Source organism: Agromyces aerolatus (assembly GCF_031432255.1).
In the GTDB taxonomy this organism is placed as follows: domain Bacteria; phylum Actinomycetota; class Actinomycetes; order Actinomycetales; family Microbacteriaceae; genus Agromyces.
Genome location: NZ_JAVKGQ010000005.1, coordinates 97,805 through 213,147 on the forward strand (window position 1 = coordinate 97,805; position 115,343 = coordinate 213,147).

108 protein-coding genes, 2 tRNA genes and 1 riboswitch (2 of these 111 running past the window's edge) are annotated in these 115,343 nt (G+C 70.4%); of the genes, 36 read left to right on the forward strand and 74 right to left on the reverse strand.

Features of this window, described 5'->3' with window-relative positions:
- The 5 genes from RH864_RS08620 to RH864_RS08640 all read left to right on the forward strand — a co-directional run.
- Positions 1-27: transfer RNA gene (locus RH864_RS08620), tRNA-Arg, on the forward strand (it extends 149 nt beyond the left edge of the window).
- Positions 28-186: 159 nt separating this feature from the next.
- Entirely contained in the window at positions 187-810 is a 624-nt protein-coding gene (gene orn, locus RH864_RS08625) for an oligoribonuclease (protein WP_310517132.1), read from the forward strand.
- Positions 811-850: 40 nt separating this feature from the next.
- Positions 851-926 (forward strand) — tRNA-His (locus RH864_RS08630).
- Positions 927-959: 33 nt separating this feature from the next.
- On the forward strand, positions 960-1,310 hold the full coding sequence (locus tag RH864_RS08635; RefSeq protein WP_310517262.1) for a metallopeptidase family protein: 351 nt from the start codon (positions 960-962) through the stop codon (positions 1,308-1,310).
- 47 nt (positions 1,311-1,357) lie between these two features.
- Positions 1,358-2,599: a serine hydrolase family protein gene (locus RH864_RS08640; protein WP_310517133.1), complete on the forward strand. Its 1,242-nt coding sequence runs from the start codon at positions 1,358-1,360 to the stop codon at positions 2,597-2,599.
- Positions 2,600-2,626: 27 nt separating this feature from the next.
- Here the strand turns inward: RH864_RS08640 and RH864_RS08645 are convergent, their stop codons facing one another.
- The 15 genes from RH864_RS08645 to RH864_RS08715 all read right to left on the reverse strand — a co-directional run bounded on the left by RH864_RS08645 (position 2,627) and on the right by RH864_RS08715 (position 19,546).
- Positions 2,627-2,884: a hypothetical protein gene (locus tag RH864_RS08645; protein ID WP_310517134.1), complete on the reverse strand. Its 258-nt coding sequence runs from the start codon at positions 2,882-2,884 to the stop codon at positions 2,627-2,629.
- 46 nt (positions 2,885-2,930) lie between these two features.
- Positions 2,931-3,452, reverse strand: a complete 522-nt coding sequence (locus RH864_RS08650; RefSeq protein ID WP_310517135.1) for a nucleoside/nucleotide kinase family protein — start codon at positions 3,450-3,452, stop codon at positions 2,931-2,933.
- On the reverse strand, positions 3,449-4,228 hold the full coding sequence (locus RH864_RS08655) for an energy-coupling factor transporter transmembrane component T family protein (protein ID WP_310517136.1): 780 nt from the start codon (positions 4,226-4,228) through the stop codon (positions 3,449-3,451). Before RH864_RS08655 ends, RH864_RS08650 begins: the two co-directional genes overlap by 4 nt.
- Positions 4,225-5,793, reverse strand: coding sequence for an ABC transporter ATP-binding protein (locus tag RH864_RS08660; protein WP_310517137.1), 1,569 nt, complete (start codon positions 5,791-5,793; stop codon positions 4,225-4,227). Before RH864_RS08660 ends, RH864_RS08655 begins: the two co-directional genes overlap by 4 nt.
- A 2-nt stretch (positions 5,794-5,795) precedes the next feature.
- Positions 5,796-6,437, reverse strand: coding sequence for an ECF transporter S component (locus tag RH864_RS08665; protein ID WP_310517138.1), 642 nt, complete (start codon positions 6,435-6,437; stop codon positions 5,796-5,798).
- A 35-nt stretch (positions 6,438-6,472) separates the two neighbouring features.
- Positions 6,473-6,583, reverse strand: a riboswitch (TPP riboswitch).
- Positions 6,584-6,628: 45 nt separating this feature from the next.
- Complete coding sequence (locus RH864_RS08670) at positions 6,629-6,976, reverse strand: hypothetical protein (protein WP_310517139.1); 348 nt, start codon at positions 6,974-6,976, stop codon at positions 6,629-6,631.
- A gap of 66 nt (positions 6,977-7,042) precedes the next feature.
- Positions 7,043-8,296: a DNA polymerase IV gene (locus tag RH864_RS08675; RefSeq protein ID WP_310517140.1), complete on the reverse strand. Its 1,254-nt coding sequence runs from the start codon at positions 8,294-8,296 to the stop codon at positions 7,043-7,045.
- Between the two features lie 141 nt (positions 8,297-8,437).
- Entirely contained in the window at positions 8,438-9,085 is a 648-nt protein-coding gene (locus tag RH864_RS08680) for a hypothetical protein (RefSeq protein WP_310517141.1), read from the reverse strand.
- A 186-nt stretch (positions 9,086-9,271) separates the two neighbouring features.
- Positions 9,272-10,789, reverse strand: coding sequence for an Asp-tRNA(Asn)/Glu-tRNA(Gln) amidotransferase subunit GatB (gatB, locus tag RH864_RS08685; RefSeq protein WP_310517142.1), 1,518 nt, complete (start codon positions 10,787-10,789; stop codon positions 9,272-9,274).
- Entirely contained in the window at positions 10,789-12,330 is a 1,542-nt protein-coding gene (gatA, locus tag RH864_RS08690; RefSeq protein ID WP_310517143.1) for an Asp-tRNA(Asn)/Glu-tRNA(Gln) amidotransferase subunit GatA, read from the reverse strand. Before gatA ends, gatB begins: the two co-directional genes overlap by 1 nt.
- Positions 12,327-12,629: an Asp-tRNA(Asn)/Glu-tRNA(Gln) amidotransferase subunit GatC gene (gatC, locus tag RH864_RS08695; protein ID WP_310517144.1), complete on the reverse strand. Its 303-nt coding sequence runs from the start codon at positions 12,627-12,629 to the stop codon at positions 12,327-12,329. Before gatC ends, gatA begins: the two co-directional genes overlap by 4 nt.
- Before the next feature lie 48 nt (positions 12,630-12,677).
- Positions 12,678-14,543, reverse strand: coding sequence for an alkaline phosphatase family protein (locus tag RH864_RS08700; protein WP_310517145.1), 1,866 nt, complete (start codon positions 14,541-14,543; stop codon positions 12,678-12,680).
- A 39-nt stretch (positions 14,544-14,582) separates the two neighbouring features.
- Positions 14,583-16,868: an NAD-dependent DNA ligase LigA gene (ligA, locus tag RH864_RS08705; RefSeq protein ID WP_310517146.1), complete on the reverse strand. Its 2,286-nt coding sequence runs from the start codon at positions 16,866-16,868 to the stop codon at positions 14,583-14,585.
- A gap of 132 nt (positions 16,869-17,000) precedes the next feature.
- On the reverse strand, positions 17,001-18,125 hold the full coding sequence (mnmA, locus tag RH864_RS08710; protein ID WP_310517147.1) for a tRNA 2-thiouridine(34) synthase MnmA: 1,125 nt from the start codon (positions 18,123-18,125) through the stop codon (positions 17,001-17,003).
- 197 nt (positions 18,126-18,322) lie between these two features.
- Positions 18,323-19,546 carry a cysteine desulfurase family protein gene (locus tag RH864_RS08715; RefSeq protein WP_310517148.1) on the reverse strand — a complete coding sequence of 408 codons (1,224 nt, stop codon included), beginning with the start codon at positions 19,544-19,546 and terminating at the stop codon, positions 18,323-18,325.
- An 18-nt stretch (positions 19,547-19,564) separates the two neighbouring features.
- Here RH864_RS08715 and glgX point away from each other — a divergent pair, with 18 nt between their 5' ends.
- Together glgX and ybaK are read left to right on the forward strand one after the other, a co-directional pair.
- The gene (gene glgX, locus RH864_RS08720; RefSeq protein ID WP_310517149.1) at positions 19,565-21,781 is read left to right on the forward strand and encodes a glycogen debranching protein GlgX; all 2,217 of its coding nucleotides are present in this window, start codon (positions 19,565-19,567) and stop codon (positions 21,779-21,781) included.
- Positions 21,782-22,273 (forward strand): Cys-tRNA(Pro) deacylase, encoded by a 492-nt coding sequence (ybaK, locus tag RH864_RS08725; protein ID WP_310517150.1) that lies wholly within the window; start codon positions 21,782-21,784, stop codon positions 22,271-22,273.
- 7 nt (positions 22,274-22,280) lie between these two features.
- On the opposite strand, the gene glgP is transcribed toward ybaK, so the two are convergent.
- Positions 22,281-24,848: an alpha-glucan family phosphorylase gene (glgP, locus tag RH864_RS08730; protein ID WP_310517151.1), complete on the reverse strand. Its 2,568-nt coding sequence runs from the start codon at positions 24,846-24,848 to the stop codon at positions 22,281-22,283.
- Between the two features lie 133 nt (positions 24,849-24,981).
- Here glgP and RH864_RS08735 point away from each other — a divergent pair, with 133 nt between their 5' ends.
- Both RH864_RS08735 and glgB read left to right on the forward strand, forming a co-directional pair.
- The gene (locus RH864_RS08735; protein WP_310517152.1) at positions 24,982-27,039 is read left to right on the forward strand and encodes a maltotransferase domain-containing protein; all 2,058 of its coding nucleotides are present in this window, start codon (positions 24,982-24,984) and stop codon (positions 27,037-27,039) included.
- Complete coding sequence (glgB, locus tag RH864_RS08740) at positions 27,032-29,233, forward strand: 1,4-alpha-glucan branching protein GlgB (RefSeq protein ID WP_310517153.1); 2,202 nt, start codon at positions 27,032-27,034, stop codon at positions 29,231-29,233. Before RH864_RS08735 ends, glgB begins: the two co-directional genes overlap by 8 nt.
- Positions 29,234-29,368: 135 nt before the next feature.
- Here the strand turns inward: glgB and RH864_RS08745 are convergent, their stop codons facing one another.
- Both RH864_RS08745 and RH864_RS08750 read right to left on the reverse strand, forming a co-directional pair.
- Positions 29,369-30,301, reverse strand: coding sequence for a tetratricopeptide repeat protein (locus RH864_RS08745; RefSeq protein ID WP_310517154.1), 933 nt, complete (start codon positions 30,299-30,301; stop codon positions 29,369-29,371).
- Positions 30,298-32,343: a hypothetical protein gene (locus RH864_RS08750; RefSeq protein ID WP_310517155.1), complete on the reverse strand. Its 2,046-nt coding sequence runs from the start codon at positions 32,341-32,343 to the stop codon at positions 30,298-30,300. Before RH864_RS08750 ends, RH864_RS08745 begins: the two co-directional genes overlap by 4 nt.
- A gap of 219 nt (positions 32,344-32,562) precedes the next feature.
- On the opposite strand from RH864_RS08750, the gene RH864_RS08755 reads away from it, so the two are divergent.
- On the forward strand, positions 32,563-34,179 hold the full coding sequence (locus RH864_RS08755) for a DivIVA domain-containing protein (RefSeq protein WP_310517156.1): 1,617 nt from the start codon (positions 32,563-32,565) through the stop codon (positions 34,177-34,179).
- A 15-nt stretch (positions 34,180-34,194) separates the two neighbouring features.
- Complete coding sequence (locus RH864_RS08760; RefSeq protein ID WP_310517157.1) at positions 34,195-35,262, forward strand: AI-2E family transporter; 1,068 nt, start codon at positions 34,195-34,197, stop codon at positions 35,260-35,262.
- Positions 35,263-35,277: 15 nt separating this feature from the next.
- On the opposite strand, the gene RH864_RS08765 is transcribed toward RH864_RS08760, so the two are convergent.
- From RH864_RS08765 to rpsB, 9 genes are all read right to left on the reverse strand, one after another.
- Complete coding sequence (locus RH864_RS08765; protein WP_310517158.1) at positions 35,278-36,009, reverse strand: alpha/beta hydrolase; 732 nt, start codon at positions 36,007-36,009, stop codon at positions 35,278-35,280.
- The gene (locus tag RH864_RS08770) at positions 36,006-36,314 is read right to left on the reverse strand and encodes a hypothetical protein (protein WP_310517159.1); all 309 of its coding nucleotides are present in this window, start codon (positions 36,312-36,314) and stop codon (positions 36,006-36,008) included. Before RH864_RS08770 ends, RH864_RS08765 begins: the two co-directional genes overlap by 4 nt.
- 38 nt (positions 36,315-36,352) lie before the next feature.
- Positions 36,353-37,057: an aggregation-promoting factor C-terminal-like domain-containing protein gene (locus tag RH864_RS08775; RefSeq protein WP_310517160.1), complete on the reverse strand. Its 705-nt coding sequence runs from the start codon at positions 37,055-37,057 to the stop codon at positions 36,353-36,355.
- 53 nt (positions 37,058-37,110) lie between these two features.
- Positions 37,111-37,665: a DivIVA domain-containing protein gene (locus RH864_RS08780; protein ID WP_310517161.1), complete on the reverse strand. Its 555-nt coding sequence runs from the start codon at positions 37,663-37,665 to the stop codon at positions 37,111-37,113.
- Positions 37,666-37,679: 14 nt separating this feature from the next.
- Positions 37,680-38,594 (reverse strand): phosphatidate cytidylyltransferase, encoded by a 915-nt coding sequence (locus RH864_RS08785; protein WP_310517162.1) that lies wholly within the window; start codon positions 38,592-38,594, stop codon positions 37,680-37,682.
- A 102-nt stretch (positions 38,595-38,696) separates the two neighbouring features.
- Positions 38,697-39,251 carry a ribosome recycling factor gene (gene frr, locus RH864_RS08790; RefSeq protein WP_310517163.1) on the reverse strand — a complete coding sequence of 185 codons (555 nt, stop codon included), beginning with the start codon at positions 39,249-39,251 and terminating at the stop codon, positions 38,697-38,699.
- A 33-nt stretch (positions 39,252-39,284) separates the two neighbouring features.
- Complete coding sequence (gene pyrH, locus RH864_RS08795) at positions 39,285-40,016, reverse strand: UMP kinase (RefSeq protein ID WP_310517164.1); 732 nt, start codon at positions 40,014-40,016, stop codon at positions 39,285-39,287.
- Positions 40,017-40,177: 161 nt separating this feature from the next.
- On the reverse strand, positions 40,178-41,008 hold the full coding sequence (gene tsf, locus RH864_RS08800; RefSeq protein WP_310517165.1) for a translation elongation factor Ts: 831 nt from the start codon (positions 41,006-41,008) through the stop codon (positions 40,178-40,180).
- 43 nt (positions 41,009-41,051) lie between these two features.
- Positions 41,052-42,038, reverse strand: coding sequence for a 30S ribosomal protein S2 (gene rpsB / locus RH864_RS08805; protein ID WP_310517166.1), 987 nt, complete (start codon positions 42,036-42,038; stop codon positions 41,052-41,054).
- Positions 42,039-42,337: 299 nt separating this feature from the next.
- On the opposite strand from rpsB, the gene RH864_RS08810 reads away from it, so the two are divergent.
- Positions 42,338-42,958: a murein hydrolase activator EnvC family protein gene (locus RH864_RS08810; RefSeq protein WP_310517167.1), complete on the forward strand. Its 621-nt coding sequence runs from the start codon at positions 42,338-42,340 to the stop codon at positions 42,956-42,958.
- A 10-nt stretch (positions 42,959-42,968) separates the two neighbouring features.
- Here the strand turns inward: RH864_RS08810 and RH864_RS08815 are convergent, their stop codons facing one another.
- Positions 42,969-44,021, reverse strand: a complete 1,053-nt coding sequence (locus RH864_RS08815; RefSeq protein ID WP_310517168.1) for a tyrosine recombinase XerC — start codon at positions 44,019-44,021, stop codon at positions 42,969-42,971.
- Positions 44,021-44,941: a metallophosphoesterase gene (locus tag RH864_RS08820; protein WP_310517169.1), complete on the reverse strand. Its 921-nt coding sequence runs from the start codon at positions 44,939-44,941 to the stop codon at positions 44,021-44,023. Before RH864_RS08820 ends, RH864_RS08815 begins: the two co-directional genes overlap by 1 nt.
- A 186-nt stretch (positions 44,942-45,127) precedes the next feature.
- On the opposite strand from RH864_RS08820, the gene RH864_RS08825 reads away from it, so the two are divergent.
- Positions 45,128-45,808 (forward strand): hypothetical protein, encoded by a 681-nt coding sequence (locus RH864_RS08825; RefSeq protein ID WP_310517170.1) that lies wholly within the window; start codon positions 45,128-45,130, stop codon positions 45,806-45,808.
- A 208-nt stretch (positions 45,809-46,016) separates the two neighbouring features.
- Here RH864_RS08825 and RH864_RS08830 read toward each other — a convergent pair whose 3' ends face one another.
- The 9 genes from RH864_RS08830 to RH864_RS08870 all read right to left on the reverse strand — a co-directional run bounded on the left by RH864_RS08830 (position 46,017) and on the right by RH864_RS08870 (position 52,864).
- Positions 46,017-46,544, reverse strand: coding sequence for a hypothetical protein (locus RH864_RS08830; RefSeq protein ID WP_310517171.1), 528 nt, complete (start codon positions 46,542-46,544; stop codon positions 46,017-46,019).
- Positions 46,545-46,557: 13 nt separating this feature from the next.
- Complete coding sequence (dprA, locus tag RH864_RS08835; protein ID WP_310517172.1) at positions 46,558-47,838, reverse strand: DNA-processing protein DprA; 1,281 nt, start codon at positions 47,836-47,838, stop codon at positions 46,558-46,560.
- The gene (locus tag RH864_RS08840; RefSeq protein WP_310517173.1) at positions 47,835-49,418 is read right to left on the reverse strand and encodes a YifB family Mg chelatase-like AAA ATPase; all 1,584 of its coding nucleotides are present in this window, start codon (positions 49,416-49,418) and stop codon (positions 47,835-47,837) included. The genes dprA and RH864_RS08840 overlap by 4 nt, the downstream gene beginning before the upstream one ends.
- Positions 49,418-49,783 carry a YraN family protein gene (locus tag RH864_RS08845; RefSeq protein ID WP_310517174.1) on the reverse strand — a complete coding sequence of 122 codons (366 nt, stop codon included), beginning with the start codon at positions 49,781-49,783 and terminating at the stop codon, positions 49,418-49,420. Before RH864_RS08845 ends, RH864_RS08840 begins: the two co-directional genes overlap by 1 nt.
- A 140-nt stretch (positions 49,784-49,923) precedes the next feature.
- Positions 49,924-50,247: a DUF2469 family protein gene (locus RH864_RS08850; RefSeq protein WP_308799532.1), complete on the reverse strand. Its 324-nt coding sequence runs from the start codon at positions 50,245-50,247 to the stop codon at positions 49,924-49,926.
- 6 nt (positions 50,248-50,253) lie between these two features.
- Positions 50,254-50,904 (reverse strand): ribonuclease HII, encoded by a 651-nt coding sequence (locus tag RH864_RS08855; protein ID WP_310517175.1) that lies wholly within the window; start codon positions 50,902-50,904, stop codon positions 50,254-50,256.
- A gap of 46 nt (positions 50,905-50,950) precedes the next feature.
- Entirely contained in the window at positions 50,951-51,712 is a 762-nt protein-coding gene (gene lepB / locus RH864_RS08860; protein ID WP_310517176.1) for a signal peptidase I, read from the reverse strand.
- 89 nt (positions 51,713-51,801) lie between these two features.
- Positions 51,802-52,149, reverse strand: coding sequence for a 50S ribosomal protein L19 (rplS, locus tag RH864_RS08865; protein WP_310517177.1), 348 nt, complete (start codon positions 52,147-52,149; stop codon positions 51,802-51,804).
- 211 nt (positions 52,150-52,360) lie between these two features.
- Positions 52,361-52,864: a hypothetical protein gene (locus RH864_RS08870; RefSeq protein WP_310517178.1), complete on the reverse strand. Its 504-nt coding sequence runs from the start codon at positions 52,862-52,864 to the stop codon at positions 52,361-52,363.
- Between the two features lie 89 nt (positions 52,865-52,953).
- Here RH864_RS08870 and map point away from each other — a divergent pair, with 89 nt between their 5' ends.
- Entirely contained in the window at positions 52,954-53,721 is a 768-nt protein-coding gene (map, locus tag RH864_RS08875; RefSeq protein ID WP_310517179.1) for a type I methionyl aminopeptidase, read from the forward strand.
- A gap of 14 nt (positions 53,722-53,735) precedes the next feature.
- Here map and RH864_RS08880 read toward each other — a convergent pair whose 3' ends face one another.
- From RH864_RS08880 to rpsP, 5 genes are all read right to left on the reverse strand, one after another.
- Entirely contained in the window at positions 53,736-54,509 is a 774-nt protein-coding gene (locus RH864_RS08880; protein ID WP_310517180.1) for a sirohydrochlorin chelatase, read from the reverse strand.
- A 115-nt stretch (positions 54,510-54,624) separates the two neighbouring features.
- Positions 54,625-55,311: a tRNA (guanosine(37)-N1)-methyltransferase TrmD gene (gene trmD / locus RH864_RS08885; RefSeq protein WP_310517181.1), complete on the reverse strand. Its 687-nt coding sequence runs from the start codon at positions 55,309-55,311 to the stop codon at positions 54,625-54,627.
- A gap of 4 nt (positions 55,312-55,315) precedes the next feature.
- Complete coding sequence (gene rimM / locus RH864_RS08890) at positions 55,316-55,897, reverse strand: ribosome maturation factor RimM (protein WP_310517182.1); 582 nt, start codon at positions 55,895-55,897, stop codon at positions 55,316-55,318.
- A 1-nt stretch (position 55,898) separates the two neighbouring features.
- Entirely contained in the window at positions 55,899-56,129 is a 231-nt protein-coding gene (locus tag RH864_RS08895; RefSeq protein WP_310517183.1) for an RNA-binding protein, read from the reverse strand.
- A gap of 3 nt (positions 56,130-56,132) precedes the next feature.
- Positions 56,133-56,561, reverse strand: coding sequence for a 30S ribosomal protein S16 (gene rpsP / locus RH864_RS08900; RefSeq protein WP_310517184.1), 429 nt, complete (start codon positions 56,559-56,561; stop codon positions 56,133-56,135).
- Positions 56,562-56,761: 200 nt separating this feature from the next.
- Here rpsP and RH864_RS08905 point away from each other — a divergent pair, with 200 nt between their 5' ends.
- The 11 genes from RH864_RS08905 to RH864_RS08955 all read left to right on the forward strand — a co-directional run bounded on the left by RH864_RS08905 (position 56,762) and on the right by RH864_RS08955 (position 66,792).
- Positions 56,762-57,895, forward strand: coding sequence for a tyrosine-type recombinase/integrase (locus RH864_RS08905; RefSeq protein ID WP_310517185.1), 1,134 nt, complete (start codon positions 56,762-56,764; stop codon positions 57,893-57,895).
- A gap of 48 nt (positions 57,896-57,943) precedes the next feature.
- A complete protein-coding gene (locus RH864_RS08910; RefSeq protein ID WP_310517186.1) occupies positions 57,944-58,735 on the forward strand; it encodes a hypothetical protein in 792 nt (263 codons plus the stop codon).
- Positions 58,736-59,257: 522 nt separating this feature from the next.
- Positions 59,258-60,232, forward strand: coding sequence for a hypothetical protein (locus RH864_RS08915; RefSeq protein ID WP_310517187.1), 975 nt, complete (start codon positions 59,258-59,260; stop codon positions 60,230-60,232).
- 126 nt (positions 60,233-60,358) lie between these two features.
- Positions 60,359-60,898, forward strand: coding sequence for a hypothetical protein (locus RH864_RS08920; protein WP_310517188.1), 540 nt, complete (start codon positions 60,359-60,361; stop codon positions 60,896-60,898).
- Positions 60,888-61,346, forward strand: coding sequence for a hypothetical protein (locus RH864_RS08925; protein WP_310517189.1), 459 nt, complete (start codon positions 60,888-60,890; stop codon positions 61,344-61,346). The genes RH864_RS08920 and RH864_RS08925 overlap by 11 nt, the downstream gene beginning before the upstream one ends.
- Before the next feature lie 2 nt (positions 61,347-61,348).
- Positions 61,349-61,741 carry a hypothetical protein gene (locus RH864_RS08930; RefSeq protein ID WP_310517190.1) on the forward strand — a complete coding sequence of 131 codons (393 nt, stop codon included), beginning with the start codon at positions 61,349-61,351 and terminating at the stop codon, positions 61,739-61,741.
- Entirely contained in the window at positions 61,734-62,078 is a 345-nt protein-coding gene (locus tag RH864_RS08935; protein ID WP_310517191.1) for a hypothetical protein, read from the forward strand. The genes RH864_RS08930 and RH864_RS08935 overlap by 8 nt, the downstream gene beginning before the upstream one ends.
- Before the next feature lie 360 nt (positions 62,079-62,438).
- Positions 62,439-63,329: a hypothetical protein gene (locus tag RH864_RS08940; RefSeq protein ID WP_310517192.1), complete on the forward strand. Its 891-nt coding sequence runs from the start codon at positions 62,439-62,441 to the stop codon at positions 63,327-63,329.
- The gene (locus RH864_RS08945; RefSeq protein WP_310517193.1) at positions 63,319-64,452 is read left to right on the forward strand and encodes a hypothetical protein; all 1,134 of its coding nucleotides are present in this window, start codon (positions 63,319-63,321) and stop codon (positions 64,450-64,452) included. The genes RH864_RS08940 and RH864_RS08945 overlap by 11 nt, the downstream gene beginning before the upstream one ends.
- Positions 64,453-64,599: 147 nt before the next feature.
- A complete protein-coding gene (locus RH864_RS08950; RefSeq protein ID WP_310517194.1) occupies positions 64,600-65,193 on the forward strand; it encodes a recombinase family protein in 594 nt (197 codons plus the stop codon).
- Between the two features lie 150 nt (positions 65,194-65,343).
- Positions 65,344-66,792, forward strand: coding sequence for an ApeA N-terminal domain 1-containing protein (locus tag RH864_RS08955; protein WP_310517195.1), 1,449 nt, complete (start codon positions 65,344-65,346; stop codon positions 66,790-66,792).
- Here RH864_RS08955 and RH864_RS08960 read toward each other — a convergent pair.
- From RH864_RS08960 to RH864_RS08975, 4 genes are all read right to left on the reverse strand, one after another.
- Positions 66,789-67,055: a hypothetical protein gene (locus RH864_RS08960; RefSeq protein WP_310517196.1), complete on the reverse strand. Its 267-nt coding sequence runs from the start codon at positions 67,053-67,055 to the stop codon at positions 66,789-66,791. The genes RH864_RS08955 and RH864_RS08960 overlap by 4 nt on opposite strands.
- A 680-nt stretch (positions 67,056-67,735) precedes the next feature.
- The gene (locus tag RH864_RS08965) at positions 67,736-68,395 is read right to left on the reverse strand and encodes a GntR family transcriptional regulator (RefSeq protein ID WP_310517197.1); all 660 of its coding nucleotides are present in this window, start codon (positions 68,393-68,395) and stop codon (positions 67,736-67,738) included.
- Positions 68,396-68,447: 52 nt separating this feature from the next.
- Positions 68,448-70,049: a recombinase family protein gene (locus RH864_RS08970; protein WP_310517198.1), complete on the reverse strand. Its 1,602-nt coding sequence runs from the start codon at positions 70,047-70,049 to the stop codon at positions 68,448-68,450.
- Between the two features lie 124 nt (positions 70,050-70,173).
- Positions 70,174-71,277: a tyrosine-type recombinase/integrase gene (locus RH864_RS08975; RefSeq protein ID WP_310517199.1), complete on the reverse strand. Its 1,104-nt coding sequence runs from the start codon at positions 71,275-71,277 to the stop codon at positions 70,174-70,176.
- Positions 71,278-71,551: 274 nt separating this feature from the next.
- Between RH864_RS08975 and RH864_RS08980 the strand changes: the two genes are divergently transcribed.
- Positions 71,552-72,703, forward strand: a complete 1,152-nt coding sequence (locus RH864_RS08980) for a glutamate--cysteine ligase (protein ID WP_310517200.1) — start codon at positions 71,552-71,554, stop codon at positions 72,701-72,703.
- A gap of 24 nt (positions 72,704-72,727) precedes the next feature.
- Here RH864_RS08980 and RH864_RS08985 read toward each other — a convergent pair whose 3' ends face one another.
- On the reverse strand, positions 72,728-74,158 hold the full coding sequence (locus tag RH864_RS08985; protein WP_310517201.1) for a GH1 family beta-glucosidase: 1,431 nt from the start codon (positions 74,156-74,158) through the stop codon (positions 72,728-72,730).
- Positions 74,159-74,243: 85 nt separating this feature from the next.
- Positions 74,244-75,269 (reverse strand): lipid II:glycine glycyltransferase FemX, encoded by a 1,026-nt coding sequence (locus tag RH864_RS08990; protein ID WP_310517202.1) that lies wholly within the window; start codon positions 75,267-75,269, stop codon positions 74,244-74,246.
- 165 nt (positions 75,270-75,434) lie between these two features.
- On the opposite strand from RH864_RS08990, the gene RH864_RS08995 reads away from it, so the two are divergent.
- Genes RH864_RS08995 through RH864_RS09005 form a run of 3 tightly spaced genes read left to right on the forward strand, consistent with a single transcriptional unit; the run spans position 75,435 to position 78,846 of the window.
- Positions 75,435-76,244 carry a spermidine synthase gene (locus tag RH864_RS08995; protein WP_310517203.1) on the forward strand — a complete coding sequence of 270 codons (810 nt, stop codon included), beginning with the start codon at positions 75,435-75,437 and terminating at the stop codon, positions 76,242-76,244.
- A 2-nt stretch (positions 76,245-76,246) separates the two neighbouring features.
- Positions 76,247-78,145 (forward strand): LVIVD repeat-containing protein, encoded by a 1,899-nt coding sequence (locus tag RH864_RS09000; RefSeq protein WP_310517204.1) that lies wholly within the window; start codon positions 76,247-76,249, stop codon positions 78,143-78,145.
- 56 nt (positions 78,146-78,201) lie between these two features.
- Positions 78,202-78,846: a DUF305 domain-containing protein gene (locus RH864_RS09005; protein ID WP_310517205.1), complete on the forward strand. Its 645-nt coding sequence runs from the start codon at positions 78,202-78,204 to the stop codon at positions 78,844-78,846.
- An 88-nt stretch (positions 78,847-78,934) separates the two neighbouring features.
- Here the strand turns inward: RH864_RS09005 and ffh are convergent, their stop codons facing one another.
- From ffh to ftsY, 3 genes are all read right to left on the reverse strand, one after another.
- Entirely contained in the window at positions 78,935-80,524 is a 1,590-nt protein-coding gene (ffh, locus tag RH864_RS09010; protein ID WP_310517206.1) for a signal recognition particle protein, read from the reverse strand.
- A gap of 78 nt (positions 80,525-80,602) precedes the next feature.
- A complete protein-coding gene (locus RH864_RS09015; protein ID WP_310517207.1) occupies positions 80,603-81,091 on the reverse strand; it encodes a hypothetical protein in 489 nt (162 codons plus the stop codon).
- Between the two features lie 13 nt (positions 81,092-81,104).
- A complete protein-coding gene (gene ftsY / locus RH864_RS09020; RefSeq protein WP_310517208.1) occupies positions 81,105-81,980 on the reverse strand; it encodes a signal recognition particle-docking protein FtsY in 876 nt (291 codons plus the stop codon).
- 98 nt (positions 81,981-82,078) lie between these two features.
- Here ftsY and RH864_RS09025 point away from each other — a divergent pair, with 98 nt between their 5' ends.
- Positions 82,079-83,065: a TIGR03885 family FMN-dependent LLM class oxidoreductase gene (locus RH864_RS09025; RefSeq protein ID WP_310517209.1), complete on the forward strand. Its 987-nt coding sequence runs from the start codon at positions 82,079-82,081 to the stop codon at positions 83,063-83,065.
- Positions 83,062-84,726 (forward strand): alpha-amylase family protein, encoded by a 1,665-nt coding sequence (locus tag RH864_RS09030; protein ID WP_310517210.1) that lies wholly within the window; start codon positions 83,062-83,064, stop codon positions 84,724-84,726. Before RH864_RS09025 ends, RH864_RS09030 begins: the two co-directional genes overlap by 4 nt.
- A gap of 37 nt (positions 84,727-84,763) precedes the next feature.
- Here the strand turns inward: RH864_RS09030 and smc are convergent, their stop codons facing one another.
- Positions 84,764-88,372, reverse strand: a complete 3,609-nt coding sequence (smc, locus tag RH864_RS09035) for a chromosome segregation protein SMC (RefSeq protein ID WP_310517211.1) — start codon at positions 88,370-88,372, stop codon at positions 84,764-84,766.
- A 182-nt stretch (positions 88,373-88,554) separates the two neighbouring features.
- Between smc and RH864_RS09040 the strand changes: the two genes are divergently transcribed.
- From RH864_RS09040 to RH864_RS09050, 3 genes are all read left to right on the forward strand, one after another.
- Positions 88,555-89,625 (forward strand): GNAT family N-acetyltransferase, encoded by a 1,071-nt coding sequence (locus tag RH864_RS09040; RefSeq protein ID WP_310517212.1) that lies wholly within the window; start codon positions 88,555-88,557, stop codon positions 89,623-89,625.
- Positions 89,626-89,828: 203 nt separating this feature from the next.
- Positions 89,829-90,059: a hypothetical protein gene (locus tag RH864_RS09045; RefSeq protein ID WP_310517213.1), complete on the forward strand. Its 231-nt coding sequence runs from the start codon at positions 89,829-89,831 to the stop codon at positions 90,057-90,059.
- 4 nt (positions 90,060-90,063) lie between these two features.
- Positions 90,064-90,327, forward strand: coding sequence for a CopG family transcriptional regulator (locus tag RH864_RS09050; RefSeq protein WP_310517214.1), 264 nt, complete (start codon positions 90,064-90,066; stop codon positions 90,325-90,327).
- A gap of 45 nt (positions 90,328-90,372) precedes the next feature.
- Here the strand turns inward: RH864_RS09050 and RH864_RS09055 are convergent, their stop codons facing one another.
- The 11 genes from RH864_RS09055 to RH864_RS09105 form a co-directional block, all read right to left on the reverse strand.
- The gene (locus tag RH864_RS09055) at positions 90,373-91,179 is read right to left on the reverse strand and encodes a C40 family peptidase (protein ID WP_310517215.1); all 807 of its coding nucleotides are present in this window, start codon (positions 91,177-91,179) and stop codon (positions 90,373-90,375) included.
- Positions 91,180-91,344: 165 nt separating this feature from the next.
- Entirely contained in the window at positions 91,345-92,328 is a 984-nt protein-coding gene (mutM, locus tag RH864_RS09060; RefSeq protein ID WP_310517216.1) for a bifunctional DNA-formamidopyrimidine glycosylase/DNA-(apurinic or apyrimidinic site) lyase, read from the reverse strand.
- Between the two features lies 1 nt (position 92,329).
- On the reverse strand, positions 92,330-92,995 hold the full coding sequence (gene rnc / locus RH864_RS09065) for a ribonuclease III (RefSeq protein ID WP_310517263.1): 666 nt from the start codon (positions 92,993-92,995) through the stop codon (positions 92,330-92,332).
- A gap of 76 nt (positions 92,996-93,071) precedes the next feature.
- The gene (gene rpmF / locus RH864_RS09070; RefSeq protein WP_310517217.1) at positions 93,072-93,275 is read right to left on the reverse strand and encodes a 50S ribosomal protein L32; all 204 of its coding nucleotides are present in this window, start codon (positions 93,273-93,275) and stop codon (positions 93,072-93,074) included.
- A 9-nt stretch (positions 93,276-93,284) separates the two neighbouring features.
- Positions 93,285-93,848 carry a YceD family protein gene (locus tag RH864_RS09075; RefSeq protein ID WP_310517218.1) on the reverse strand — a complete coding sequence of 188 codons (564 nt, stop codon included), beginning with the start codon at positions 93,846-93,848 and terminating at the stop codon, positions 93,285-93,287.
- 11 nt (positions 93,849-93,859) lie between these two features.
- Complete coding sequence (locus RH864_RS09080; RefSeq protein ID WP_310517264.1) at positions 93,860-96,196, reverse strand: transglutaminase family protein; 2,337 nt, start codon at positions 96,194-96,196, stop codon at positions 93,860-93,862.
- Positions 96,186-97,535, reverse strand: coding sequence for a DUF58 domain-containing protein (locus RH864_RS09085; RefSeq protein WP_310517219.1), 1,350 nt, complete (start codon positions 97,533-97,535; stop codon positions 96,186-96,188). The genes RH864_RS09080 and RH864_RS09085 overlap by 11 nt, the downstream gene beginning before the upstream one ends.
- A 4-nt stretch (positions 97,536-97,539) precedes the next feature.
- Positions 97,540-98,514 (reverse strand): AAA family ATPase, encoded by a 975-nt coding sequence (locus tag RH864_RS09090; RefSeq protein ID WP_310517265.1) that lies wholly within the window; start codon positions 98,512-98,514, stop codon positions 97,540-97,542.
- Between the two features lie 44 nt (positions 98,515-98,558).
- Positions 98,559-99,050 (reverse strand): pantetheine-phosphate adenylyltransferase, encoded by a 492-nt coding sequence (gene coaD / locus RH864_RS09095; RefSeq protein WP_310517220.1) that lies wholly within the window; start codon positions 99,048-99,050, stop codon positions 98,559-98,561.
- Positions 99,051-99,101: 51 nt separating this feature from the next.
- Positions 99,102-101,297 (reverse strand): ATP-dependent DNA helicase RecG, encoded by a 2,196-nt coding sequence (locus RH864_RS09100; RefSeq protein WP_310517221.1) that lies wholly within the window; start codon positions 101,295-101,297, stop codon positions 99,102-99,104.
- The gene (locus RH864_RS09105) at positions 101,294-102,142 is read right to left on the reverse strand and encodes a tetratricopeptide repeat protein (protein ID WP_310517222.1); all 849 of its coding nucleotides are present in this window, start codon (positions 102,140-102,142) and stop codon (positions 101,294-101,296) included. The genes RH864_RS09100 and RH864_RS09105 overlap by 4 nt, the downstream gene beginning before the upstream one ends.
- A gap of 46 nt (positions 102,143-102,188) precedes the next feature.
- Here RH864_RS09105 and rsmD point away from each other — a divergent pair, with 46 nt between their 5' ends.
- On the forward strand, positions 102,189-102,806 hold the full coding sequence (rsmD, locus tag RH864_RS09110; protein ID WP_310517223.1) for a 16S rRNA (guanine(966)-N(2))-methyltransferase RsmD: 618 nt from the start codon (positions 102,189-102,191) through the stop codon (positions 102,804-102,806).
- Here rsmD and thiL read toward each other — a convergent pair.
- Positions 102,776-103,825, reverse strand: a complete 1,050-nt coding sequence (gene thiL / locus RH864_RS09115; protein WP_310517224.1) for a thiamine-phosphate kinase — start codon at positions 103,823-103,825, stop codon at positions 102,776-102,778. The genes rsmD and thiL overlap by 31 nt on opposite strands.
- A gap of 24 nt (positions 103,826-103,849) precedes the next feature.
- Here thiL and RH864_RS09120 point away from each other — a divergent pair, with 24 nt between their 5' ends.
- Positions 103,850-104,455 carry a DUF3515 family protein gene (locus RH864_RS09120; protein WP_310517225.1) on the forward strand — a complete coding sequence of 202 codons (606 nt, stop codon included), beginning with the start codon at positions 103,850-103,852 and terminating at the stop codon, positions 104,453-104,455.
- Positions 104,456-104,888: 433 nt separating this feature from the next.
- On the opposite strand, the gene RH864_RS09125 is transcribed toward RH864_RS09120, so the two are convergent.
- From RH864_RS09125 to RH864_RS09165, 9 genes are all read right to left on the reverse strand, one after another.
- A complete protein-coding gene (locus RH864_RS09125; protein WP_310517226.1) occupies positions 104,889-105,980 on the reverse strand; it encodes a D-alanine--D-alanine ligase family protein in 1,092 nt (363 codons plus the stop codon).
- Complete coding sequence (locus RH864_RS09130; protein WP_310517227.1) at positions 105,880-107,019, reverse strand: NAD(P)H-dependent glycerol-3-phosphate dehydrogenase; 1,140 nt, start codon at positions 107,017-107,019, stop codon at positions 105,880-105,882. The genes RH864_RS09125 and RH864_RS09130 overlap by 101 nt, the downstream gene beginning before the upstream one ends.
- Positions 107,009-107,827, reverse strand: coding sequence for a lysophospholipid acyltransferase family protein (locus tag RH864_RS09135; RefSeq protein WP_310517266.1), 819 nt, complete (start codon positions 107,825-107,827; stop codon positions 107,009-107,011). Before RH864_RS09135 ends, RH864_RS09130 begins: the two co-directional genes overlap by 11 nt.
- A 29-nt stretch (positions 107,828-107,856) precedes the next feature.
- Positions 107,857-109,227 (reverse strand): UDP-N-acetylglucosamine 1-carboxyvinyltransferase, encoded by a 1,371-nt coding sequence (gene murA / locus RH864_RS09140; RefSeq protein WP_310517228.1) that lies wholly within the window; start codon positions 109,225-109,227, stop codon positions 107,857-107,859.
- Complete coding sequence (leuD, locus tag RH864_RS09145) at positions 109,228-109,845, reverse strand: 3-isopropylmalate dehydratase small subunit (protein WP_310517229.1); 618 nt, start codon at positions 109,843-109,845, stop codon at positions 109,228-109,230.
- Positions 109,846-109,847: 2 nt separating this feature from the next.
- Positions 109,848-111,344, reverse strand: coding sequence for a 3-isopropylmalate dehydratase large subunit (gene leuC, locus RH864_RS09150; protein WP_310517230.1), 1,497 nt, complete (start codon positions 111,342-111,344; stop codon positions 109,848-109,850).
- 123 nt (positions 111,345-111,467) lie between these two features.
- On the reverse strand, positions 111,468-112,049 hold the full coding sequence (locus RH864_RS09155) for an FHA domain-containing protein (protein WP_310517231.1): 582 nt from the start codon (positions 112,047-112,049) through the stop codon (positions 111,468-111,470).
- Between the two features lie 10 nt (positions 112,050-112,059).
- The gene (locus RH864_RS09160; protein WP_310517232.1) at positions 112,060-114,468 is read right to left on the reverse strand and encodes a transglutaminase family protein; all 2,409 of its coding nucleotides are present in this window, start codon (positions 114,466-114,468) and stop codon (positions 112,060-112,062) included.
- Positions 114,465-115,343 carry the 3' portion of a DUF58 domain-containing protein gene (locus tag RH864_RS09165; protein ID WP_310517233.1) on the reverse strand. The gene runs 423 nt beyond the window's last position, so 879 of the gene's 1,302 nt are visible here — the last part of the coding sequence; its start codon lies beyond the right edge, outside the window — the gene reads right to left on this strand; its stop codon occupies positions 114,465-114,467. Before RH864_RS09165 ends, RH864_RS09160 begins: the two co-directional genes overlap by 4 nt.

Here is a 115,343-nt window from a genome sequence, read left to right on the forward strand (position 1 = left end):
CAGGTTCGATTCCTGCCGGGGGCACCAAGAGACACGGACGACGAGCCAGCCTTCTCATCTGTCGGTCGCAGGTTCGATTCCTGCCGGGGGCACCAAGAGACACGGACGACGAGCCAGCCTTCTGTCCCACATCCACCACCCGCACCCGCGCAGTCCCCGTCGGCCGCGGCCGGTAGACTCGCGGCCATGACCTCCTCGAGCGACCGCCTGGTCTGGATCGACTGTGAGATGACCGGGCTCGACCTCGAAGTCGACGAACTGGTCGAGATCGCCGTCGTGATCACCGACTACGACCTCACGCCGGTCGATGCGGGCCTCAGCATCGTGATCAAGCCCGATGCCAGCGCGCTCGAGTCGATGGGCGACTTCGTCCGCGCGATGCACACGCAGTCCGGCCTCATCGAGGAGATCCCCAACGGGGTCAGCGTCGCCGACGCCGAGTACCAGGTGCTCGAGTACGTCTTGCGTCACGTGCCCGACGAGCAGAAGGCGCCGCTCGCCGGCAACACCATCGGCACCGACCGCGCGTTCCTCGCGAAGTTCATGCCCCGTCTCGACGCGCATCTCCATTACCGCAACGTCGACGTCTCCTCCATCAAAGAGCTCGCGAAGCGCTGGTTCCCGCGCGCCTACTTCAACGCGCCGGCGAAGAACGGCGGGCACCGTGCGCTCGCCGACATCCTCGAATCGATCCGCGAGCTCGAGTACTACCGCCGCGGCATCTTCGTCGCCGACCCCGGTCCGACCTCGCAGGAATTGCAAGAGGTCGCCGCCACCGTCGTGCACGAGTTCGACGAGCGCGTGGTGTAAGATCGTGGAGTTGTCTCGATCGTGAGATCGGGTCCACATGGTGGGTATAGCTCAGTTGGTAGAGCGCCTGGTTGTGGTCCAGGAGGTCGCGGGTTCAAGCCCCGTTACTCACCCCAATTCGTCACCGAAGCGTCGTCGAACGGAGCCCCCTGGTGCACCTCGACGCCGACGCCTTCGAGGCCATCGTGGTCGACGAGCTCGACCAGCTGCCCGATGAGATGGTCGACGGGCTCGAGAACGTCGTGTTCGTGGTCGAGGACCGGCCCGAAGACGGGTCGCTCGACCTGCTCGGCCTCTACGACGGCACCTCGCTGACGGAACGCGATCGCTACGGGTTCGGCGAGATGCCCGACCGGATCATCCTGTACCGGGAGTCGCTGCTCGCGATCTGCGATGACGAGGACGCGTTGCGCGATGAGATCCACGTCACGCTGGTGCATGAGATCGCCCACTTCTACGGCATCGACGACGAACGCCTGCACGAGCTGGGCTGGGCCTGACGGCGGCCATCGCGGCCTCGTCGCCTGCCCGAGTTAGCCTTGAGCACATGACCGTCTCCCCCGGCCGTATCGTCGGCATCGCCGTCGGCGCCCTCGCGATCCTCGGCATCGGGGTCTACGGCCCGGCGATGCTGCTCGGCCCGCTGCCCGCGGTCGCCGTGCAGTCGGAGGGCGCGGCGGTGCCCGCGCCGGCGGCGACGCAGATCCCCATGCCCGCCGAGGGCGCGAGCGTCCTCGCCGTCGTCGACGACACCGGTGCGGCGAATCCGATCGCGACGGGCGGAGACCAGGGCGTGGTGCCGATCGGCGCGGCGGCGAAGCTCGTCACGCTGCTCGTGACGCTCGACTCGCTGCCGCTCGCGGCCGGCAGTGCCGGTCCCGACCTGCCGATCGGCGCTGAGGACTACGCCGACTATGCGCGCTACCAGGCCGAGGGCACGCGCGTGCTGCAGGTGTCCCCGGGTGAGCGTTGGTCGCAGCGCGACGTGCTGCGCGCGGTGCTGCTCGCCTCGAGCAACAACCATGCCGACACCCTGGTCCGCTGGGCGTTCGGCAGCGTCGGGCAGTACGTCGACGCGGCCAACGAGTGGCTCGCCGCGAACGGGTTCGCCGACACGCGCGTGGCCGACGCGACCGGCCTCTCAGGCGACAACGTGGGGACCGTGACGGATCTCGCCGGGCTCGCGGCCAGCGTGGTCGACACCCCGGCACTCGCGGCCCTGCTCGATGGCGAGGTCGGCGGTGGCGTCGGCATCCGCCAGGTGCCCGACGTGGCCTCGCGCCTCGGCGACCAGGGTGTGCGTGCGATCACTCGAGGCTTCACCGATCAGGCGCTGATCTCGTTCGTCTTCACCGCGACGACGTCGCCCGCCGGCTCCGATCCAGTGCGGGTGGTGGGTGCGATGACGCTCATCCCCGACTACGAGACGCTCGACGCCGCCGTGATCGCGGCGGTCGAGGCCGCAGGTCAGGCGGCGGTCCCGGTCGACGTGATCACGGCCGGGGACGCTTACGGCTCGGCGGTCGCGGCCTGGGGCGACCGCGCGGACCTCGTCGCGTCGGCGACGCGCACGAGCCTGGGCTGGAGCGCGGCCGCCGGTGAGGCCACGGTCGAGGTCGAACCGTTCACGACCGCGAACGCGGGCCGCGACATCGGCCGCGTCGTCGTCCCGACGCCGACCGGGGAGCTGGCGTCGCCGCTCAGCCTGTCGGAGGACATCGGCGACCCGGGGCCGATCTGGCGGCTCACGAACCCGCTGCCGATCATCGGCGCCTACTTCGACTCCTGACGCCGGGCCGGCCGCGTCGCGGGACCGTCAGTCGTTGTCATCCTCGTCGAACTCGACGGGGTCGGAGTCGCTGGGGTCGAACCGGAACTGCACCCGGACCTCGCCGTTCAGCTCGCGCTCCTCGACGGCGTTGTACCAGAACAGCGACTCGAGCCCGTCGATCGCGGCGACCTCACCCGCCCGCGACTCCGGTTTGCCGTCGACGAGGGCGCGCTGCTCGAACCTGCCCTCGAGCGGCCCGTCGAGGAACTCTGCGATGTACACTCCGGTCGTCTCTGCGCTCATGACTCCACCGTAGTCCCGCCGCTCGGCGCGGGCCGAACGGCGCGGGTCAGGTTGACAGACCGCGCACGATCAGGTCGGCGCGGGTGACGGATGCCCCGGTGCGCGCCGTGTGCCGTCGCCACTGCGTGTCCCACATCTCCCAGTACGGGTCGAACGCGCCGCGGTCGCGTGCGAGTGCGGCCCGGCGGCGGTCCTCATCCCGCGCGTCGACCCAGATCCGGAGTGCGGGGACCGCGGCCGTCGCGTCGAACGCGCCGCACCCCTCGACCAGGAGGTCGTGCCCTGGCGCGATCGCCCGCACCGGGCCGCGCCTCCCGGCGTCCCAGTCCCAGGTCGGGACCCGCGCAAGCTTCCCGCTCGCCCACGGCGTCACGAGCGACGCCGCGAGCAGCGCCGACCCGCGATCGAGGCCGTGCCAGCCCGGGTACACCTCGTCGAGTCGGACAAGCGCGACCGATCCTCGCCATGCGGCCACGATCGCGTCGGCGAGCGTCGACTTCCCCGCGCCGCTGGGGCCGTCGATCGCCACGAGCCGCCGGCCGCGCACCGTCGGTGCGTTGAGCCTCACGACCACACCAGGTTCCAGGTGCCCGCCGCGACGGCGGCGCTCACGGAGATCGCGGCCACGAGGCATCCGATCGCGATCATCAGCCACTCGACCCGGCCGAACCGCGCCGCGCGGGCCCACGTCCGCTCGCCGGGCGCGCCGAAGCCGCGCGCCTCCATGGCGGTCGCGAGCGTGCTCGCCCGCCGGACGGAGAGCACGAGCAGCGCGAACGCCTGGCCGAGCCCGCGCCGGAGCCAGGCTCGGTCGGCGACGCCCCGAGCCCGTCGGGCGAGGCTGATGGTGCGCCAGTCGTCGATCGAGGTGCCGATCAGGCGCAGCGCCGCGAGACCGCCGAGCACGAAGCGTGCCGGCAGTCGGAGCGTCTGTGCGAGCCCGTCGGCGAGGTCGGTGGGATCGATCGTGAGGAAGAGCACCACGGCGGGCAGCGCGATCGCGACCACGCGAGCCGTCGTCGCCAGCCCGATCGCCACCGACCCCTCGGTGATGTGGATGAGTCCCGCGTCGAAGTAGACCGCGCCGGAAGGGGCGCCGTAGAGCACCATGCTGATCCCGGTCAGGGGCGCGGCGATCCAGACGGGGAGGGTCCGAGCCGACCAGAGCAGCGGCCCGAGGCCGATCACCGAGAAGAGCACCACCTCGCAGATGATCGCGACCCCCGCCGAGACGGGATCGAGGGTGAGCAGCAGGGCGACGCTGAGCGGCACGGTCGCCGCGATCTTCGCGACGGGGTTGACGCGCGCGAGCGGCAGTCCGGGTCGCACCTCGGCGATGCTCATACCGGCACCTCCGTCGCGACCTCCGCCGGCGGGCCGAGCGCGAACCGCGCGTCGGCGAGCGCGTCGACGAACGTCTCGTCATGCGTCACCGCGACCACACCCGCACCGCGGTCGCGGAGCTCGCCGATCAGCCGGACGAGCTCGCGCCACGTCACGGCGTCCTGTCCGAACGTCGGCTCGTCGAGGACGAGCATGCTCGGCCGGGTCGCGAGGGCGGTCGCGACCGAGAGCCGACGCTTCTCACCCCCCGAGAGCGTGAACGGATTCGCGCCGGCGAGCGCGGTGAGCCGCAACGCCTCGAGCAGCGGCTCGACCCGATCGCGCACGTCGCCCGAGCGCAGCCGGAGGGCGCGCGGCCCGACCTCGAGCTCGGCACGCACCGTTCCGGCGAGGAACTGGTGCTCGGGGTTCTGGAACACGGTCCCGATCCGGGTCAGCAGCTGCCTGGACTTCCAGCGCCACGGCTCCTTCGCGGCGCCGTCGGCGAGCCGGGCGGATGCCTCGAGCGAGCCGTGTTCCGGTCGGAGCAGCCCGGCGAGCGTGAGCGCGAGCGTCGACTTGCCCGCCCCGTTCGGCCCGGTGACGGCCAGTACCGAAGCCTCGCGCACGGCGAAGTCGAGGCCGGTCTGCACGGGGCGACCGGTCTGCCGCGCGACCGCGAGCCCCGAGGCCGTGAGCAGGCTCGGGCGAACGTCGGTCGTCACGCGGTGGTCGGGCTGGCCGTGATCCGACCGGCCGGGTTGAAATGGGCCGGATTCGGACGGGTTCGGCCGTCGTGCCGCCGACGCCTGGTCGCCAGGCAACCAGACGCCGGCCGCCCGCAGCTCGGTCGCCTGAGCCTCGAGAACCCGGTCGGCCGGCCCGTCGGCGATCAGCCGTCCGTCGCGTCCGAGCACGATCACCCGATCGACGACCGGGAGCCACACCGGCACGCGGTGCTCGACGACGATGAGGGTCGCGCCGGTCTCCTGCACCACGCGTGCGACCGCGTCGCGGACCTCGATGACCCCCTCGGGATCGAGGTTGGCGGTCGGCTCGTCGAGGAGCAGGACGCCGGGACGCATGGCGATCACCCCGGCGAGCGCGAGGCGCTGCCGTTGGCCGCCGGAGAGCGCAGCCGTCGACCGATCGAGGGGCAGGTCGAGGCCGACCGCGGCCAGCGCCTCGCGCACCCTGGGGCCGATCTCTGCGCGAGGCACGCCCAGATTCTCGAGCCCGAACGCCACATCGTCGGCGAGCCGCGCCATCACGAGCTGCGCGTCGGGATCTTGCAGCACGAGTCCGCTGCGGCCGCGTGCCGCCGAGGCATCCGCCCCATCGATGAGGAGCCGACCGGCGGCCTCGCCCTCCTCGTCGCCGCCGAGGACGCCCGCGAGCCCGTGCAGGATCGTCGACTTGCCCGACCCCGACGGGCCGAGGAGCAGCACGCGCTCTCCCGGTTCGATGACGAAGTCCACGCCGGCGACGGCACGGCTCGCGCGCGAGCCGTGCCGCCACGCCCAGCCCTGCGCCTCGACCCGCGCCGGCCGGTTCAGCGCGGTTCGAATGGACGCGTTGCCCGTCACCCTCAGCTCGTGACCCTGACCGCGTCACGGCCCGACGCGAAGCGGCTGAGCGCGCCCGTGCGCGCGAGCCCGCGAACCGCGAGCCAGCCCAGTCCGCCCGCGATGACCGCACCGCCGACGACGCCGGAGACGACGTAGATCGTCGCGAACGCGGGCGCGGAGCCCGCGTACCAGAGCACGAGGTCGTTGATGGCCATGGCGAGACCCGCGACCGCGCCGGCGAGCACCGCGACGGGGAAACCCCAGCGACGGTAGAGGAAGATCGCGAAGATCAGCTCGGCACCGAGCCCCTGCACGAGACCGGCTTCGATCGTGAGCAGGCCGCCCCACTGGCTGCCGATGAGCGCCGACACGACCGCGGCGACGAGCTCGGTGTACATGGCGGCGCCCGGCTTCCGGATGATGAGCCCACCGATCACGCCGGCGACGAGCCAGAGTGCGGCCGGGGCGGCCTGCAGCCCCGGGAGGAATGCCGAGATCGGGGCGGAGATGGGACCCCAGATGACGCCGTACGCCCAGAAGACGACACCGATGGCGACGCCGATGACGCTCGCGACGACGATGTCGACGATGCGCCACTTGAGTCGCCGCCCGCCCGGCGTCGCGTTCGTCGTCGGGGTGGTTGCTGATGCGGTTGCGTGCACTGTCGTGCCCTTTCGTTCGATGAAAGCGGCACGGGAATGAGATGCGATGCCCTCCCTGCGCTGGCATGACCCAGATCAGGTTCGACGGTCGAAGGTTGCTGAACCTTCCTCTCAGCCCGGTTCACCGGACTCCCGTGTTCAGGCATGAGTATACGCCCGCACCGATCGGGTGTGGGCGCGGGTGCCCGCGTTCAGTGCTTCAGCGCGCGGATGACCCACTTGAGCGATTTGCCGATGACCCAGATCAGCGGCGTCGCCACGAGGATCAGACCGATGAGGTTCGGCTCGAAGCGCACGTCGGCGCCACGCCCGATGTATGCCCCGAGCGGAATCGACACGCCGCCACCGCCACCGCCGCTGCCCTCGCCGGTGCCGCCCTTCTCGTCCATCGAGCCCGACCCGCTCCCGCCGCCGAAGCCGTAGTAGCCGAGGGCGACCGGCATCACCGTGGACCCGCCGATGTCCACCGGATCGCCATACGAGGTCTTCACCCCGATGCCGCCGACCTTGTCCGCCAGTTCCACCACGAGTTCCGTCATGCGCCCAGGCTACCCACGCGCGCTGCGCGCGACCACCCCTTGCGTTCCGGCATGCGAGCCCCGAGGTCAGTCGTCGGGGTCGGTGCGGCGCTGGGTGAGATCGGGGGCGCGGCGGGCGCGGCCGACGAGGGAGGCGGGGCGCACGGTGCCGCGGCCGAAGCGGGCTGAGACCTCGTCGATGGTGCGCTCGGCCTCGCGCCACTCCTCGTCGGGGTCCCAGAGCGTGGGGCCGCCGGCGGAGCCGAGCTGTTCGGCGCGGACGCCGATGAGGCGGATGCGGGCGCCATCGGTGAGCAGGGCGTCGAGCGAGGCCGCAGCCTCCTCGTAGATGCGGCGTGCGACGTCGGTCGGCTCGGCGAGCGTGCGCGAGCGTGTGACGGTGCGGAAGTCGCCGTAGCGCAGCTTCAGCACGACCGTGCGGCCGACCATGTTCGCACGGCGGAGCCGGACGGCGACGCTGTCGGCGAGATCGAGGAGGGCCCGGCGGATCTGCTCGGGGTCGGTGAGGTCGTGCCCGAACGTGGTCTCGTGGCCGATGCTCTTCTCGGCCCGGTGCACCGTGACGTCGCGCGGGTCGTCGCCGTTCGCGAGCGCGCTGAGCCGGTGCGCGAGCGACGGGCCGACCGCGCGTTCGAGGGCATCGGCGGGCATCGCCGCGACGTCGCCGACGGTGCGCAGGCCGAGACGCAGCAGCGACTCCTCGGTCACCCGGCCGACGCCCCACAGCGCGGACACGGGGAGCGGGTGCAGGAACGTCACGGTGTCGGTCGCCGGCACGACGAGCATGCCGTCGGGCTTCGCCCGGCCGGATGCCACCTTCGCCACGTATTTCGTCGCCGCGACGCCGATCGAGCAGGTGAGGCCTGTCTCGGCCTGGACGCGCTTCCGGATGGTCCACGCGATCTGCGCCGGGCTGCCGTGCAACCGGCGCGCGCCCCCGACATCGAGGAACGCCTCATCGATCGAGAGCGGCTCCACGAGCGGGGTCATCTCCTCGAAGATCGCCATGACCCGGTCGGAGTACTCGCGGTACTTGCGGTAATCGCCCTTGAGCACGATGGCGTTCGGGCAGCGCTGCAACGCGACCGACATGGGCATCGCCGAGTTCACGCCGAACCGCCGCGCCTCGTAGCTTGCTGCGGACACGACGCCTCGGCCCGCGGTGCCGCCCACCAGGACGGGCTTGCCGCGCAGGTCAGGACGTGAGAGCAGCTCGACCGACACAAAGAACGCGTCCATGTCGACGTGCAGGATCGGGGTCGCCGAATCGTCGACCGGCCCGGTCGTCACCTGCCGTGACGATCCGTCTTGCTTGCTCACGCATGCACCTTACCCGCGGCCGCCGACACCGAGCCGAATCGCGAGTGATACCAACTCGCGCCGAACGTGACCGTTGCTCGCACTCGTTCGGCGCGGATCGGTAACACTCGGTGGGTGGCCGGGAGGGGGGCGAGACGCGGGTCAGAACCCGAAGTCGCCGCCGAAGTCGCCGCCTCCGAAGTCGCCGAAGCCACCGGCGTCGCCGCCGCCGCCGAAATCGCCGTAGCCGCCGGCGTCGGCACCCGATGCCTCGACGCTGCCGGCGTCGGCACCGGCGTCACCGGAACCCGCATCGCCGGCGTCGCCACCCGCCTCGAACGAGCTCGGGTCCGGGAGGAAGGCCTGCGCGATCGCCGAGCCGACCACGACACCGGCGACGGTACCGAGCAGCGAGCCCGCGAACATGCCGCCGAAGGACGGCCCGCCCTGGCGCCCGCCGGGGCCGCCGCCGAAGGCACGCTCCATGCTGCCCGGCTGCTGCATCTCCTGACGGGTCGCCGCACGCGCGAGCGTCTGCGGCTGGTCGTCCGCGATGCGTTCGTTCGCCGGGGCCTGCTCCGCGAGCGAGACGTACACCTGCTCACGCTGCTCGGGCGTGAGCTTGGCGAAGGCCTCGGCGTGCACCTGTTCGATCGTCTCGGGCGGTGCGGTGCGCAGCAGGTACCGGTAGCGCTCGACCGCGAGCTCGTCGTCGGTCAGCTGCCGCTGCGGCCGCGCCTGCGGCGCGGGGCGATACTGCTGCTGCGGCTCGAGCTGGGCTGAACCGAAGAGTCGGTCGAAGAATCCCATCGTGTGCTCCTCAATCGCTCGGGGACTCGACGCTATCGAGCCAGCCATTGAGGCGGCTGTGAGCGTGCCCCTCGCTGGCCGAGCGAGTCACCGGGTCTCGATACGCGTCCTCGTTCCTCGGGCGCTACTCGACCAACGAGGGGCGGAACCAACCGGGCGCTACTCGACCAACGAGGGGGCCGGGCGCTACTCGGCCGACGCGCGCTCCAGCACGAGCTCGCGCACGCGCGCGGCGTCGGCCTTGCCCTGCATGGCCTTCATGACCGCACCGATCACGGCACCTGCGGCCTGCACCTTGCCGTCGCGGATCTTCGCGAGCACGTCGGGCTGGGCGGCGAGCGCCTCGTCGATCGCAGCGATGAGCGCCCCGTCGTCGGAGACGACCGCGAGCCCGCGGGCATCGACGATCTCTTGCGGCGATCCCTCCCCCGCGACGACGCCCTCGAGCACCTGGCGCGCCAGGCGGTCGGTGAGCGTGCCGGCCTCGACCAGGGCGGCGAGCTCGGCGACGTGTTCGGGCGACGCGAGCGCCGAGGCATCCGTATCGCCCTGGTTCGCGAGACGCGTGAGCTCACCCGTCCACCATTTGCGGGCCGCCTGCGGGGACGCGCCGGCAGCGACCGTCGCGGCGACCTCGACCAGCAGACCGCCGTTCACGACGTCCTGGAACTCGAGGTCGGTGAACCCCCACTCGGCCTTCAGCCGACGACGTCGCGCGGCGGGCGCCTCGGGCAGCGCGGCGCGCAGCTCCTCGATCAGCCCCTCGGACGGAGCGACCGGCAGCAGGTCCGGCTCGGGGAAGTACCGGTAGTCGTCCGCGTCGGACTTCGGGCGGCCCGGGCTCGTGGTGCCCGTGTCCTCGTGCCAGTGCCGCGTCTCCTGCGTGATCGTGCCGCCCTTGGCGAGGATCGCCGCCTGCCGCTGGATCTCGTAGCGCACGGCGCGCTCGATCGACCGGAACGAGTTCACGTTCTTCGTCTCGGTGCGCGTGCCGAACGTCTCCTGGCCGCGCGGCCGCAGCGACACGTTCGCGTCGCAACGCAGGTTGCCGCGCTCCATGCGGGCCTCGGAGATGCCGAGCGACAGCGCGATGTCGCGGATCGTCGAGACGTAGGCGCGCGCGAGCGCGGGAGCATCCGCCTCGGCGCCGACGATCGGTCGCGTGACGATCTCGACCAGCGGCACACCCGCGCGGTTGTAGTCGACGAGCGAGTACTCGGCGCCCTGGATGCGGCCCGTCGAGCCGCCCACGTGCGTGAGCTTGCCCGCGTCCTCCTCCATGTGCGCGCGCTCGATGTCGACCTGGAAGACCCGGCCGTTCTCGAGCTCGACCTCGACGACACCGTCGAACGCGATCGGCTCGTCGTACTGCGAGATCTGATAGTTCTTCGCGAGGTCGGGGTAGAAGTAGTTCTTCCGCGCGAACCGGCTCGACGGCGCGATCGAGCACCCGAGCGCGAGGCCCAGCGAGATCGACGAGCGGATCGCCGTGCCGTTCACGACCGGCAGCGAACCCGGCAGACCCAGGTCGACCGGCGAGATGAGCGTGTTCGGCGCGGCGTCGTGGAACGCCGAGTTCGCCGGGTTCGGCGCGCCCGAGAACATCTTGGTGGTGGTGTTCAGCTCGACGTGCACCTCGAGCCCGATCACGGGCTCGAACTGGGCGAGGGCTTCGTCGAAGTCCATCAGGTCGACACGGGCCATCAGACGGCGCCCTCCTCGGTCGCGAGCAGCTCATGGGTCGAAAGGTCGGGTGCGCGGCCGAGCAGCGGGCCGCCCCACTCGGCGACGAGCAGCTGCTCGAGCGCGCCGCCCACGTTGTAGAGGCGTGCGTCTTCACGCGCGGGCGCGAGGAACTGGATGCCGACGGGCAGGCCGTCCTCGGGGGCGAGGCCCGCGGGCAGCGAGATGCCGGGAACGCCCGCGAGGTTCGCCGGGATCGTCGCGACGTCGTTCAGGTACATGGCGAGCGGATCGTCCAGCTTCTCGCCGAGGCGGAACGCCGTCGTCGGCGCGGTCGGCGTCGCGAGCACGTCGACCTGACCGAACGCGGCCGCGAAGTCCTGCTGCACGAGCGTGCGCACCTTCTGCGCGCTGCCGTAGTAGGCGTCGTAGTAGCCGGCCGAGAGCGCGTAGGTGCCGAGGATGATACGGCGCTTCACCTCGGGGCCGAAGCCCGCCTCGCGCGTCGCCGACATGACCTGCTCGACCGTGCCGCCGCCGTCGGGCGTGACGCGCAGGCCGAAGCGCACCGAGTCGAACTTCGCGAGGTTCGACGACGCTTCGGCCGGCAGGATCAGGTAGTACGCGGCGATCGCGTGCTCGAAGTTCGGGGTCGACACCTCGACGATCTCGGCGCCCTGCTTCGCGAGCAGGTCGAGCGCCTCGTGGAAACGCTGGCGCACGCCCGGCTGGAAGCCCTCGGTGTCGAGCTCCTTCACGACGCCGATGCGGAGGCCGCTCACGTCGGCGCGACGCACCGCGTCGGCCATCGACGGCCACGCGTCGGGGATCGACGTCGAGTCGTGCGGATCGTGGCCCGCGATGAGGTCTTGCAGCAGCGCCGCGTCGAGCACCGTGCGCGTGACCGGCCCGATCTGGTCGAGCGATGACGCGAGCGCGATCGAGCCGTACCGGCTCACCGCACCGTAGGTCGGCTTCACGCCGACCGTGCCGGTCACGTGCGCGGGCTGGCGGATCGAGCCGCCCGTGTCGCTGCCGAGCGCGAGCGGCACCTCGAACGCGGCGACCGCGGCGGCGGAGCCGCCGCCCGAACCGCCGGGGATGCGTTCGAGGTCCCACGGGTTGTGCGTCGGGCCGTACGCGGAGTGCTCGGTCGACGAGCCCATGGCGAACTCGTCCATATTGGTCTTGCCGAGCGGCACGAGGCCGGCATCGAGCACCTTGCGCACCGGGGTCGCGTCGTACGGCGGGATCCAGCCTTCGAGGATCCGCGAGCCGGCCGTCGACGGCATGCCCTCGGTGACGAGCACGTCTTTGATCGCGATCGGGACGCCCGCGAGCTCGCCGAGCCGGTCGCCCGCGGCGCGGCGCGCGTCGATGTCGGCGGCGGTCGCAAGCGCACGGTCGGAGGCCACGTGCAGGAACGCGTGCACCGCGCCGTCAACGGCCTCGATGCGGTCGAGGTGCGCTCGCGTCGCCTCGACGGAGGACACCTCGCCGGAGGCGAGCTTGCCCGCGAGGTCGGCGGCGGTCAGACGGATGAGGTCGTCGCCGTGGCTCACTGCTCCTGCCCCAGGATCGCCGAGACGACGAAGCGGTCGCCGTCGCGCTCGGGCGCACCGGCCAGGGCCTGCTCGGGCGTGAGCACGTTGTCGCCCACGACGTCTTCGCGGAACACGTTCTGCATCGGGATCGGGTGGCTCGTGGGCTCGACGTCGGGCGTCGCGACCCGGCTCACCTGCTCGACGGCCTGCATGATCTGGCCGAGTTCGGTCGTGAGGTGCGCGATCTCTTCCTCGGTGAGCGCGATGCGGGCGAGGTTCGCGAGATGCGCGACCTGCTCCGCACTGATTTCAGACATGCTGCTCCGAATGGGTTGTGGTGGGGATGCGTCGAGTCTAGCCGCCGCCTACTGCGACGCCTTCGAGGCGGTCGGGGCCTGCGTCGCCGCCGGGGACTGCGTCGCCTGCGGCGCACCGAACAGCCCGACGCCGTGCTTGTGCAGGAGCTCGTACGCGTCGGCGTAGGTCTCAGGCTCGGGCTCGCCGTCGCCGTACTTCGCGATGAGCAGCCCGAGCAACCCCTTCGCGGGAGGGCTGAGCGGCTTGTCCTTGTGGACATGCGCCGGGTGCGGAGCCTCGGCCTGCGGGTTCGGCGGCAGATACTGCGGGGTCGTGTGCGGCCACGTCGACGGATGCCTCGGCGCCTCACTGTTCACCACGTTGAAGAGCGTGTTCGCGCCCTCGTCGCGCCGGGTGAGCGGCTTCAGACCGTGCAGGCGGCTGAGCGTCGCGATCACGGCGGCGTGGTGCATCTCGTCGTGGATGACGGTGCCCGCCCGTGTGTACGCCGACACGGCGATCGCGGGAACGCGCAGCCCGAGCCGGTCGAAGGCGAAGCCCATCTCGCCCTCTGGTGCGCCCGCCTCGGGCGGCGTGCCGGGGGGCGGCGGTACGTGGTCGTACGTGCCGCCGTGCTCGTCGAACGTGATGAGCAGCATGGTGTTCAGCGCGTTCGATCCCTCGGTGCTCGCGCTCGTGCGAATCGCGTCGTAGATCTGATGGATGAGCAGCTCACCGGCGCGCACGTCCGAGACGGCGCTGTCGATGACCTCCTCGCCGTCGACCTCGGACTCCTTGAGCTTGCCGACGGGCGGATGGAAGTCGTTGTGGTTGTACACGAGCCTGGGCTCGACGAATGCGTACGCCGGCAGGGTGCCGTTCTGGACGTCGTCGTAGAACTGCGCCATCGTCGCGAAGCGCTCGGTGCGCCAGTACTGCTCGAGCACGGGCGCGTGCAGCACACCCGTGTACGACACCAGCTGCAGCTCGTCGAAGTAGATGCGCCAGCTGATTCCCGCCTCTTCCAGGCGGTTGAAGACGGTCGGCTTGTCGGGGGCGTCGAACCACTTGTCGTACCCGCCGCTGTGCTTGTTCGTGACGAACCCGTGCGAGGTCGAGGCGTGGAAGAACGACCGGTTGCAGAACGTCTGGGACGGCACCGCGCAGTGCCACGCGTCGAACACCGCGAAGTTCTTCGCGAGGGTCGAGAGGACGGGCAGCATCTCGGGCGAGAACGAGCCCATGATCTGGCTCGCCTCGTCCGCGGTCGGCTGCTTGCCTTTCTTCAGTCGCTCGTAGTTGACGATGTAGTCCTGCAGGAACCCGTTCATCTTGGGCGATTCGCCCGGCTTCGGCGCGTTGTACGGCGCGCTCATGTCGCCGACCGGCAGCGAGGCGTTGTCCGGCGGGTCGACGATGCCGAACAGTTGGGTGTTGACGTGCGGGTATTCCTCGCCGGGGTCGGGGTCGGGCGCGCGCATGACCACGTCGGTCGCGCCGTCGTAGACGTGCACGGGCACGACCGTGCCGTCGGGGGCGGTGTTGGAGTAGTCGCCGAACGCGAGTCCGTCGAAGGTCTGGCCGTCGGGCAGGGTGTCCGGCGTGTACAGCCAGCCGAGCAGGTTGTCGAACGAGCGGTTCTCGCCCATGACGACCACGAGGTGGTCGAAGCCGGGTTCGCTGCGCGCCGCGAGCGCCGTGAAGTCGTCGGCGCCTTCGGCGAAGCCGCTCGCGTGGCCGACCGCGGCGCCGATCGCGGCCCCCGCACCGCCGCCGACCACCGCTCCGGCGGCCGCGACGCCGCCGAACTTCAGGAAGTCGCGGCGCGACGCGCCGGCCTGCGGCGACGCGTCGGGCGCGCTGGGTGTGTCGGGCGCTGCGGCGGTTGTCTCGCCCGGCTCCCCCGCCGGCTTCTTCGATCGACCCCTCACCATGGGGCGCCTCCTGCGTTCAGGTTCCGCCGAACCCGTCGTTCAGCGGTCGAGCGCGGCCGGCCCCTCCGTGACGAGCAGGGCGAACTGCGCTGCGTCGATGATACGGACTCCGAGCTCCTCGGCCTTCGCGAGCTTCGATCCGGCGCCCGGCCCGGCCGCGACGAAGTCGGTCTTCTTCGAGACGCTGGACGCCGCTTTGCCGCCCGCGGCGATGATCGCCTCCTGCGCGCCCTCGCGCGAGAACCCCTCGAGCGAGCCGGTGGCGACGATCGTGAGGCCGGCGAGGACGCCGCCGGCTTCGGCGGCTGCACCAGGCCCCGGATGCCCCGGGGTCGCCCATTGCACGCCCGCGGCAGTCCACCGTTCGACGATCTCGCGGTGCCAGTCGACCTCGAACCAGTCGATCACCGCGTCGGCGATGATGCCGCCCACGCCCTCGACCGCGGCGAGCTCGTCTCGGCTCGCCGCACGGATGGCGTCGAGCGAGCCGAACCAGTCGGCGAGCGCGCGCGCCGCGACGGGGCCCACGTGCCGGATGTTGAGCGAGACGATGAGCCGCCAGAGCGGCTTGGTCTTCGCCTTCTCGATCTCGTCGATGAGCTTCGTCGCGCCGGCGGCGGGCTGCGGGCCGGTCGCTCCGGCCTTCTTCTCGGCTGCGCTCGGGTTTCGCCGGAACGGCGCGCGGACGCGCTCGGCGCCGTCGTCGTCGAGTTTCGGCAGGCCGGTCTCGGCGTCCTTCACGACCACCTCGATCGGCAGGAGATCATCGATCGTGAGGTCGAACATGCGGGCCTCGGTCACGAGCGGCGGCGTCTCGGGGCGGAGCGGCTGCGTCAGGGCTGCCGCCGACACCTCGCCGAGCGCCTCGATGTCGAGCGCGCCCCGCGAGCCGATGTGCTCGACCCGCCCCCGCACCTGCGCGGGGCATGATTGCGCGTTCGGGCAGCGCAGGTCGATGTCGCCCTCTTTCATGGGGCGGAGCGGCGTGCCGCACTCGGGGCAGCGTTCGGGCATCTGCCACTCGCGCTGGGTGCCGTCGCGGAGCTGCTCGACGGCGCCGAGGATCTCGGGGATCACGTCACCCGCCTTGCGGAGGACCACGGTGTCGCCGATCAGCACGCCCTTGGCGCGCACGACCTCTTGATTGTGCAGGGTGGCCTGTCGCACGGTGCTGCCGGCGACCTTGACGGGCTCCATGATCGCGAACGGAGTGGCCCGGCCCGTCCGGCCGACGCCGATGGCGATGTCGAGGAGCTTGGTGTGCACCTCTTCCGGCGGGTACTTGTAGGCGATCGCCCAGCGCGGGGCGCGGCTCGTCGCGCCGAGCTCGTCGTGGAGGGCGAGCTCGTCGATCTTCACGACGATGCCGTCGATCTCGTGCTCGACGTCGTGCCGGTGCTCGCCCCAGTGCGCGATGAAGTCGGTGACGCCGTCGATCGTGTCGAACACCCGAGTGTGCGGTGAGACCGGCAGTCCCCAGCTCGCGAGCAGGTCGTAGATGCCCGACTGCGAGTCGACCGGCGGGTTCTCCCAGGCGCCGATGCCGTGCAGGTACAGCGCGAGCCGGCCGAGCCGATCGCGCATGAGCTCGAGCTGCTCAGCGGTCTTGTTCTCGCGGCGCTGCCGCAGGCTGCCGGCCGCCGTGTTGCGCGCATTCGCGAACTCGGGGAACTTCACCGGGATCTCGGCCTCGGCCTTGCCGCGCGCGAGCTGCTGCGCCGCATACGCGGCCTGCAGCTCGTGCTGCCGCTCGTTCAGCGCCTCGAAGTCTGCGGTCGAGAGGAACACCTCGCCGCGCACCTCGAAGAACGACGGGAAGCCGTCGCCCTCGAGCCGTCGCGGGATCGCCGGGATGAACTCGACGTTCTCGGTGATGTCTTCGCCGACGCGCCCGTCGCCGCGCGTGGTCGCGGTCTCGAGGACGCCATCGCGGTACGCGAGGCTGATGGCGAGCCCGTCGATCTTCAGTTCGCTGAGCCAGCGCACCTGCCGGCCCGCGGAGGCCTGCGCCTTGTTCGCCCAGTCTCGGAACTCGTCGAGCGTGAACACGTTGTCGAGGCTGAGCATGCGCTCGGCGTGCTCGTGCGGCGGGAACCCGGCCGCCACCGTCGCCGCGCCGACCTGCTGCGTCGGGCTGTCTTGGCCCGCCAGCTCGGGGAAGAGCCGTTCGAGCTCTTCGAGCCGGTGGAAGTCGACGTCGTACTCGGCGTCGCTCACGAGGCTCACGCCCTCGGAGTAGTACGCCGTGCGATACCGCTCGATGCGCTCGGTGAGTGCGGCGGCCTCGTCGCGTGCGGTCTCGAAATCGATGGGGGTATCGCTCACGCCCCCAAGTCTAGAAGCGCCCTCCGACGCGGCCGGCCCGTCACGAGTCGTCGGCACGTTCAGCGACACGCCGCCGGCGGACGGCCGGACACCGGCGTGTCGCGTCGGAACGCCGACGACTCGTGACGAGGCTCAGGCGTCGACCGGCACCGCACTCACGGTGCGGTCGATCGTGCACTGGCCGAGCACGCGCGTGCCGACGTAGATGACGGCGGTCTGGCCGGGGGCGACGCCGTCGAGCGGCGTCTCGGGCCGCACGACGAGCTCGCCGTCGGTCACGCGCGCAACCGCGGGAACCGGGTCGGCGTGCGCGCGGATCTGCACCTCGCAGTCGAACGACTCCCCCGACGCCTGCACCAGGCCCGACGCGACGGGGTCGGCGCCGGCCCACGAGAACCGCGAGCCCGCGATCTCGGCGGTGGCGAGCGCCTCCTTCGGGCCGACCACGACGGTGCGCTCCTTGGGCCGGACCTCGAGCACGAAGCGCGGCTTGCCGTCGGGCGCGGGCGTGCCGAGCCGCAGGCCACGGCGCTGACCGACGGTGTACGCGTGCGCGCCTTCGTGCGAACCCACCACCGCGCCGCTGCGATCGACGACGTCACCGGGCGCCTCGCCGACCTTCTCGGCGAGCCAGCCCTTGGTGTCACCGTCGGAGATGAAGCAGATGTCGTACGAGTCGGGCTTCTGCGCGACCGACAGCCCGCGGCGCTCGGCCTCGGCACGCACGAGCGCCTTCGACGGGGTGTCGCCGAGGGGGAAGTACGCGTGCGCGAGCTGCTCGGTCGTGAGCACGCCGAGCACGTACGACTGGTCCTTCGCCTCGGCCGACGCGCGGTGCAGCTCGCGCCGCCCCGAGGCATCCGTCGTGATCTTCGCGTAGTGGCCGGTCGCGACCGCGTCGAAGCCGAGCGCGAGCGCCTTCTCGAGGAGCGCCGCGAACTTGATGCGCTCATTGCAGCGCATGCACGGGTTCGGCGTGCGGCCGGCCGCGTACTCGCTGATGAAGTCGTCGACCACGTCGGCCTTGAACCGCTCGGAGAAGTCCCACACGTAGTACGGAATGCCGAGCGTGTTGGCCGCGCGCTGCGCGTCCATCGAGTCCTCGATCGTGCAGCAGCCGCGGCTTCCGGTACGCAGCGTGCCCGGCATACGGCTCAGCGCGAGGTGCACGCCGACGACGTCGTGACCGGCCTCGACCGCGCGCGCCGCGGCGACGGCGCTGTCGACGCCGCCCGACATGGCTGCAAGCACTCGCATACGGTCAAGTCTACGAGCGCGAGCTGAGCGGATGCCCCGGGGTCGGTGTCGGCGCGCATCCCGCTGTTCGAGTAGCGAGCGAGGAACGAGCACGCGTATCGAGACCTGGTGACCCGGTCTGAAGAGCGGCCCGCGGGGTCTCGATACGCTCGCTGGCGCGTAGCTCACTCGACCAACGAGGGCTCGACCAACGGGCGTCAGCGGTCGAACGAGGTCGCGCGGGCGGCGAGGCCGGCGCGCGAAGCGCGCGCGTACGCCTCGGGGAGCGCCGCGAGGAACGCGTCGACGTCGGCGTCGGTCGACGCGTGCCCGAGCGTGATGCGCAGTGCGCCGCGCGCGTCGGCCTCGCTGCGCCCCATGGCGAGCAGCACGTGACTGGGCTCGGGCACGCCGGCCTGGCACGCCGAACCGGTCGACACGTTGACGCCGGCCGCGTCGAGCAGGAACAACAGCGAGTCGCCCTCGCAGCCCGGGAACGAGAAATGCGCGTTCGCGGGCAACCGGCCCGCGGCCACGGGATCGCCCGACAACCGCGCATCGGGCACCAGGCGGGCGACGCCCGCCACGAGCCGGTCGCGCAGCGCGGCCATGCGCGTCGCATCCCGCTCGAGCCTCGCCGCCACGGCGGTCGCCGCCGCCGCGAACGCGGCCGCCGCCGCGACATCCTGCGTCCCCGAGCGGATGCGCCGTTGCTGCCCGCCGCCGTGCAGCAACGGCTCGACCTGCGCCGAACGGTCGAGCACCAGCGCCCCGATGCCTGCGGGTCCGCCGATCTTGTGCGCGGACACGCTCACCGCCACGAGACCCGCCCCGCCCGGGGCATCCGTCGCCCGCCGGATCGCCCGCACGTCGATCGGGACCTGCCCGTACGCGGCGATCGCGTCGGCGTGCATCGGCACGCCGGCCCGCGCCGCGAGCGCGGCCGCCTCGGCGACCGGCTGGATCGTGCCCACCTCGTTGCTCGCCCACAGCATGGTCGCGAGCGCGACGGATGCCTCGTCGCGGCCCAGCTCGTCGGCGAGCGCGTCGAGCCGCAGCCGGCCTACCCCGTCGAGCGGGAGGTCGACCGGCGATGCACCCTCGTGTGCGGCCAGCCACTCGACGGTGTCGATCGTGGCATGGTGCTCCCCCAGCGGCACGAGCACGCGGGTCCGCGCAGCGTCCGTCGCCCGCCGTCGCCAGTACAGTCCCTTGATCGCGAGGTTCACGGCCTCGGTGCCGCTGCCCGTGAACACGACCTCGATGGGGTCGGCGCCGAGCGTCGCGGCGACCTGCTCGCGAGACTCCTCGAGCAGGCGTTTCGCGCGCTGCCCGGCGCTGTGGATGGACGACGGGTTGCCGGTCACGGCGAGTGCCGCCGTGAGGGCGTCGATCGCCTCGGGGAGCATCGGCGTCGTCGCGGCGTGGTCGAGATACGCCATGGAACTACTCTAGAGCGCATGCCGTCCGCCGATCCCCTCCGCGACCTCGGGGTCCGCGCGGGCGCCGAAGGCGGACGACTGCGGCTCTGGTCGGAGCACGCCACGGCGGTGGAGCTCGCGGTCTTCGACACGAGCGACCTCGAGTGGGCGGTCGACCGGGTGCCCGCCGAACGCGACGAGTCCGGCGTCTGGGAGGCGAGCTCGCGCGCGCTCGTCCCTGGCGCACGCTATGCCGTGCACGTCGACGGGCCGGCCGGCGTCGAGCACGCCTTCAATCCCGTGCACGCGCTGCTCGACCCGTACGCCCGCGGCCTCACCCGCGCCGACGACGGATCGTGGCGCGGCGTCGCCATGGACTCGCTCGCGGGCGACGGGTTCGAGTGGGCGGGCAGCACGAACCCGCGCGTGCCGCTCGACCGCACCATCGTCTACGAGGCGCACGTCAAGGGGTTCAGCCGCCGCAACGAGCGCGTCCCGGCCGAGTTGCGCGGCACCTACGCCGGGCTGGCGCACGACGCCTCGCTCGAGTACCTGACGGACCTGGGCGTGACGAGCGTCGAGCTGCTGCCCGTGCAGGCCTTCGTGTCGGAGGAGCGCCTGGTCCGGCAGGGCAGGGTCAACTCGTGGGGCTACAACACGCTCGGCTTCTTCGCCCCCCACGCGCCCTACGCGACCGCGGCGGCACAGGCCGAAGGCCCGGCGGCGGTACGTCGCGAGTTCGCGGGCATGGTGAAGCGCCTGCACGAGGCCGGGCTCGAGGTCATCCTCGACGTCGTCTACAACCACACCGCGGAAGAGGGCCGGGGCGGTCCCACGTTCGGCTTCCGCGGCATCGACAATGCGAGCTACTACCGCCACGACGCCCACGGCCGGTACGTCGACACGACGGGCTGCGGCAACACGCTCGACTTCGGCGGCGCGGCGCCCGTGCGTCTCGTCCTCGACTCGCTCAGGTACTGGGCGGGCGAGCTCGGCGTCGACGGGTTCCGGCTCGATCTCGCGGCGACGCTCGGCCGCGGCGACCACGGCGGGTTCGAGGCCGACCATCCGCTGCTCCGCGGCATGCTCGACGACCCCGTCATCGGCCGGACGAAGCTCATCGCCGAACCGTGGGACGTCGGCTTCGGCGGCTGGCAGACGGGTCAGTTCCCCGACGGGTTCATCGAGTGGAACGATCGCTACCGCGATCGCATGCGCGAGTTCTGGCTCGAAGACCGACGAGACGAGCGCGAACACGGCCGGCTGCCGGGAGGCGGCCTCGGCCGCTTCGCCGGCCGGCTGAGCGGATCGGCGCACACGTTCGCGCACGAGCGCGGACCGCTCGCGAGCCTCAACTTCGTGACCGCGCACGACGGCTTCACGCTCGCCGATCTGGTGTCGTACGACCGGAAGCACAATGAGGGCAACGGCGAGGGCAACCGCGACGGCACCGACGCCAACCGGTCCTACAACCACGGGGTCGAGGGGTTCACCGACGACCCCGCCGTGCGCTCGGCCCGGCTCCGCAGCATGCGCAACCTGCTCGGTACGCTGCTGTGTTCGGCCGGCGTGCCCATGCTGACCGCGGGCGACGAGGTGGGGCGCACGCAGCGCGGCAACAACAACGCGTACTGCCTGGACTCGGAGGCCACCTGGATCGACTGGGACCTCACCGCCGAGCAGCGCGGCCTGCTCGAGACCACGCGCCGGCTCATCCGGCTGCGGCGCGACAACCCGGCCCTGCGACCTGCACGCTACGGCGTGTTCGGCGTGAGCACCCGGAACGCGAGCCGCATGGACTGGTACGGCGCCGAGGGCGAACCCATGACGATCGACGACTGGGAATCCCCCGGCGTGCGGACGCTGCAGCTCCTCCTCGCCTCGACCCCCGAGTCGGAGGCCCCGAACCGGGTGCTGCTCGTCGTGCACGCCCGGGCCGGGGCTGCCGAGGTGATGCTGCCCGAGGGACCGACCGAGACCGTGTCGCCCGAGGTGCTGCCGTCGGAGAACGCGCAGGCAGGCCCGCTCGACAGGCCCGGAACGAGCGGTCTCTCCGCCCATTCCCGGTCCGGCGCTGAGGCCGGCGGCCCGCCGGCACCGCGAGATCAGCCTCGCCCCGGGCCGCCGGTCGCCCGCTACGTGCTGCTGTGGGACTCGGCCCACGAGTCGCCCGACCTCCCGCCGAGCACTCGGCTTCCGCGTGAGCGGGTTCGCGTGGCCGGCTGGTCGATGCAGCTCTACCTGGCGGAGACCTAGATGGGAAAGCGAACGGATGCCTCGGCGGGCACGCCCGCCACCCTCGCCCTGCAACGAGCGGGGATCCGGTTCGTCGCGCACACGTACGACCACGACCCGCGCGCGGCCGCGTTCGGGCTCGAAGCCGCCGAGAAGCTCGGCGTCGAACCGGACCGGGTGTTCAAGACACTGCTCGCGGCGATCGACGGCTCGCTCGCCGTCGGCATCGTGCCGGTCGCCCGGCAGCTCGACCTGAAGGCGCTCGCCGCCGCGCTAGGCGGCAAGCGCGCCGAGATGGCCGACCCGGCCGTCGCCGAACGCAAGACGGGCTACGTGCTGGGCGGCATCAGCCCGATCGGCCAGAAGACCGTGCTGCCGACGGTCCTCGACGAGTCCGCGATCCTGTACGAGACCCTGCTGGTCTCGGGCGGCCGCCGCGGGCTCGACCTCGAGCTCGCGCCCGACGACCTGCTCACGGCGACCGGCGGCCGGACCGCGCCGATCGCGAGATGACCCGGGGTCACCTCGCGACGGCGACGAGCCCCAGTTCCGCGGTGCTCAGCAGCAGCGGATGCTTCGGGACGACCCGCACCGTGTAGCCGAAGGCGCCAGCGCGGTCGAGGACAACGCCGCCTTCGTACACCCTCGGCGAGGAGGCATCCGCCCCGGCGGACCCGCCCGCGGGACGCAACGGCTCGCGCCGGCCGTCGCGGATCGCGTCGTCGCCGCTCGCACGACCGTAGACGACCTCGACCTCGACGTCGTCGGGTGACAGCTCGCCGAGCGTGACGTACGCACGGAGCTTGAGCTCGTCGCCGACGTGCGGCGCCTCGACGCCACCCGACTCGACGTGCACGACCGCCACACCGGGCCACGCCGCACGGACCCGCGCGCCGTACGCCGCGAGCTCGCGCGCTCCGCGCGCGTGATCGGCGGTCACCGCACGCGCGTGCCGCCACGCGTGCCGGTACAGCCGGTCGACGTACTCGCGCACCATGCGGTCGGCCCCGAGCTCGGGGACGAGCCGGGTGAGCGTCTTCCGCAGCATGCCGACCCACTCCCGAGGCACACCGTCGGCGTCGCGGTCGAAGTAGGCCGGCGCGATCCGGTGCTCGAGCAGGTCGTACAGCGCGGCGGCCTCGAGCGCGTCGCGCTCGGCGGCGTCGCCCGCACGGTCGGCCGACGGGATGACCCAGCCGAAGTCGTCGGCCGCGAACTCGGCCCACCAGCCGTCGAGGACCGACAGGTTCAGGGCGCCGTTCATCGCGGCCTTCATACCAGACGTGCCGCAGGCCTCGAGCGGCCGGAGCGGGGTGTTCAGCCACACGTCGCAGCCCGGGTAGAGCGTCGCAGCCATGCCCATGTCGTAGTCCGGCAGGAACACGATGCGGCCGCGGAGCTCGGGCTGCTGCGCGAACCGGACGAGCTCCTGGATGAGGCGCTTGCCCTCGTCGTCGGCCGGATGCGACTTCCCGGCGATCACGAACTGGACCGGCCGCTCGGGGTTCGTGAGGATCGCCTTCAACCGCTCAGGATCTTGCAGCATGAGCGTCAGCCGCTTGTACTTCGGCACGCGGCGTGCGAACCCCACCGTCAGCGCCTCGGGGTCGAGCACCTCGTCGATCCAGCCGGGCGCCTGCGCGCCGTCGTGCTGCGCCGACCACGCCGTGGCCAGGCGGCGCCTGGCGTCCTCGACGAGCTGCGTGCGCATGCGCCGCTTCACCGCCCAGAGGTCGCCGTCTTCGAGCGCGTCGCTCAGCCAGTCGGCGTGCTCGGCGTCATCGGTGCCGAGCCGGTCGGCGCTCAGCTCGGACAGCGCGGGATCGGTCCAGGTCGGCGCGTGCACGCCGTTCGTCACGGACGTGATCGGCACCTCGTCGTCGCCGAAGCCGGGCCACAGCGACGAGAACATGCGACGGCTCACCTCGCCGTGCAGGCGCGAGACGCCGTTCGCGTGCTGCGCGAGCCGAAGCCCCATCATCGCCATGTTGAACGCGCTCGTCGCGGGATCGGCATCGGGCTCGACGCCGAGCGCGAGGGCGTCGGCCGGATCGATGCCCGGCAGCAGCGCGTTCGTGAGGTAGCGCTCGACGAGGCCCCGGTCGAACCGGTCGATGCCGGCCGGCACGGGCGTGTGCGTCGTGAACACGGTGCTCGCGCGCACGACCTGCAGCGCCTCGCCGAAGCTGAGCCCCGAGGCGATGAGCGACGAGATCCGCTCGAGCCCGAGGAATCCGGCATGACCCTCGTTCAGGTGGAACACCTCGGGGCCCTCGCCGCCGTGGAGATCGGTCCAGGCGGCGAGCGCGCGGGCCCCGCCGACGCCGAGCAGCAGCTCCTGCAGCAGGCGGTGCTCGCCGCCGCCCCCGTAGAGCCGGTCGGTGACCGAACGCAGATCCTCGTCGTTCGCGGGCACGTCGGTGTCGAGCAGCAGCAGCGCGATCCGGCCGACCCGGGCGAGCCAGACGCGCGCGACGAGCGACCGCCCATCGGGCAGCCCGAGCGTGACCTGTACCGCCGAGCCGTCCGCCGCGCGCACGAGTGCGAGCGGCAGACCGTCCGGGTCCTGCGCGGGATACCGCTCCTGCTGCCAGCCGTCGGCCGAGATCGACTGCGCGAAGTACCCGGCCTTGTAGAAGAGCCCGACTCCCGTGATCGGGACGCCGAGGTCGCTCGCGGCCTTCAGGTGATCGCCCGCGAGGATGCCGAGCCCGCCCGAGTACTGCGGCAGCGCCTCGGCGATGCCGAACTCGGGCGAGAAGTAGGCGATGCCGCGCGGAACGTCGTCGCCGAGCGACTGATACCACCTCGGCTCGTGCAGGTACGCGCGCAGCCCTGCGCGCTCGCGCTCGGCCCAGGCGACGTAGCCCGCGTCGGCCGCGAGCTCGTCGAGCCTCGCCGGGGCGACCTCACCGAGCAGGGTCACCGGGTCGCGACCAGAGCGGAGCCAGGCTCCGGGATCGATGTGCTCGAAGAGGCGACGGGTCGGCTCGTGCCAGGACCACCTGAGGTTGCCGGCCAGCTCGTCGAGCGCCTCGAGTGCGGGCGGCACGACGGCTCGCACCGTGAATCTGCGGATCGGCTTCACACCGACACCCTATGCGGGCCGGGATGACGCTCAGGTGAACGTTCCCCGAGCGGCGACCCGCACACGCGCGACGCCCCGGCCGAGTCCGCGTCAACCCGTCCCGCACGGCCTGCCGAGGCGATACGGTCGACACGTGATCTCCCCCGACCCGCTCGTGCACCGCATCCCGGTGATCCAGCTGAGCCCGGCCGCACCCGATCCCAGATGGCGGCCGAAAGCCTACGAGGGCGAGGTCGTGCCGTTCCGCGCGACCGTGTTCCGCGAGGGGCACGACGTCGTGGGCGCGATGCTCTCGCTCGTCTCACCGTCCGGCGCGACGCAACGGCACCGCATGCGCGCGCTCGCGGCCGGGACCGACCGCTGGGAGGTCCTGGTCCAGGTCGACGAGCAGGGCACCTGGCGCTGGCGGGTCGAGGGGTTCGGCGACGAGGTCGCCACCTGGCGCCACGACGCCGCGCTCAAGATCGATGCCGGGGTCGACGTCGAGCTCATGTACGAGATCGGCGCGCGCCTGCTCGAACGCGCCGCGGCCGAGCGCACCCGTCCGGCCGCCGTCCGGAAGCGCCTCGGCACGCTCGCCGCCGACCTGCGCGCACCCGGCACGCCGCCCGCGGCCCGTCGTGCACTCGTCGACGACCCGGCCCTGCAGGAGTTCGACGCGCGTCCGCTCGCGAGCCTCGTGAGCAGCTCCGAGGAGCACGAGCTCCTCGTGGAGCGCCGGCGCGCGGGCGTCGGCAGCTGGTACGAGTTCTTCCCGCGCTCGGAGGGCGCGAAGCGCCTGAAGGACGGCACCTGGAAGAGCGGCACCTTCAAGACCGCCGCGAAGCGGCTCGACGGCGTCGCCGCCATGGGGTTCGACGTGCTGTACCTCCCGCCGATCCATCCGATCGGGGTCACGAACCGGAAGGGCCGGAACAACACGCTCGACCCCGCCCCCGGCGACCCCGGGTCGCCCTGGGCGATCGGCGGGCCGCTCGCCGACGGCTCCCCCGGCGGCCACGACGCGATCCACCCCGACCTCGGCACCCTCGCCGACTTCCGCGCGTTCGTGCGCCGCGCGAACGCGCTCGGCATCGAGGTCGCGCTCGACCTCGCGCTGCAGGCCTCGCCCGACCACCCATGGGTGACCGAGCATCCCGAATGGTTCACGGTGCTGCCCGACGGCACCATCCGCTACGCGGAGAACCCGCCCAAGAAGTACCAGGACATCTACCCGGTCAACTTCGACGACGACCCCGAAGGCATCTACGCCGAGGTGCTCAGGATCGTGCGGCACTGGATCGCGCAGGGCGTGCGCATCTTCCGCGTCGACAACCCGCACACGAAGCCGCTCGCGTTCTGGGAGCGACTCATCGGAGCCGTCAACGCCGAGGACCCCGACGTCGTGTTCCTCGCCGAGGCGTTCACCCGGCCGGCCATGCTGCGCTCGCTCGCGGCCGCGGGCTTCCAGCAGTCGTACACGTACTTCACCTGGCGGAACACGAAGGAGGAGCTCGAGGAGTTCCTCACCTCGCTCGCCGAGGAGACCGCCGACTATCTGCGGCCGAACCTGTTCGTGAACACGCCCGACATCCTCACCGAGTACCTGCAGTTCGGCGGCCCGGCGGCGTTCACGGTGCGCGCGACGATCGCGGCGACCGCGGCGCCGACCTGGGGCGTGTACTCGGGGTTCGAGCTGTTCGAGTCCGTGGCCCGCCCCGGCGCCGAGGAGGCCATCGACAACGAGAAGTACGAGGTCAAGCCCCGCGACTTCGACCTCGCCGAACGCGAGGGCCGGTCGCTCGCGCTCTACCTCGGCATCCTGAACCGCATCAGGGCGGAGCATCCGGCCCTGCAGCAGCTGCGCAACCTGCGCGTGCACCGCACCGACGACGACCAGGTGCTCGCCTTCTCGAAGCACCTCGACGCGCGCTTCACGGGGACCGGCGTCGACGACACGATCGTCGTGGTCGCGAACGTCGACCCGCATTCGGTGCGCGAGACGACCGTGCATCTCGACCTCACTCAGCTCGGTCTCGAGCCGGGCAGCACGTTCACCGTCGAGGACCTCGTCGACGGCGAGCGCTGGGAGTGGGGCGCCGCGAACTACGTCAGGCTCGACGCCTTCACGCGGCCCGCGCACGTGCTGCACATCGTCCGGCCGCCGCGGGCGACCGCGCAACCACCGAAGCATCGGAGACCGCATGCCTGACCCCAACGCCGGTCCGGCGGTCGCCGACGACCTGCTCGCCCGGGTCGCCGAAGGGCGCGTCTCCGACCCGCACGCGGTGCTCGGCCAGCACGGATTCGACCTCCCCGGCGAGGCCGGACCGCACACCGTCATCCGCGCGCGGCGACCGCTCGCGGACTCGGTCGAGGCCGTGCTCGACGACGGCCGGCACGTTCGGCTGCACCACCTCGGTCACGGCATCTGGGCCGGCAGCGGAGACTTCGGGCCCACCGGGTACCGGCTGCTCGCGCGGTACGCCGACGGCGGCGAATGGCTGAGCGACGATCCCTACCGGTTCGCCCCGACGATCGGCGAGCTCGACCTGCACCTCATCCAGGAGGGCCGGCACGAAGAACTGTGGAACGCACTCGGCGCGCACCACCGCGAGCACTGGGGGCTCGGCGGCCAGGTCAGCGGCACCGCGTTCACCGTCTGGGCACCGCGCGCCCGCGCCGTGCGCGTCGTCGGCGACTTCAACCGCTGGGACGGTCAGGGCCACGCCATGCGCAGCATGGGCGGAAGCGGCGTGTGGGAGCTGTTCGTGCCCGGGCTCGAACCCGGTGCGACCTACAAGTTCGAGCTGCTCACCCGGCGCGGCGACTGGATCATGAAGGCCGACCCCATGGCCAGACAGGCCGAGGTCTCGCCCGCGACCGCCTCGGTCGTCTCCGAGAGCCACCACGAGTGGGCGGACGCCGAATGGATGTCCCGCCGCGCCACGACGAACCTGCACGAGCGCCCGATGAGCATCTACGAGCTGCACCTCGGCTCGTGGCGGCCGGGCCGCGGGTACCGCGACGTCGCCGACGAGCTCATCGAGTACGTCCAGTGGCTCGGCTACACGCATGTCGAGTTCATGCCCCTCGCGGAGCATCCGTTCGGGGGCTCGTGGGGCTATCAGGTGACCGGCTACTATGCCGCGACCAGCCGATTCGGCACGCCAGACGACCTGCGGTACCTCATCGACCGGCTGCATCAGGCGGACATCGGCGTGATCATGGACTGGGTTCCCGGACACTTCCCGAAGGACGACTGGGCGCTCGCCAGGTTCGACGGCGAAGCGCTCTACGAGCACCCCGATCCGCGCCGCGGCGAGCAGAAGGACTGGGGCACCTACGTCTTCGACTACGGCAATCCCCGCGTGCGGAACTTCCTCGTCGCGAACGCCCTGTTCTGGCTCGAGGAGTTCCACGTCGACGGGCTCCGCGTCGACGCCGTCGCCTCGATGCTCTACCTCGACTACTCGCGCAACGAGGGAGAGTGGGCGCCGAACATCCACGGCGGCCGTGAACACCTCGAGGCGATCGGCTTCCTGCAGGAGGCGACCGCGACGGCGTACAAGCGCAGCCCCGGCATCGTCATGATCGCCGAGGAGTCGACCAGCTGGCCCGGCGTGACGGGCCCCACGAGCACGGGCGGGCTCGGCTTCGGCTACAAGTGGAACATGGGGTGGATGCACGACACCCTGCAGTACATGGCGAAGGACCCCATGTACCGGGCCCACCACCACCACGACCTGACGTTCTCGTTCCTGTACGCGTTCAGCGAGCACTTCATCCTGCCGATCAGCCACGACGAGGTCGTGCACGGCAAGGGCTCGCTCGTGCGCAAGATGCCCGGCGACCACTGGCAGCAGCTCGCCAACACGCGTGCCTACCTCGCGTACATGTGGGCGCACCCCGGCAAGCAGCTGCTGTTCATGGGCCAGGAGTTCGGGCAGCTGTCGGAGTGGAGCGAGGAACGCGGGCTCGACTGGTGGATCCTCGGCCAGCCGTCCCACCATCAGCTCGCGGAGTTCGTGGGCGCACTGAACCGGACCTATCGGGACCTCCCGTCGCTGTGGCAGCTCGACGACGACTCCGACGGCTTCGAGTGGGTCGAGGGCGGCGCGGCCGCGGAGAACGTGATCGCGTTCCTCCGCTACGACCGCGAGCGCACGCCGCTGCTGTGCATCGTGAACTTCGCCGGGATGCCGCACGAGGGCTTCCGGCTCGGCCTTCCGGCCGCGGGCCGGTGGACCGAGGTGCTCAACTCCGACGCGGTCGAGTACGGCGGGTCCGGTGTCGGCAACCTCGGTGCGGTCGAGGCGACGGATGTCCCGTGGGCCGGCCGGCCGGCGTCGGCGACGTTCACACTGCCCCCGCTGGGTGCGGTGTGGTTCCGCTACACCCCGTAGGTCGAGCGCCGGATCGAGTAGCGGAGCGTATCGAGATATGAGAGCGCCAGCGCGCCGTTGGTCGAGTAGGGAGCGCCAGCGAGCGTATCGAGACCCGGCGCCTGGTCTCGATACGCTGCGCTACTCGACCCGCGGTCAGTAGAGCAGGTTGGCCAGACGGCGCCGCGCCGCGGCGACGCGGGGGTCGTCGGTGCCGACGACCTCGAACAGCTCGATGAGCCGTTCACGGACCGCGCTCTTGCCGTCGGCGTCGAGCGTCGGGAACAGGTCGAGGAGACGGGTGAACGCGTCATCGACGTGCCCGCCCGACAGGTCGAGATCCGCGACGTCGAGCTGCGCCTCGAGGCTCCCGGGATCGGCCGCTGCCGCGTTGCGGATCTCGTCGAGCGACTTGCCCTGCAGCCGGCCGAGGAGATTGGCCTGCGCGAGGCCCGCGACCGCGAGCGCGTCGCGTGGATCCTGCGCGATCGCCGTGCGATAGGCCGCGGCGGCTGCGGTGTAGTCGCCCTGCGAGATCGCGTCGTACGCCTCCTGGTGCAGGGGCGGAAGCGGCGCCTCGGCGGGCTCCTGCGACGCGTCGGGGTCTCCCGGCTCTCCTGCCTCGACCGTGCCCGTGACGCCGTGCTGTTCCGCGAGCTGGAGCAGCTGGTCGAACACCTGCCCGATCACGTCGTCGGGCTGCACGCCCTGGAACAGCGGCACCGGCTGCCCGGCCACGAGCGCGACGACCGTGGGCACGGACTGCGCCTGCAGGGCCTGGACGAGCTGCGGGCTGCGGTCGGCGTCGGCCGTGGCGAGGACGAGGCGCCCGGCGCGGGCCCGCACCAGCCGCTCGAGGCTGTCGACGACCTGGGCGGACTGCTCGCTCCAGCTCGCCCACAGCACGATCACGACCGGGACGGTGCGCGAGAGCTCGAGGGTCTGGGCGAACGCCTGGTCGTCGGTCGGGAAGACGAGCGCGTCGCCCGCGGCGGCGGCCTGGTCCGCGCCGGGCGCCGGGCTCTGCACGAGGGACGACAGGTCGACCGCACCGCGCAGACCTGCCGACGGCGGGATGGGATTCGTCACGGGACCTCCGATGCTCCGATCAAGCTTTCCGACCAGCCGAGGACGCGGATCTTCTCGTCCGAGCCGACCGCCGGCACGTAGAACAGCACCTGGATGCCGATCTCGCGTTGCACGCCCTTGGCGCTCTTGCCGGTGAATCCGCTCAGCGCACCGCCGGGCTGGCCATCGCCGAATCCGAGCGTACCGCCATCGTTGGGGGTCACGGTCTCGGTCTGGCTGAGCGAGACCGAGATCATCGCGCCAGAGTCGTTCGTCGCGAGCGCGATCGGCGGGCTGTCGCCCGCCTGCGTGGCGTACGCCGCGTCGGCGGTCGGGGGCAGCGTCTCGTTGGTCGCGTTCTGACCCTCGGGGCCGAGCTGCTGCAACAGCACGTCGCCCTCGGTCTCGAAGAGCTCCGCGTACTGCGATTCGGCGCCGTGCGTGAGCACATCGGCGTAGGCGGCCGCGACCTGGTCGGGAGCGAGGACGAGCAGCTTGGACTGCGGCGAGACGAGCGGGGCGCCGATCGAGGCGGGCGCGACCTCGGGCGGGTCGGCATCGGGGACGAGCGACATCGCGTAGAGGATCTTGAAGTTGTCCCGCGGCGACTGCTGCACGAGCACGAGCGACGACGGCGCGACGGTGGGGTCGTCGCCGTTCTTCACGATCGTCAGCACCGTGCGGGGCCAGATCCCCGCCTTGGACTGCTGCGGCAGGGTGATCTCGAGCGGTGCCGCGGGAATGGCGGTCGATGCCGGGTGGTCGGGCAGGACCCCGCGGATCGCGTAGTTCGCCTCACGGGCGGCCAGCGCCGGACCGGCGAAGCGCTCGGCCGCGAGCCCGGGATCACGCGCCTCGTCGGCGGCGGCCGCCGAGTCCGACAGCTTCCGCATGATGAGCTCCATCTGCGGAACCGTCACCGCGGGCTCGACTTCTTCGGCGGCCTCGGCCTCGGTGGCCTCGGCCTCGTCGTCGGGCGTCGCCGTGACGGGCGCCGTCGCCGGCGCACTCGTCTCGGGCGCCTGCTCGAGACTCGGCCAGTACTCGGCCGAGCACGCCGTGAGGCCCAGCGCGGGCACGAGCACCAGGCCGGCGATGAGGGCTCGCTTGCCGGTCGATCGCGACTGACCGGCCGCGCTCGGCCCATCAGCAGCGGTGCTCGGCTCACCGGCGTTGCTCGGCCCATCAGCGGTGCTCGACTCGCCGGTCGCGCTCGGTGTGGCGGCCGTGCTCGGCTGAGGCGCGGGCTGGGCGTCCTCCGCGGGCCCCGGCTGTGCGATCTGCGTGCGCCGCGAACGGCGCGGGCCACCCTTCGGCAGGTTGCGGCGCGGCCCACGTGAGCGGCGGTGGCTGACGATCCCGGAGATCATCAGCGCGAGGCCGGCGAGGAACGCGATCGCGCCACCGGTGAGCAGCGGACCGACCCACGGGGTCGAGTTGTCGAGCGGCCAGGCGATCGCGATCTCGTCGGGGACCGCGTCGGAGGTTCCCGACGCCACGAGCACCGAGACTCCGGCCGGGACGTCGATCGTCGTGGTGAGCGGGCCGTCTTCGCTGAGCTCGTCCAGCCAGAGGTCGGATCCGGCCGGCGACACGGGAGCGGAATCGGCCGCGTCGGCGGGTGCCTGCTCGCCCTCGGGGACTGCGTCTTCCACGGGGGCCTCGCCTGCTGGGGCCTCGGTCGCGGGTGCGCGGTCGTCGGTGCCGGACGCATCGCCCGTCGTCTGCTCGTCGGCGGGGTCGACCACGCGGCTCACCAGCTCGCCCGCCTCGGCGTCGTAGTCGACCTCGGCGTACTGGTCATCGCCGATCCAGGCGAGGATGTCGGAAGTCCGGCCGTAGGCCAGGAAGACCGAGCCGTCGCCCTCGATCGTGAGCGTCTGCTTGCCCGGGTTCGCTGCCAGCGCCTCGGGGTCGATCACGAGGTAGTCGGCGTCGCCGGTCTCGGCGGTCACCTGGAGCGCGACGCGATCCGGTTCGAGGAACACGGTGCGCTGAGCGATGCCGAGCGCGATCATCACGGCCGCGGCGGCGAACGCCACGATGGCGAGGACGAACCGCAAAAGCACCTCCACTGCCGCTGACGCGGCCTCGAACACAAGACATTCCAGACTATCCGGCGTATCTGGGAGCGTCCCGAAACACTCCTTGGAAACGTATACGAACGCACGGTTCAGGGCGAGTCCTCTCAGCCGGACCGCCGTGATGCCGGGCGGATCCGAGCCGTACAATGGACGAATCCGCCAGGCCGCCCCGAGCCGCGGATGCGATCTGGAGGAAGCATGGCCGCCGAAGATGCCGAGTTCACCCAGGTGTTCCGCGGGTACGACAAGGACGAGGTCGAGCGCGCGCTGAACACCCTGCGCCGCGACGTCATCACGGCCAACACGCAGAGCGCCGAGCTCGGCAAGGAGAACAAGCGTCTTCTCGCCCGGATCGACGAGCTGACCGCCGAGCTCGAAGAGGTCGGCAGCCCGACCTTCTCGGGGCTCGGCACGAAGCTCGAGAACACCCTCCGCGTCGCCGAGGAGCAGTCCACGCGACTCATCGCGCAGGCCGACATCGACGCCGAGCACCTGCGCCGCACGGCCGAGGACGAGGCTCACCTGCTCCGCAGCGATGCCCAGGACTTCTCGGAGACGACCATCCGCGAGGCCCGTGCCCAGGCAGCCAGGACGCTCGAGAACGCCCGGGCCGAGGCCGACGACATGGTGGCGCGCGCCCAGGAGACGAGTGAGCAGCTGCGCCAGGACGCCGCCCGCGACGCCGCTGCGCTGCGCGCCGCCGCGTCGACCGAGTCCGCGGAGCTCACCAGCGGCGCGAACCGACAGGCCGCGGCCACGCTCGCAGACGCCGAGCGCCGGGCCGGCGAGATGCTCGCCGAGGCCAACGCCGAGGCCAACGACGCACGCACCACGGCAGCGGGCCTCCAGGAGGAGACCGAGCAGACCAGGGCCGAGGTCGCCGTCGAGCTCGACCAGGCCCGGGCCGAGCTCGCGCGCGAGATCGCGCAGGCGCGCGTCGACCTCGCCAAGGAGACCGAACAGGCCCGCCTCGACCTCGCCCGTGAGAGCGCCGAGGCCCGAGCCGCGATCGAAGCCGAGATCGAGGAGCGCCGCACGAACCTCGAACAGGAGCTCGAGCAGGCGCGCACCGACCTCGAGCGCGAGCTCGCGGCCGGACGCGCCCGGCTCGTCGACGAGCGCGAGCAGACCCGGGTCGACCTCGAGCGTGAACACGAGAACGCGAAGCTCAAGCTCACCCACGAGCTGGAGCGGGTCCGCGCGAAGCACGACGCCGACCTCGACCAGGTCCGCGCCGATCTCGCGCTCGAGCACGAGCAGGCTCGCGCCGACTTCGAGGCGGAGGCCGAGCAGGCGCGCATCGACCTCGACAACCAGCTCACGGGCATGCGGAAGAAGACCACGCACGAGGTCAATCGCATGCGACGAGAGATCGAACAGGCACGCATCGACCTCGACGCCGAGCTCGCCACCCGTCGCGACGAAGCCGAGCAGGAGCTGCTCGCGCGCCATCGTGAGGCGGCCGAGAAGACCAAGGGCTTCCTCGACGAGGCCAACGCCGAGCTCGCCGAGGCGGTGGCGCGCACGTCCGAGGCCCGGGCCGAGACGGAGCGGCTCGAAGCGCACCTGCGCACCGAGATCGCCGAGCTGCGCGACCGCGCCGACGAAGAGGCCCGCGAGCGCGTTGCCGAGGCGCACGCGCAGGCGCGCAAGCTCATCGCGGACGCCGACGAGCGGACGCGTGCGCTCGTCGCCGACGCAGAGGAGCGACTCTCGCAGATCCGGATCGAACGCGACGCGGTCGCCGGGTACTTCGAGGGGCTCCGCGGCGTGCTGACCCAGGCCGAGCAGGCCACCGGCGAGCTCCGCAGGTAGCGCGGACGGCCACGGGTGAAGATCCAGAACGCCTTCCGGCTCGGGCTGGTCGCGACGCTCGGCGTGGGCGTCGGCGTGCTCATCCTCTACTCGGTCGCGAGCCTGTCGACCATCATCACGTACGTCGGTGCGGCGCTCTTCCTCGCGCTCGGCCTGGAACCCGCGGTCGTCTGGCTCGAACGTCGGCGTCTCCCGCGGTGGGCGGCGATCCTCATCGTCATCGCCGGCGTCGCAGCCGTCGCCGCCGCGCTCGTGCTGGCCGTGGTGCCGATCATCGTCGACCAGGTTGGCCAGCTGGTCGAGGAGCTGCCGGGCATCTTCACCCGCTTCAGCAGCACCGCCGACTGGCTCGACCTCCTGCAGGAGCAGTTCCCCTCGCTCGACGTGCGCACCGTCTACGAGTACGTCTCCGGCGCGATCGTCGAGTTCGTCTCGAACCCCGACAAGGTGAGCGAGCTCGCGGGCGGGGTGTGGCAGGTCGCGCTCGCGATCGGCGGCGGGCTCTTCGCGGTCGTCGTGGTCGTGATCCTCACGCTGTACTTCACCGCCTCGTTGAACGCCATGAAGCGGGGCGTGTACCAGCTCGTGCCCGCGTCCCGCCGGGCACGGTTCGCCGACCTCACCGAGCAGATCACGGAGTCGGTCGGCCGGTACGTCATCGGGCAAGCGTCGCTCGCCGCGATCAACGGCATCCTGAGCTTCATCTTCCTCTCCGCGATCCGGGCGCCGTTCCCGGCGGTGCTGGCGTTCCTGGCGTTCGTGCTGTCGCTGATCCCGCTCGTCGGTACCCTGACCGGCTCGGTGATCATCGTGCTGGTCTGCCTGCTGCCCGGCCTCGGCTCACCGCTCACCGCCCTCGTCGCGGCGATCTACTACCTGATCTACATGCAGGTCGAGGCATACGTGCTCTCGCCGCGCATCATGAACCGTGCCGTCAAGGTCCCGGGTGCGCTCGTGGTCGTCGCCGCTCTGGCCGGAGGCTCACTGCTCGGCATCCTGGGCGCGCTCATCGCCATCCCGGTGGCGGCGTCGATCCTGCTGATCATCAAGCAGGTCGTGATCCCGCGCCAGAACGAGCGCTGACGCGAGGAGCGGCCCTCAGCCGGCCGGCCACCGCGTCGGCAGCGGCAGCGCCTCGGGCGCGACCGCCGCGACGATCTCATCGAGCACGCGCCGAGTCTGCTGCTCCCCCACCCACAGATGCTTCGCACCCTCGACGGGCACGACGCGGATGTGCGGGACGGCACCGAAGCGCTCGACGGCCTCGCGAGGCTGCAGGAAGTTGTCGTGCTCGGGGATCAGGGCGATCACCGGGACGTGGACGTCGTTCCACCGGGCGAGCTCCTCGTCGGAGGTGCGACGCAGCGGCGGCGAGAGCAGGATCACGCCCTCGATGTCGTGCTCGAGCCCGTGCTTCAGCGCCAGCTCGGTGCCGAACGACCAGCCGACGAGCCAGGGCCTCGGCAGGCCCCGTTCCCGCACGAAGGACATCGCCGCCGAGACATCCGCCCGCTCGCTCACGCCGTCGCCGAACTCGCCCTCGCTCGTCCCCCGCGGGGACGTCGTACCGCGCGTGTTGAAGCGGAGCACCGCGAGTCCGGCGAGCGCAGGAAGCCGAGCCGACGCCTTCCGGAGGATGTGGGAGTCCATGAAGCCGCCCGCGGTCGGCAGGGGGTGCAACGTCACCAGCGTCGCGACCGGCGCCCGATCGGCCGGGGTCGCGAGCTCGCCGACGAGCGTGAGGCCGTCCTGCGTGCGGAGCTCGATGTCCTCGCGCACGGCAGGAAGCTCGACGCTGGAGCGGATCTCGATCTGATCGGTGGCGGTCACGGGGTCCCCATTCTCCAACAGTGCGTGTGCCAGTGGCGCCGGCCGGCGAGGTCGGCGGCGTCGCCGAGCACGCCGTCGGCCCGCCACGCGACGAGGTGTGCCGTGCCGGGCGTGACGTCCTGCCCGCAACCGGGACACACGTAGGCCTTCAGTGCGCTGCGCTCACTCACCGGCTGCACGTTCCATTCGCGACCCGCCCTGACCTCGGTCCGGCGCCAGCCCGCTGTCAGCCGCTCGACGTCGAGCTCGGGATGCCCCGCGCGTGCCTTCGCCGCGCGGCCGCGCGCTCGGTTCGACGGTGCCATCGTGCCAGTCTACGATCGGCACGCCCGCGGGACGACGCTCAATACCAGCCGGAGGCCTGCGACTTCGCCCACGCGCCGCACGGTGTTCCGTAGCGGCCCTGGATGTAGCCGAGCCCCCACTCGATCTGCGTCGCCGCGTTGGTCTCCCAGTCGGCTCCGGCCGAGGCCATCTTCGAGCCCGGCAGCGACTGCGGGATGCCGTAGGCGCCGCTGGACGCATTGTGCGCGTTCACCCGCCAGCCCGACTCCTTCGCCCAGAGCGCGTAGAGGCAGTCGTACTCCTCGGCGCCCCAGCCGCGCGCGGCGACCGCGCCCGCGGCGTACGCCTGGGCCGATCCGGGGTCCGGGGTGATGGCGGGCGGCGCCCAGCCGGAGCCCGACGACGTGGATCCCGGTTCGGGCTTCGGTGGCGGCGGCGGCTCCGGGGGCTTCTCGAGCACGTGGTAGTCCTCGCGCGCGACCGACATCTCGAAGTCGCTCGACACGTCGACGTTCTGGGCGGGAGCGCCGCCGAAGCGATCGCCGGGTTGCGCGTACTCGGACGACGCGGTCGCGACCATCGAGGGGTCGGCGATGTTCACGAGCAGGAAGCTGAAGGCCGCGCTGAACGCGAACCCGAACGTGAGGGCCTGCTTCACGCGGCCTGCGCGGCGAACCGACGTCTGCGGCTGCGGTCGGGCGGGAACGGGCTGATGGTCGATCTGCTGCACGCGCTGCGCCGACGAATCCGAATGCCTACCCACGATGATCCGAGTGTAGCGGAGGGTGCTCCCCCGGGTCGAACGAACCGCGGCGGTCAGCGCACCGCGAGCATGACGTCGACCACGGCGTCGAGCACGAGATCGACCTGCGCCTCGCGGTACCCGCCGCGCTGCGCCCGGAACGTCACCGTCCGCACGTCGTCGACGCTGATGGGCCAGCCGTCGCTGAAGTACCGCGAGAGCCGCTCGGCGAACTTGTCGACCTCTTTGACGTGGTAGCCGAGCACGAGCGGGCTCACGCGGTCGAAGCGCTGCGCCGCCGGCCGGGCAAGGCGGTTGGACACGACCTGCGCCGTCGTGCGCGCCTCGCTGAGCCACGCCTCATCGCCGCGCAGGCGCGCGGCGATCTGCCGCTCCTTCGCGGCGAACGCGTCTTCGAGCCGCTCGAGCGCGGCGTCCACATGCGCGGTCGAGTAGCCGCCCTTCTGCATGGCGAACGCCGTCAGCCTGATGCGTTCGGCCGTCACCGGCGGGTCGTCCGCCGCGGGCTTGCCGTCGTAGGCTCGCCTCGCGACCTGGAGGAAGGCCTCGACCTGGGCGGTGTTGTAGCCGGGCTGGGGCTTGCGCGCACGGGGGAAGGTGGAATCCACCGATCCAGTATCGCTCACGCGCCGCCGAACACGCTGAAGGCCACGTACGCGACCGCCGCCGACGGCAGGATCGAGTCGAGGCGATCGAGGAAGCCGCCGTGCCCGGGAAGCCACGAGCTCATGTCCTTGATGCCGAGATCGCGTTTGATGAGCGACTCGGCGAGGTCGCCCAGCGTCGCACTCAGCAGGATGGCCGCACCGAAGATCAGCCCGAACCACCACGGCACGCCGAGCATGAAGAGGGCGAGCAGGACGCCGGCGGCGAGGCTCGCCCCGGTCGCGCCCGCGAAGCCCTCCCAGGTCTTCTTCGGGCTGATCACCGGTGCCATCGGATGCTTCCCGAACATGAGCCCGAACGCGTACGCGCCCGTGTCTGCCGCGACCGCGGTGATGATGAACGCGAGCGTCCACCACTCACCGCCGTCGGCGGCGGTCAGCACGACGGCGAACGTCGCGAGCAGCGTGACGTAGCCCTGCACGAAGGCGCTCGCGCCGAGGTCGCGCAGGAGCGATCGGCTGCCGTGACGCGCGGCCGGAACCGCGAGCTCCGCGACGAGACGCCACACCCACACGACCACGATGCCGCCGAGCACGGCCAGCAGCTGGCCACCCGCGCCGAGGTAGTACGAGATCGGCACGGCCGCGACCGCCACCACGACGGTCGGCACGATCGGGACGACGATGCCGCCCTTCCTGAGCGCCTGCACGAGCTCGATGCTCGCGAAAGCGACCAGCACGACCACGAAGACCATGAAGAGCTCTTTGAGCACGAGCAGGCTCAACAGGAGCACGGCACCCGCCGCGACGCCGATCAGGATCGCGAGGATCAGGTTGCGCCCGGTGCGCGCCTTGATCTTCTCCTGCGCCTGGTCGAACTGGGCCTTGCCCGCTTCGAACTGGCGCTCGAACTCGGCACGCCGGGCGTGCACCTGCGCACGGAACTCAGTTCGTGAGGATCGGTCCGGCCGGTCGGCGTCCGTCCGCTCTTCATCTGGGACGCCTTCCATTGCTCGCCCTCGTCTCAGCCGGCCTCAGACCTCGAGAAGCTCGGCTTCCTTCCGCTTCAGCGCGTCGTCGATCTGGTCCACGTGCGTCTTGGTGACCTGCTCGAGCTCCTTCTCGCCGCGTGCCACCTCGTCGTCGCCGACCTCGCCCTTGAGCGCGTCGAGGTCGTCCTTCGCCTTCCGGCGGATGTTGCGCACCGAGACGCGTGCGTCTTCAGCCTTCGACTTGACGAGCTTCACGAACTCCTTGCGGCGCTCCTCGGTGAGCTCGGGCAGCGTGACGCGGACGATGTTGCCGTCGTTCGTGGGGTTCGCACCCAGGTTCGGGGTGTCGCGGATCGCCTGCTCGATGTCCTTCAGCGCGCTCTTGTCGTACGGCGTGACCACGAGCGTGCGAGCCTCGGGGTTGTTCAGGGAGGCGAGCTGTGACAGCGGCGTCGGCGTGCCGTAGTAGCTCACCATGATCTTCTGGAAGAGCTGGGGGTTCGCCCGGCCGGTGCGAACGGTCGCGAAGTCCTCCTTGGCGACCTCGACGGCCTTCTGCATACGTGTGGTGGCGTCAGACAGTACATCCGCGATCACTGGGAGCTCCTTCGTTTCGCTGCTCGGGACAGTCTATCGACCGGCGACCGGGACGCCGTTCGCCACGACCGTGCCGAGATCGGAGCCCAGGATGGCGGCCGTGACGTTGCCCGCCGGCTCCATGCCGAACACCTGCATGGGCATGCCGTTGTCCATGCACAGGCTGAACGCCGTGGAGTCGACGACCTTGAGGCCGCGCTGGAGCGCCTCCTGGTAGCTGATGCGGTCGATCTTGTGCGCGTCGGGGTTCGTCCGCGGGTCGTCCGAGTACACGCCGTCGACCCCGTTCTTCGCCACGAGCACCACGTCGGCGCCGATCTCGAGCGCGCGCTGGGCCGCGACGGTGTCGGTCGAGAAGTACGGCAGGCCGGCGCCGGCGCCGAAGATGACGACGCGGCCCTTCTCGAGGTGCCGCTCGGCGCGACGCGGGATGTACGGCTCGGCGACCTGCATCATCGAGATCGCCGACTGCACGCGCGTCTCGGCCCCCGCCTGCTCGAGGAAGTCCTGCAGCGCGAGCGAGTTCATGACCGTGCCGAGCATGCCCATGTAGTCCGCGCGCCCCCGGTCCATGCCGCGCTGGCTGAGCTCGGCGCCCCGGAAGAAGTTGCCGCCGCCGACGACGATCGCGACCTCGACCGTGCGTGCCGCCTCGGCGATCTCACGCGCGATGGCCGAGACCACGTCGGGGTTCACGCCGAGCGCGCCCGCGCCGAACGCCTCCCCGGAGAGTTTGAGCATCACCCTGCGTCTACGTTCGGTCATGTGCGCCGTCCTTCCGTCCCGGATCAAAACTACTGCCCGGCCCCTGCAGGGTCGCCGTGCGACGCGAACGGATCTCGGGTCGAGACATCCGTCGCATACCATTCCCTCGCACAACAAGGGAGTCCGGATCGCGAACGATCCGGACTCCCTTGTGTGGCGTGCTACGCGCCGACCTTGAAGCGAGCGAAGTCGCTCACCGTGATCCCGGCATCGGCCAGGACCTTCTTGATCTGGAGCTTGTTGTCCTTGGCGTAGTCCTGCTCGAGCAGGGCGACCTGCTTGAAGTAGGCGCCGAGGCGACCCTCGACGATCTTCGGGAGCGCAGCCTCGGGCTTGCCCTCCTCGCGCGAGATCTGCTCGACGAGCGCACGCTCCTTCTCGACGAGCTCCGCCGGGACGTCCTCACGCGTGAGGTACTCGGGGTTCGCGAACGAGATGTGCTGCGCGACCGAACGTGCCGTGTCGGCGTCGGCGCCCGAGAACCCGAGCACCACGCCGACCTGCGGGGGCAGGTCCTTCGAGGTCTTGTGCAGGTAGATCGAGAACTGCTCGCCCTTCACGAGGCGGACGCGCCGGAGCTCGACCTTCTCGCCGAGAATCGCCGCCTCCTCGTCGATGACCTGCGCGACGGTCTTGCCGTCGGCGGGCGCGGCGAGGGCCGCCTCGACCGAGTCGGCGCGCGCGGCGGCGACGGCCGCGAGCACACGGTCGGCGAGCGCGACGAACTTGTCGCCCTTGGCGACGAAGTCGGTCTCGCATGCGAGCTCGAGCAGCGTGGCGGTGCCGTCGCCGTTGTCGACGGCGGCCACGAGACCCTCGGCCGTCGAGCGGTCGGCACGCTTCGCGTTGCCCTTCGCACCCTTCAGGCGGAGGATCTCGATCGCCTTGTCCATGTCGCCTTCGGCTTCGACGAGGGCGTTCTTGGTGTCGACCATGCCGGTGCCGAGGCGCTCGCGCAGGGTCTTGACGTCTTCGAGAGAGAAGTTGGCCATTGGTGAATCAGTCTCCTGGACTCGTGATCTGACGGATTCGGAATTACTTGGACGTCGGCTCGGCCTCGTCGGCCTTCTCGGCCTCGTCGGCCGCGACCTCGGCCTCGACGTTCGCCTCGGCGGCGGCAGCGCCGGCCTCGTCGGCCGCGGTCTCGGTGGAGGCCTCGGCGACCGCGTCGGCCGACACGACGTCGGCGATCTCGGCGACCTCTTCGGCCTCAGCCGTCGGGCCGTCGACCTTGGCGGTCTGCGGGGACTGCTGCTCGGGCTCCTTGGCCTGCAGGAGCTCCTGCTCCCACTCGGCCAGGGGCTCAGCGGCCTCTTCGCCCTCTTCGGGCTTCTGGTGGCGCTGGATGAGGCCCTCGGCGGCGGCGTCGGCGACGATGCGCGTGAGCAGGCTCACCGAACGGATGGCGTCGTCGTTGCCCGGGATCGGGTACTGCACCTCGTCGGGGTCGCAGTTCGTGTCGAGGATGCCGATGACGGGGATGCCGAGCTTCTTGGCCTCGTCGATCGCGAGGTGCTCCTTCTTGGTGTCCACGACCCAGAGCGCCGAGGGCGTCTTCGAGAGGTTGCGGATCCCGCCGAGCGACTTGTGCAGCTTGTCGAGCTCGCGCTTCTTGAGCAGCAGCTCTTTCTTCGTGAAGCCGCTCGTAGTGCCCTCGTAGTCGAGCTCCTCGAGCTCCTTCATGCGCGCGAGACGCTTGGAGACCGTCTGGAAGTTGGTGAGGAGGCCACCGAGCCAGCGCTGGTTCACGTAGGGCTGGCCGACGCGCGTCGCCTGCTCGGCGATGGACTCCTGGGCCTGCTTCTTCGTGCCGACGAAGAGGATGGTGCCGCCGTGGGCGACCGTCTCCTTGACGAAGTCGTACGCCTTGTCGATGTAGGCGAGCGACTGCTGCAGGTCGATGATGTAGATGCCGGAACGCTCGGTGAAGATGAACCGCTTCATCTTCGGGTTCCAACGGCGGGTCTGGTGCCCGAAGTGCACGCCGCTGTCGAGCAGCTGGCGAATGGTGACGACGGCCATGGCCGTGGCTCCTTCTGTAGGTTTCAGTTGTCGCTCCGGCCGGCGGCCGGGAGCCCTGGTGCCCGGCACGGCTCCGCCTCGGGTCGCAAGACCTGAAGACTGAATGGAGTCGGTGGCCGAATGGGCACGCGGAGTCACCTCGCAGGGCGAGGCGCAACGGACATGCTATCACGCGGGCGCGCCCTCCCCAGGCGGGTCCTGCCCAGGCGGGTCCTCCCCAGGCGGGCTCGGCCGGGCGAGCGTCCACGGATGCCACGCCGCGCCGCGGCATGAGGTCCGATGCGAGGCAGGCTGCCGGGATGGACCATGGTGGAAGCCCACGGACGCGAGGCTCCTCGACCGCCGGGCGGCTCGCACTCGTGCGCGTCCTGCTCGCGTGCGTCGGGCTCGTGTGCGCCGTGCTCGCGAGCGGCGCACCCGTGAGCGCCGTCCCCGCGAGCGTCGCGCGGGTGAGCGCCGTCCCCCTGAGCGCCGCGCCGGCGGACGGCGGTCACGGGCCGCGCGCAAGCTCGTGGATCTGGCCGGTCCCCCCACCGGTCCGAGTCATCGCCCCGTTCCGCGCCCCGTTGACGCCGTACTCCGAGGGGCATCGAGGGATCGATCTGGCCGTGGCACCCGGAGCGCAGGTCGTGGCGGCCGCCCCCGGAGTCGTGCGATTCGCCGGCTGGGTCGGCGACCGATACCTGGTCTCGATCGACCACGGCGACGGCGTCCTCAGCTCGATCGAGCCCGTCGAACCGAGCGTCGCGAAGGGCAATGCGGTCGCTCGGGGGGCTCCGCTGGGCCGGGTGGCCGCGGGCGGGCATTGCGCGGCGGCGTGTGCGCATTTCGGAGTCCGGGTGGATGACGAGTACGTGTCCCCGCTGCGCTTCCTCGGCGGCGTGCCGCGCGCGGTGCTCCTGCCGCTCGGCGAGCGGTGACGGCGTGCGGCTACGCGCGCGGATGCGCCGTGCGATAGGTCTGCTTGAGCCGCTCGGCGGACACGTGCGTGTAGATCTGCGTCGTGCCGAGACTCGCGTGACCGAGGAACTCCTGTACCGCCCTGAGGTCGGCGCCGCCATCGAGCAGGTGCGTCGCGGCGGTGTGCCGCAGTGCATGCGGCCCGCTCGGGCCGGTGCCCGGGATCTCGGCGAGCAGCCCGGCGACCAGCTGGTAGACGGATCGGACACCGAGCCGGCCGCCGCGAACGCCCACGAACGCGGCATGCGTCTCGGCGAGTGGCACGCCGTCGACCGCACGCGTTTCCGCACTCGGCCCGGCCGCGTTCCGGGCACGGGTTCCGGCCGCCTCGCCGGCGGCGGCGAGCAGGGCGGGCCGCGCACGGTCGAGATAGCGGTCGATCGCCCTCGCGGCCGGCGCCCCGTACGGGACGACCCGTTCGCGTGAGCCCTTGCCGATCACGCGCACCGTACGGCGCCCGCGATCGATCGAGCCGATATCGAGACCGACCAGCTCGGAGACGCGGAGGCCCGACGCGTAGAGCAGCTCGATGATCGCCGCATCGCGCGCCGCGATCGGCTCGCCCAGTTCGGCACGTGCCCCGAGCCGACCGAGCAGGTCCCCGACCGCCTCCTGGGTGAGCACGCGCGGCAACGTGCGCTGCGAGCGCGGCGCGCGCAGCCGGGCGGCGGGATCGGCCTGGAGCAGACCCCGCCGGGCCGCCCAGGCGCAGAACCCGCGGACCGAGGCCGCGCGACGCGCGATCGTGGCTCGCGCGAGCCCCTGCTCGGTCGCCGCCCAGAGCCAGTCGCGCAGTGCCGAGAGCTCGAGTTGGGAGAGCTCTGCGGCAGCGTCGCCGCCGGACGCGTGCGCGTCGCGCCGGATCTCGGCTTCGCTCGCACGTGCCCGGAGGAAGCGCTCGAGGTCGGCGAGATCGGATCGGTACCCCGCGACCGTGTTGGGCGAGTAGCCCCGCTCGGCCCGCACGTGGTCGAGGTAGTCCTCGACCGCGACGCTGAGCGGTGGAGCGGAGACGGCGCCCATCACTCGGGCTTTCGCGAGAACCGGTCGAGTCGGCCCGCGCGGTCGAGTCGCTCGAGCTCGGCGAGGAACGCTGTGCTGAGGTTCGACACGACCGGCGCGTCGGAGACCGGGACGACCGAGGTGGTCGCGCCGTCGTCGAACAGATGGACGAGCGAGAACGACCGGCCTCCGTCGATGCCGATCAGTTCGCGAGGGGGTGCCGAGAGGTCCATCGTGTAGGCCGTCGCCCCGGCCACGGCGACGGGAATCCCGGCGAACGTGCCGTTCGTCGGATAGTGCAGATGCCCGCCGAGGATCAGCCGGACGTCGGACCCGACGAGCGCCTCGGCGAGCAGGTCTTGACCCTGGAGCTCGAGGACGTCCATGACCGCGAGCGGGGTCGCGATCGGGGCGTGGTGCAGCGCGAGCAGGGTGCCGTGCGGTGCCGGTTCGGCGAGCGCGGCCCGAAGCCACCCGGCGGCGGCGGCGTCGACGGCCCCGTGATGCCAGCCGGGAACGGTCACGTCGAACGAGATGATCCGGAGCCCGTCGCGCTCGACCACCCGGTGCACGGGCTCGTCGCGGTCACCGGCCTCGTCGTAGAGCCCGGCCCGGAACGCGCCACGCTCGTCGTGGTTGCCCATGACCCAGACGAGTTCGGCGCCGCTGGACGCGGCCAGCGGCTCGAGCGCGGCGCGGGCCCGCACGTACGCGTCGGGCTCACCGAGGTCGGCGACGTCACCCGTGACGACGATCGCGTCGACGTTCGTGCCCATCCGCTCCAGCTGCCGCACGGCCTGCGCGAGCGCGGCGACCGTGTCAGCACGCCCCCCGAGGAACGCGCCTCCGGCCAGCAGATGGGTGTCGGACAGGTGCACGACCACGTGCCGCGCGGCCGGATACCGCCCGAGCCGATCCGATGAACTGGTTCGCTGATCCACGCCGCCAGCCTAGGACCGCCCGCCCACACCACCCCTCCCCCGCGCCGCCGAGGGGAGGGCCGCTCGATGCGCGCCGTGGTCGTTCATATATCCTGGCCGGCTAATACACCATGGCGCCTTGTCGGCTTTCGTTGCTCTGCAAACTCGCCGGTGCCATAATAGTTCTCAACTAGGAAGTTTTATGGCATGGCTGAACTCACCACCACCGAACTCGCCGAGCGGCTCGGCGTGACACGCCGGCGCGCGTTGGACCTCCTCGGTTCAGGTGCGGTTGGCGGTCGCCGTCTGGCGAACACGGCGTGGCTGGCCGACGCAGATTCAGTGACCAGGTACGAGATCGCGTCCCGGCGCGGGAGCGGGCGCGCCCTCGCTGCGGCGACCGCGTGGGCGGTTCTCTGGGAGCTATCGGGACTCGATGCCGAGTGGCTGCCGCAGCGGACGCGGGCACGCGTGCGCTCGCGGATCCGTCAGTCCGATGCCGCGGAGCTCGCCGTCGCGGTCTCGGCGCGCGCCCGCGCACACCGTTTTCGCGTCGCAAACTCCGCTCGCGCCGCAGAGGGGCTCATCGCCACGGGCCGCGCGGCGGCCTCCGTTCTCGCGACCGATCTGATGGAGGATGACCGGCTCGTGTCCGGGTACCTCAGGAGCGGCACCGTGGAGACGTACGCCGCGGCCCATTTCATGCTCGCCGACCACACTGGCCAGCACGTCGTCTATGAGAACACGCTTCCAATCGTCTATGACGCCCGTGCGATGCCCCCGGCGGTGATCGCCGCCGATCTCGCGACGAGCATCGACACGCGGGAACGCGCCGCCGGGGTCGAGGAGCTGGAGCGATTGAGGCGTGCGTGGCTGGCCGTGAACTGACCGTCGTCATGGGCGACGATGACCTCCTGCCGGCCTGGCTGACGGTGATCGACCTGGCCTCGACCGGAATCGAGAGCGCTTGACACTCGTCGGCGGGCTCATGGTCGCCGCGCACGCACGACGAGCCGGCGTCGTGATGCGGCGACCCACCACCGATGTGGACGCGCTCGTCGACTACTACGCCGATCGGTCGAGCTTGCTCGACGTGTCAGCGGCCCTCACCCGCCTCGGATTCGCGTTGGCCCAGGAGGGCCTGTACGCCTACCGGTTTCGCGATGGCCGTGGGCGGACGGTGGATGTGATGGTCGCCGACCACCTTCCCTCGCGCATGCAGCCACGCCTCGCCCGTCGCCCTGCCTTCCAGGCCCCATCCGGGGAGCAGGCGATCCGTCGCCGCGACATCTACCACCTCTCGTTCGCGAGCGGCGCCGTCGCCCCGATCGGTGTGCCCGACGAGTTCGGTGCGCTCGTGGCCAAGGGCGCTGCGTACCAGGTTGACCGTCGTGACCGCGGCAGTCACCTCGACGACGCAGCCGTGCTCCTGGCATGTGTGTCCGACGTCTCCGCGTTGGACTTCGCTTCGATGAGCAAGAACGATCGGCGTCGTATCGCCGTCATCGTTCGACAGCTCGCCGATGACACGCATCGATCGTGGAGCAACCTCGATGCTCTCGACCGAGATCGGGGCAGCTTCAATCTCGCTTTGATCCGACGCGCCCTCGGCCTCTGAACCCATCAGCCGACGCACCTCACCCCGATCCATCGGACCTCCCGGCGTTCCTCGAGTTCCGCCCTCTCTGCTCCGCGCGGCGTGCCACCCAGCCGTCCTCGCGGCGGCGAGCGCGATCAGCGAGCTCGAGACCGGCGAGCACGCCCATGACGCGACCGGGCGGCAGGCCGGCTCGACGAGCGATGTCGTCGACGGTGCGCGGGCGTTGCGCGCTGAGCGCGTCGAGCACGCGGGTCTCTTCGGGCGTCGGGTCGGTCATGGCCGTGGCAGTGGGTTCGCACTCCCCGGTGACGAGTTCGGCCACCTGCGCCACGTCGGTCACGCACACCGCGTCGAACTCGCGCAGCAGGCGATGGCACCCGGTGGAGGACGGGCTCGTCACGGGACCCGGCACGGCGCCGAGCGGGCGACCGAGGGCCGCGGCGTGGCCGGCGGTGTTGAGCGAGCCGGAACGCGCCCCGGCCTCGAGGACGACGGTCGCGGCGGTGGCCGCCGCGATCAGCCTGTTTCGCTGGAGGAACCTCCACCGTGTCGGCGCCGCACCGCACGGCATCTCCGAGACGACGGCGCCGGTGCCGGCGATGTCCGTCAGCAAGCGCTCGTGGCCGGTCGGGTAGAACCGGTCGACGCCACCCGCGAGGAACGCCACCGTCGTGCCCTTGCGCCGGAGGACCGCGCGGTGCGCGGCCCCATCGATGCCGTATGCGCCGCCCGAGACGATCACGAACCCGCGCGCGCTGAGCCCGCCCGCCACCTCCCCCGCGACGAGCTCGCCGTACCCCGTCGCAGCCCGGGCACCGACCAAGGCGATCGCCTGCTCCGACGGCGTGATCGCCTCGGCCCGCCCGCGGACCCAGAGCCCGAACGGCGCGTGGTCGCCGAGGTCGTCGACGGCGCTCGGCCAGATCGGGTCGGATGGCACGACGAATCGTGCGCCGACACGCGCCGCCTGCACCACGCTCGCGACGATCGCCCGCGGGTCGATTCGCGGGACCCAGCGCTCGACCGCGGCTCGCGCCGTGCGCCCGTCGAGGGACTCGCCCGCGGCGCGGAACGCCGCGACCAGCTGCGGGGTCGATGGCCGGTCGAGGAGGAGCGTTGCGGCCGCGACCGGGCCGAACAGGTTCACGAGCCGCCCGAGCACCCCGTCGCCGGGCTCGGCGACCGCGCCGAGCACGACCGCGGCCGCCGGCCGCTCAATACAGTCGGCCTCGTCGCCGCCGTCGCGGAGCTCCGCCCTCCGCACCTCGGCCAGCGGCCCCACGAGTCGCGCGGCAAGTGCGTCGAAGCCCCCGCTCATTGCGGCACTCCTTGCCGGAAGAAGAGCGCTCGGGCCACGTGGTCGGCGGTCGGCGCGCTCGCGCCGTCGAGGTCGGCCACGGTCCAGGCGACCTTCAGCACGCGGTCGTAGCCGCGCATGGTGATCGTGCCGCGTTCGAGTGCACGGTCGAGCGACTCGGTCGCCCGACCGCCGGGATGCAGGCCGCCGGCCCCTCGGAGCCATGGGCCGGTCATGTCGGCGTTGGTGCGCCACGGCGTCCCGGCGAGCCGGCTCGCGGCGGCGGCACGAGCCTCGGCCACCCGCGCCCGCGCGAGCTCCGAGGTGAGCGCTGCCGGTGCTCCGCGCGCCGGCTCGTCGCCGCTTCCGGATGCCGCCACGGGCGGGGTGGTGATGCGCGGTACCCACATGCGCACGTCGACGCGGTCGCGCAGCGGCCCCGAGAGCCGCGCCTGGTAGCGGCGCCTGGCGTTCGGCGGACAGGTGCACTCGGTCGGCTCGGCGCCGCACGGGCACGGGTTCGACGCGAGCACGAGCTGGAACCGTGCCGGGAACACCGCGACGGCACCCGCGCGGTGGATGCTCACCGTGCCCGACTCGAGCGGCTGGCGCAACGAGTCGAGCACGGCGGCGGGGAACTCGGGCGCCTCGTCGAGGAACAGCACCCCGTGCGTCGCACGCGGTGCAGCGCCGGGACGGATCACCCGGCTGCCGCCGCCCACCATGGACGCCGCGGTCGCCGTGTGGTGCGGTGCCTCGAACGGCGGGCGCAGATCGAGCCGTCGTGCCGGCGGCAGGCCGGCGAGCGAACGAAGCGACGCGACCTCCAGCGCCTCCTCGGTGCCGAGCTCGGGCAGGATGCCCGGCAACCGCGATGCGAGCATCGTCTTGCCCGCCCCCGGCGGACCCTCGAGGAAGACGTGATGCCCGCCCGCCGCGGCGACCAGCATCGACTCGACGATGGCACGGTGGCCGCTCACGTCGGCGAGGTCCCGCGGCGGCTCCACGGGGCATCCGCCCGGCATGGCGTCGCCGCCCGCGGCCTCGATCGGCGCGGCCGTGTACCGCTCGAGGCCCTGCTCGTCGAACCGCCCGCCGTGCCTGAGCGCGGCCTCGAGCAGCGAACCGACCGCGATGACCTCGACGCCCGTCACGAGCGCGGCCTCATCGGCGTTCGCGGCCGGGACCATGATGCGGCGGTGCCCGGCCCGCGAGGCCGCGAGCACCGCCGGCAGCACGCCCGCGACCGGGCGCACCCGCCCGTCGAGCCCGAGCTCGCCGAGGTGCACGACGTCGGCGGCCGAGGTCGCGTCGACGAGCCCCGCCGCCGCGAGGCACGCCACCGCGATCGCGAGGTCGAACGCCGAGCCCTGCTTGGGCAACGAGGCCGGCGACAGGTTCACCGTCACCCGCCGTTGCGGCAGCGGGCAGCCGGCATTGGTCGCCGCCGACCGCACCCGGTCGCGGGCCTGCGAGAGCGCGGCGTCGGGCAGGCCGACGATGACGAACGCCGGCAGCTGGCTCGAGATGTCGGCCTCGACCTCGACGATCGAGCCCGCGAGCCCGAGGAGGGCGACCGATCGTGTGCGACCGACGGGCATCACTGCACCCCCTCGAGGTGGTCGATCACCGCGGGCAGCTCGTCGGGCATGAGCACGGCGACGGCGTCGATGCGGACCCCGCCGATCGGCGTCGTCGGACCGTCTGCTCGTCGGCACCATGCGGCGGCCAGGCGGCGCAGCCTCCCGAGCTTCTGCGGGGTGATCGCCTCGAACGGGTGACCGAACGCGTCGGTGCGGCGGGTCTTCACCTCGACGATGACCGTGTCACGGCCGTCCCTCGCGACCAGATCGATCTCGCCGTGCTGACAGCGCCAGTTGCGCGCCACGATCTGCATGCCCCGGCCCTCGAGGAACGCCGCAGCGAGGTCCTCCCCGCGCCGGCCGAGCTCCGTGTTGTGTGCCATCGGGCACCACCTCCGCGACCAGGGTCGCGGAGCTCACCTGCCGCAGACGGCGCGCACGAGACATCCGTTGACGACGACCGAGGCCGGCCACCTGTGGAGGAGCCGTCACCGGCTCACGAACCATGCGCGATCGCGCGCGCTCATTCGTCGAGCGCGAGCTCCTTCGGCAGCTCGAACTCCCGCGTCGCGAGCTCCTCGATGTTCACGTCTTTGAACGTCAGCACCCGCACCGATTTCACGAACCGGTCGGCGCGATACACATCCCACACCCAGACGTCCTTCATCGCGAGCTCGAAGTAGAAGTCGTGCTCGGTGTCACGCCGGACCAGCTCGACCTCGTTCGCGAGATAGAACCGCCGCTCGGTCTCGACCACGTACTGGAACTGCGACACGATGTCGCGGTACTCGCGGTACAGGGCCAACTCGACTTCGCGGTCGTAGTCGTCGAACTCGTCCTCATCCATCGCCACTCATCCTACGCCGAGGTCGAACAGCGCCGGCGCCACGGCCTCGACCTGCGAACGGTCGTGCAGCCAGGTGTGCCGGTGCAGGTCGCTGGGGCCGTGCTCGCCGATGGCCGCGAAGTGCGCGGGGGTCGAATAGCCCTTGTTCTCGGCCCACCCGTACACCGGCAGGTCATCGTGCGAGCGCCGCATGCCGCGGTCGCGGTGCACCTTCGCGATGACCGACGCCGCCGAGATCGAGGCGCAGTCGCGATCGCCCTTGATGCGCGTGATCACGTGCGCGCGACGCTCGATCGACGCGCTCAGGTAGTCGTAGTTGCCGTCGAGCAGCAGGGGGACGCCCGCAGACACGTCATTCGCCTCGATCAGCGCGCGGTACGCCCGGGCGCCCGCGAGCCCGAGGCAGGCCATGATGCCCAGCTCGTCGATCTCGGTCGCCGAGGCCTCACCGACCGCCCAGGCCCGGACCCAGCCGGCCGCGCGCGGGGCGAGCTGCTCCCGCCTCGGCTCGGGCAGCAGCTTCGAGTCACGCAACCCGGCCGGCATCCGCCGCACCGACGGGTCGATGAGCACCAGCCCGATGGTCACCGGCCCGGCGAGCGCGCCTCGCCCGACCTCGTCGCACGCGAGCACCATCGGCGCCCCGTCATCGAACAACGCCCGTTCCGTCTTCAACGAGGGCGGACGGCCACCTGCGGCCATCTCAGTCGCTCGCCTCGTCGACACCCGCGAACACCTCGGGATAGTTGCCGAGCCAGGTCCAGTTCGAGACCGGCCAGCTCACGACGAACGCCTTGCCGACGACGTGGTCGACCGGGACGAACCCCTTATGCGGCGTCTCACGGTTGTAGCGGGAGTCCTTGGAGTTGTAGCGGTTGTCGCCCATCACCCAGAGTGATCCCTCGGGCACGGTGACGTCGAAGTCGTCACGCGACGCCTTCTGCTCGCCGGGCGGGAGCACGATGTAGGGCTCGTCGAGCGGCACGCCGTTGACGCTCATCTGCCCGAGCGCGTTGCAGCACACGACGTGATCGCCCGGCATGCCGATGAGACGTTTGACGAGGTGGTCGTTCGAGTCGGGCGCCGAGAGACCGACGAGCGCGAGGAACCAGTCGACGGCCGCGACGAGCGGCGGCTGCGAGATCTCGGGCGTCGCCGGCAGCCAGCCGCCCGGGTCCTCGAACACCACGACGTCGCCGTGCTCGAGCCCGACCACATCGGGGACGAGCTCGTTCACGATGATGCGGTCGTCGACCTCGAGCGTGTTCTCCATCGACTGCGACGGGATGAAGAACGACCGGATGAGGAAGGTCTTGATGAGGAACGAGACGAGCACCGCCACCACGAAGATGATGAGCAGGTCGCGCAGGAACAGCAGGATGCCGCGCTTCCGCTTCGCTGCTGCCGTCGTCGTCGTCGTATCGGCACCATCGTCGTTCGAGGTGCGCGTCTCTTCATCTGTCATTTAACCGCCCGAGCTCCCCACCCAGTGTACGGGTGGGGAGCTCGTGGATTCGGTGTGAAGGACGGTTCCTTCACCGATTCGCGCGCGTCTTAGTTCTCGCGCTTCTCCTTGATCTTGGCCTTCTTGCCGCGGAGCTCGCGCAGGTAGTAGAGCTTCGCGCGACGGACGTCACCGCGGGTGACGACCTCGATCTTGTCGATGATCGGCGAGTGCACCGGGAACTTGCGCTCGACGCCGACCTGGAAGCTGATCTTGCGGACCGTGAAGGTCTCACGGACGCCCTCGCCCGAACGGCCGATGACGACGCCCTGGAAGACCTGCACGCGCGAGCGGTTGCCTTCGACGATGTTGACGTGCACCTTGACGGTGTCGCCGGCGCGGAAGTCGGGGATGTCGGACTTCAGGCTCGCGGCGTCGACGTGATCGAGGATGTGCATGATGGTTCGCTCTCTGCGCCCGCCACCGGTCGAACGCGGATCAGTTGGGAAAGTGTTCGGTGCCGCCTGCGCGAAGCGATTCGCGCGGCGCGTACTCCCCGGAGGCAGAGACCTGCGGCGGCACAATCGACCATTCTGCCAGATCGCGTCCTGTTTCGGCAAAGCGGCGCGATGACGGATGCCTCGCCGGCCCGTCCGGCCGCGAACGCGGCTACTCGGGGTCGCGGGACTCGCGCACCACGATGACCTCGCCGAGGTCGTACGGCGGCATCTGCTTCGGGTCGGCCGGCGCTCCCCCGCGCTGCTGCGCGGCGAGCCGCTCGAACTCGGCCATGCTCGCCTGCACGCGCCGGGCGCCGTCGCGCACGAGCTGCCAGATCGACCACCAGAAGGCGACGACCGCGAGCGCGATCGCGAGCACCGTGAACGGCACCGCGGTGGCACCGTAGAACCCGGCGCCGATGATCGCGAGGTGCCATGCGCCGAGCACGCCGGCGTCGGCCCATGAGACCGCGCGCTGCTCGCGCACGGTCGGTCGGGCGTTGACGAGGAACGCGACCACCAGGAGGGCGAGGAACGTCGCAGGCAGCGAGATGATCAGCCCGAGCGTGTTCCACCCGCCCGACCCGAACAGGGCCCAGCCGACGGCGAGCCAGCCGGGCAGCACGACGGCGGCGAGGAACTGCCACCTGAGGAAGAGGCGCCGCACGGTCATGCACCAAGGCTACCGGCGCTCCCCTGCGAGCAGGCCGCGTGTTCACTCGCAGCGGACCCGGCAGAATAGACGCGGAGGAAAGGACTGCCGTGATCGAACTGAGGACCCCAGCCGAGATCGAGGAGATGCGCCCGGCGGGCCGCTTCGTCGCGAGCGTGCTGGAGGCGACCGCGAAGGCGGCACGCGTGGGCGTGAACCTGCTCGAGCTCGATGCGCTCGCGCACGAGATGATCAGGAAGGCCGGCGCCGAGAGCTGCTACATCGACTACCACCCGTCGTTCGGTGCGAGCCCGTTCGGCAAGGTGCTGTGCACGTCGGTCAACGACGCCGTCCTCCACGGGCTCCCCCACGACTACACGATCAAGGACGGCGACCTGGTGAGCCTCGACTTCGCCGCGTCGGTGAACGGCTGGGTCGCGGACTCCGCGATCTCGGTGGTCGTGGGCACGCCGCGCGACGAAGATCTGCGCCTCATCGACACCACCCGCCGTGCGCTCGACGCCGGCATCGCGATGGCCCGCCCGGGCAACCGGATCGGCGACATCTCCCGGGCCATCGCCGACGTGGCCCGCGAGCAGGGCTACACGATCAACACGGACTTCGGCGGGCACGGCGTCGGCCGCACGATGCACGGCGACCCGCACATCCCGAACAACGGGCGCCCGGGCCGCGGGCTCCCGCTCCGACCCGGCCTGGTCGTCGCGATCGAGCCCTGGTTCCTGCAGACGACGGACCGGATCTTCACCGATCCCGACGGCTGGACGCTGCGCAGCGCCGACGGCTCACGCGGCGCGCACTCCGAGCACACCATCGCGATCACCGACGGCGACCCGATCGTGCTCACGGCGCGCGACTGATCGCCGCTGAGCGCTCAGCGCTCGGCGCAGGTCTGGTCGACCCGTTCGAGCACGAGGTCGACGAGCTGCGCGGGCGCCGGGGCATCCGGAACCATGAGCGGGTCGGTGACGACGTCACCGCCCGCGAGCGCGGCCGCGTCGTAGAACGTGCCGGGCGCGAGCAGGTAGGCGGCGACGATCACCCGGGTGCGCGGATGCACCGCCCTGAGCATCTCGATCGCGTCGGGCAGCCGCGGGATCGCGGCCGCGATGAACCCGACCGTGACCGGCCGGCCGAGCCTGGCCCCGAGCCGCCGAGCGGTCTCGAAGCACTCGCGCACCGCTCGCGGGTCGTTCGACCCGGCAGCGGCGAGGACGATCGAGACCTCGCCGGCCCCGATCGGGCCGAGCCGTTCGGCGAGGAGCTCGACGAGCCGGTCGTCGGGCCCGAGCGGCGCGGCGAGCGCCGCGCCCGCGCCCGCGAGCCGGTCGATGCCTCTCGCCAGGCCGGTCCGCACATGGAACCCCGCCGAGAGCACGAGCGGCACGATGATCGCCTGAGGATCGTGGACGCTCTCGGCGAGGGCTGTCGCCACATCGCGGTGCCGGGCGTCGACGAACGCGATCGAGACGTCGGCCCCCGCCCGCGCGGTCGCGACGCCGTCGACCAGACGCAGGATCGCGGCCCGGTTCGCCGCCGAAGGCTCGCCGTGGGTCAGCGCGACGAGCCGCACCGGCCGCGCGGCCTGCGCGTCATCGACGCGCTTCGTGCTCGTCGCCCCGACCGCCACGTCACTGCCTCCCGCCACGCCGGCGAACCGCCCCGGGCCGCCGGTTCGACCGTACGAAGCGCGTGTTTCCGGTGCGGCTCCCGGATGTTTCCGGGACGTGAAGAGTGCGGCGTGCTGCGTGCGGCGCGGGCGATCAGGGCAGCAGCTCGGGACGCACGCGGCGCGTGCGTTCGATCTGCTGCTCGCGCCGCCAGGCGGCGATCGCGCCGTGATTCCCGCTGAGCAGCACGGGCGGCACCTCGTGCCCGCGCCATTCGGCCGGCTTGGTGTAGCTCGGGTATTCGAGCAGGCCGTCCTCGTGCGACTCCTCGACGAGGCTCTCGGGGTTGCCGACGACACCGGGCACCAGACGGCCGGCGGCCTCGATCATCGCCATCACGGCGACCTCGCCGCCGTTCAGCACGTAATCGCCGAGCGAGATGAGCCGGACGCGCATGCGCGTCGCGTAGTGGTCGACGACGCGCTGGTCGATGCCTTCATACCGGCCGCACGCGAACACGAGGTGCGGCTCCGCCGCGAGCTCGCGTGCGAGCTGCTGGGTGAACGGCTCGCCGGCGGGCGACGGCACGACGAGCAGGGCGTCGGATGCTCCTTCGCCCACGATCGAGTCGAGGGCCTCACCCCAGGGCTCGGGCTTCATGACCATGCCGGCACCGCCGCCGTACGGGGTGTCGTCGACCGTGCGGTGCCGGTCGTGCGTGTGGTCGCGGAGATCGTGCGCGACGACCTCGATGAGCCCCGTCTGCCGGGCCTTGCCGAGCAGCGACAGGTCGAGCACGCGGAAGAAGTCCGGGAAGATCGTGACGATGTCGATGCGCACGCGACTACTCCGCGTCGGCGCCAGGCTCGGCCGGCTCGGGCAGCTCCTCGAAGAGCCCGGGAGGGGGCGTGACGGTGAGCGTGCCCGCATCGATGTCGACCTCGGGGACGATCGCCTGGACGAACGGCACCATGACCTCGCGCCGCTTGGGCGCGTTCGTCTTCACGACCAGCAGGTCCTGCGCGGGGAGGTGGTCGACGTGCACGACCTCGCCCACGCGTTCGCCGTCACGGATCACCGTGAGCCCGATGAGCTGGTGGTCGTACCAGGCGTCGGGCTCGGGCGCCTCGTCGACCGGCTGGTCGACCCACAGGATGGCCTTGGCCAGGCTCTCGGCCGCCGTGCGATCGTCGACGCCCTCGAAGAAGCCGACGGGCTGGCCGTTGTACCAGCGCAGCTCCCGGAACGTGAGGTGCTTGCCGTGCCACGGCGACTCGTCGGGCACCTGGAGCGAGAAGCTCGCACCCGGCACGAACCGTCGCTCGGGGTCGTCGGTGTAGAGCTCGAGCTTCAGAGCTCCCTTGAGCCCGTGGGCCTTCGTGAGCCGGCCGACACGGAGCTGCTGGGGTCGGGGATCTTCGGCCACGTCAGTCGTCGACGACGTCGACCCGGACCCGGCGGCCGTCGGCCAGCGCGGTCACGAGTGTGCGCAGCGCCTTCGCCGTGCGCCCCGCGCGACCGATGACGCGGCCGAGGTCCTCGGGGTTCACATGAACCTCGAGGACCTCGCCGCGTGCGCTCGACGCGGTGACGACCCGCACGTCGTCCGGGTGGTCGACGATCCCCTTGACGAGGTGTTCGAGCGCGGACTGGAGCAAGGGTTACGCCTCGTCCGTGGTCTCGGCCTCGGCCTCGGCCTCGGCGGGCGCCTCGGCGGGCTCCTCGGCCTTGGCGGGCTTCTCGGCCTTGGGCTTCACGACCGACTTCTTGGCCGTGTCGGCCTGGAACTCGGCCTTGGGCTCAGCGGTGCGAACGGTGCTCACGGCGTCCTTGTCGCCCTTGAACTTGCCCCAGTCGCCCGTGAGCTTGAGGATGGCGCGGACCTGGTCGGACGGCTGTGCGCCGACGCCGAGCCAGTACTGCGCGCGCTCCGAGTCGACCTCGATGAACGAGGGCTCCTCGGTGGGGTGGTACTTGCCGATCTCCTCGATCACACGACCGTCGCGCTTGGTGCGCGAGTCGGCGACGACGATGCGGTAGTACGGGGCACGGATCTTGCCGAGCCGCTTGAGACGGATCTTGACAGCCACGATTCTCCTGGTGGGTCTGGTGAGTTTGGCGAACTGACAGCCGTGAGCGTGGGGTGCACACTCGGCGGAAGCTCAATGGTGTCCTGCAGGCCGGATAGAGGGTCGGGCGATGCAGAACTCGACAGATCATTCTTGCAGACTCGGGCACCTTCTGACGAATCACTGAAACGACGGGGATCTTCCGCCTGGAGGAACCTCTCGTGCCCAACCATGCCCATTTCCTCCAGTTCAGGCGTAGCACCACTACACCGACCGGGAGGAGACCCGACATGGAACAGCCCCGCAAGATCCAGAGTGGTAAGTGGCAAGCGCGATACACCGCGCCCGACGGCAGCCGGAGGAGCGCTGGCACCTTCGACACAAAGAAGGCCGCACAGCTCGCGATGGCCAAGGCGCTCACCGACATCGCCCGCGGCGCGTGGGACCATCCGGACGCTGGGAGTGTGCTGTTCGCGGACTACGCGGCGCGCATCGTGCACATCCGAGAGGCCGAGCTGACGCACGGGTCGTGGAAGAACTTCGAGACCCAGGTGCGGCTCCGGCTCATCCCCCACTTCGGGAAGTACCCGCTCAAGGCCATCCGGCCGTCGATGGTCAAAGAGTGGTGGTCCTCGCAGCCGCCGACCACCACCCGCCGTGCGGCGTACATGTGCCTGAGCAGCATCTTCCGGCATGCCGTCGATGACGAGGAGATCAAGGGCTCGCCCTGCCGCGTGCGGGGCGCTTCCCGCATCGTCTCACCCGCTCGCCCGTTCCTCGATCCAGAGAAGCTCAGGACGTTCCTGAGCGCGGCAGACGAGGACTTCCGGATGATGATCCTCGTGACCGTCGGAGCTGGCCTCAGACAGGGAGAGCTGGTCGCGTTGAACCGCCGACACTTCGACTCCAAGACCGGCGTCATCCGAGTAGAGCAACACCTGGTCGTGGAGAAGGGCCGGAGCGTCATCCGCCCAGGGACCAAGCCCGGACCCGAGGAGACCCGCAACGTGACCCTCCCGCCGCGCATCGCCACCGAGCTGAAGGCCTATCTCAAGAAGCGCCCGTCGATCGGTGATGTCCCCATGTTCGTCCACTCGAAGGGCGGCCGACTTTCGAAGCAGCTCGTCTTCGAGCGCTGGAAGCGGCTACGCGAGAAGGTCGGTATGGAGGAGTATCACTTCCACGACCTGAGGCACACCGGCCTCACGCTCTTCGCACAGGGCCGGACGATGCGAGAGGTCATGCAACGTGGAGGCCACCGCGACTACCGGTCCGCACTCCCCTATCAACACTCGTCCATGACCGAGGACGCGGCCGGTGCCGCCGAGATGGACCGCAAGCTCGGGAACTGGTGAACCGTGCGCCGGACCAACGAAAGCGGAGGATGCCCGTACGATCACGCTGTGGAAGATCTGACGGGTGAGGCACACAGGGCCTACTGGTCGGCTATGGCGCAGGTTGTGCCTGTCCTGGCTCTCGCGCTCGTGCTCGAAACGCGAGCACTTGCCCGGCGCTGGTCTCAGAAGAAGTTGAAAGCGACCAGGCGCGCTCGCAGACGGTGGGTCGGCGTCCTGCTCGTCTTCTGCTTCCTACTCCCTTGGCTCATTACTACGGCTCTCGGGAATCTGGCCGAGACCTCCTCCCGCCCATGGCAATTCGTCCTCTCTCTCGCAGCCGTCACAGCCATTGCGTTCGTGGTCATCGGCCTCCCGATCGCAAGCGTTGTGAACACCTCCTGGGATGTCTACTACGCCATCTTCATCAAGATGCCCTGGTCGAAGCTTCGCCGAGACATCAAGGAACTGGAGGGCGTCGTTGAGTCGGTCGAACTCCACAATCGGTATCTCCGCGACAGGATCCTTACCCGGCTGGGAGACCGAGCAGACTTCTTGGTATCGCAGCGTCACGCAGAGCGTTGGCTACCTACGTTTGAGTTCGCGGCGAAGCACCTGAAGGACCCGAAGGAGCGCCAGGTGGCCATCGAGTTTCGTGACGACCAGCGCCGCACGATCGAAATTGCAGAAGAGGGACTGGTGCTAGTGAACGACCACCTGATCTATCTTCGCGAGAGCCAGCAGGCGATGGCAGACCTCGACCGAAAGGCCCGCAAGCAGATCCGGCGCATCCGTGACGGGAAGGTCCTCACAAAGAGCTTCCGTGACGCACGCAGGCAGTTTGCGGAACTAGCCGGGTAGACGCGAAGAAGCCCCCAGACAAGAAATAACGGTCACCAGTATACGCGTAATTGCATGCGGAGTAAGTCCACTCGCGATAGGCTGGTCGCGGTCCTCACGGGGGCTCCTGGGGAAGCCCGGTGCGGAGGTATAGCTCACCTCCATTGCGCACCGGGCTTCTTTCATGCCCGAAACTCCATGCGAAAGCTTAGATATCCGTTTAGCCGCTAGCTCTCCAAAGTAACTAGCGAATCAGCCCTCGAGCTCTCCAAAGTAACTAGCTTCTGCCTATACAAAGTAGCCTCCGAGACGGAGTCGAGGGAGATCTAGAGCCATCCAGCTCGATCCAGCTCCTCCCGCATTTAGGCACTATCCACTTCCCATGAGCACTTAGTCGCTAAACAGCAAATAACCTGGTGAAATGGCATTTGCTACGGCGTGTCGGTCTTGCGTTCCTGTTCTCCAGCATCCAGAATGAACTTGCAGCTCCTGGCCACACCTGGGCATAGGACTCCCGCAGAGAAGGCCGTTTAGCGGCTTGGCATGGTTCGCCTCATCGACCATCACGACCTCCGGGAGACCTCACACGCGAAGCCGACTCTCCACGGATCGAGCAGGCTTCGCGCATCTCAGGAGATCCCGATGGCTACCGCCTCGACCCAGCTCACGATCCCGAAGCTGACCCCGTTCCCCGATCCCAAGCGGGCCGGGCGCAAGCACTACAAGCACACCCCGAAGGGCCTCAAGCGGCCACAGGCTCGCCACCTCGCACTCGGGTGGATGAACACCAACGGCTTCCGGTTCATCCGAGCACACGAGTCGGCAGGGCTCCCGCTCCCGTCGGCCCAGACCATCGCTGACTTCCTCGAAGCAGGAGCACTCCGCAACGGCCGGAGCCGCCTCGCCCACTCCACTCTGTTGGACCTCGCGGAAGAGGCCGCCGTCTCCTGCCTCCAGGAGTACGACCCGGCCATCTACGAGCGCCAGGCGCGCCGGGGCCGCATCGGAGGCCTGAAGTCGCGCCGCGGTGCCACGTTCACCCTGGAACACCTCGACGCCGTGAAGGGCATGTCCATCCGCGAGCAGGCCGAGGCGCTGGGGTGCTCGACGGCCACCGTCTCGAACCTTCGCAAGAAGGCCAAGCAGCAAGCCATGGAGGCTGAGGCAGCGGCACTGGACAAGATCCTCTCCAGCGGCACCGACGAGACCCGACCGGAGCCTAGTCTCGAGCGAGGCGAGTTTGATGACTTCCTCGACGGCCTTGTGGACTTCTACCCCGCCCCGATCATCGAGGCCAAGCCGTGGATGCTCGACCTTGCCGACATGGACCTCTCCAGCACCCGCTGGTTCCCTGCCGACGACCCACCCGTCGGCTCTTTGAAACGGCCTGGCGTCAGCTCTACGCGCTCGACTTCGACCCCGAGAACCTTCTCGCTGGCCTGGAGGTTGTTCTCCATAGCTGACCTCGGCGTCCGGCGGGCCGCCAGCTTCGTTCGAGAAACGAACGACATGCGCTGAGCATTCCAGGAGGCTGCTTCCGCCGGTCTCAGTGCTCGCACACTCGGACGCTTCCGTACCGAGGTGCCTCCACGATGTAGGTCCAGGCCACTCATGCCGATAGTACAAAGCAGAGGAGGTGACGAGATGTCGCGACCGAGCCAGATCCAGACGCACGAGCAGCGCGATGCGATTGAGCGCGCACTCATCGCGGGCCGCCCAGTTTCGCAAATTAGCGCACAGTTTTCGGTGAGCAGAGAAAGCCTGTACAGACACACGAACGCTCATCTCGCTCCCACGCTTCGCGAACAGCTCCGCGGCGAGAACCGGCACCGCACCTCCCGCCTCGTGCAGCGCCTCGCTGACATCGCCGACGACCACGCCCACGCTCGCGAGTCCCTCCGCGCCGCAGGGCACCTGGCCGGAGCAGTTCGCGCTGGAGACGCCGAGACGCGTGCGATTGCCGTGCTACTCGACCGGCTCGGGATCGATGACCTCGCCATCCTCGACCTGCTGAACGACGGCGACTCGCTCGCACGGGCGGCCGGACGACTCGCTCGCTCGAACCCCGAAGCGGGCCGACAACTCGTCGCCCACCTCCATGACCTCGGCGCGCACGCACTCGCCGACGCGCTCAGCCAGACCATGAACACCACTGTCAAGGAGCTAAACACTCATGGGAACTAACGACAACGGCAACGATCGCTACGCGCAATTGAAGGTCCGACCGGGCGACAGGGTGCACGTCACGCGGGCGGTTATCCTGCCCGTCAAGCGGCCTGACGATGTGACCTACTCGGACGGTCTCAGCGAACTGCTCGAACGAGGCGTGAGCTTCACGCTGACCGCCGAAATTTTGGAAGCCAACCGCCAGCGCGACGGCGGGTACGGCATCTTCGAGAAGATCGGGCAGGAGGACGCAATCCTCGGGCTCGGGCCGTGGCCGGAGCACATCACGCCTTTCGAATGGGGTTCCCCGGACTGGCAGGCCGCGCGCGATGCGGCTGTGCGTGAGGCGAAGTCGCTGCCTGACCGCAAGGAGCAGCGTGCTGCCCTCACCGAGGTGGATCGAAAGTACGGGCCTGCGCAGGCGACCTCGCGAACGACGCGCTACGTCCCGTCCGCGGACGACTGACCATGAGCACGGCAAGTGGACTTCCCCCGGTGCACAGGCGCGCCTTCGAGTTCCGTCAGCTCGTCGGATTGTTTCTCGAATCGAAGGGCATCCCGAATCGGATCCGGCCCGGACACAAGATCAAGCGGCAGACCCTCGCCGAGACCTTCGCGGGGCCGGAACAGCCGAAAGGCGATGTGTGGAACGTGCCCAACTGGCTGATCTCCACCCGGACCGACGTGGCGCGGGACCTGTCGGGAGCGCTGGATCAAGCCGCCCACGACGCCGAGGTTGCGGGCGTACCTCACTCGGCGGTCATCTGGCGGCGGCACGGTCGAGAGGTGCAGGAGAGCTACGTCGTACTGCCCCTCGCGACGTTCGGCGACGTACTCAAGGAGGCTCGCGACGATGGCTAGTTTCAGGACGCACCGCAAGGTCCGAGAGAAGCGGCAAGCAGCTAAGGCGCGGCAGCTCAGCCTTCCCAAGAACCGGCGCGACTTCGAGAAGCTGACCGTTGAGCCGTCGTGGGTTGGTCGAACCGAGATTCGCGTTGGTCGGGCGCGCTGGACCGTTACGCCTGGGGACCGCGTGGCCTACCTCCGCGGCGAGAAATCGCACGGCGTCGTCTATGTTCACAGGGCCACGGGCACATTGCACTGCTTGCTCGACGTGCACGGCAAGGCGCGTGAACTCCGCCTGCCCTCCGCGCTCGCAGCGCAAGTGGTTGCCACATATTTCGGGAAGACGGCATGAGCCCCTCTGAGCCCTTCGCCGACTTCATCGCAGAGTTCGGCCCGAACTGGTCGATTTCCGATTTCGAGGATTGGGTCCTCGCCGATCTGGAGGCCCCAACCCCGGACTCGACCTAAGACCCTCAGCCTCGCCTGGTCTCACCTCCTCCTTGGTCGGGCAGGCGAGGCTGAGCGGCACCCCTTGGTCACGCTCCGGGTGCCGACCGAGGGGGCGGGTGAATCTCGGGCCCCCCGCTCCCTCATCTTCCCCCTGCGCGGTACACCGCATACGAGAGCCGCCCTCGTCGTGTTTGCCAAAGCCGAGCGAGAGTGGCTCTCTGGTGACACAGCCCTCGCGCGAATCCGTGGGAGCATGAGCGCCATGGCAACCGAAAGCCTTCCGAGCCTTCGTCTGACGCTCATGGAGAACGCGTATGACTCGCTAAATGAGTCACTCCACAAGGTCGATCTTGCCGAAGCCAGACCCGGACAGTGGAAGTTCGCGCTCTTGCACCTCGTCCATGCAGTTGAGCTGGTCTTGAAGAAACGACTCCATGACGAACATCGTCTACTGCTTTTCGAGAATGTGGATCGACCCGTCAAGACCATTTCACTGCAACAGGCACTCGACCGGCTTCAGGTGATCGAAGTGGATGTTGCCGCGTCCGACGTGGCCGCCATCCGGGTCGCCATCAAGTGGCGGAACAGCATCACCCACTTTGAAACGGACCTACTGCTCGCGGAAGTTCGCCAGAACTATCTGCTGCTGTTCGAGTTCCTCAGCTCATTCCATAAGTCTCACTTGAGCTCCGATCTGTTCGAGCATCTCCAGGATGAACACCTACCGGTCGCATCCAAGCTCATCGAGGACTTTCGTTCGGAGTTTGTGGACTTCCGCGGCCAGCAGATGCACCGGGCATGGATCTGGAAACTGGTGGCTTCTCAGGAGTATCCCTCCGTGCGGCTCGACGGCAAGGAATTCGAGCGCATCAGGTGGGGCCAAGAGCCCTTGTGGAGGTCAGAGTCGCTGGCGGGTGAGCTGCCCCCGAACTATTGCCACGATTGTGGCGCGACGGTCGGGCAGCTCCACGGTCCAGGCTGCGACGCGGAGGTGTGTCCGCGGTGTGGTGGCCAGTTCACTTTTTGCGATTGTGAATTCGACGCGGACGAGTTCTGGGGGCTGTTCTCTGATTGGAATGAGGACGACTCTGATGAGCGCCAAAGCGCGCCCGCCGAGTCCCTCACCGGGTCGGAGCATCGTCATGGTCGATGACCCAGTCGCATTCTTTGGAAGGCCGCTCACAAGCCCAGTCAAGGGGTTCCACGTCCTGAACGCCCGTGGGGATGGATCACTGCGGTGGATGTTCAACTATCTCGGGCGGGACGCGAAGGCGTATCGCAACTCGATGCAGCGAGAAGTTGTCGAATTCGAGCGACTGCTCTCGTCGCGCGGCGTTCACTACGGCTCCCTAAAGTCAGCCCTGGTTCCAACGCGGGAGGGGCGACAGATCGCACTCATTTTCGACTGGTCAGCTTCCGGGCGTGGCTCGTACGGATACGAATACTCGAAAGCGTGGTTGCCGTCTCTCCGTCGGACTGCGCACACAAGCGTCAAGCACGGCGATCTCCTGCGATCCGAGAGACCCGACGACCATCTCCAGTTCGCACTGCGCCCCTCTCGGGTCACTCACCAACTCGATTGGGAGCTTCAGTACGCCGTGTACTTCAGCAATCTGACTCGTGCAGATATTCAGACGATGCATGAGTCGCTGCAAGCACTACCCGCATACAACGGCTATATCGATGCGACATTTGCTGGCCCCGTCCGCAATTACTTCGCGCGCACCCTGACAGGGTTGGGGGTCTTTAGCGCTGGGACCGTACTCCTTGATCACGGGTTAGACGACCCATTCGTCAGCAACCGGAACGAGATTGGATATCCGTTCGAGGACTTCGGGATTAATGTGGTGAGCCTCGTCGATGGGTACTACGTGCCGTTTCTCGAGTACAAGATTGAGTCCGACGTTGAGTCTTCTCACGAGATTGATGCCGCGCTGACGCTGGCCGCGGTGACGGGGGAAATCATCGACATTGAGTCCGTTGAGATCCACGTGCCCCCAGACAAGCTCGATAGATATCTGCTGGTGGATGAGAGCAAGCTTCGCTTGATGAGGAGCATCGGCCTAGAGGATGTAACCCCCGAAGAGTTGGAAGACGTAGTTCGCGACAACCTCCTGCGAAGCTACGTATACGACCTGAGGGTCGCGCCAGATGGAGCGGCTGTGTTCTCTGTCTCCGCCGAGTTCGAGAAGCCTGAGGGCGACATGACCAAGCGTCTACTCGCGCTCAAGTACGATCCCGCTGAATCACGAATCGCCCTAGTGACGATGTATTGAGCGATGTCTCAATATCAAGAATCTGAGCAAGCTTCCCAACGGCCCACAATCGACGCCACGGAGCACGGGGAAGTGCCTCAAAAACAGTCTCTGCGACGTGTCTCAAAATAGACGTAATAAGTCTAATTCTTCTGATACACTCGACCCGTGGCGAACACGACGAACTCCAAGCACTTCGGTTACATCCGAGTGAGCACGACGGCTCAAAACCTGGACCGCCAGCTGGACGCGCTCACGTCGGCCGGGATCGCGACCGAAGACATCTTCAGCGACAAGATCTCGGGCGCTCGGCAGAGCCGCCCCGGTCTCGATGATCTTCTCTCCCGAGTTCGTCCCGGCGACTCGATCACGGTGCACTCGCTCGACCGTCTGGGGCGGTCCGCCCTCCACGTCTTCCAGACCATCGCGGACCTCGAAGAGCGCGGAGTATCGGTGCTCAGCTTGAAAGAGTCTGAGGCGGCGCTGACGGGCGCTACGGGTGAGTTTGTGCGCAAGCTCATGGTGCTTGTGGCGGAGTTGGAGCGGAACATGAACGCCGAGCGTGTGGCAGAGGCACGCGCAGCCCGTAAAGCGCGCTCAAAGACCGGAGAACAGCTCGCCGGTCGTCCCCGCACGTCTCGCGATGCCAAGAGCGTTGCGAAGGTGCTGAAGCACAAGGAGCGCGGCATGACGGTTGCCGAGATCGTGGAGGCCACCGGGATCAGCCGAGCCAGCGTCTATCGGATCCTTTCAGAGGCGTAACACGAAATTCTTCTCAGAATCCCCGGCACCGCTTCAAGTGGCCGGAGATTATCTCGTCCAAACAAGAGTTCTTCTACCCTCGCGTGAGGCGTCTCTGGTTTGCCTGGCATTCAGAGAACCCGCGTCGTCACCTTGCGGGACAATCTCGACATGGCTATGGAACGCATTGAGTTCGGTGACAGCATCACCGGCCTGGTCATCGACGGCGTCGAAGGCACCCCATTCGTTGGGGCGACCCTGCGACTGACCCGCGAGCAGGGCGTCGTGGTCGAAGTGCCTTATCTTTCTGGTTGGGCGGTTGAACAGTTCGAGCACGTGCGTGCGTGGTTCAAGTCTCAAACCCCTCCAAAGAACATGCTGCTCCTCACTCCGCAGGGGACGTTCTCGCTATTCGACGTCCAGTGGAGCGGGCATTCGGAGAACTGGGGCGGCCGCCGCACCTCGATCGGGACAGTCCGTCCTACGCTCACCGTGCTCGGAGACCGAGACGGGACGTTGGCCGACCCGCTACTCATGAACGAGATGCATAGCCGCATCGACGGACTGAACGAGTGGGTGCGCTCATCCGCTGTGGATGACAGCCGGGTGACCGACGAGGCGGGTCGGATTCAAGAAGTAACTCTTCGACTCCACGCTGACGAAGGCCTCACCTGGCGTCAAGGAGCGGCAACGATGACGCTGCGTGCGGGCTGGCTTCACTCCCCCGAGCAGGACGGTTACACCCGCAAGACGACAATTCAGGACAACGTCACGCTGCGAAGCACCTTCGAATCGGGAGCGCGACCGTTCTGGGATCACTTCGTAGAGCAACGCAAGGTCGCAAATCTCATGGTGTTCCTGTTCGGGCATCCACTCTCGTTCCGGGAGCACAAGCTACGCGATGACCGCTATGCCGCTCGGTTGAACGACGGGGAGATATACGCGTATCCACTCACTGAGATCGTTACCCGCCACACCTATCGCGAGCGGCGGATCGACATTCCTTCGAAGAAGGATCTCGGGCGGCCACTTGCGCATATGGTCCAAGTCGGCGGCGAAGGTCTAGCGACGTGGTCCGACCGCTATGCGACTTGGGAGCGTTTCATCCTCCCAAGCGTCAGCGTGATCGGTCGCAAGGGCGGCTATCTCGAAGATGTCGTGATATCCACGTCTATGAGCATCGAGGCCGCGGGAGGCATCCTGGGCCGACGACAGGGCGAAGACGTCACCTACAACGGCCGCGGACGCCCAACGACGGCGACCTACGTGTATCGATGCCTTGACGTGCTCGACGTGTTGTGGCCAGAGCGCATTCGGGACCGTGTTGGACTTGCCCGAGCCATTGCGAATAACTACAACGATGTGAAGCACTACGACCGCGGCGACTTCCCCGAGCACAGCGAGACGTACGCCGTCAGTGAGATCAACCAGATGATCGTGCGATTGCTGGCGATCTACATCACGGGACGGGGCGACGAATTGCTAGCGACATTTAGGGCTGGCAACGACTTGTACCACCTTCAGCAAGTCCTGAACTCGTATGGGCTACGGGTAGCTGAGGCCGGTCATTGGGAACACGATCCGGAATCGGAGGGCGAACAGGAGACCTCAAACGCCTAGATATTTATGCGGGCGGCCTCACCGGTTATACGATCGAGGATCCACTCGCGCGGCTCGCCTTCGAACGGGATAACTTTCATATAGATGCGATCGGCATCGAGCGCCACGCACTCCATGCGCGCGTCGACCGTGGTCATCGACCACGATCCGGAGTCCCCAGTGATGAACACGCCGTGCGCAGCTGAAACATGTTCGACGGTCGTTTCGGAGAAGTCAGCTTTGCGAAGATCTTCGACCAACGCGCGAGTCGCCTCTTCATTCATGGTTCGGTCCTTTCGTCTGTTTAGGTGCTACTCGGAGAGCTGAAGTCAGACCAAGGGTTATCCGGGGCGATTGGCGTTCGGTGTACTCCGAACGCCCGCACGATTTCGTCCAGGGGAGCGCGCGAAGTCCGCTGCACCTCATCGCCGACCTCAACGATCGTTGAGTCTCATCAACTCCGGTACGCGCGGTGGAAGTATCGCGATCGAGGCGGCCGCGCCAGCCCTCGACACGCATCTGCGAACTCCGGGAATCTCTCGCTGATTGCTTCCAAGTGCGCTACTCGAACCCACAGATACGCGAGGGCGAGCGCGTCGTTCCAGGGCACCGCCCCCTGTCTCCGTTGAATCGTGAGCAGGTTGGCCTCGTAGTCCGAGCACTGATGTCGCAGGAAGTTCACAACGATCCGGTCATCAGCCGACTCGCGGTTCGCGCCCTCAACTCGGTTGAAGTTAGCCAGAGCCAGTGGTCGAAGGTCTGCCAGTGAGGGAACGTGGTGCAGCCCATAGTCGAGACCGCGGGTCAGGCCAGTTGCACGTGCTCGAATTCGTTCTTCGTTGTCCATGACCTTGATACGCGAACGTAAAGTCGCTGCACAAGGGTTGCGCTGAGGGGTACATGCGCGCCCGGCGAGAATGCGCATCTTGCCCGCCGCGCGAGCGACGCTCGATGGCTCTTCAATTTAGCGCGCGAGGATCGCGCGCGCCTGATCTAGTGCCTTGTCGGCTGCCTTCAGGTCGCTGCTCGACAGCACATCTACGAGGGAGCTATGCAGCTTCACCAGCCCCGCAGCATCGGTTCCCGGTTCGAGTTCCCTGCTACCGAGTCGAACGAGGTACTGAGCACCCTCGCTCGCCTCGCGGAGCGCGCGGTTGGACGACAAATCGGTCAACGCGGCGAAGAAGCCGACGTTTGCCCGCGCCGCTGCTTCCGCATTGTTGCTCTTGTTCGCCTTCTCGAAAGCAGCGGCTTCAGCCTTGACGCTCTTTAGCGCCTTCGCCGGTGTCTTCCCATCGAGCTCGACGAGCACAGCGCGGGCCAGGGCGAGGATGACGATCCAGTTTTCTGCGACCTGCTCGGGCGAGATGACGGCTACCCGGGTGAATCGGTTGGGCTCCGCTTCCACGATGCCCAGAGTCCTTAGCCGCTGAAGGGCTTCCCGGACAGGAGTGCGCGAGATGCCGAGTTCGCGTGCGAGAGCGACATCATTGATGCGCTCGCCCGGTTCGAAACGACCATTCAGTATCGCGGTCAGCAGCTCGGCGAATAGGTTTTCGCCCACCGTCTGACGGCTGGTGCTGATGGAGATATTCTTTGCCAGCGATGCCGCAGTAGTATCCATGTGCCCAAGATAGCGAGTTCGCGCGCTTCCTGGTGATGCGAGCTAGAGATCTCTACGCCATGCCCGGCATCTTCCTCAGCTGAATGTGTACTGATTGTGCGGCGAGCGCGAGACGGTCCTCCGGACGCGGACCAGGATGCCCGTTCCCTCTACCTGGCGGAGACATCGTGATCTTCATGGTCGTCTGGACGACGTGTCGTTTGGCACTGAGCGGCAAGTCGTCCCACACATTCCTTACGCGAACCTCGGAGGTCCATGGCTTCTCATCACTTCGGCGGGGTCTGCCCGCACGTAGCAGAACGTTTAGGGCGTCAACCTTGAGGCCCTGTAACGCACGACGCAGTTCAAGTAACTCTGCACGAAGCCGCCCGCGATGCGTACGAGCTTTCTTCTCGGCCTCCGCCTCGGAGAGAATCCCGGTGTGAACCAGCACGTTGTAGTTCTCGGTGGTCATGTGGAGCGACTTCATGAGGGAATGCTCGCGGGTCTTCAGTTCGAGGTCCGGAGTGAACGGTGCCAAGGATCGGCCACCCGCCCCGAGAGCAAGGTGAATGATCTCGGCAACGACGAGTTCTTCTGCGAGATCGGCACGCCGCATGAGGTGACCCGCAACTGAGCAACGGTAGGTCGGCACCTTCGAGTAGGTCGCGCCGCCCATGATTGGCGCACCGCACGGCACTCCTTCTACATCAGCAGCGCATGTCGCTATGCCTGAGAGCAGCCAGCGTTTCGGGGTCCCGAGAAGGTCTCGGGCTGATAGGTCTCGGATAAGGACCTGCGTTGCCATCCAGGTTTCCGCGTCCACAATCGGCTCCCACGTTCCGCGACGGTGCTTTGCGAGGTCCTCCGGGTCGTACAGCGACTTGCGCCAGGCATGGTGTCCACGCGGCGGGACGGAGTATCCCGCGTACTTGGGATTTGTGAGGATCGCGAGCACGGTCGTTGGTACCCACGGGTTGCCCATCGTGTTCATGACGCCCGCTGCGTTCCAAGCGCGCGCCACGACACCGACCGTTTCTCCCTGAATGACAAGCTCGTATCCCCGTTTGATGGCGGCAGCCTCTTCGGGGATCGGGGCGTGACCGTAGTCGAGGTACGTCTTCCCGTCGGCACCCGTGCGCGTGTCTGTGATCGAGCGCGCGTCTCGTTTCCTGGCGGTGTACCCGAAGGCGCGCGTTCCGTGCGGCGGGAATCCGAGTTCTCGAGCCTGTGCATTGCTTTCGCGTTGGCGACGACCTTTCCGCTCCACTTCCTGGCGGGCGACCGCGGCCGTGATCCGAAGGATCAAGCGCCCCACCTCCGTGGACATGTCCACCGGGTCGGTGCCCTCGCTGGTCATCAGGTTGACGCCGTATTTCTCGTTCAAGTCGATCCAGTCCTCGACCTCTCTCGGCTTCCTCGTCAGTCGATCCAGATTCCAGGCGATCACCACATCTACCTCGCGCTTCATCACATCTGAGATCAGCCGCTGGTAGGACGGTCTCTCGCGAGCGCTGGTAGCCGACACGTTGTTATCGATGTAGATCCGTGACGGGTCTACTGACCATCCCTTCGCCACAGCCCGCGCTAGGCAATTCGCACGTTGCCGATCAACCGCGAGTTCGGTTCCCTGAGGATCTGAGGACTGGCGGAGGTACAACGCAACCCTGGTCACAATCTCATCGTGGCTTGCCTGAGTTAACAGGAGGATGCTAGCTAGGAAATCGTTAGTCCGGCTCAGGGCAATGCAGCCCGGCGATGACCATGGTGCACGGTCAGCCAAATCCCGAGGACGCTGCTCAGGCTGGCTTCCTTCGGAGCATCTGGCCCATGCGGGCCGCATTCTCGGCATCGCGTTCGATGCTGCTGTGCTGGTACCGGAGATGTGAGCGGTGGCCCGTGTGCCCCGCCCGCTCCATCAGGTCTCGGTCAGTGGCCCCGGCACGTGCATACGCGGTCAGGCCGGTATGCCGAAGGTCATGAAGATGCGCCCACTCCACGCCGACCTCTTCGCGGAGCGTCTTCCACTTCTCGGCTGCCGTTTTCCGGTTCAGACGATCACCCCGTCGGTTAGTGAACATTGGCGCGTCCGCCGGAGTGTGACGTCTCCCCAAGTAGGCAGCCAGCTCGACGGTGGTGTAAGGGGTCAGGGTGAGGCTCCTGCCCTCCCGGGATGTCTTGGTGCCCGGCTTCATCTGAAAGCCCCCCGGCTCGTATGCGAGCTGCTGTTCGATGGTGAGCCTGCCGGTTGTCGGATCGAAGTGACTTCGATTCAAGCCCGTGACTTCCCCCGCCCTGAGACCACCGTCCATGGTCACCAACAAGAAGATCTTAAAGTCCTCGTCCGCTGCGTCGTAGATCTTCCAGAACTCGTGCAAGGTGAATTCCGGGCGACGTTTGGTCACGTCTCTCCCAGCGCCCTTCACACGGCACGGAGAGGCCGGGATGATCTCATCGTCCAAGGCGTGCTTCATGATCGAGCTAAGCGCCATGTAGGCGTTGCGGCGGTTGGAAGCTGTGGTCTCGACCGTGCTCCACCAATGCTTAACGGTCGTCGGCCGGATGTCCCTCATGCCGTACTTTCCGAAGTAGGGGATGAGTCGAAGTCGTATCTGGCATTCGAAGCCCTTCCAGCTCGTATAAGTCAACTCGCCCTTCCGAGCTTCGAGGACCACAGCGGCATAGTCTGAGAACCGCTCGTCTCCGGCCGTCTCATTCGACCAGACGCCACGAGAGATGTCAGCAATGGCTCTGGCTGCTGCTTCCTCTGCCAGCTTCTTGGTGTCGAACGTGCCTGCGCTCCGGCGCGAACCTTCGGGTGCTGTGTACCGCGCCTGCCATTTGCCGGAGTCAAGTTTTCGGGGGATTTCCATCCTGTCGCTCCCTTCGCCGCGAGTCTTCACGTTCTAGAGACTCAGGCGCGGGCTGAGACTTCGAGTCAACCCCCCGTGCCCAATTCATGCCCAAATCTGGGCACGGCGGGCTACTCTGAACACGCGGAAGACCCCTTCGTTTCTCGAAATAGCGCGGAAGTCGCCCGGGACTTACTTAACTTGCAGATATCCGCGTCCTGGCGTAATCGTTCGACTCGGCCCGTTCCGGCGCGGGCACCGTGCCAAGATTGGCCGCACGCGCACCGCAATCGGACGCACCGCAATCGGACGGGGGCCGCACGCCATGCACATCGAGTTCGCCGAGTCGGCCCGCTCCACGATCGGCATCGAGTGGGAGGTCGCGATCGTCGATCGTGAGACCGGTGAGCTCGCCTCGGTCGGCGACCGGGTGCTCGAGCACCTGCGCGGCCCCGACGGCTCCCCGCACCCGCGGATCACGCACGAGCTCCTCACGAACACGGTCGAGCTCGTGAGCGGCGTGCACACGCGCGTCGCGGGCGCGGTGGCCGACCTCGCCGGCCAGATCGACGAGGTGCGCGCCGCGCTCGACACGATCGGGGCGTACGAGCTCATGTGCAGCGGCTCGCACCCGTTCAGCCAGTGGTACGACCAGTCGCTCACCGACACGGAGCGCTATCGCAAGCTGATCGACCGCACCCGGTGGTGGGGCCGCAACATGATGATCTGGGGCATCCACGTGCATGTGGGGCTGAACGACCGCGACAAGGCCCTGCCGATCCTCGACGGGCTCCTCGCGTACGTGCCGCACCTGCAGGCGCTCTCGGCGTCGAGCCCGTTCTGGGCGGGGGTCGAGACCGGGTACGCCTCCAATCGGGCGCTCATGTTCCAGCAGCTCCCGACCGCCGGCCTGCCCTACCCGCTCGCCGATTGGGCGGCGTACGAGCGATACGTGGACGACCTGGTGCGCACGGGCGTGATCGAGGACCACACCGAGGTCAGGTGGGACATCCGGCCGTCGCCGAAGTGGGGCACGATCGAGGTGCGCGTGTGCGACGGCGTCTCGACGGCGACCGAGGTCGCCGGCATCGCGGCGTTCATCCAGTGCCTCGTCGAATGGATGAGCGAGCGGCTCGACGCGGGCGAGACGCTGCCGGTCCTGCAGCCCTGGTACGTGCGCGAGAACAAGTGGCGCGCCGCCCGTTACGGCATGGACGCCGAGATCATCACGGATGTCGCGGGCTCCGAACGACTCGTCGGCGACGACGTCCGCGACCTCCTGACCGCCCTCGCCCCGGTCGCGCACCGGCTCGGCTGCGGCCCCGAGCTGCAGCTCCTCCGGGAGACGCTCGACGACGGCGCGAGCTATCAGCGGCAGCTCCGCGTCGCGCACGCGGCCGACGGCGACCTCCGCGCGGTCGTCGCGCACCTCACCCGGGAGCTCAGGCAGGGCATGCCGGAGCGCGTCTCCGGCTGAACGCGCGCGGCGGCGGCCGTCCGATCAGCCCGGGATCCGCCGGGTCCGGATGAGCTCGCGGTACCAGTGCGCCGAGTCCTTCGGCAGACGCTCGAGTGTGTCGTAGTCGACCCGGACGATGCCGAATCGCTTGGAGTACCCGAACCCCCACTCGAAGTTGTCCATGAGCGACCACACTTGATAGCCCCGCAGATCCACGCCGCGTTCGATCGCACGGTGCGCAGCGGTGAAATGCCGGCGCAGGTAGTCGACGCGCTCCACGTCGTGCACCGCGGGGCCGTCCGGACCGCTGACGACGACGTCGTCGAACGCGGCTCCGTTCTCGGTGACCATGAGCGGCAGCCCGGGGTACGACGTGTGCAGCGCGACGAGGAGGTCCTCGAGACCGGACGGGTCGATGTTCCAGCCCATCGCGGTGTACGGCCCGGGCTGCTCGAGGAACTCCACGTGCTCGGACCCCGGCCATGGCGAGCCACCCATGTCCTTGTGCCCGTCGGCCTGCACGCGGGGCGAACGTCCGTCCCACATCTGCACGGTCACGGTCGAGTAGTAGTTCACCCCGAGCAGGTCGAGCGGTTGACGGATCAGCTCGGTGTCGCCGGGCCGCACGAACGCCCAGTCGGTCACCTGCTTCGTGTCCTCGATGACGTCGGCGGGGTACTCGCCGTCGAGCAGCGGACCGAGGAACAGGCGGTTCGCGAGCCCGTCGATGCGGCGGGCCGCCTCGGCCCCGGTCGGCCCCGCGGGCCGGATGACGTGCAGGTTCAGGGTGATGGAGCACTCGGCGCCGGGCAGCACATCGCGGATCGCCCGAACGGCGAGGCCGTGTGCGAGGTTGAGGTGATGCACGGCGGCGAGCGCCTTCGCGCCGTCCATCAGGCCCGGCGCGTGGGCGCCCGAGCCGTAGCCGAGGTAGGCGCTGCACCACGGCTCGTTGAGGGTCGTCCAGACGGTCACGCGTTCGCCGAGCCGCTCGGCGACGATACGCGCGTACTCGGCGAACGCCTCGGCCGTCGAGCGCGCGGTCCAGCCGCCCTCGTCTTCGAGGGCCTGTGGCAGGTCCCAGTGGTAGAGCGTCGCGATCGGCCGGATGCCTCGGGCGATCAGCCCGTCCACGAGACGCTCGTAGAACGCCAGCCCGGCCTCGTTGACCGGGCCGCGACCGGTCGGCTGGATGCGCGGCCACGCGATCGAGAAGCGGTACGCCTCGAGACCGAGCCCGCTCATGAGGTCGAGGTCGGCGTCGAGCCGGTGGTAGTGGTCGTCGGCGACGTCGCCGGTGTCGCCGTTCCAGACCTTCCCGGGCGTGTGGCTGAACGTGTCCCAGATCGACGGCCCCCGGCCGTCCTCGTCGGCGGCGCCCTCGATCTGGTACGCGGCGGTCGCCGAGCCGAACAGGAAGTCGTCGCCGAACGCGAGGCCTGCGTCGCGGTAGTCGGAGGTGCCGGTCGTCATCGCTCGAGCTCCAGTCTCACGGGTGGTCCGCCTCGCGTCGCAGGGATCGACCACGACGTGCCGGCGCGACCCACTGTAACCCGGCTCAGTACCAGTAGTCCCCGGTCGCCGCGTGATACTCGGCGAGGAACCGCGACTCACCGGTGCGCCAGGGCTCGGCCGCGGGCGAGTGCGGCAGCAGGTAGGCGGGCTGGAACTCGACGACCGGCGCGAATGCCGTCTTGAAGGTCTGGATCCCGGTGCCGTTCCCCGCGCCGGAATCGGGTGGTGGCACGTGGCCCAGGTCGTAGGCGGTGATCCCGCCAGCGATGAGCTCCTGCATGACACGCCACTGCAGCAGCCGGGACGCCATGAGGTTCGGGACGTCGCGCAGGGAGCCCCCGTCCTTGTACCAGGCTCGCGGGCCGTACCTGGCGATGAACGCACCCGACACCACGCGACCCTCGTGCCGCGCGAGGTAGAGCTCGCCGCGCCCGTCGGCGGCGAAGCCGGCCCAGACCGCCCTCAGGTAGTCGTCGCGACGGAAGAACGCGCCCGACCGTTCCTCGGTCACGCGCACGAGCGCGAGCATCTCCTCGCTTCCCGGTCCGCCGACCTCGACGCGCTCGACCTCGACGCCGTTGCGCTCACCGATCCGGATCTCGGCACGCGCGCGCTTCTTCATCCGCGCGAGCACCTCGTCGGCTCCGTCGGCGAGATCCGCGACGACCGCGAACCGGTACTGCGAGGCCCTCGTCGGCAGCCAGCCGGCAGCGGCGAACGCGGCATCCAGCCCGGGGTCGCGCTCCTGGTAGATCTCGAGCTTCGTGGCGAACGCCTCGCCGCGCTCGGCGTGCACGCGCTCGGTGAGCGCTGGGACGTCCGCGACGGTGACGCCCGTGAGTCGGGGGATGTGCCGGAGCCGGCCGGTGCCGGGCGCCTCGCGCTCGAAGACGAGGGCGGGCAACTCGGCGGCGACGCCGAGATCGGCGGCGCCGACCCGCCAGGGGCCGCCCGAGCGGATCCGTGCCCAGGTTCGGCTCTGCATGAAGTGCGGCGCCGAATGGCTCGCGAGCACGCGTTCGTCCCAGTCCGGAGTGACACGACCTCTCGCCACGGTGTCCGCGATCACCGGCGTCTCCTCTCCGGTGGCTGAGCTGCGTGCGTGTACGGCTCACCATACCGGGCGTTACGGCCGGACGACGCGACCGCCGCGGCAGCCGCGGCGATCTCGCGCGATCGGTCCCGTCGCGCGTCAGGTGTGGTTCGGCCCGCCGCCCCGCCTTAGGGTGGTCGCATGACCGAACCCCGGCTCGAACTCGACGGCGAACACGTTCACGCTCGACTGCTGCCGGGGCGCGGCACGAACGGCGGGTACTCGCTCATCATCGACGGCACGACGCAGTCGCATGTGAATCCCGCCGATCCGCTCGATCTGCAGCTCGAGTACGTGCGCGAGATCGCCGCAGTGCTGAGCTCGTGGAAGCCGGCCGACGAGCCGCTGTCCGTGCTCCACCTCGGGGCGGGCGGTCTGACGCTCCCCCGGTTCGTCGCCGCACGGTGGCCCTCGGCGCGACAGCACATCGTCGAGCTGCACCGCGAGCTGTTCGAGTTCGTGCTCGACGCGCTCCCGCTGCGCGACGACGTCGAGCTCACGGTCGAGTTCGACGATGCGCGCACCGCGGTCGATCGTGCCGCGAGGCAGCAGGGCGGATACGACGTGGCGATCGTCGACGTCTTCTCGGGCAGCGTCGCCCCGCCGACGGTCGGCACCGTCGAGTTCTTCGCGGCGCTCCGCGAGCTCCTCGCCCCGGGTGCGCTGATCATCGTGAACACGCTCGGCGGTGGCGACCTGGAGCTCGCCCGGCGCATGGCGGCGACGCTCGCCGTCGAACAGGGCGAACGAGCCGTGATCGCCGCTCGGCCCGTGCTCGTCGGCGGTGCTCCGGGCAACCTCGTGCTCGTGGCATCCGAGGCACCGCTCCCCCTCGATGCGACCATCGCCGCGCTCGCGGCCGAGCCGCGACCCGTCGAGGTGCTCACGGGTGACGAGCTCGCAGCGTTCGCCGACGGCGCCGAACCGAGGCACGACGGGGCCTCCAGCTGAGCATGCGCCGCACGGCAGGTTCGCTCGCGGTGCTCGGCGCACTGCTCGCGCTCGCCGTCGCGGCACCGGCAGCGGGCCCCGCGACCGCGTCGGAACCCGATCCGCGCGCGCCGGCGATGGGTCCGGGACTCGAATGGGTCGCGCATCGCGACAACCCGTTCCGTCAGGGCGACGACCCCGATTTCATCAACTCCGACCTCGCGTTCACGGGCGACCACCTGATCCAGGGCAACTTCGCGGGGTTCAGCGTGTGGGACATCGCCGACCCCGCGAACCCCGACCTCAGGAGCACCATGCCGTGCACGGGGGGCCAGGGCGACGTCAGTGCGGTCGGCGACCTCGTGATCGTGTCCATCGACGAGACGATGTCGAGCGACGCGTGCGATGCCGTACGCGTCCCGGAGACCGAGGAGAACTGGGAGGGACTGCGTCTCTTCGACGTGAGCGATCCTTCGGCGCCACGCCACGTCGGATCGGTCCGCACCAGGTGCGGCTCGCACACGCACACCGTCGTGCCCGATCCGGCGGACGCCACGCGGGTCTTCGTCTACGTCAGCGCGTACAGCCGCGGCGCCTCGCTGAACTGCACGGGGCGCAACCCGCTGCAGATCGTGTCGATCCCGCTCGCGACCCCCGAGCAGGCCACGATCGCCGGTGAGCTGGACCTGTTCGACGACGAGACCGCGTTCGGCCCGGGCGACCGCGTCGCGGGCGGCGCCGAGACGCGCAGCACGACCGGATGCCACGACATCACGGCGTACCCGGCCAAGGCGCTGGCCGTGGCCGCGTGCCGCGGCGACGGGCTGCTGCTCTCCATCGCCGACCCCCTGAGCCCGGTCGTGCTGCAGCGGGTGCGCGACGCCAACGTCGCGTTCTGGCACTCGGGCATCTTCGACAACGACGCGACCGCGGTGGTCTTCCAGGACGAGCTCGGCGACGGGTTCATCAACACGTGCTCTCCCGCGTTCGGCGGCGACCGCGGGGCGGACGCGATCTGGTCCCTCACCGACGGCGTGCTCGAGCACCGGTCCTACTTCAAGATCCCGCGACCCCAGTCCGACCTCGAGAAGTGCGTCGCGCACTCGGGCGGCCTGATCCCCGTGCCCGGGCGCTTCATCGTCGCGCAGGCGTGGCTCGAGGGCGGCGTCTCGGTCATCGATCTCACGGATCCCGCCGCGCCGACCGAGCTCACGTACTTCGATCGTCCGAGCTACGGCTACTCGATGGACTTCACCGCGGGCATCTGGTCGGTCTACTTCTACAACGGCCATCTGTTCGCCAGCGACATGTACGACGGGCTCGAGGTGCTTCGGCTCACCGACCCGCTCTTCGCCGACGCCGCGAGGTACACCGCGGGCGACCTCAACCCGCAGACGCAGCCGGCGTACTCGTGGGTGTGGCGTGAGGCGCCGCTGCTGCCCGCGGATGCGGCGGGCCGCGCCGCGCTCGCCCCGCTCGAGCTGTCACCCGCGGAGGTGCAGCCCGGCGAGACGCCGACCGTCGAGGTCGCACTGCCGGCCGGCTCGCTCGAACCCGGTGAGACGGTCGACGTCTGGTGGATGCCCGGGGCGAGCGTGCTCGCGACGCTCACCGCGACCGCCGACGGCGCGCTCGCGCCGACGATCGTGACCGTGCCCGGACCGCTCGAGGCCGGCGACTACGACCTGGTCGCGCGCGGCGACCGCACGAGCGACCGGCTCGCGCTCGGCGTGCTCGAGGTCGCGGCACCCGAGCCCACGCCGACCCCCGAGCCCGCCGCGGGAGCCGACGGGATGCCGAACGGCTGGCTCATCGGCATCGCCGCGGGGGCGCTGCTGATCGGCGCGGCCGCGGGGTGGGTGGCGCGCCGGCGCGCGAAGGTGCTCGCGAAACGACGGTCCACGAGCGAGCACAGCCCGTGATGCTTCGCCGGTCGAGGAGCGCGCGACGAAGGAGCACGCGTATCGAGACCCGGTGGTTGCGCGGCGACACAGGCGTACGAGGTCTCGATACGCTCGCTGGCGCTCGCTACTCGACCACCGGGTGGCGGATCGGGGTCATCGCCCTCGCGCTGGCCCTCGGGGGCTGCACGGCGGACGGCGGCGCCGGCGAGACATCCGCCCCGCCCGAGGCATCCGCCCCGCCCGAGGCGAGCGAGCAGGCCACCCAGGCCGACGCCGACTGGATGGCGGGCATGGCCGAACACCACGACCAGGCCGTCGCGCTCGCGCGACTCGCCGCCGGCCGCGCCGCGGATCCTGAGGTGCGCGCCTCAGCCGAGCGCATCGCGACCGGGCAAGCGGCGGAGGCGGCCGCCCTCCGTGCCTGGCTCGATGCCCGCGGGCTCGGCGGGCACGGGGCCGACCACGACGCGGCCGGCATGCCCGGCGAGATCAGCGCGACGACGTTCACGCAGGCCGAGTCGGCGACGGGCGCCGCATTCGACCGGATCTTCCTCGACGCGATGATCCGCCATCACGAGGGCGCGGTGCAGATGAGCGAGGAGCGCCTCGCGACGGCCGGCGACCCGGCCGTCGCCCGCTGGGCGCGCACGATCGCGACCGGTCAGTCGATCGAGATCGACCGTCTGCGCGCGATCGCCGCCCGCCTCCTCGCCGACTGATACCGATCTCCGCCGAGTGACCGCACGAATCGTTCACTCCCGACGCGGACCGGCATCATTCGGCGCACGGGAGGGCAAGGGATGAGCGTCAGCGGCCGAGCATCTTCTGCAGGGCGGCGAGCTCTTCCTCGGTCGGGGCGCCCTTGGCGCCCGTGCCACCGCCGAGACCGAAGCCCGCGCCGCTCGGCGCGTTCGACTGCCCCGGCACCGGGCCGCCGGCCGCAATCGCGGCGTTCTCGGCCGCGCGCTTGGCCGGATTGCCCGACCGGGACGCGTTGCCGCCCTTCTTCTTGCCCTTGGCCTTGCGCGAGCCGCCGCCGCCACCGAAGCCGGCACCCGGGATCGGGCCCATGCCCGGCACCTGCGGAACCCCGCCGCGGGCGACCGTCTTCATCATCTTCGCGGCCTGCTCGAACCGCTGCACGAGCTGGTTCACGTCGGTCACGGTCATGCCGGACCCGCGCGCGATGCGGAGGCGCCTGGAACCGTTGAGGAGCTTGGGGTTGCGGCGCTCGGCCGGCGTCATCGACTGGATGATCGCCTCGGTGCGCACGATCTCTTTCTCGTCGAACTGGTCGAGCTGCTGGCGCAGGCCGCCCGCGCCCGGGAGCATGCCGAGCATCTTCTTGATCGATCCGGCGCCGCGCAGCTGCTGCATCTGGGCGAGGAAGTCCTCGAGCGTGAACTGCTCGTTAGCGAGTTTCTCGGCGACCTTCATCGCCTCTTCCTCGTCGAAGGCCTGCTGGGCCTGCTCGATGAGCGTGAGGATGTCGCCGAGGTCGAGGATGCGGCTCGCCATGCGGTCGGGGTGGAACGGCTCGAAGTCGTCGAGCCCCTCACCCGTCGACGCGAACATGATCGGGCGGCCAGTGACCGAGGCCACCGAGAGCGCCGCACCGCCGCGCGCGTCGCCGTCGAGCTTGGTGAGCACGACGCCCGTGAAGTCGACGCCGTCCTGGAACGCCTTCGCCGTGGCGACCGCGTCCTGACCGATGATCGCATCGATCACGAACAACACCTCGTCGGGGTCGGTCGCCTTGCGGATGTTCGACGCCTGCTTCATGAGCTCGGCGTCGACGCCGAGGCGGCCCGCGGTGTCGATGATGACGATGTCGTGCTGCGCCCGCTCGGCGTGCTTCACGGCGTCCTTCGCGACCTTCACGGGGTCACCGACGCCGTTGCCCGGCTCGGGGGCGAAGACCGTGACGCCGGCCTGACCACCGACGACCTGCAGCTGGTTCACCGCATTGGGACGCTGGAGGTCGGCGGCGACGAGCAGCGGCGTGTGGCCCTCTTTGACGAGGTGCTTCGCGAGCTTGCCCGCGAGCGTCGTCTTGCCGGCGCCCTGGAGGCCGGCGAGCATGATGACGGTCGGCGGGTTCTTCGCGAACTGCAGGCGGCGCTGCTGGCCGCCCAGGATGCCGACGAGCTCTTCGTTGACGATCTGCACGACCTGCTGCGCGGGGTTCAGCGCGCGATTGACCTCGTCGCCGAGCGCACGCTCGCGCACGGTCGCCGTGAACTCCTTGACCACCGGGAGCGCGACGTCGGCGTCGAGCAGGGCGCGCCGGATCTCGCGCACGGTGCCGTCGACGTCGGCCGCCGACAGCTTGCCCTTGGTGCGGAGGTTCTTGAAGGTCTCCGCCAGGCGGTCGGAGAGGGTGCCGAAAGTAGCCATGATCCCTCGATTCTAGGCGAGAGCGACCCAGGCCTCGCTGAGAGCGGATGCCTCGTGGCGGAACCCGGGCGCTGCGGGTCAGCCCTCGAAGCGCACGTCGACGATCTCGCGGTCGAGATCGATCGCCGCGACGAGGCGCTCGTCGGTGTCTTCGGGCGCGAGCGCATACGCGAACTCCGCGAACGCATCGCCCGGTTCGTCAAGCTCGGGGCGAAGGTCCACGCGCTCGAGCGTCAGCGAGCGCAGCGCATCGACCTGACGGTCGCCCGAGTCTCGACCGATCGCCGCCTCGACCTCATCGGCCTGCTCGAGATCGGCGTCGAGCACCGCCTCGAGGAACTGCACGACGGGCGACGAACGCTGATCGAGCTGGCTCACGAACGCCGAACGCAGCTCGTCGTCGACGAGCTCGAGCTCGCCGACCAGCGTCGCCGCGCGGTCGAGCGACGAGGTCGAGACCGCCTCGCCCTCGGCGTCGAGCACCACCTCGACCCGCTGGTCCGCGTACTCCACCGTCTCCGACCAGTAGTCGCCGACGATGCCGAAGTAGTCGTGCTCGGTGGCCATGTCTCCCCTGTTCCTATCCGACGAGCTTCTGCGCGAAGACGTGCGGCGTGAAGCCCGTGAGGTCGCCGATGCCCTCGCCCTGACCGATGAGCTTGATCGGCAGCCCCGTCTTCTCCTGCACCGCGAGCACGAACCCGCCCTTTGCGCTGCCGTCGAGCTTGGTGAGCACGAGCCCCGTGACCCCGCCGTGCTCGATGAACGCCTCGGCCTGGGCGAGCCCGTTCTGCCCGGTCGTGCCGTCGAGCACGAGCAGGACCTCGCTGATCGGGGCGAGCTTCTCGACCACGCGCTTGATCTTGCCGAGCTCGTCCATGAGCCCGCCCTTCGTGTGCAGCCGGCCGGCCGTGTCGATGATCACGATCTCGGTGCCGTCGCGCTGTGCGCGCTCCACCGTCTGGAAGGCCACCGAAGCGGGGTCCTGCCCCTCACGCTCGGGACGCACGATCCCGACGCCGGCACGCTCGGCCCACGTCGCGAGCTGGTCCACCGCCGCGGCGCGGAACGTGTCGGCCGCGCCGACGACGACCGAGCGGTCGTAGGTGCGCAGGAACCTCGCGAACTTGCCGATCGTCGTGGTCTTGCCGACCCCGTTCACGCCGACGACGAGCACGACCGCTGGACGCTCGGTGAGTCTGAGCGTCGGGTCGTACTTCGCGAGCCGCTCCTCGACGATCTCACGGAGCATCCGCTGCACGTCGCGCGGGTCGGTCGTCTTGTACCGCTCGACCTGCGCGCGGATCTGCTCCACGATCTCCTCGGTGACCGCCGGACCGAAGTCGGCCGTGATGAGCGCGGTCTCGAGGTCCTCCCAGGTGTCCTCGTCGATCGTCTTCGTCCCGAAGATGTTCCGGAGGGCCGAGCCGAGCGACCAGGAAGCACGTTCCACCATGGCTCCTAGCCTGCCATGCCCGAAGGCTCCGAGCGGCGCAAGGGGTTGTCCGCTCACCACGACGACCGAAAGGCTCGAACCTGGACGGAAGGAGACGCATGACCCTCGTGGGATACCACGCCTCGCACGAACAGATTCCGCCCGCCGGGCTCCTGCGCGCCGTGCAGCGCGCCGAGGAGGCCGGCTTCCAGGCGGCCATGTGCAGCGACCATCTCGCGCCCTGGGGACACCGGCAGGGCGAGTCCGGCCACGCCTGGACCTGGCTCGGTGCCGCCCTGCAGGCGACGAGCCTGCCGTTCGGCGTTGTCACGGCCCCCGGCCAGCGGTATCACCCCGTCGTGCTCGCGCAGGCCATCGGGACGCTCGAGTCGATGTTCCCGGGACGGTTCTGGCCGGCGATCGGCAGCGGCGAGGCCATGAACGAGCACGTGACCGGCGAGCCCTGGCCGCCCAAGCCCGAGCGCGATGCGCGCATGGTGGAATGCGTCGACGTCATCCGTCGTCTGCTCGCGGGTGACGAGGTGTCGCACGACGGGCTCGTGCGGGTCGACCGCGCTCGGGTCTGGAGCCGGCCCGCGTCGCCGCCGCCGCTCGTCGCCGCCGCCGTCAGCGCCGAGAAGGCCGCTTCGGCTGCGACCTGGGCCGACGGGCTCATCACGGTCAAGCAGAAACCCGCAGCGCTGCGGCACGTCATCGACGCGTACCGGGGGGCCGGAGGACGCGGCCCGATCACGCTGCAGGTCCACCTGAGCTACGCCGCCACGGCCGACGAGGCGCTCGCCATCGCCCACGACCAGTGGCGGAACGGACTCGTGGGCCCGCCCGACTGCTGGGACATCGCCATGCCATCCGAGTTCGACGCGCGTGTCGCCGACGCCCGGCCCGCCGAGGTCGCCGAGACGGTGCTCGTGTCCGCCGACCCGGCCGAGCACCTCGACCAGCTCGCCGAGCTCGTCGCACTCGGCTTCGACCGGGTCTTCCTGCACCATGTCGGGCAGCACCAGGACGCGTTCATCGACGTGTTCGGCGAGCGCGTGGTGCCCGAGCTCGCCGCGGCCGGCGCGACCGAGGAGGTGCCCCGGTGAAGATCACCGCACGCGGCGACCTCTGGTGGAAGACCGCGGTCGTCTACTGCCTCGACGTGGAGAAGTACCTCGACTGGAACGACGACGGCATGGGTGACTTCGAGGGGCTCGCCCACCGGCTCGACCATCTCGCCGACCTCGGGGTGAGCTGCATCTGGCTGATGCCGTTCCAGCCCTCGCCCCGCCAGGACGACGGGTACGACATCACCGACTTCCAGACGACCGATCCGAAGCTGGGCTCGCTCGGCGACTTCGTCGAGTTCATCCGCCTCGCGCGCGACCGGGGCATTCGGGTGATCATGGACTTCGTCATGAACCACACGTCCGACCAGCACCCGTGGTTCAAGGACGCCAAGCGCAGTCGCGACGCGCGACGGCGGGACTGGTACGTGTGGCGCGACGAGCCTCCGGAGCGCCCGCAGCAGACGGTGTTCCCCGGCGAGGAGTCGGGCGTCTGGGAGTACGACGAGCGGACCGAGCAGTACTACCTGCACAGCTTCTACCGGCACCAGCCCGACCTGAACATCGCCAACCCCGAGGTCCGGGACGAGATCGCCAAGACGCTGGGGTTCTGGCTGGAGCTCGGCGTGAGCGGCTTCCGCGTCGATGCGGTGCCGTTCCTGATCGAGCCGCCCGCGGGGGTCGACATCGGCAACCCGCACGAGTTCCTCCGAGACATCCGCCGCTTCCTGCAGCGACGGTCCAGCGAGGCCATCCTCCTGGGCGAGGTGAACCTGCCGTACGAGGGCCAGCTCGACTTCTTCGGGCACGTGGATGCGCCGGCCGAGCTCACGATGCAGTTCGACTTCCCGGCCATGCAGCGCATGTATCTCTCGCTGGTGCGCGAGGACGCCACGCCGCTCGCCGACATGCTGGCGTCCAGGCCCGAGATCCGGGTCGAGGCGCAATGGGCGAACTTCGTGCGCAACCACGACGAGCTGACGCTCGATCAGCTCTCCGAGGGCGAGCGGCAGGAGGTCTTCGAGGCCCTCGGACCCGAGGAGCGCATGCAGGCGTACGGTCGCGGCATCGTCAGGCGGCTGCCGCCGATGGTCGCGGGCGACCCGCGCCGGATCGCGCTCATGTACAGCCTCATGTTCTCGTTGCCCGGCACGCCCGTGCTGTTCTACGGCGAGGAGATCGGCATGGGTGAGAACCTCGACATCGGCGGGCGCATGTCGGTGCGCACACCCATGCAGTGGTCGACGGAGGCGAACGGCGGGTTCTCGCGGGCCCCGGCCCGGAAGCTCGTCTCGAAGCCACCGACGGACGGGTATGCGCCGGAGCACGTGAACGTCGAGGCGCAGATGCACGATCCCGACTCGCTGCTCAGCAAGATCCGGACCTTCGCCACGACGTACCGCAGCTCACCCGAGATCGGCTGGGGCCGGTTCGAGCTGCTCGAGCACGGGGAGAAGTCGGTGCTGGCGCACCGGCTCACGGCCGACTTCGGCAGTTTCATCGCCGTGCACAACTTCGCGCCGAACCCCGTGCACGTGGGACTCAAGCTCGGTGAGCTGTTCGACGACGCGCGTCTGTCCGACCTGTTCAGCCAGGAGGTCGTCGGGATCGACGATCGCGGCCGCACCGAGGTCGAGGTCGGGGCGTACGGCTACCGCTGGTTCCGCATCGTCGACCCGACCGACCGGCGGCTCACCTGACCGGGGCGGCCACCCGACGCGATCCGGCGAGCCCGGTTCAGCTGGCGCGTTCCTCACGGACGCGCTGCCCGACGACCGCCGAGACGCCGTCCTGGCGCATGGAGACGCCGTAGAGCGCGTCGGCGATCTCCATGGTGCGCTTCTGGTGCGTGATGACGATGAGCTGGCTCGACTCGCGGAGCCCCTCGAACGTCGTGAGCAGGCGCCCGAGGTTGGCGTCGTCGAGCGCGGCCTCGACCTCGTCCATGATGTAGAACGGGCTGGGGCGCGCCTTGAAGATCGCCATCAGGAGCGCGACCGCGGCGAGCGAGCGCTCACCGCCCGACAGCAGCGAGAGCCGTTCGATCTTCTTGCCCGCCGGGCGGACGCTGACCTCGATGCCCGTGGTGAGCAGGTCGTCGGGGTCCGTGAGCGAGATGCTGCCGGTGCCGCCGGGGAACAGCACGGGGAACACCTCGGCGAACGCCTCGCGCGTGTCCTCGAACGCCGAGCGGAAGATGTTCTCCATCTTGCCGTCGATCTCCTCGATGATCGTGAGCAGGTCTTTGCGCGTGTTCGCGAGGTCGGTGAGCTGCTCGGTGAGGAAGGCGTGACGCTGCTCGAGCGCCGCGAACTCCTCGAGCGCGAGCGGGTTGACCCGGCCGAGCTGCGCGAGCTTGCGCTCGGCTGCGGCAAGGCGACGCCGTTGCTCGTCACGGTCGAAGGGTCGGGCGGATGCCTCGGGCGCGGCGTCGTCCGTCTCGGGGCCGTCGTCCGTCTCGGGGCCGTCGTCCGTCTCGGGACCGTCGTACGCCTCGGGGCCGTCGTCCGCCTCGATCGCCGCGGACGCTCCCGGCACGGGCTGCTCGGGCCCGTACTCGGTCACGAGCACGTCCTCGCTCAGCCCCAGCTCGGACTCGGCTCGCTCGACGAGCCCCGACAGGTGGAGCTTCTTCTCGTAGATCCGCAGCTCGAGCCCGTGGACGTCTTCGGTGACCGCGTGCAGTCGTTCGCGCACGGCCGCCTCGTCGCGGCGATGACGCATGAGCTCCTCGTTGCGGCTCGCCCGCTCCCCCTCGGCCCGGCCGAGCGCCACGCGGGCCTCGGCCACCGAGCGGTCGACGGAGGCGAGCACCTCGGGCAGCGCCTCGGCGACCCCGGACGCCGCCTCGAGCTGCGCCCGGCGCACCACGGCCCTGCGAGCCGCGTCGACCGCCGCCTGCTGCTCGGCCTCGAACGTGCGCTCGAGGCCCGCGATCCGCTGCTGCTCCGAGCGCACGCGCTCACGCGCCGTCTCGACCCGGAGCCGGTGCTCGACCTCGGCCTCACGCGCACGCTCGAGGGCACCCAGCGCGTCGTCGCGGATCGAGGCGTCGAGCACCGGGCGAGGTGCCTCGCGCGCGGCCTCGAGCTCGTGCTTGGCCGTCTCCGCGGCCTGCTCGATCTCGCCGACGCGTTCCTCGGCGTTCGCGAGCGCTTGACCGAGGCGATCGGCCTCGGACTCGGCGGACTCGGCCCGCACCCGGGCCCGGTTCAGCTGTTCGGTGCGCTGCGCGAGCTGCGCGTCGTACTCGCGCAGTGCGGTGAGCGCGAGCTTGGCCTGCGCTTTCGCGTGCGCGTGCGCCTCGCGCTGTTCGCCCAGCTCGAACCGGTCCCGGTCGAGCTGCTGCTGCACCTCTTCGGCGCGGGCCGAGGCGCGGTCGCGCTCGGCGATCAGCTCGATGCGGCTCTGGGTCCGCCCGCTGCCACCGCGGAGCACGAACCGGCCGACCACTGTGCCGTCGCGCGTGATGACGGTCGCGGGCCGCTCGAGCGCCGCGACCGCCGGCGCCGCGGTGCGGGCCGCGTCGAGATCCTCGGCGACGAGCACCTCGGCGAGCAGCGCGAGCACGCCCTGCGGTGCGCGCACGATGCTCGCGGCCGGCACGAGGCCATCGACCGTGAGCGGATCGGGGACCCGTGCCGACGGCGTCGCGATCGCGAGGGCCACCCGGCCGAGGTCGTCGCGCTCGGCGTGCTCGAGCGCCCGGAATGCGGCGTCGGGGTTCGCGACGAGCACGGCGTCGGTGAGCGAGCCGAGCGCCGCGGCGATCGCCGCCTCGTAGCCCGGCTCGACGAGCAGCTGCTCGGCGAGGAGCCCGAGCACGCCCGGCACCTCCGATGCGGCGACGGCGGCCGAGCCGTCGCGCTGATCGAGCGCGAGCGACAGCGCGCCGATGCGCGCCGCGAGCGCGTCCCGCTCGCGCTCGCGCTCGTGCAGGCCCTCACGGATGCGCTCGATCTCGCCCTCGGCCTCGACGACGCGCGTCTGGGCCAGCTCGTACGCCTCGTCGAGGTCGGTGTCGACGTGCTCGGCCTGCTCGGCCTCGGCCTCGAGCCGCGCGAGCTCGGCGGCCGCCGTGGCGCGGCGCTCGGCCGAGCCCTCGAGGGCGTTGCGGTGCCGCAGCACCTCGCCGCGTACGGCCGCGAGGCGGCTCGCCGCGGCATCCGCCTGGCCCGTGAGCTTGGACACGCGCAGGTCGTACTCGGAGACCTGCGCCGCCTGCGACTGGATGACCTGGTCGACGCGGTCGAGCTCGGCTCGCGCCGCGGCCGTCGCGGTGATGGCCGACTCGAGCGCGTCCTGCGCGTCGCCGATGCCCTCGCGCAGCGTGTCGAGCTCGTCGGTCGCCTGCTCGATCGCCTGTCGGGTGACGGTCGGCTGCACCTCGGACTCGCCGGAGTCGGCGCCGAGCAGCGCGAGTCGCTGCCGCGCGAGCGCATCGAGCGCGCGCAGCTTCTCCTGTGCGGCCTCGAGGGCGAACGCCGTGCCGCGCGCCTCGTCGACACCATCGCCGAGGTGCGCCTGCTCGAGCCGCTCGACCTTCGCCTGGTGCTGCTCGAGCTCCTGCTGGAGCACGAGTCGTTCGGCGTGCCGTTCGTGCTCGCTCTTGCCGTGCTCGTCGAGCGCGCGGCGGAGCGTCACGACCTCGTCCGCGAGCAGGCGCGCGCGCGCATCGCGCACCTCGGCCTGGATCGTCGCGGCCTCGCGCGCGACCTCGGCCTGCCGCCCGAGCGGCTTGAGCTGACGGCGCAGCTCGCCCGCGAGATCGGACAGGCGCGTGAGATTGGCCTGCATCGCGTCGAGCTTGCGCAGCGTCTTCTCTTTGCGACGGCGATGCTTGAGGATGCCCGCGGCCTCCTCGATGAAGCCGCGGCGGTCGACGGGGGTCGCGTGCAGCACGGTGTCGAGCTGACCCTGGCCGACGATCACGTGCATCTCCCGGCCGAGCCCGGAGTCGCTCAGCAGCTCCTGCACGTCGAGCAGCCGGCAGCCCTCGCCGTTGATGGCGTACTCGCTCGACCCGTTGCGGAACAGCGTGCGCGAGATGGTGACCTCGCTGTACTCGATCGGCAGCGCACCGTCGGAGTTGTCGATCGTGAGGCTCACCTCGGCGCGGCCGAGCGGGCCACGCGTCGACGTGCCCGCGAAGATGACGTCCTCCATCTTGCCGCCGCGGAGCGACTTCGCCCCCTGCTCGCCCATGACCCAGGCCAGCCCGTCGACCACGTTCGACTTGCCCGAGCCGTTCGGGCCGACGATGCACGTCACACCGGGCTCGAACGCGAACGTGGTCGGCTGTGCGAAGGACTTGAAGCCCTTGAGCGTCAGGCTCTTGAGGTACATGCTCCCCCGGTCGGAATGCTGCGGATGCCTCGGCAAAGCGTACCCGAGCGGATGCCACGTGCCCGGTCGCGCGCGCCGGTGAAGCCCTTGTTGATCGAGTAGCGACGCGTTGCCGCCGCCCGGACCTGCCGGATAGACTCGTCGGCTGCCCGAGCGCCGGGCTGCGGAAGGAGCATCCGCTCGTGGCGATCGAGATCGCACCGATCCCCCTGCCCGAGCAGCTCGGCACGCCCGAGGCCCGGGCGTTCGAGGCGTACGCCGAGCTCGCGGAGCAGCTCGAGGTCGAGCTGCTCGGCACGGCCGACGTGAGCTACACCGCTCAAGAGCTGCTCGTGTTCGCGCGCGATCGCCGCTACAGCGCGCGTGAGGCGATCGGCGCCTGGGACGGCGCTCGGCTCGTGGGCGTCGCCGACCTGCAGTGGGAGCAGGACGCCGACGCGACCACGGCGTACAGCGTGGCGTTCGGTGTCGTGCCCGAACGCCGGCGCGAGGGCATCGGAGTCGGACTGCTCGAGGCCCTCGAGGCACGCGCGCGGGAGGTCGGCCGCCCGGGCCTCGTGCTGATGGCCGCGCACGCGTTCGACGACGGGTCGGGCGATCGGGTCCGGCCACCGCAGGGCGACGCGAGCCTGCCCGCCTCGCTGCCGGCGGTACGGTTCGCCCGCGCCCACGGCTACGAGCTTGGCCAGCTCGATCGCATGAGCGTGCTCGAGGTGACCGGCCGGGACGACGAGTTCCGCGGTCGGCTTGACGCCGCGGCGGCCGACGACGGCTATCGCATCGTCGTCTGGCGGGATCACGCGCCCGACGAGCTCGTCGACTCGCTCGCGCGGGCGCACCAGCGCATGTCGGTCGACGCACCCGCGGGCGCGATCTCGTACGAGGAGGAGCTCTGGGACGCGGCGCGCGTCCGCGCCGACGAGGCGCAGTCGCTCGAGGCCGGGCGCCTCACGCTCACCGCGGCCGCGGTGTCGGCGGCGGGCGAGGTCGCGGGCTACACGCAGCTCACCCTGCCGCCCGGGAAGACCGCCGTCTACCAGGACGACACGCTCGTGCTCGGCCCGCACCGCGGCCACGGCCTCGGCCTCCGGCTGAAGCTCGCCAACCTCGTCGCGCTCGCCGACACCGCGCCCGAGCGCGAACGCGTCTACACCTGGAACGCCGACGAGAACGCCCACATGCTCGCCATCAACCTCGCCCTCGGCTTCACGCCCGTCGCCATCGAGTCCGCCTGGCAGCGCCCCGCGTCGTAGCCCGAGGGAAGCGGCAGCGCGTCACGACTTCTTCGTAGCGACGAAGGCGTCGAAGTCGAAGGGCTCGCGCTCGCCACTCGTTTCTCCGGCACGAGGGCGGCGCGGAGCGCCGCCAGGCGTGGCACCAGTTTTCGTACTACACTCGACGTAGTACGAAATAGGGCGAGGGGGTGCCGGTGCGAGTACGAGTGCATCCGCGAGTCATGGCTCGACACCCCGAGGTCACCGAGGAGGATGTGGTCGAAGCGTTCGAGGGCACTCTGCGATCTCGAGCCCGCGATACCCATCCGGTGCTTTGGGTCGGCGTGGGAACGGATGCGAGCGGTCGGCTGTTGGAGTACATCGCGGTGGAAGAGGAGCCCACTGGTTGGCTGGTGTTTCACGCGATGCCGGCGACGAAGAAGGTACTCACCGAGGTTGGACTGAGGAGGTAGGCAGATGAAGAAGTACAGCGATGTGAACGGCACGCCGTTCACCGACGAAGACATCGAGCAGTGGGCCGCCGAGGCCGAATCCGAGCAGGGTTACACGGGCAAGCACCGCGGCCCCTCGCAGCCGGGACGGCCCGTCAGCGTGGGCGCGGAGGCGCGCCCGTTCACGCTGCGGCTCGACGCCGCGCGCCGAGCGAAGCTGGATGAGGCAGCGCAGGAACGACACACCACGCCTTCTCAGCTCATGCGTGAACTCATCGACGCACTCTGACCGCTGAGGAAGATCGCGGTCAGAGCCGGCGCCGCTCTCGCTGGGCTAACCGGCCGCTGGGGCGTCGATGAGTCGCGTGAAGTGGTGCGCGCCGGAGAAAACCGGGACGATCGAGACCGAAGCGCCAGGCTCGTCGAACACCGCGATCATCTGCCCGTCGCCGATGAAGATGCCGATCTCGCGCAGCGTGTCGGCGACGACGAGGTCACCCGGCCGCGCCTCCTCAGCAGACACCCGGTGTCCCTCCCGGTCCTGCCCGGCGATCGAGTGCGGGAGGAGCACGCCGGCGTGCGCGAACGAGAATTTGACCAGCCCCGGCCCGTCGAACCCGGCGGGCGTGCTGCCGCCGTATACGTACGGCGTGCCGAGCATCGATCGCGCGACCTCGACCGCGTCTTCGGGGCTCTGGGAGCCTACGGAGAACGCGGGCTGGTAGCCGTCAGCGGCCGAGGGCGTGCAGTGGAGCGTGGCCTCGAGCGTCCACGGGGCGTCCGAGTAGTTGGTGAGGTAGTTCTTATACATTCCCTCGCCCTGAGCGAGCCCTGTGGCGTAGCCCTCGTCATCGCTGGAGGTCACCTCCAGGTACACGCCACCGGACGCGGTGTCGGAACTGAACGACACCCCATTGGCCAGTCCGGACTCCAGATATTCCGGGTCCTTGAAGGAGGTGTTCACCAGGTAGGGGGCGACGTCGGCCGGACACGTTGTGTCGGGAAGGTACACGTAGCCGCCGTCCTGCCAGGCTGGCACGGTGATGGGGATCGTCACGAGCGTGGTCGGCGGGTCTCCGGCCTCGGGCGGCGCGGTCGCGCTGAGCGCGAGAAGTGCGACCGCAGAAAGCGTGGTGAGCATGCGGCTCCTCGTTGTCGGGCTATCGGGCAGCCGGGCGCGTCCAGGTGCAGAGCATGAGACTGACTCGCTGTATCAGTCGTCTAGTATACATACACGAATGCCCCACCGGCCCTACGACCTCTCGCGCCGCGAAAGCTCCGGCGGGAGTCGCCCGGATGGTCCGACTCAGCGCGGGATGCGGAGGCGCTGGCAGCGGGGGCAGCGGTGCGAGGAGCGGTTCATGAAGGGTTCGCGCACGATCGGGGTGCCGCAGCGTGGGCAGGGTCGGCCGGTCCGGCCGTAGGCGTTCAGGGAATGGGCGAAGTAGCCCGAGGCGCCGTTGACGTTCACGTACTGGGCGTCGAAGCTCGTGCCGCCCTCAGCGAGGGCCTTGAGCAGCACGTCGCGGACGGCCGCGAGCAGCTCGCCGGTCTTCCGCCGCGAGAGCGACGCGGCCGGCTGCTCGGGGTGCAGCCTCGCGGCCCACAGCGCCTCGTCGGCGTAGATGTTGCCGATGCCGCTGACGACGCCCTGATCGAGCAGCACGCGCTTGATGCCGGTCGCCCGGCGTGCCAGCGCCGCGACGAATGCCGCCTCGTCGACCGCCGGATCGAGCGGGTCGCGTGCGATGTGCGCGACCTGCGTCGGGATCGACCTCGCCCACGCCCCCGTGACCCCGGCGGAGAACCCCGCGATCGCACCGTCCGGTGTCGGCACGAGACGGTCGACCGCGAGCGAGCCGAAGATGCGCTGGTCGACGAAGTCGACGCGGAGCTCCCCGTGGCCGGGGTGCTCGAGGTGCAGGCGGATCCGGGCGTGCCGGTCGTCGCCCGGGTGGTCGGGCGTGCGCAGCAGCATCTGGCCGCTCATGCCCAGATGGCCGACGAGCGCGAGCGGATGCCCCGGGCGGACGGTGCCCGCGAACGCGCCGCCGTCCGCGGCATCCGGTGCTCGTACCGCGGCTGGCTGGAACGGGAGCCACAGGAACTTGCCGCGCCGCACCGCGGCCTCGATGCGCGCACCGGTGACGAGCGTCTCGAACGCTCCCGACGCGGCATCGTGGCGCTTCAACGACCGGGCGTCGAGCACCTCGACGCCCGCGACCCGGGCGCCCGTGACCGCGGGCGCGAGGCCCGCGCGGACGACCTCGACCTCGGGAAGCTCCGGCACGTCAGCCGGCCGCGCTCAGCTCGGTCCAGGCCTCGAGCGCAGCCGACATCTCGGCCTGCTTCTTGCTCGTGCCGTCGCCGCTGGCGACGACGAGGTCGCCGACCGAGACCGTGGCGATGAAATGCTTGTTGTGGTCGGGCCCGCTCTCGGTGACCGTGTACACGGGTGCCGGCGCGCCGATGCGCGCGGCGACCTCTTGCAGGCTGGTCTTCGGGTCCATCGCGGCACCGAACCGGCCCGGGTCGCGCATCAGCGGCCCGACCAGCCGCATGACGAGCGCGGTCGCGGCGTCACCGCCCTGATCGAGGTACACGGCACCGATGATCGCCTCGACCGTGTCGGCGAGGATCGACGGTTTGTCGGCGCCGCCCGTGAGCGTCTCGCCGCGGCCCAGCCTGATGAACGGCCCGAGCCCGATGGTGCGCCCGACCTCGGCGAGCGCGACGCTCGACACGAGGCTCGCGCGCCGCTTGGCGAGCTCGCCCTCATCGAGGTCGGGGTGATCGCGGTACAGCCGCACCGTGACCGCCTGCCCGAGGATCGAGTCCCCGAGGAACTCGAGTCGCTCGTTGGTCGGGATGCCGCCGTTCTCGTACGCGAACGACCGGTGGGTCAGCGCGAGGAGCAGGAGGTCGGGATCGAGCTCGACCTGCAACGTCTGCTGCAGTTCGTCGAGGCTACGACGCCCGGCTCCAGTGCGCTCCGCTCGCGTCACCACCGGTCGCTCGGCAGGCTCTGGCCGACTAGACGTCGGCGACCTTGCGGCCCTTGTACTCGAGGAACAGCGGCGTGCCAGCCGAGTCCTCGACGACCTTCGCGCGGTGCGGGAGGCTGTAGGTGATCTTGCCGTTCTCCACGGTCTTGACCAGCGTGGGGACCTCGGCCTTCCACTGCGAACGACGCGCGTGGGTGTTGGCCCGGGACTTCTTCCGCTTGGGAACCGCCATGATGCTCTCTCAATCTCTGTTCAAGTCGGCGTCGGATGTCGCACCCGAGCCCTCGTCTTCGGAAGCCTGGAACCCGGCGAGCGCGGCCCATCGCGGGTCGTGCTCTTCATGGGTGACGAGTTCCGGATGATCGGCCAGACGTTGACCGGTCACAGGGTCGAGACCGGGGCAATCAGGCCGGCACACCGGCTGGAAGGGCAGTGCCAGCACCACCGCATCTCGGATGAGCGATTCAAGATCCACGTGGTCGTCTTGAACCTCATACTCGAAAGCTTCCCCAGAATGATACGCGAAAAGCTCCTGGAACTCGACTTGGACCGGCAGGGCGATGTCGATGAGGCACCGACCGCACTCCCCTTCGGCGGTCGCATCGACCTCGGCGGTCACGAGAACGCCCTCGTGCACGGACTCGAGACGCACGTCGAGGTCGAGCTCTCGGCCCGCTCGGGCGGCGACGAGACCTTCACCCATCGCCTCGGTCGCGGCGACGGTCACGTGCTCCTCGCGCATCTCGCCTGGGCGGTTGACGAGGTCGCGCACCGACAGCCGGAACGGTTGATCCTGAATAGCCACGATCGTCGATTCTACGCGCCGGCGGGCGTGCCGCGGCCCGCGAGCCGGATCGCGGAGAGCAGCGACGCTGGGACAAGCACCGCGCGCACGCGGCTCGCCGCGTTGGCGTCGGCCCGCAGCGCGGAGCGCACCGTGCCGACCGCCGCGAGCAGCTCGTCGGGCGGCAGCCGCACGGCCCCCGGCGGCGGCTCGCCCGGCGGACCGTACCGTTCGCGCTCGACCGCGTTCCTCAGCTCGGCGAGCGCCGCACCCGCGTCGCCGTCGAAGGCGGGACGGTTCGCGATCCGCGCCGTGAACGCGCGGGCCGTCTCGGCCTCCGCACCGCCGGCGCCGAGATCGCGCGCGCTCGCGCGCACCTCGTCCCACGCGGCCTGAGCCGGGCCGGGGCCTCTGAGCACGCGCCGGTGCCGGGTGAGACGCTGGCCGACGCGCAGCCCGGCCGGGATGAGCATGAGCGCGATCACGGCGAGCGCGAGGCCGCCGAACCGCAGCCACACCTGACCCGCGGGCTCGAGGGTACGCCCGCCGGGCGCGGCGGCCCCGCGATCGGGGTCGACATCGGGCCGCGCGCTCTCGACGGGCAGACGCCCCGAGGGCAGCGGCGAGCTTTGCACCGGTCCGGCCTGGGGGCGCGTGTAGCCGGGCACGACTCCGCGCCCGGGCGTCGGCTCGAACGGCACCCAGCCGACGCCCTCGAAGTACAGTTCGGGCCACGCGTGCAGATCGTGGCTGTCGACCTCGACCACCGCGACGTTGTCGACCCGGCGCTCGGTCGCCGATCCGGCGATGTAGCCGATCGAGATCCGCGACGGGATGCCGACCTCGCGGGCGAGCACCGCCATCGTCGAGGCGAAGTGCACGCAGTAGCCCTCGCGCAGCTCGAGGAAGCTCGCGATCACGTCGTAGCCCCCGCCGTCGTACCCCTCCTCGACCGGCGCATCCACCGAATACTCGAACGACGGACCACGCAGGTAGTCCTGGATCGCGACCGCGGCATCGTACGGCGTCGACGCGCCGCCCGTGACCGCTGCTGCGGTCTCGGCGATGAGCTGCGGGCGTTCGTCCGGCAGGTCGAGGTAGGGCGCGAACGCCTCACGGTCCGGCCGTGCGGCGTCGCGCAACTGGGTCGCGGTCGGCGTGGCCACGAGCCGGTTCACGCGATAGCGCTGCCCCGCCGTGGTCGTATCGGCGCTGCGCACCGTGAGCGACTCGCGATCCCAGAACCACGACCCGCTGAGGCGCTCGACCGACGAGGCCGGGTACGGGACGGGGAGCCAGGTGGTGCGCAGCTCGTCGATCGTCACGTCGATCGGATGCTCCGTGGCCGCCACCGCGGGATCGAGCCCGACGGGCCGCGGCATCCGGTCGACGGTGTTGTCGGCGTCGAGACTGCGGTCGGTGACGCCCCAGACCTCGCCCTCGAAGAGGTCGAGTGTCAGCAACGTGAAGTACGGGCGGTCGCCGTCGCGAGCGACATACGAGAACGCCGGCACCGCACCCGGCCGGCGGAGGTCGCGCCCCAGGTCGATGAACGGGCTCACGCCGCGCGAGAACAGGGCCCCGGTGGTGTCGGCCCCGACGAGCAGGCTCGACGACACGCTCGGCGTCGCGGCCGTGAGCACGCCCGCCACGAGTAGTCCGACCGTGCCGACGCCGACCGTCGCGCCGATCGTCGACGCGAGCGGCACGCGTCGCGGCCCGTCGGTCACGACCGCGTCCTCGCCGACGGCATCGAGCCGCGCGAGCTCCCCGCGGCGGCGCACGCGGACGTCGAGGCGCAGCAGCAGCAGGAACGCCGCGGCCGTGCAGACGAGGACGAACGGCGGAGCGCCGTCCTCGATGATGAACCCTGGGATGAGGACGGGCACGAACGCGGGCACCGCGGCGAGCGCGGGCAATCGCGCTGCCTGCACCGAGAAGTCGGCGACTATGGCGAGCGCGCCCGCACCGACCGCGAGCGCGAACTGCAGCGCGGGCACCGGGATCGCCGGGACCGACTGCTGCTGGATGGTCTGCTCGGCGCCGGTCGCGAGCGCCGCGAGGCGCTCGAACGTCGCCCCGGTCGGCACGACCAGGGCGAAGCTCGTCGCTCCGCCGAACAGCAGCGTGAGCAGACCGAGCAGCACGGCCACGGCCAGGATCGGCACGAGCACCCCGGGAACCCGCAGCACCCGGAGCCCGAGACTGGCCCCGATCACCCCGACGATCACGAACGCGCACAGCCACCACCATCCGGAGCCGTCGATCAGCGGACCGAGCGCGGCGACGGCCGCGACCATGAGCAGGGCGGTCGCTCCGGCCAGCACGGTGCGCTGGGGTCGGGTGAGCGGCGCAGCCTCAGGATGCATCGGCACCCCGCTGCCCCGAGCGGTGCGCCGCGGACCCACGCGCGTGCCCGAGCTCTTCCCACACACCTGCCAGGTCGGCGATGCGCCGCACGACGACGACCTGCCAGTCCGCCTCCTCGAGCGCCTCGACGACTCTGGCGTCGACGCCGGGCACCGCGAACGCGATCGCCGGCGACAATGCGGGCCGGAGCGCGACGAGGTGCTGCGCATCGGTCGCATCTGGGTCGACGAGCACCGCGTACCCGGGCATGCGCGCCTCGGTGGCGACGACCGTCAGGGGCGCACCGTCGGCGTGCCGGCGGCGGCGCGCGACGCACGGGTTGGCGAGCCGGGCCAGATCCTCGAGCAGCTGCCGGTCGCCGCCCGGCAGCCGGTACCCATCGACCGAGGCCTCGGAGAGCGCGCCGTGCACGGGGTCGTCGAGCCGGTCGGCCCGGAGCCGGAATCCGCGCTCGATCAGGTGCACACCGACGGACGCGACGATCTCGACCGCGAGCTCGAACCCGAAATGACGCCGGTCCTCGTCGGTGCGGACTGAACCGTGGTCGGCTCGGCCGGCGAGCGTGGTGTCGAGGACGAGCCTCGCCTCCGGGTCCCCGCGCTGCTCCTCGTCGCGCACCATCAGCTCGCCGCGACGCGCGGTCGCTGGCCAGTGGACGCGCCTCAGCGGATCGCCGTGCCGGTACTCGCGAGCGATGAACTCGTCGGCGTTCGGGTGCGTTCGACGCTGCAGACCGTGCAGAACGCCGTCGACGGCGGCCGCGGTGCCCACCGCCGGATCGAGCGGGATCACCTGCGGGGTGACCACGAGCTCCTGCGGGGTGCCGGCGTCGCGGCTCACGCGCGCGAGCCCGAACGGATCGGTGGTCGTCACCCGCAGCGGGCCGACCTCGTACACGCCACGCTGCCCCGGGCGGATCCGGTACTCGAGCCGAGCGGTGTCGTCCCCGCTCGGCAGGGTCTGTTCCCAGGCGCCGAGCGCCGGGAGCACGGACTCGGGCGGGCCGGCCACGCCAGGCGGCACGGTTTCGGACCAGCGGGCGCCGTCGAAGGCCCGGCGCGCCCGGTTCTGCACCACGAGCGACACGCGCGCGACACTGCCTGCCTCGACGACGGCGGGCACGAAGCTCCGACGCACCGCGAGCCGCGGGACGCTGAACGCGACGTAGACGAGCGCGACGAGCGGCAGCACGATGCCCACGAAGGCGAGCAGCATCACATCGCGGGAGTCGAACCAGAGCGTCACCCCGAACAGCACGAGCCCGCCGATCAGGAGGGTTCCGCCGCGCCGCGTGAGCCGCGGCAGTGCCGCAGCTCGCGACGCGCGGGCCCGAGGCATCCGCTCACTCCCTCCTGGTGGAGCCGACCGGCACCGGGGTGTCGGCGACGATGCGACGCACGATCGCGTCGACGAGGGGGCCGCTGTCGCGGTCGTGCGCGCCGAGCGCACGACTGGTCGGCACCAGCCGGTGGCCGAGCACGGGCGCCGCAAGCGCATCGACGTCGTCGGGCAGCACGAAGTCCCGGCCGTGCATGGCGGCGTGCGCCTTCGCGGCCCGAACCAGCTGCAGCGTCGCGCGGGGGCTCGCCCCCAGCCTGAGCTGCCGGTCGGCGCGCGACGCCCGTGCCAGGTCGACCGCATACTCCTTGACCGCCGGTGACGTGTAGACGTGATGCACCGCGCGGATCATCTCGCGGAACTCCACGAGCGACACGACGGCCTCCACGCGCTCGAGCGGGCTGGACGTCTCGCGCATGGAGAGCATCGACAGCTCGTCGGCGGCGGCCGGGTAGCCCATCGAGATGCGCGCCATGAAGCGGTCGCGCTGCGCCTCGGGCAGCGGATAGGTGCCCTCCATCTCGATCGGGTTCTGCGTCGCGACCACGGTGAACGGATGCTCCAGCGCATACGTCTGCCCGTCGGCGGTGACCTGGCGCTCCTCCATGCATTCGAGCAGCGCCGACTGCGTCTTCGGGCTCGCGCGGTTGATCTCGTCGCCGATGACGACGTTCGCGAACACCGGGCCCGGCTTGAACTCGAACTGCCGCGAGGCCTGATCGAAGACGGACACGCCGGTCACGTCGCTCGGCAGCAGGTCGGGCGTGAACTGCACGCGGCTCACCGAGCAGTCGACCGACCTGGCGAGCGCCTTCGCGAGCATGGTCTTGCCGACCCCGGGCACATCCTCGATCAGCAGATGCCCTTCCGCGAGCATCACTGTGAGCGCCGCCGTGATCGCCTCGCGCTTGCCGCTGATCACGGTCTCGACGTTCTGCACGATGCGCGCCGCACCGGCTCCCACGTCGTCGATGCCCAGAACCGGGGCGTCGGCGTCTGTGGAGACGGCTGCGGCGACCTCGCTCACGGCGTCATCGCCCCCGCGAGGAACTCGGCCACGGCGCGCGGGACGTACGGTGCGACGTCGCCGCCGAGCGCGGCGACCTGGCGGACGAGCGAGCTCGACACGTGCGCGTTCGCCGGGTCGGGCAGGAGGAAGACGGTCTCGACCCCGGCGAGGTGACGGTTCACGATCGCCATCGGCGTCTCGTACGCGACGTCGACCTGCGAACGGATGCCCTTGATCAAGACCGAAGCCCCGACATCGGTGCAGTAGTCGACGAGCAGGCCCATGCTCCACGACGCGACGACGATGTGCCCCTGGATCCCCGCGTCGGCGATCGCCTGCTCGATGAGCGAGACACGCTGGGCGATGGGCAACAGCGCCTGCTTGCCGGGGTTGTGCACGACCACGACGTGCAGCTCGTCGTACAACGCGGCGGCTCGCTCGATGACATCGAGATGCCCACGCGTGACGGGGTCGAAAGAGCCAGGAACGACGGCGATCCGCTGCATGGATCCCAGCGTAGTGCCCGCGCCTCGCCGTCGAACGGGCGCCGTCAAGTCTCAGCCCTTGCTCAGGAACGTGCTCGCGTCGTCGTCGAGTCGGCGCACCGCGGCCGCGAGCTCGGGATGCCCGGCGAGACCGGCCCCGTCGTCGATGATGGCCGACGCCGACGCGCGCGCCTCGGCGATGAGGTCGCCGTCGCGCGCGACGCGCAGGAACTTGAGCGACGAACGCCCCCCGGACTGCGTGGCCCCGAGCACGTCGCCCTCGCGCCGCAGCTCGAGGTCGACCTGCGCGAGCTCGAACCCGTCGAGCGTCGCGGCCACGGCCTCGACGCGCTGGAGGGCGACCGATCCCGGCTCGGCGTGCGTGACCAGCAGGCACAGGCCCGGTACGCTCCCCCGGCCGACCCGGCCCCGCAGCTGGTGCAGCTGGGAGACGCCGAAGCGATCGGCGTCGATGACGACCATAGCGCTGGCGTTCGGCACGTCGACGCCGACCTCGATGACCGTCGTGGCCACGAGCACGTCGATCTCGCCCGCGGCGAACGCGCGCATGACCGCGTCTTTCTCGTCGGCCGACATGCGGCCGTGGAGGGGTTCGACGCGCCGGTCGGCGAGACCCGGGTGGGCGCGCAGCTCGGCGAGCACCTCGACCACCGAGGCGCCGGGACGAGCGGGCGCCGCGCCCCCGTCTTCGTCGCGGTCGACGTCGGACTGATCGCCGTCGTCCTCGACGACCTTCGCGTCGATCGCCGGGCACACCACGAACCCCTGGCGCCCGAGCGCGAGCTCTTCGACCAGGCGGCTCCAGATCCGCGGCCGCCAGCCGGGCCGGACCGCGAGCGGGACCACGTGGCTCTCGATGCCGGCGCGGCCGGCCGGGAGCTCGTGGATGGTCGAGACGTCGAGGTCGCCGAACACGGTCATGGCCACGGTGCGCGGGATCGGTGTCGCCGTGAGCACGAGCACGTGCGGCTGCTCGCCCTTCAGCCGCAGTGCCTCGCGCTGTTCCACGCCGAAGCGATGCTGTTCGTCGACCACGACGAGGCCGAGGTCGGCGAAGGACACCTTCTCGCCGAGCAGCGCGTGCGTGCCGACGACGATTCGTGCCTGCCCGGCCGCGGCGCGCAGCAGGGCCTTGCGCCGCTCGGCCGCCGGCAGCTGCCCGGTCACGAGCGTCGGCATGACCTGCGCCGAGAGGTCGGGCCCGAGCATCTTCGAGATCGAACGCAGATGCTGCGCCGCGAGCACCTCGGTCGGCGCGAGCAACGCCGCCTGGCCGCCGGAGTCGGCCACGGCGAGCATCGCCCGCAACGCCACCAGCGTCTTGCCCGAACCGACCTCGCCCTGCACGAGCCGGTGCATGGGCCACGGTTTCGCGAGATCGGTGGCGATCTCCTCGCCGACCAGACTCTGGTCGCCCGTGAGCGAGAACGGCAGGCCCGCGTCGAACCGCGACAGCAGGCCGTCGGCGGCGGGTCGCCGGGGCGTGGCGCGATGCGTGAGCAGCGCCGCCCGGCGAGAGAGCAGCGCGGCCTGCAGCACGAAGGCCTCCATGAACCGGAGCGTGCGCTCGGCCGCGCGCCAGTCGCCATCGCGCTCGGGCCGGTGCACGCGCTGCAGCGCCTCGCGGTACGAGAGCAGCCCGCGTTCCCGCCGCAGCTCGGCCGGGACCGGCTCGTCGACGGCGCCGAGCCCGTCGAGCAGCAGCACGATCGACTTCGCGATCTGCCAGCTGGTCAGCGTCGAGGTGGCCGGGTAGATCGGCAGCGGTGCCTCGATCCAGCGCCTCGTCGCGGCGTCGATCTCAGGACCGGCGTCGTCGAAGAGCTCGTACGCCGGATGGGCGAGCTGCCGGCCGCCGCGATAGTCGCTGACCTTGCCGGCGAACACCCCGCGACGCCCCGGCCTGAGGTCGCCCTCGCGCCAGGGCTGATTGAAGAACGTGAGCGTCAGCTTGCCGGTGCCGTCGGAGATGACCGCTTCGAAGATGGAGCCGCGACGCTGCCGCATCTCGCGTGTGCGCGCCTCGAGCACGTCGGCGACGATCGTGACGTTCTCGCCGAGCGGCAGCGTCTCGAGCACCGTGAGCTCGCCGCGCTGCGCGTACCTGCGCGGGTAGTGCGCGAGCAGGTCGCCGACGGTCGTGTAGCCGAACGCACGCTGGAACGCCTGCGCGGTGCGCCCGCCGAGCGCGCCCGACAGCTTGGTGTCGAGCGTGAACGTGCCCGGGTCGGTCGCCTCGCTCGTCATGCCTCGATCGTAGGCTCGCCCTCCGTCAGCGCCTCGATCTCGGCGGCGACGTAGGGGTCTTCGGGCCGCGCTCGGGCGAGCTCCCGCTGGAGCGTGAGCGCTTCGTCGGCGCGCCCGACCGCGCGCAGCGCGCGGCCGACCGACCAGCGCGTCACGTGCTGCTGCTCGGCGGTGCCGTACCGGTCGGCGGCGTCGACGGCGAGCTCGAACTGCGCGAGCGCGGCGTGCGCGTCGCCGGCGTCGAGCAGCGTCCAGCCGAGATTGTTGTGCAGGGCGACGCCCCAGCGCAGCTCGCGCGGGTCGCGACCGGCCGCAAGCAGCTCGAATCCCTGCTCGGCCCACTCGCGTTCGTGACCGGTGTCGGTGAGGGCGAGCATGTGCAGCGCGTCGAGCGCGAGGAACGCGTTCCCGGCGTGCGCCGCCTCGCGGACCGCGCGCGTGAGGTTCGCGATCGCCTCGGAGCCGCGATCGGCGGCGACCAGGATGCGCCCGCGTTCCAGCGCGACACGCGCCCGCACCTCGGCGAACTCGGCGTCGGCGAGCGTCGTATCGCCGGCCTCACCCGTGGCGACCCGCTGAGCGCCGTCCTCCACGGCGTCGAGCACCGACATCGCGTCGTCGGCCCGGCCCTGGATGCCGACGGCGCGCGCGAGCTGCGTCGCCATCGCCGCGCGCACATGCGGGGTGTTCGCCTCGTCTTCTGCGGCCTCGCGGAACCGCGCCTCGCTCAGCGCCGGATCCGAGAAGTCCCAGAGCCGGTCGATCGCGTACTGCTCCTCACGGACCTGGTGACGGGACGGTTCGGTCGCCCCGTGCGCAGGCTCGTGCTCGGTCGAGTCATCCACCCTCCCATCATGACAGCTGCACGCCACGCGATAGGCTGCCGACGACATGACCCGCATCATCGCCGGCTTCGCCGGCTCGCTCACCCTGCATGTGCCGCGCAGCGGGACCCGGCCCACGAGCGATCGTGTGCGCGAGGCGATCTTCTCGGCGCTCGAGGCCCGCGACGGGCTCGCCGGGTCGCGCGTGCTCGACCTGTACGCGGGATCGGGCGCGCTCGGGCTCGAAGCGGCGAGCCGGGGCGCCGCCGAGGTGATCCTCGTCGAGCGGGCCAAGCCCGCAGCCGAGGTGTGCCGGCGCAATGCGCAGGCGATCGCGCGCGCCGCGAAGGGCGCGGCGCCGCGCGTCCGGGTCGTGGCGCAGGCGGTCGCGACCTTCCTCGAGCAGTGGCCGGGCACCGCCGATCTCGTGTTCGTCGATCCGCCGTACGAGCTCGCCGAGCCCGAGCTCGCGCGCGTGCTCGAGCTGGTCGCGCCGCGGCTCGGCCCGGACGCGACCGTGGTCGTCGAGCGCAGCGCCCGCTCGCCCGAGCCGGCCTGGCCGGCCGGGCTCGCGCTCGACCGCCGTCGCGACTACGGCGAGACGACGCTCTGGTGGGCGTCAGCCCTCGACGACGAGGCAGCGCCGGGCGACGTTCACCCCGCGCGGCCGTCCCAGCCCGCGTAGGGGTCCCAGCCGCCGGCGCCCGCGACCTCACCGTCGACGCGCACCGCGCCGTCGCCGGCCACGACACGCCCGATCGCCTGGAACGGCGCGGGGATCACGACCCCGGGCGGGAACGTCGCGAGCAGCCCGTGATCCTCGGCGCCCGCGAGCGCGATCCGCGGGTCCGGGCCGAGCCGCTCCGACGCGAAATCGAGGTCGACGCCGCTCGCGCGCGCGACGCGCAGCGCGTCGCGCGCGAGCCCGTCGGACACGTCGAGCATCGCCGTGGCGCCCGCGGTCGCCGCGATCACGCCGGCTGACACGGGCGGTGCGGGCGCGAGCTGGGCACGCACGAGATCCGGATGCTCCGCCCGGACCCGCGCGGTCGCCTCCGGGTCGGGCTCGCCCGAGGCATCCGTCGCCTCGCCGAACAGGAGCGCGAGGCCGCGCGCCGCGTCGCCGCGCGCACCCGCGTGGGCGATGACGTCGCCCGGCCGGGCACCCGAACGGAGCACCGGCGACCGGCCCTCGAGGTCGCCGAACGCCGTCACCGCGATCGTGAACACCGACGACACCGACAGGTCGCCGCCCACGACGCCGGCGCCCGGGGCCAGCTCGGCGAGCGCATCGCGGAGCCCGTCGGCGATGCCCTCGAGCACCTGCACGCGTGTGTCGGGCGGTGCCGCGATCGCGACGACGAGCGCGGTCGGCCGGGCGCCCATGGCGGCCACGTCGGTGAGGTTCGTGGCCGCGGCCTTCCAGCCGAGCTCGAACGGCGTCGACCACGACATGCGGAAGTCGGGGCCGTGCACCATGAGGTCGGTCGTGACGACGTACCGGCCGTCGGCGGCGGCGAGCACAGCGGCGTCGTCGCCCGGGCCGACGAGCGCGGCATCGGCGGCCGTCAGCCGAGGGATGATCCGCCCGAGCGAGGCGACCTCGCCGAGGGCGGCGAGCGAGTCGTCCCCCGCATCGTCGGCGCGCGCGCCGTGCTGCGCGCGGTCCCCGGTCGTGCGTTCGCCCCGCTCAGCCTGCTCCATGCCCTTCACGGTAGCCTGAACACGATGCCCGACCGTCTTCCGCCCGTTCCGCGGCCCAGTTCCCGCACGCGCCCGTTCAGCTCGCCCACCGCGAGTGGATCCGACGAGCGCGCACGCGTGAGCCCGCGCGGTCGTCGCATCCGCTCGCGGTCACGCGCGGGACGCGCCGGCCTGCTCGGCAGCGGGCTCGTGGCCGCCGCGCTGCTCCTCGCCGGCTGCGCCCAGGCCGTGCCCTTCGACGCCGCCGAAGACGCGAGCGACGTCGGCTGCGCCGAGGTCGTCGTGCGCCTGCCCGACGAGGTCGCCGCACAGCAGAAGCGTGAGACCAACGCGCAGGGCACCGGCGCCTGGGGCACACCCGCGGCCGTGCTGCTGCGCTGCGGCGTCACGCCGCCCGGGCCGACCGAGGACCGCTGCGTCGAGGTCGACGGCGTCGACTGGGTGATCGACGAGTCGGACCCGCCGCGCTACCGGTTCACGACGTACGGGCGCACGCCGGCGGTCGAGGTCGTCGTCGACAACGACGTCGTGTCGGGGACCACGGCCATCACCGACCTCTCGCGCGCGGTCAGCGCCATCCCGGCCGACGGCGCCTGCACCACGGTCGAGGACGCCGCCCCGGCCGGCTGACCCGCAGCCGCACCCCGCCAGATCCGCCCGCCCGCGCCATCCGCCTGCCCACGCCATCCCGTGCTCAGGAAGCGGCGCGCACGCCGCGGCGTGTCGGGCCGCGACATGCCGGCAGAGGAGCCCAGCTTCCTGAACAAGGAAGATTGCTGAGCAAGGAAGCGGGCGATGCCCTGCAGACCTGTGCCCGACCCGAGGCATCCGCCACCCCGAAGCATCCGCCACCCCGAGGCATCCGCCCACCCCGAAGCATCCGCCCACCCATCCGCGCCCGACCGCGCGCCGCGCCCGACCGCGCCCCGCGCCCGACCGCGCCCCATCCCTTGCTCAGGAAGCGGCGCGCGCTCCGCGGCGTGTCGCACCGCGACACGCCGGCAGACGGGCCGAGCTTCCTGAGCGAGGAGACGCCGGGGACGACGGCTCGCGCAGCGGGATGCTACCGCGCGCCGCGCGCGTGGCCGGTCTCGATGAGCTCCGCGATCAGCTCGGGATAGCTGAGGCCGGAGTTCAGCCAGCAGGTCGGGAACATCGAGATCGGTGTGAACCCGGGCATGGTGTTGACCTCGTTCACGACGAACCCCTCGTCTGTGAGGAACACGTCGACACGCGCGAGCCCCTCGCAGCCGAGCGCCTCGAAGGCGCGGGCCGCCACGCGCTCGAGCTCGAACCGCTCGCCGTCGCCGAGCTCGGCCGGGCACACGAGGTCGATGCCCGGCGCGTCGAGGTACTTCGCCTCGAAGTCGTAGAACTCTCGGCCGGTCACCACGATCTCGCCCGCGACGCTCACGCGGGGCGCGCCGCCGGCGCGGTCCTCGAGCACGCCGCACTCGATCTCACGGCCCGTCATGGCCGCCTCGACGAGCACCGTGCGGTCCTCGGCGAACGCGACGTCGAGCGCCGCGTCGAGCTCGCTCCAGTCGGACACCTTGCTCACCCCGACCGACGAGCCCGCTCGCGCGGGCTTCACGAACGCCGGCAGCCCGAGCGCGCGCACGCGGCGTTCCCACAGCTCGCGATCCCGGCCCCAGGCCGCACGCGTGAGCGTCACCCACGGCGCCACGGCGATGCCCGCGGCCTCGAGCACGGTCTTCGTGAAGTGCTTGTCCATGCCGGTCGCCGACGCCAGCACGCCGTTGCCGACGTACGGCAGGCCCGCGAGCTCGAGGAGGCCCTGCACGGTGCCGTCCTCACCGAACCGCCCGTGCAGGATCGGGAAGACCACGTCGATCTCGCCGAGCGAGCGGGTACCCGAGCCATCCGACACCGTCAGCTCGCGCGACGTGGCCGACTCGGGCCAGCGCACGCGCGTGCCGTTGTCGGCGACCTCGGGCAGCCGGGCCGGGTCGAGCGCGAAGCGGGCAGGATCGTCGCTCTCGAGGACGAACGCCCCATCGCGGGTGATCCCGACCGGGATCACCTCGAACCGGTCACGGTCGATCGCGCCCAGCACCCCGCCGGCCGTCGCGCAGCTGATCGCGTGCTCGCTCGAACGCCCGCCGAAGAGCAGAGCCACCCTGAGCTTGTCCATGTCGAGTCCTTTCGCCCTGGGGCTCGTCGTCGGTCGTGAGGTGCGGCGCGATGTCGCGAGGGGCGAGCGTGCCGGCGAGCACCTGACGGACCTGCTCGACGATCGGCATCGAGACGCCCTTGGCCCGCGCGAGCTCGAGCACCGGGCCGACCGAGGCGAGCCCTTCGGTGGTCTGCTGCATCTGGTCGACGACGTCGTTCAGCCGATAGCCCTGGCCGAGCAGGCGCCCGGCGGTGTTGTTGCGCGAGAGCGGCGACTGACTCGTCGCGATCAGGTCGCCGAGTCCCGCGAGACCCGAGAGCGTCTCGGGGTGCGCGCCGTAGGCGACCGCGAAGTCGGTCATCTCGACCAGCCCGCGCGTGATGATCGACGCCTTGGTGTTCTCGCCGTAGCCGGCGCCGTCGACGATGCCGATCGCGACGGCGATCAGGTTCTTCAGCACGCCGCCGAACTCGGTCCCGATGACGTCGGTGTTCACGAACGAGTGGAAGTACCGGTTGCGGGCGACCGAGGCCACGGCCTGGGCGGTCTCGAGACTCGCCGACGAGACGACCGCGGCGGTCGGCTGCTCCTTCGCGATCTCGAGTGCCAGGTTCGGCCCCGAGATGACCCCGACCTGCTGCGGGTCGATCGGCAGCACGTCGGCGATCACCTCGCTCATGCGCAACCCCGACGCCTTCTCGACGCCCTTCATGAGCGAGACGACGGATGCCTCGGCCGGCAGATGCGGCGCGACCGCCGCGAGGTTCTCGCGGAGCGACTGGCTCGGCACGGACACGAACACCTGCTGCGCGCCCGCGAGCGCGAGATCGAGCCGGCTGGTCGCGCGCAGGCTGATCGGCAGGTTCACGCCGGGAAGGTAGTCGCTGTTGCGCTTGGCCTCCTGGATCTCGCGTGCGAGCTCGGGGCGCCTCGCCCAGACGACCACGTCGGCACCCCCGTCGGCGAGGATCTTGGCGAACGTGGTGCCCCAGCTGCCCGCGCCGAGCACGGCGACGCGCTTGCCGCTCGCGCGTCGCGACTGGCCCTTAGTCTTCACGGCGGTCCGTGTCTTCGCGGCCGGTGTCGTCGAGGCGGCCCGTCTCCTTCTGGCCGTGTGCGGCCGGGTCCCACCTGGTGGCGGGCGGGGTCTCGTCGCGGAGCTCGCCGACGAGCGCGGCGATGGCCTGCATGAGGTCGTTGGTCGCCGCCGCGAGGAGGGCGGGCTCCAGCGGCTTGCCGCGATACGCGGACAGGTCGACGGGCTCGCCGACGATCACGTCGATCGTCTTGCGCGGGAACGGGTGGATCTTCTTGCCGTAGCGCGGCATGAGCGCCTGCGTGCCCCAGTGCGCCGCCGGGATGATCGGGATGTCACGCTCGAGCGCGATGCGCACGGCACCCGTCTTGCCGCGCATGGGCCACAGGTCGGGGTCGCGCGTGAGCGAGCCCTCGGGGTACACGATGACCATGCGCCCTTTCTCGACGAGCTCCTCGGCCGCGCGGAGCGCGGCGTGGCTGCGGCTCCCGGCCCGGGCGACGGGGATCTGGCCGGAGCTGCGCAGGAACCACCCCACGACCGGGACCTTGAACAGCGACTCCTTCGCGAGGAAGCGCGGCGCGCGACCGAGCTTCCACGCGGCGGCTCCCATCACGACGGGGTCGATCTCGCTGAAGTGGTTCGGCGAGAGCACGAACGCCCCGGTCTGCGGCAGCCGCGGGCCGTGGAAGCGGAACTTCACCGCGAGGTTGAACAGCGGCAGGATGAGCGCCGCGAGCACCCAGAAGAACGACGGGCGTCGCTTCTCGGGGCTGGTCTTCTGCCGTGGGTGCTGCAGCGCGGGCTGCTGGGGCGGCTGCTGGGGCAAGCGTGACACTCCCCCATTATGCGGTGAGCTCACCGGCCTTCGAGTTCGAAGTCCGCGCCGAGCAGCTCGAGCTTCGTGATGAAGTTCTCGTAGCCGCGCGCGATGATGCCGACGTTTGACACCGTGGACCGGCCCTCGGCGGTCAGCGCCGCGATGAGGTGGCTGAAGCCGCCGCGCAGGTCGGGCACCTCGATGTCGGCGCCCGTGAGCTTCGCGGGTCCGGAGATCACGGCCGAGTGCTGGAAGTTGCGCTGACCGAACCGGCACGGCCGGCCGCCCAGGCACTCCTTGTGCACGTCGATCGAGGCGCCCATCTCGACGAGCGCGTCGACGAAGCCGAAGCGCTGCTCGTAGACGGTCTCGTGGACGATCGACACGCCCTTCGCCTTGGTGAGCGCGATGACCAGCGGCTGCTGCCAGTCGGTCATGAAGCCGGGGTGCACATCGGTCTCGATGATGACGGGCTTCAGCTCGCCGCCCGGGTGGAAGAAGCGGATGCCGTCTTCCTCGATCTCGAAGGCGCCGCCGACCTTGCGGAACACGTTCAGGAAGGTGAGCATCTCGGCCTGGCGAGCCCCGCCGACGAAGATGTCGCCCTCGGTCGCGAGCGCTGCGGCCGCCCAGCTGGCGGCCTCGTTTCGGTCGAACAGTGCGCGATGCGTGTACCCGTCGAGTCGGTCGACGCCCTCGATGCGGATGACCCGGTCGGTGTCGACCGTGATGATCGCGCCCATCTTCTGCAAAATGTTGATGAGATCCATGATCTCGGGCTCGATCGCGGCACCCGAGAGCTCGGTGATGCCGTCGGCGAGCACCGCGGTCAGCAGCACCTGCTCGGTCGCGCCGACGCTCGGGTACGGCAGCGACACCTTCGCGCCGTGCAGGCCGCTCGGCGCCGACATGCGGATGCCGCTCGGCAGCTTCTCGACGATCGCACCGAAGTTGCGCAGCACCTCGAGGTGGTAGTCGATCGGCCGGTCGCCGATGCGGCAGCCGCCGAGGTCGGGGATGAACGCCTCGCCGAGCCGGTGCAGCAGTGGCCCGCAGAACAGGATCGGGATGCGGCTCGAGCCCGCGTGCGCGTCGATGTCGGCCATGTGCGCCGTGGCCACACCCGACGGGTCGAGCACGAGCTCACCCTCGCCGCCCTCGGTCACGGTCACGCCGTGCACCTCGAGCAGGCCTCGGACGATGCGCACGTCGCTGATGTTGGGCACATCCTTCAGGACGCTGGGGGTGTCGCCGAGGATCGCCGCGACCATCGCCTTCGTGACGAGGTTCTTGGCGCCCTTCAGCTCGATCCTTCCGCGAAGCGGCTTGCCGCCGTTGATGGTGATGCGGTCGACCGGCAGGCCGACCGCCGATCCGTGCTGCTTCGCGTCGTTCACGAGGGTGTTCACTCAGTTCCCGGTTTCTGCAAGCTCCCGTATGGGGAGGGTCTTGGGCCGCCATGCCTCTCGATGTGCTTCGAACTCGGCGATGGCGTCTTCATCCCGAAGGGTCAAGGCGATGTCGTCGAGCCCTTCGAGCAGGCGCCACCGAGTGTAATCGTCGATGTCGAACGAAACCTCAAGGGAGCCTGCGCTCACCGTACGCTCAACCAGGTCGACCGTCACGGCTATTCCCGGCTCGGCCTCGATGACCTCCCAGAGCCGCTCGACGTCCTCGTACGCGACCTGGGCCGCGAGCAGGCCCTGCTTGCCCGAGTTGCCGCGGAAGATATCGCCGAACCGCGAGCTGATGACGACCTTGAACCCGTAGTCCCGCAGCGCCCACACGGCGTGCTCACGGCTCGATCCGGTGCCGAAGTCGGGGCCCGCGATGAGCACCTGGGCGCCCTCGTAGGCGGGCTGGTTGAGGATGAACTCGGGGTCCTGGCGCCACGCGTGGAAGAGCGCGTCGTCGAACCCCGTCTTGGTGACGCGCTTCAGGAACACGGCCGGGATGATCTGGTCGGTGTCGACGTTGGAGCGGCGGAGGGGCACGGCGACGCCGGTGACGGTGGTGATCTTCTCCATGGTCAGTTCCCCTCCCCGATCGCACCGGCCGGTTCGAGTGCGGCCGCCTGTTCCAAGTCCCACGGGCTCGACAGCGTGCCGCGGACCGCGGTCGCCGCAGCCACCAGCGGCGACACCAGATGGGTGCGCCCGCCCTTGCCCTGCCGGCCCTCGAAGTTGCGGTTCGAGGTGGAGGCGCACCGTTCGCCGGGCGCGAGCTGGTCGGGGTTCATGCCGAGGCACATCGAGCAGCCCGCGAACCGCCATTCGGCGCCGAAGTCGGTGAAGACCTTGTCGAGGCCCTCGGCCTCGGCTTCGAGGCGGACCCGGGCCGAGCCCGGGACGACCATGACGCGCACGCCGTCGGCCTTCTTCCGGCCCTTGATGATCGAGGCGAACGCGCGCAGGTCTTCGATGCGGCTGTTCGTGCATGAGCCCATGAACACGGCGTCGACGCGGACGTCTTTCAGCGGTGTCCCCGCCTCGAGATCCATGTACTCGAGGGCACGCTCGGCCGCCGCACGCTCGTGCTGGTCGTCGAAGCTCGCGGGGTCGGGCACCCGCTCGCTGAGCGACACGCCCTGGCCGGGGTTCGTGCCCCACGTGACGAACGGCTCGAGCGCGTCGGCGTCGATGAACACCTCGGCGTCGAACGTCGCGCCCTCGTCGGTCGCGAGCGTCTCCCAGTACGCGATCGCCGCGTCCCAGTCGTCGCCCTGCGGCGCGTGGGGGCGGCCCTCGAGATAGTCGTACGTCGTCTGGTCGGGCGCGACCATGCCCGCACGCGCTCCGGCCTCGATCGACATGTTGCAGATCGTCATCCGGCCTTCCATCGACAGCGCGCGGATGGCGCTCCCGCGGTACTCGAGCACGTACCCCTGGCCGCCGCCGGTGCCGATCTCGGCGATCACGGCGAGGATGATGTCTTTCGCGGTGACACCCGGCCGCAGTGTGCCCTCGACGTTGATGGCCATGGTCTTGAACGGCTTGAGCGGGAGCGTCTGAGTCGCCATCACGTGCTCGACCTCGCTCGTGCCGATACCGAAGGCCATCGCGCCGAAGGCGCCGTGGGTCGAGGTGTGGGAGTCGCCGCAGACGACCGTGATGCCCGGCATCGTGAGGCCGAGCTGGGGCCCGACGACGTGCACGATGCCCTGCTCGGCGTCGCCCAGCGAGTGCAGCCGGATGCCGAACTCGGCGCAGTTGCGGCGCAGCGTCTCGATCTGGGTGCGGCTCGTGAGGTCGGCGATCGGCTTGTCGATGTCCCACGTCGGGGTGTTGTGGTCTTCGGTCGCGATCGTGAGATCGGGTCGCCGCACGGGCCGGCCGGCCACGCGCAGGCCGTCGAACGCCTGCGGGCTCGTCACCTCGTGCACGAGGTGCAGGTCGATGTAGATGAGGTCGGGGTTGCCCGCTTCGCCCTTCTTCACGAGATGGGCGTCCCAGACCTTCTCGGCCAGCGTGCGCGGGCGTACGGCCTGAGTGGGCACGGTCCGAGCGGGCTCAGTGGCGGCGTTCATGCGATGTCATCCTCGGTTCTGTGGGGGTGGTCAGCCGTCGACAGACTCCGCAGCGGGGATGGCCTAGAACGAGGCCCCGCTGCGGCACCGAAGGAGAAGTCGACGCGCGCGCACCGATCCAGGTTACACCGTCAGCGCCGAGACCAGCATCCGGTACTCGCCGAGCACGAGCACGTCCCCGACGCCGACGCCGATCGTCCCGCCCGCGGGGATCTCGCTGCTGTCCCCGCCGCGCTCGACGCGGACGCCGTTCGTCGAGTGGAGGTCGGTCACGAGCAGCACGCCGTCGTCGGGTTGGACGAGCGCGTGCGTCTTCGACACGGTGCGCGCGGGGTCGTGCACCGCGACGGCCTGAGCGTCCGCGGCGGGCGAGGCGGCGAGGTCCGGCGCGCGCCCGAGCAGGGCGCGCCCGGTGATCGCGTACTCGACGGGGCCTTCCCCGGTGAGCAGCCACGCCTCGGGCGCCTGGAGCGCGGCCGGCGCGACCGGCTCAGCGGCCGGCGCGACCGGCTCCGCGGCCGGCGCGACCGGCACGGCGGCCGTGCTCGGCGTGAAACTCGGCAGCGAACGCTCGACGGGCCGCGAGCGCGGCCGCTTCGTCGTCGCGGGCGCCGCCGCCGGGGCATCCGGAACCAGTCCGGGCGGCGGCACGATGAAGCCGGGCTCCCCCACCGGCTCGCCCGCCTGCTCGATTCCGTCGTTCACGTCATTCACCCTACTCAGCCGTCTGCTCGGGCCCGCCATCGCCGCGGCGGCCGCGGTCTCGCCGGCCCGCACGGCCACGACGCGTCACCGAGCGCTCACGCCGCACCCGCTCCTTGCGCCGCTTGGCGAGCCGGTAGCGGCTCACGATCCGCCGCACGCCGCCGGCCGCCGCGGCCACGGCCGCTGCCGCGGCATCCGCCTCGGTCCATCGCCGGTCCGCGACATCCGTCTCGACGTCGTCGCCCGCGAACACGTCGCGGTCGACCGCGGCCGCGAGCGGCGCGAGCGTCGTGACCGGCTGATCCTGCTGCCCGAGACCCTGCTCGGTCGCCTGCCGGTCGAGCTCGGCGGCGACCTGCAGCCGGGTCGCGCGGGCCGGCGGCTCGAATCCGAGCTCCTCGTACCGGTCGACGAGCTCGTCCCATGCGCCGGCCGCGCTGCGGTCGGGCCGGCCGCGACGCCGTCGCTCGCGACGGCGGCGCTTCGCGAGCGCCACGAGCAGGAGCGGTCCGAAGACGAGCAGCAACGGGATCCCGACGCTGCCCGCGACCACCCAGACCCAGCCGGGCACCTCGAACGGCCGCTCGCGGTCCTCGTCGTCGGTCTCGTCGATCTCGACGGTCGTGAGCAGCTCGTCCTCGACCGCCTCGCTGCGCGGCGGCTGCCGCACCTGCGGCTGCGGCTCGCTCTTCGGCTTCGGCGTCTGCTCCTGCGGCACGTCGACCTGGTCGGGCGTGGGCCGGAACGAGATCCAGCCGACCCCCTCGAACGGCACCTCGACCCACGCGGTCACGTCGCCGCCGAGCACCTCGACCTCGTCGTCGTTCTCGCTGATCTCCGGCGCGAAGCCCATGACGACACGCGCGGGGTACCCCAGGTGCCTGGCCATGAGCGCCATGGCGGCCGCGTACTGCTCCTCGTCGCCGACCATCTGCGACCGCGTGAAGAGCTCGATGAGGCGGTCCGCACCGTGGCCGGCCCGCGACGCGACCGAGTCCGACGCGAGGCCGTGGCTCAGGAAGCCGTTGGTCTTGAGCCCGGTCTCGATCGCGCGGAGCTGCTCGATCGCGCTCGGCGCGTCGCCCGCATACTCCTCGGCCTTCGCGGCGACGACGTCGGGCAGGTTCTCGATGGCCGGCAGGGCGACGCGCGCGACCGGCACGTCGATGAGCTGCTCGGTGTCGGGTTCGCGCTGCACGCGCGTCGACAGCTCGTACCCGGTGCCCGCCTCGACGCCGCTGGTCAGCACCGCGGTGCCGGCATCGCCGTTGTAGCGCAGGTCGCCCGCGCGAGCGGCGCTGTCCGCGTCGGTGAAGCGCAGCTGCGACCCGTACCCCACGGTCGGCACCCACACGTCGTCGTAGCCCGAGGCCGAGATCTCGACGTCGCGCGCGCTGCCGAGGTCGGCGAGGGCCGGCTCGGGCAGCACCTCGCCGACGATCGCGTAGCCGCCGTCCGCGGCCGCGGCGCCCGGCCCCGCGACGTTCCAGAGCCGGCCCGTGTACGAGTCCATGGTCGCGAGCCGGATCACGTCGCCCGGCTGCAGGCCGGAGACCGTGAACAGCGGCTCCTCGACGAGATCCTTCGTGTAGTTGCGGAAGCCCGCGAGCGGGCTCGGGAACTCGCGTGCGTCGAACGGCGGCACGATCTCCTCGCGCAGCACGAAGCGGTCGGATGCCACGGGCGCCCACGCCAGCCCGGCCAGGCTGCCGATCGCGACCGCGCCGGCCACGACGATGGCGCTGCCGCGGATGCGGCGGCCGAGCAGGCGCGCGTCGGCACGCCGGTCGGGCCCGGCGGCGCCCGCACCCTCGACGCCGACGCGCCGGCGCCACGCGAGCCACACGAGCGCGATGACCGCGAACGCGACCCCGCGGACCGCGGCCAGGTAGGCCTGGTCGGTGCCGAGCAGGATGCCCGACAGGTAGAGCACCACGGGGCCGATGAGCAGCACCGCGGCGCGGAGCACCGTGCGGCGTCTCGGCAGCCAGCGGAGGATCAGCATGCCCCCGACGAGCGAGACCAGCCAGGTCGCGACGTACGGCACCGCAGCGACGTAGTACGGGGCCTCGACCGGCGTGCCGATCGTGACGATGTCGGCCCAGCCGTAGACTGCGCCGATGGCGAGGCCCGAGAGCGAGTCGAGGCTCGGCAGCACGAACCCGATGCCGTGGCCCGGCATCGTGAACGGGGTGCCGAGCAGGAAGTACGCGGCGAGCCCGAGCAGGACGGTCGTGAGCACGCCGAGCCGCAGCAGGGTGCCCGCGACGGCCGCGGCCGTGCCGACGAGGAGCCCGCCGATGGCGGCCAGCAGGAAGTCGGCGTCGCCGAAGCTCGTCTGATAGCCGATCACGGCGAGCAGGCTCAGCACCGAGAGCACCGCGAGGTCGCCGATCGTCGCGGCCGGGATGCGGGTCACGGTCGCACCTTCCGGATCACGGCCGGCAGCTCGCCGAGCTCGCCGACCGTCGCGACCGCGGTGCCGCCGATGCGGGCGATCTTCGCCTCGGCGCCGCGCTGCGCGCGGAACACCAGCAGCTGCGCGTCCGAGGGCAGCACGGTCTCGACGGCGCGCACCTCGGCGAGTGGGACGCGCGACCCGACGACGAGCATGACGACGCTCGCACCCGGCGTGCGCCGCACCGTCTCCCGCGCGAACTCGCGGAGCGACGTGCGATCGGCGACCGCGACGATGCGGCTCGTGTCGTCGAGCAGGCTCACGGGCGTCGACGCGCGGAGGCGGAACGCCTCGGTCTGTGCCGTCATCTTCGTCCAGTCGCGCACGACCTGGACGCCCACCGAGGCGAACACCGACACCGCGAGCTCGAACTCGTCGTCGTCGGCGTAGTGGTCGGTCGCCGTGGCCTGCAGCAGCACCAGCTCCGAACGGCGGGTCTCCTCGTACTGGCGCACCATGAGCCGGCCGGTGCGCGCCGAGCTCCGCCAGTGCACATTGCGCAGCGGGTCGCCGGGCTCGTAGGCGCGCAGCGCGTGGAACGAGATGTCGTGGTCGGTGATGGTCTTGGTGACCTCGCCCTCGAGGTCGCGCACGAGACCGGCGGCCGAGGGCTTCAGCCTGGCCGTGCGCGGGTGCACGAAGAGCTCGACGGGATCGTTCCAGCGCACCGTCCGCCGAAGCAGCCCGAGCTCGTCACCGCGCACCGACACGGCGGGGCCCGCGACGATGACCGCGCGCCGGTGCGTCGGCACGGCGAACAGCTCCTCGTGCTCGGCGGCCGGCGCGAGCGGCGGGATGCGGAACTCGGCGGACCCGTCGCCCACGGGCAGCTCGAT

Excerpts from the sequence above, each read along its gene's own strand:
- gatB (WP_310517142.1), bottom strand. The coding sequence starts at position 10,789 with ATGGCCCGTGTCGACCTGATGGACTTCGACGAAGCCCTCGCCCAGTTC.
- RH864_RS08930 (WP_310517190.1), top strand. The coding sequence starts at position 61,349 with ATGAGCACGGCAAGTGGACTTCCCCCGGTGCACAGGCGCGCCTTCGAG.
- RH864_RS08755 (WP_310517156.1), top strand. The coding sequence starts at position 32,563 with ATGGCCGCCGAAGATGCCGAGTTCACCCAGGTGTTCCGCGGGTACGAC.
- rsmD (WP_310517223.1), top strand. The coding sequence starts at position 102,189 with ATGACCCGCATCATCGCCGGCTTCGCCGGCTCGCTCACCCTGCATGTG.
- ftsY (WP_310517208.1), bottom strand. The coding sequence starts at position 81,980 with ATGGTGGAACGTGCTTCCTGGTCGCTCGGCTCGGCCCTCCGGAACATC.
- orn (WP_310517132.1), top strand. The coding sequence starts at position 187 with ATGACCTCCTCGAGCGACCGCCTGGTCTGGATCGACTGTGAGATGACC.
- coaD (WP_310517220.1), bottom strand. The coding sequence starts at position 99,050 with ATGCAGCGGATCGCCGTCGTTCCTGGCTCTTTCGACCCCGTCACGCGT.
- RH864_RS08920 (WP_310517188.1), top strand. The coding sequence starts at position 60,359 with ATGTCGCGACCGAGCCAGATCCAGACGCACGAGCAGCGCGATGCGATT.
- RH864_RS08845 (WP_310517174.1), bottom strand. The coding sequence starts at position 49,783 with ATGGCACACAACACGGAGCTCGGCCGGCGCGGGGAGGACCTCGCTGCG.
- RH864_RS08935 (WP_310517191.1), top strand. The coding sequence starts at position 61,734 with ATGGCTAGTTTCAGGACGCACCGCAAGGTCCGAGAGAAGCGGCAAGCA.
- RH864_RS09080 (WP_310517264.1), bottom strand. The coding sequence starts at position 96,196 with ATGCATCCTGAGGCTGCGCCGCTCACCCGACCCCAGCGCACCGTGCTG.
- RH864_RS09085 (WP_310517219.1), bottom strand. The coding sequence starts at position 97,535 with ATGCCTCGGGCCCGCGCGTCGCGAGCTGCGGCACTGCCGCGGCTCACG.
- RH864_RS08980 (WP_310517200.1), top strand. The coding sequence starts at position 71,552 with ATGCACATCGAGTTCGCCGAGTCGGCCCGCTCCACGATCGGCATCGAG.
- RH864_RS08965 (WP_310517197.1), bottom strand. The coding sequence starts at position 68,395 with ATGGATACTACTGCGGCATCGCTGGCAAAGAATATCTCCATCAGCACC.
- glgB (WP_310517153.1), top strand. The coding sequence starts at position 27,032 with ATGCCTGACCCCAACGCCGGTCCGGCGGTCGCCGACGACCTGCTCGCC.
- RH864_RS09015 (WP_310517207.1), bottom strand. The coding sequence starts at position 81,091 with ATGGCCACCGAGCACGACTACTTCGGCATCGTCGGCGACTACTGGTCG.
- RH864_RS08640 (WP_310517133.1), top strand. The coding sequence starts at position 1,358 with ATGACCGTCTCCCCCGGCCGTATCGTCGGCATCGCCGTCGGCGCCCTC.
- RH864_RS09125 (WP_310517226.1), bottom strand. The coding sequence starts at position 105,980 with ATGGACAAGCTCAGGGTGGCTCTGCTCTTCGGCGGGCGTTCGAGCGAG.
- ffh (WP_310517206.1), bottom strand. The coding sequence starts at position 80,524 with ATGGCTACTTTCGGCACCCTCTCCGACCGCCTGGCGGAGACCTTCAAG.
- gatC (WP_310517144.1), bottom strand. The coding sequence starts at position 12,629 with ATGTCTGAAATCAGTGCGGAGCAGGTCGCGCATCTCGCGAACCTCGCC.
- leuC (WP_310517230.1), bottom strand. The coding sequence starts at position 111,344 with ATGAACGCCGCCACTGAGCCCGCTCGGACCGTGCCCACTCAGGCCGTA.
- mnmA (WP_310517147.1), bottom strand. The coding sequence starts at position 18,125 with ATGCGAGTGCTTGCAGCCATGTCGGGCGGCGTCGACAGCGCCGTCGCC.
- RH864_RS08995 (WP_310517203.1), top strand. The coding sequence starts at position 75,435 with ATGACCGAACCCCGGCTCGAACTCGACGGCGAACACGTTCACGCTCGA.
- lepB (WP_310517176.1), bottom strand. The coding sequence starts at position 51,712 with ATGACAGATGAAGAGACGCGCACCTCGAACGACGATGGTGCCGATACG.
- RH864_RS08955 (WP_310517195.1), top strand. The coding sequence starts at position 65,344 with ATGGCTATGGAACGCATTGAGTTCGGTGACAGCATCACCGGCCTGGTC.
- RH864_RS09055 (WP_310517215.1), bottom strand. The coding sequence starts at position 91,179 with ATGCTCACCACGCTTTCTGCGGTCGCACTTCTCGCGCTCAGCGCGACC.
- RH864_RS08840 (WP_310517173.1), bottom strand. The coding sequence starts at position 49,418 with ATGCCCGTCGGTCGCACACGATCGGTCGCCCTCCTCGGGCTCGCGGGC.
- RH864_RS08700 (WP_310517145.1), bottom strand. The coding sequence starts at position 14,543 with ATGGTGAGGGGTCGATCGAAGAAGCCGGCGGGGGAGCCGGGCGAGACA.
- RH864_RS08985 (WP_310517201.1), bottom strand. The coding sequence starts at position 74,158 with ATGACGACCGGCACCTCCGACTACCGCGACGCAGGCCTCGCGTTCGGC.
- glgX (WP_310517149.1), top strand. The coding sequence starts at position 19,565 with ATGCCGTCCGCCGATCCCCTCCGCGACCTCGGGGTCCGCGCGGGCGCC.
- ybaK (WP_310517150.1), top strand. The coding sequence starts at position 21,782 with ATGGGAAAGCGAACGGATGCCTCGGCGGGCACGCCCGCCACCCTCGCC.
- RH864_RS08655 (WP_310517136.1), bottom strand. The coding sequence starts at position 4,228 with ATGAGCATCGCCGAGGTGCGACCCGGACTGCCGCTCGCGCGCGTCAAC.
- RH864_RS08815 (WP_310517168.1), bottom strand. The coding sequence starts at position 44,021 with ATGGGCGCCGTCTCCGCTCCACCGCTCAGCGTCGCGGTCGAGGACTAC.
- RH864_RS08940 (WP_310517192.1), top strand. The coding sequence starts at position 62,439 with ATGGCAACCGAAAGCCTTCCGAGCCTTCGTCTGACGCTCATGGAGAAC.
- RH864_RS09025 (WP_310517209.1), top strand. The coding sequence starts at position 82,079 with ATGACCCTCGTGGGATACCACGCCTCGCACGAACAGATTCCGCCCGCC.
- RH864_RS09120 (WP_310517225.1), top strand. The coding sequence starts at position 103,850 with ATGCCCGACCGTCTTCCGCCCGTTCCGCGGCCCAGTTCCCGCACGCGC.
- RH864_RS08925 (WP_310517189.1), top strand. The coding sequence starts at position 60,888 with ATGGGAACTAACGACAACGGCAACGATCGCTACGCGCAATTGAAGGTC.
- RH864_RS08670 (WP_310517139.1), bottom strand. The coding sequence starts at position 6,976 with ATGACGGAACTCGTGGTGGAACTGGCGGACAAGGTCGGCGGCATCGGG.
- leuD (WP_310517229.1), bottom strand. The coding sequence starts at position 109,845 with ATGGAGAAGATCACCACCGTCACCGGCGTCGCCGTGCCCCTCCGCCGC.
- rplS (WP_310517177.1), bottom strand. The coding sequence starts at position 52,149 with ATGCACATCCTCGATCACGTCGACGCCGCGAGCCTGAAGTCCGACATC.
- RH864_RS08680 (WP_310517141.1), bottom strand. The coding sequence starts at position 9,085 with ATGGGATTCTTCGACCGACTCTTCGGTTCAGCCCAGCTCGAGCCGCAG.
- RH864_RS08715 (WP_310517148.1), bottom strand. The coding sequence starts at position 19,546 with ATGGCGTATCTCGACCACGCCGCGACGACGCCGATGCTCCCCGAGGCG.
- RH864_RS08830 (WP_310517171.1), bottom strand. The coding sequence starts at position 46,544 with ATGGGTTCAGAGGCCGAGGGCGCGTCGGATCAAAGCGAGATTGAAGCT.
- RH864_RS09045 (WP_310517213.1), top strand. The coding sequence starts at position 89,829 with ATGGCTCGACACCCCGAGGTCACCGAGGAGGATGTGGTCGAAGCGTTC.
- RH864_RS08960 (WP_310517196.1), bottom strand. The coding sequence starts at position 67,055 with ATGAATGAAGAGGCGACTCGCGCGTTGGTCGAAGATCTTCGCAAAGCT.
- RH864_RS08645 (WP_310517134.1), bottom strand. The coding sequence starts at position 2,884 with ATGAGCGCAGAGACGACCGGAGTGTACATCGCAGAGTTCCTCGACGGG.
- RH864_RS08770 (WP_310517159.1), bottom strand. The coding sequence starts at position 36,314 with ATGGCACCGTCGAACCGAGCGCGCGGCCGCGCGGCGAAGGCACGCGCG.
- RH864_RS08825 (WP_310517170.1), top strand. The coding sequence starts at position 45,128 with ATGGCTGAACTCACCACCACCGAACTCGCCGAGCGGCTCGGCGTGACA.
- rpmF (WP_310517217.1), bottom strand. The coding sequence starts at position 93,275 with ATGGCGGTTCCCAAGCGGAAGAAGTCCCGGGCCAACACCCACGCGCGT.
- thiL (WP_310517224.1), bottom strand. The coding sequence starts at position 103,825 with ATGGAGCAGGCTGAGCGGGGCGAACGCACGACCGGGGACCGCGCGCAG.
- RH864_RS08945 (WP_310517193.1), top strand. The coding sequence starts at position 63,319 with ATGGTCGATGACCCAGTCGCATTCTTTGGAAGGCCGCTCACAAGCCCA.
- RH864_RS09050 (WP_310517214.1), top strand. The coding sequence starts at position 90,064 with ATGAAGAAGTACAGCGATGTGAACGGCACGCCGTTCACCGACGAAGAC.
- pyrH (WP_310517164.1), bottom strand. The coding sequence starts at position 40,016 with ATGACCGAACGTAGACGCAGGGTGATGCTCAAACTCTCCGGGGAGGCG.
- RH864_RS08915 (WP_310517187.1), top strand. The coding sequence starts at position 59,258 with ATGGTTCGCCTCATCGACCATCACGACCTCCGGGAGACCTCACACGCG.
- RH864_RS08850 (WP_308799532.1), bottom strand. The coding sequence starts at position 50,247 with ATGGATGAGGACGAGTTCGACGACTACGACCGCGAAGTCGAGTTGGCC.
- rpsB (WP_310517166.1), bottom strand. The coding sequence starts at position 42,038 with ATGGCCGTCGTCACCATTCGCCAGCTGCTCGACAGCGGCGTGCACTTC.
- RH864_RS08870 (WP_310517178.1), bottom strand. The coding sequence starts at position 52,864 with ATGACCGTGCGGCGCCTCTTCCTCAGGTGGCAGTTCCTCGCCGCCGTC.
- RH864_RS09100 (WP_310517221.1), bottom strand. The coding sequence starts at position 101,297 with ATGACGAGCGAGGCGACCGACCCGGGCACGTTCACGCTCGACACCAAG.
- tsf (WP_310517165.1), bottom strand. The coding sequence starts at position 41,008 with ATGGCCAACTTCTCTCTCGAAGACGTCAAGACCCTGCGCGAGCGCCTC.
- RH864_RS08810 (WP_310517167.1), top strand. The coding sequence starts at position 42,338 with ATGGACCATGGTGGAAGCCCACGGACGCGAGGCTCCTCGACCGCCGGG.
- smc (WP_310517211.1), bottom strand. The coding sequence starts at position 88,372 with ATGTACCTCAAGAGCCTGACGCTCAAGGGCTTCAAGTCCTTCGCACAG.
- RH864_RS09000 (WP_310517204.1), top strand. The coding sequence starts at position 76,247 with ATGCGCCGCACGGCAGGTTCGCTCGCGGTGCTCGGCGCACTGCTCGCG.
- dprA (WP_310517172.1), bottom strand. The coding sequence starts at position 47,838 with ATGAGCGGGGGCTTCGACGCACTTGCCGCGCGACTCGTGGGGCCGCTG.